The organism is Mycobacterium sp. NPDC048908 (assembly GCF_043197955.1).
In the GTDB taxonomy this organism is placed as follows: domain Bacteria; phylum Actinomycetota; class Actinomycetes; order Mycobacteriales; family Mycobacteriaceae; genus Mycobacterium.
On sequence record NZ_JBICUE010000002.1, the window covers coordinates 679,251 to 792,887 of the forward strand.

111 protein-coding genes, 1 tRNA gene and 1 pseudogene (2 of these 113 running past the window's edge) are annotated in these 113,637 nt (G+C 65.7%); 62 read left to right on the forward strand and 51 right to left on the reverse strand.

Features of this window, described 5'->3' with window-relative positions; genetic code table 11:
• A protein-coding gene (locus ACGFK1_RS07900; RefSeq protein ID WP_393427673.1) for a molybdopterin cofactor-binding domain-containing protein crosses the window boundary here: on the reverse strand, positions 1-316 show its beginning. It extends 1,799 nt beyond the left edge of the window; only the first 316 of its 2,115 coding nucleotides appear in the window; its start codon is at positions 314-316; the stop codon falls past the left edge of the window.
• A complete protein-coding gene (locus tag ACGFK1_RS07905) occupies positions 313-777 on the reverse strand; it encodes a (2Fe-2S)-binding protein (RefSeq protein ID WP_393427674.1) in 465 nt (154 codons plus the stop codon). The genes ACGFK1_RS07900 and ACGFK1_RS07905 overlap by 4 nt, the downstream gene beginning before the upstream one ends.
• 201 nt (positions 778-978) lie before the next feature.
• Here ACGFK1_RS07905 and ACGFK1_RS07910 point away from each other — a divergent pair, with 201 nt between their 5' ends.
• From ACGFK1_RS07910 to secA, 6 genes are all read left to right on the forward strand, one after another.
• A complete protein-coding gene (locus ACGFK1_RS07910) occupies positions 979-1,347 on the forward strand; it encodes an STAS domain-containing protein (RefSeq protein WP_393427675.1) in 369 nt (122 codons plus the stop codon).
• A gap of 18 nt (positions 1,348-1,365) precedes the next feature.
• The gene (locus ACGFK1_RS07915) at positions 1,366-1,824 is read left to right on the forward strand and encodes an ATP-binding protein (protein ID WP_393427676.1); all 459 of its coding nucleotides are present in this window, start codon (positions 1,366-1,368) and stop codon (positions 1,822-1,824) included.
• A gap of 134 nt (positions 1,825-1,958) precedes the next feature.
• Positions 1,959-2,351: an STAS domain-containing protein gene (locus ACGFK1_RS07920; RefSeq protein WP_393427677.1), complete on the forward strand. Its 393-nt coding sequence runs from the start codon at positions 1,959-1,961 to the stop codon at positions 2,349-2,351.
• Positions 2,352-2,389: 38 nt separating this feature from the next.
• The gene (locus tag ACGFK1_RS07925) at positions 2,390-3,019 is read left to right on the forward strand and encodes a ComF family protein (RefSeq protein ID WP_393427678.1); all 630 of its coding nucleotides are present in this window, start codon (positions 2,390-2,392) and stop codon (positions 3,017-3,019) included.
• A 338-nt stretch (positions 3,020-3,357) separates the two neighbouring features.
• The gene (gene hpf, locus ACGFK1_RS07930) at positions 3,358-3,996 is read left to right on the forward strand and encodes a ribosome hibernation-promoting factor, HPF/YfiA family (RefSeq protein ID WP_393427888.1); all 639 of its coding nucleotides are present in this window, start codon (positions 3,358-3,360) and stop codon (positions 3,994-3,996) included.
• A 108-nt stretch (positions 3,997-4,104) separates the two neighbouring features.
• The gene (secA, locus tag ACGFK1_RS07935; protein WP_393427679.1) at positions 4,105-6,954 is read left to right on the forward strand and encodes a preprotein translocase subunit SecA; all 2,850 of its coding nucleotides are present in this window, start codon (positions 4,105-4,107) and stop codon (positions 6,952-6,954) included.
• Here the strand turns inward: secA and ACGFK1_RS07940 are convergent.
• Entirely contained in the window at positions 6,951-7,481 is a 531-nt protein-coding gene (locus ACGFK1_RS07940) for an Rv3235 family protein (protein WP_393427680.1), read from the reverse strand. The genes secA and ACGFK1_RS07940 overlap by 4 nt on opposite strands.
• A gap of 129 nt (positions 7,482-7,610) precedes the next feature.
• Here ACGFK1_RS07940 and ACGFK1_RS07945 point away from each other — a divergent pair, with 129 nt between their 5' ends.
• From ACGFK1_RS07945 to ACGFK1_RS07960, 4 genes are all read left to right on the forward strand, one after another.
• Positions 7,611-9,020, forward strand: coding sequence for a wax ester/triacylglycerol synthase family O-acyltransferase (locus ACGFK1_RS07945; protein WP_393427681.1), 1,410 nt, complete (start codon positions 7,611-7,613; stop codon positions 9,018-9,020).
• A 16-nt stretch (positions 9,021-9,036) separates the two neighbouring features.
• Positions 9,037-9,534, forward strand: a complete 498-nt coding sequence (locus tag ACGFK1_RS07950) for a DUF6912 family protein (protein ID WP_393427682.1) — start codon at positions 9,037-9,039, stop codon at positions 9,532-9,534.
• Between the two features lie 71 nt (positions 9,535-9,605).
• Complete coding sequence (locus tag ACGFK1_RS07955) at positions 9,606-10,787, forward strand: ferredoxin reductase (RefSeq protein WP_393427683.1); 1,182 nt, start codon at positions 9,606-9,608, stop codon at positions 10,785-10,787.
• Positions 10,788-10,855: 68 nt separating this feature from the next.
• Complete coding sequence (locus ACGFK1_RS07960; RefSeq protein WP_393427684.1) at positions 10,856-12,079, forward strand: fatty acid desaturase family protein; 1,224 nt, start codon at positions 10,856-10,858, stop codon at positions 12,077-12,079.
• Positions 12,080-12,128: 49 nt separating this feature from the next.
• Here the strand turns inward: ACGFK1_RS07960 and ACGFK1_RS07965 are convergent, their stop codons facing one another.
• Positions 12,129-12,773 (reverse strand): class I SAM-dependent methyltransferase, encoded by a 645-nt coding sequence (locus ACGFK1_RS07965; protein ID WP_393427685.1) that lies wholly within the window; start codon positions 12,771-12,773, stop codon positions 12,129-12,131.
• 21 nt (positions 12,774-12,794) lie between these two features.
• The gene (locus ACGFK1_RS07970; protein ID WP_393427686.1) at positions 12,795-13,643 is read right to left on the reverse strand and encodes an aldo/keto reductase; all 849 of its coding nucleotides are present in this window, start codon (positions 13,641-13,643) and stop codon (positions 12,795-12,797) included.
• Between the two features lie 160 nt (positions 13,644-13,803).
• On the opposite strand from ACGFK1_RS07970, the gene ACGFK1_RS07975 reads away from it, so the two are divergent.
• The gene (locus tag ACGFK1_RS07975) at positions 13,804-14,043 is read left to right on the forward strand and encodes a hypothetical protein (RefSeq protein WP_393427687.1); all 240 of its coding nucleotides are present in this window, start codon (positions 13,804-13,806) and stop codon (positions 14,041-14,043) included.
• A gap of 38 nt (positions 14,044-14,081) precedes the next feature.
• Here the strand turns inward: ACGFK1_RS07975 and rsgA are convergent, their stop codons facing one another.
• Entirely contained in the window at positions 14,082-15,077 is a 996-nt protein-coding gene (rsgA, locus tag ACGFK1_RS07980) for a ribosome small subunit-dependent GTPase A (RefSeq protein WP_393427688.1), read from the reverse strand.
• A complete protein-coding gene (gene aroA / locus ACGFK1_RS07985) occupies positions 15,074-16,363 on the reverse strand; it encodes a 3-phosphoshikimate 1-carboxyvinyltransferase (RefSeq protein WP_393427689.1) in 1,290 nt (429 codons plus the stop codon). Before aroA ends, rsgA begins: the two co-directional genes overlap by 4 nt.
• 36 nt (positions 16,364-16,399) lie before the next feature.
• Between aroA and ACGFK1_RS07990 the strand changes: the two genes are divergently transcribed.
• The 8 genes from ACGFK1_RS07990 (at position 16,400) to ACGFK1_RS08025 (ending at position 22,814) form a co-directional block, all read left to right on the forward strand.
• Positions 16,400-17,167 carry an SOS response-associated peptidase gene (locus tag ACGFK1_RS07990; protein WP_393427690.1) on the forward strand — a complete coding sequence of 256 codons (768 nt, stop codon included), beginning with the start codon at positions 16,400-16,402 and terminating at the stop codon, positions 17,165-17,167.
• A gap of 46 nt (positions 17,168-17,213) precedes the next feature.
• Positions 17,214-17,798: a TetR/AcrR family transcriptional regulator gene (locus tag ACGFK1_RS07995; protein ID WP_393427691.1), complete on the forward strand. Its 585-nt coding sequence runs from the start codon at positions 17,214-17,216 to the stop codon at positions 17,796-17,798.
• A 4-nt stretch (positions 17,799-17,802) separates the two neighbouring features.
• Positions 17,803-18,627 carry an enoyl-CoA hydratase/isomerase family protein gene (locus ACGFK1_RS08000; RefSeq protein WP_393427692.1) on the forward strand — a complete coding sequence of 275 codons (825 nt, stop codon included), beginning with the start codon at positions 17,803-17,805 and terminating at the stop codon, positions 18,625-18,627.
• Between the two features lie 89 nt (positions 18,628-18,716).
• Positions 18,717-18,899: a hypothetical protein gene (locus ACGFK1_RS08005; RefSeq protein WP_393427693.1), complete on the forward strand. Its 183-nt coding sequence runs from the start codon at positions 18,717-18,719 to the stop codon at positions 18,897-18,899.
• Complete coding sequence (locus ACGFK1_RS08010; protein ID WP_393427694.1) at positions 18,896-19,762, forward strand: oxygenase MpaB family protein; 867 nt, start codon at positions 18,896-18,898, stop codon at positions 19,760-19,762. Before ACGFK1_RS08005 ends, ACGFK1_RS08010 begins: the two co-directional genes overlap by 4 nt.
• Positions 19,763-19,767: 5 nt before the next feature.
• Positions 19,768-20,010 (forward strand): hypothetical protein, encoded by a 243-nt coding sequence (locus tag ACGFK1_RS08015; RefSeq protein WP_393427695.1) that lies wholly within the window; start codon positions 19,768-19,770, stop codon positions 20,008-20,010.
• A 99-nt stretch (positions 20,011-20,109) separates the two neighbouring features.
• Positions 20,110-21,657: an aldehyde dehydrogenase family protein gene (locus ACGFK1_RS08020; RefSeq protein ID WP_393427696.1), complete on the forward strand. Its 1,548-nt coding sequence runs from the start codon at positions 20,110-20,112 to the stop codon at positions 21,655-21,657.
• The gene (locus ACGFK1_RS08025; RefSeq protein WP_393427697.1) at positions 21,654-22,814 is read left to right on the forward strand and encodes an NDMA-dependent alcohol dehydrogenase; all 1,161 of its coding nucleotides are present in this window, start codon (positions 21,654-21,656) and stop codon (positions 22,812-22,814) included. Before ACGFK1_RS08020 ends, ACGFK1_RS08025 begins: the two co-directional genes overlap by 4 nt.
• Here the strand turns inward: ACGFK1_RS08025 and ACGFK1_RS08030 are convergent.
• A complete protein-coding gene (locus ACGFK1_RS08030) occupies positions 22,811-23,659 on the reverse strand; it encodes an SDR family oxidoreductase (protein WP_393427698.1) in 849 nt (282 codons plus the stop codon). The two genes, ACGFK1_RS08025 and ACGFK1_RS08030, sit on opposite strands and share 4 nt — an antisense overlap.
• 108 nt (positions 23,660-23,767) lie before the next feature.
• The gene (gene ybaK, locus ACGFK1_RS08035) at positions 23,768-24,256 is read right to left on the reverse strand and encodes a Cys-tRNA(Pro) deacylase (protein WP_393427699.1); all 489 of its coding nucleotides are present in this window, start codon (positions 24,254-24,256) and stop codon (positions 23,768-23,770) included.
• 128 nt (positions 24,257-24,384) lie between these two features.
• Between ybaK and ACGFK1_RS08040 the strand changes: the two genes are divergently transcribed.
• Both ACGFK1_RS08040 and rsrA read left to right on the forward strand, forming a co-directional pair.
• Positions 24,385-25,182 (forward strand): sigma-70 family RNA polymerase sigma factor, encoded by a 798-nt coding sequence (locus tag ACGFK1_RS08040; protein ID WP_393427889.1) that lies wholly within the window; start codon positions 24,385-24,387, stop codon positions 25,180-25,182.
• Positions 25,179-25,484: a mycothiol system anti-sigma-R factor gene (gene rsrA / locus ACGFK1_RS08045; protein ID WP_393427700.1), complete on the forward strand. Its 306-nt coding sequence runs from the start codon at positions 25,179-25,181 to the stop codon at positions 25,482-25,484. The genes ACGFK1_RS08040 and rsrA overlap by 4 nt, the downstream gene beginning before the upstream one ends.
• 42 nt (positions 25,485-25,526) lie before the next feature.
• Here rsrA and ACGFK1_RS08050 read toward each other — a convergent pair whose 3' ends face one another.
• The gene (locus ACGFK1_RS08050; protein ID WP_393427701.1) at positions 25,527-25,634 is read right to left on the reverse strand and encodes a 50S ribosomal protein bL37; all 108 of its coding nucleotides are present in this window, start codon (positions 25,632-25,634) and stop codon (positions 25,527-25,529) included.
• A 115-nt stretch (positions 25,635-25,749) separates the two neighbouring features.
• On the opposite strand from ACGFK1_RS08050, the gene ACGFK1_RS08055 reads away from it, so the two are divergent.
• The gene (locus ACGFK1_RS08055; RefSeq protein WP_006245864.1) at positions 25,750-25,965 is read left to right on the forward strand and encodes a biotin/lipoyl-binding carrier protein; all 216 of its coding nucleotides are present in this window, start codon (positions 25,750-25,752) and stop codon (positions 25,963-25,965) included.
• A 38-nt stretch (positions 25,966-26,003) separates the two neighbouring features.
• The gene (locus ACGFK1_RS08060) at positions 26,004-27,530 is read left to right on the forward strand and encodes a sensor histidine kinase (RefSeq protein WP_393427702.1); all 1,527 of its coding nucleotides are present in this window, start codon (positions 26,004-26,006) and stop codon (positions 27,528-27,530) included.
• 141 nt (positions 27,531-27,671) lie between these two features.
• Here the strand turns inward: ACGFK1_RS08060 and ACGFK1_RS08065 are convergent, their stop codons facing one another.
• Together ACGFK1_RS08065 and ACGFK1_RS08070 are read right to left on the reverse strand one after the other, a co-directional pair.
• Positions 27,672-27,926: a WhiB family transcriptional regulator gene (locus ACGFK1_RS08065; RefSeq protein ID WP_101948707.1), complete on the reverse strand. Its 255-nt coding sequence runs from the start codon at positions 27,924-27,926 to the stop codon at positions 27,672-27,674.
• Between the two features lie 247 nt (positions 27,927-28,173).
• The gene (locus ACGFK1_RS08070; RefSeq protein ID WP_393427703.1) at positions 28,174-29,130 is read right to left on the reverse strand and encodes a diacylglycerol/lipid kinase family protein; all 957 of its coding nucleotides are present in this window, start codon (positions 29,128-29,130) and stop codon (positions 28,174-28,176) included.
• A 39-nt stretch (positions 29,131-29,169) separates the two neighbouring features.
• Here ACGFK1_RS08070 and ACGFK1_RS08075 point away from each other — a divergent pair, with 39 nt between their 5' ends.
• Positions 29,170-29,598, forward strand: a complete 429-nt coding sequence (locus ACGFK1_RS08075) for a hypothetical protein (RefSeq protein WP_393427704.1) — start codon at positions 29,170-29,172, stop codon at positions 29,596-29,598.
• On the opposite strand, the gene ACGFK1_RS08080 is transcribed toward ACGFK1_RS08075, so the two are convergent.
• From ACGFK1_RS08080 to ACGFK1_RS08090, 3 genes are read right to left on the reverse strand one after another with little or no spacing between them, the layout of a single operon-like run.
• Positions 29,553-30,032, reverse strand: a complete 480-nt coding sequence (locus ACGFK1_RS08080; RefSeq protein ID WP_393427705.1) for a GNAT family N-acetyltransferase — start codon at positions 30,030-30,032, stop codon at positions 29,553-29,555. The genes ACGFK1_RS08075 and ACGFK1_RS08080 overlap by 46 nt on opposite strands.
• Positions 30,029-31,126 (reverse strand): isochorismate synthase MenF, encoded by a 1,098-nt coding sequence (locus ACGFK1_RS08085; RefSeq protein ID WP_393427706.1) that lies wholly within the window; start codon positions 31,124-31,126, stop codon positions 30,029-30,031. The genes ACGFK1_RS08080 and ACGFK1_RS08085 overlap by 4 nt, the downstream gene beginning before the upstream one ends.
• A complete protein-coding gene (locus ACGFK1_RS08090; protein WP_393427707.1) occupies positions 31,123-31,734 on the reverse strand; it encodes an acid phosphatase in 612 nt (203 codons plus the stop codon). Before ACGFK1_RS08090 ends, ACGFK1_RS08085 begins: the two co-directional genes overlap by 4 nt.
• A gap of 50 nt (positions 31,735-31,784) precedes the next feature.
• On the opposite strand from ACGFK1_RS08090, the gene ACGFK1_RS08095 reads away from it, so the two are divergent.
• The gene (locus tag ACGFK1_RS08095; protein WP_393427708.1) at positions 31,785-32,588 is read left to right on the forward strand and encodes a ParA family protein; all 804 of its coding nucleotides are present in this window, start codon (positions 31,785-31,787) and stop codon (positions 32,586-32,588) included.
• Positions 32,589-32,643: 55 nt separating this feature from the next.
• Here the strand turns inward: ACGFK1_RS08095 and ACGFK1_RS08100 are convergent, their stop codons facing one another.
• Entirely contained in the window at positions 32,644-33,855 is a 1,212-nt protein-coding gene (locus tag ACGFK1_RS08100) for a hypothetical protein (protein WP_393427709.1), read from the reverse strand.
• A gap of 20 nt (positions 33,856-33,875) precedes the next feature.
• Entirely contained in the window at positions 33,876-35,360 is a 1,485-nt protein-coding gene (locus ACGFK1_RS08105) for a DEAD/DEAH box helicase (protein WP_393427710.1), read from the reverse strand.
• A gap of 232 nt (positions 35,361-35,592) precedes the next feature.
• Here ACGFK1_RS08105 and ACGFK1_RS08110 point away from each other — a divergent pair, with 232 nt between their 5' ends.
• The gene (locus tag ACGFK1_RS08110; protein ID WP_393427711.1) at positions 35,593-36,285 is read left to right on the forward strand and encodes a ferritin-like fold-containing protein; all 693 of its coding nucleotides are present in this window, start codon (positions 35,593-35,595) and stop codon (positions 36,283-36,285) included.
• Positions 36,286-36,292: 7 nt separating this feature from the next.
• On the opposite strand, the gene ACGFK1_RS08115 is transcribed toward ACGFK1_RS08110, so the two are convergent.
• Positions 36,293-37,051: an MmpS family transport accessory protein gene (locus ACGFK1_RS08115; RefSeq protein ID WP_393427712.1), complete on the reverse strand. Its 759-nt coding sequence runs from the start codon at positions 37,049-37,051 to the stop codon at positions 36,293-36,295.
• Positions 37,052-37,260: 209 nt separating this feature from the next.
• Here ACGFK1_RS08115 and ACGFK1_RS08120 point away from each other — a divergent pair, with 209 nt between their 5' ends.
• Positions 37,261-37,518: a DUF3107 domain-containing protein gene (locus ACGFK1_RS08120; protein ID WP_393427713.1), complete on the forward strand. Its 258-nt coding sequence runs from the start codon at positions 37,261-37,263 to the stop codon at positions 37,516-37,518.
• Here ACGFK1_RS08120 and ACGFK1_RS08125 read toward each other — a convergent pair.
• A complete protein-coding gene (locus ACGFK1_RS08125; RefSeq protein ID WP_393427714.1) occupies positions 37,505-38,158 on the reverse strand; it encodes a TetR/AcrR family transcriptional regulator in 654 nt (217 codons plus the stop codon). The two genes, ACGFK1_RS08120 and ACGFK1_RS08125, sit on opposite strands and share 14 nt — an antisense overlap.
• Positions 38,159-38,290: 132 nt before the next feature.
• Here ACGFK1_RS08125 and ACGFK1_RS08130 point away from each other — a divergent pair, with 132 nt between their 5' ends.
• The 3 genes from ACGFK1_RS08130 to ACGFK1_RS08140 all read left to right on the forward strand — a co-directional run bounded on the left by ACGFK1_RS08130 (position 38,291) and on the right by ACGFK1_RS08140 (position 41,583).
• A complete protein-coding gene (locus tag ACGFK1_RS08130; RefSeq protein ID WP_393427715.1) occupies positions 38,291-39,340 on the forward strand; it encodes a DUF3152 domain-containing protein in 1,050 nt (349 codons plus the stop codon).
• A 173-nt stretch (positions 39,341-39,513) separates the two neighbouring features.
• The gene (moeZ, locus tag ACGFK1_RS08135) at positions 39,514-40,692 is read left to right on the forward strand and encodes an adenylyltransferase/sulfurtransferase MoeZ (protein ID WP_393427716.1); all 1,179 of its coding nucleotides are present in this window, start codon (positions 39,514-39,516) and stop codon (positions 40,690-40,692) included.
• A 36-nt stretch (positions 40,693-40,728) separates the two neighbouring features.
• Positions 40,729-41,583 carry a TIGR02569 family protein gene (locus tag ACGFK1_RS08140; RefSeq protein ID WP_393427717.1) on the forward strand — a complete coding sequence of 285 codons (855 nt, stop codon included), beginning with the start codon at positions 40,729-40,731 and terminating at the stop codon, positions 41,581-41,583.
• Between the two features lie 2 nt (positions 41,584-41,585).
• Here ACGFK1_RS08140 and ACGFK1_RS08145 read toward each other — a convergent pair whose 3' ends face one another.
• Positions 41,586-41,882: an MGMT family protein gene (locus tag ACGFK1_RS08145; RefSeq protein WP_393427718.1), complete on the reverse strand. Its 297-nt coding sequence runs from the start codon at positions 41,880-41,882 to the stop codon at positions 41,586-41,588.
• Position 41,883: 1 nt separating this feature from the next.
• Positions 41,884-42,666: an alpha/beta fold hydrolase gene (locus ACGFK1_RS08150; protein WP_393427719.1), complete on the reverse strand. Its 783-nt coding sequence runs from the start codon at positions 42,664-42,666 to the stop codon at positions 41,884-41,886.
• A 63-nt stretch (positions 42,667-42,729) separates the two neighbouring features.
• On the opposite strand from ACGFK1_RS08150, the gene ACGFK1_RS08155 reads away from it, so the two are divergent.
• Both ACGFK1_RS08155 and ACGFK1_RS08160 read left to right on the forward strand, forming a co-directional pair.
• A complete protein-coding gene (locus ACGFK1_RS08155) occupies positions 42,730-45,843 on the forward strand; it encodes an ATP-dependent helicase (protein WP_393427720.1) in 3,114 nt (1,037 codons plus the stop codon).
• Positions 45,840-49,064, forward strand: coding sequence for an ATP-dependent helicase (locus ACGFK1_RS08160; RefSeq protein WP_393427721.1), 3,225 nt, complete (start codon positions 45,840-45,842; stop codon positions 49,062-49,064). The genes ACGFK1_RS08155 and ACGFK1_RS08160 overlap by 4 nt, the downstream gene beginning before the upstream one ends.
• Here ACGFK1_RS08160 and ACGFK1_RS08165 read toward each other — a convergent pair.
• Entirely contained in the window at positions 49,061-49,456 is a 396-nt protein-coding gene (locus ACGFK1_RS08165; RefSeq protein WP_393427722.1) for a hypothetical protein, read from the reverse strand. The two genes, ACGFK1_RS08160 and ACGFK1_RS08165, sit on opposite strands and share 4 nt — an antisense overlap.
• Before the next feature lie 45 nt (positions 49,457-49,501).
• Here ACGFK1_RS08165 and ACGFK1_RS08170 point away from each other — a divergent pair, with 45 nt between their 5' ends.
• The gene (locus ACGFK1_RS08170; protein WP_393427723.1) at positions 49,502-50,605 is read left to right on the forward strand and encodes a potassium channel family protein; all 1,104 of its coding nucleotides are present in this window, start codon (positions 49,502-49,504) and stop codon (positions 50,603-50,605) included.
• Positions 50,602-51,531 carry an NAD(+) diphosphatase gene (nudC, locus tag ACGFK1_RS08175; RefSeq protein WP_393427724.1) on the forward strand — a complete coding sequence of 310 codons (930 nt, stop codon included), beginning with the start codon at positions 50,602-50,604 and terminating at the stop codon, positions 51,529-51,531. The genes ACGFK1_RS08170 and nudC overlap by 4 nt, the downstream gene beginning before the upstream one ends.
• Here the strand turns inward: nudC and ACGFK1_RS08180 are convergent.
• Positions 51,522-52,508, reverse strand: a complete 987-nt coding sequence (locus ACGFK1_RS08180) for a GDP-mannose 4,6-dehydratase (protein ID WP_393427725.1) — start codon at positions 52,506-52,508, stop codon at positions 51,522-51,524. The genes nudC and ACGFK1_RS08180 overlap by 10 nt on opposite strands.
• A 253-nt stretch (positions 52,509-52,761) precedes the next feature.
• Entirely contained in the window at positions 52,762-53,013 is a 252-nt protein-coding gene (gene mrx1 / locus ACGFK1_RS08185) for a mycoredoxin Mrx1 (RefSeq protein ID WP_393427726.1), read from the reverse strand.
• Between the two features lie 82 nt (positions 53,014-53,095).
• Here mrx1 and ACGFK1_RS08190 point away from each other — a divergent pair, with 82 nt between their 5' ends.
• On the forward strand, positions 53,096-55,213 hold the full coding sequence (locus tag ACGFK1_RS08190; RefSeq protein ID WP_393427890.1) for an ATP-dependent DNA helicase UvrD2: 2,118 nt from the start codon (positions 53,096-53,098) through the stop codon (positions 55,211-55,213).
• 472 nt (positions 55,214-55,685) lie between these two features.
• Complete coding sequence (locus ACGFK1_RS08195; RefSeq protein ID WP_393427727.1) at positions 55,686-55,967, forward strand: WhiB family transcriptional regulator; 282 nt, start codon at positions 55,686-55,688, stop codon at positions 55,965-55,967.
• A 30-nt stretch (positions 55,968-55,997) separates the two neighbouring features.
• Here the strand turns inward: ACGFK1_RS08195 and ACGFK1_RS08200 are convergent, their stop codons facing one another.
• The 4 genes from ACGFK1_RS08200 to ACGFK1_RS08215 form a co-directional block, all read right to left on the reverse strand.
• Positions 55,998-57,371: an ABC1 kinase family protein gene (locus ACGFK1_RS08200; protein WP_393427728.1), complete on the reverse strand. Its 1,374-nt coding sequence runs from the start codon at positions 57,369-57,371 to the stop codon at positions 55,998-56,000.
• Positions 57,372-57,380: 9 nt separating this feature from the next.
• Positions 57,381-58,208 (reverse strand): cyclodehydratase, encoded by an 828-nt coding sequence (locus ACGFK1_RS08205; protein ID WP_393427729.1) that lies wholly within the window; start codon positions 58,206-58,208, stop codon positions 57,381-57,383.
• Positions 58,209-58,259: 51 nt separating this feature from the next.
• Positions 58,260-59,273 (reverse strand): methyltransferase, encoded by a 1,014-nt coding sequence (locus ACGFK1_RS08210; protein ID WP_393427730.1) that lies wholly within the window; start codon positions 59,271-59,273, stop codon positions 58,260-58,262.
• A gap of 87 nt (positions 59,274-59,360) precedes the next feature.
• A complete protein-coding gene (locus tag ACGFK1_RS08215; RefSeq protein WP_393427731.1) occupies positions 59,361-60,746 on the reverse strand; it encodes a zinc-dependent metalloprotease in 1,386 nt (461 codons plus the stop codon).
• Positions 60,747-60,805: 59 nt separating this feature from the next.
• Between ACGFK1_RS08215 and ACGFK1_RS08220 the strand changes: the two genes are divergently transcribed.
• A complete protein-coding gene (locus ACGFK1_RS08220; protein ID WP_393427732.1) occupies positions 60,806-61,828 on the forward strand; it encodes a PDZ domain-containing protein in 1,023 nt (340 codons plus the stop codon).
• Positions 61,829-61,909: 81 nt separating this feature from the next.
• The gene (locus ACGFK1_RS08225) at positions 61,910-64,921 is read left to right on the forward strand and encodes a UPF0182 family protein (RefSeq protein WP_393427733.1); all 3,012 of its coding nucleotides are present in this window, start codon (positions 61,910-61,912) and stop codon (positions 64,919-64,921) included.
• Here ACGFK1_RS08225 and ACGFK1_RS08230 read toward each other — a convergent pair.
• The 5 genes from ACGFK1_RS08230 to ACGFK1_RS08250 form a co-directional block, all read right to left on the reverse strand.
• Complete coding sequence (locus tag ACGFK1_RS08230) at positions 64,906-67,881, reverse strand: FAD-binding and (Fe-S)-binding domain-containing protein (RefSeq protein ID WP_393427734.1); 2,976 nt, start codon at positions 67,879-67,881, stop codon at positions 64,906-64,908. The genes ACGFK1_RS08225 and ACGFK1_RS08230 overlap by 16 nt on opposite strands.
• Entirely contained in the window at positions 67,878-69,002 is a 1,125-nt protein-coding gene (locus tag ACGFK1_RS08235; protein ID WP_393427735.1) for an enolase C-terminal domain-like protein, read from the reverse strand. The genes ACGFK1_RS08230 and ACGFK1_RS08235 overlap by 4 nt, the downstream gene beginning before the upstream one ends.
• A gap of 8 nt (positions 69,003-69,010) precedes the next feature.
• The gene (locus tag ACGFK1_RS08240; RefSeq protein WP_393427891.1) at positions 69,011-70,804 is read right to left on the reverse strand and encodes a thiamine pyrophosphate-requiring protein; all 1,794 of its coding nucleotides are present in this window, start codon (positions 70,802-70,804) and stop codon (positions 69,011-69,013) included.
• A gap of 67 nt (positions 70,805-70,871) precedes the next feature.
• Positions 70,872-72,683: a glycoside hydrolase family 15 protein gene (locus ACGFK1_RS08245; protein WP_393427736.1), complete on the reverse strand. Its 1,812-nt coding sequence runs from the start codon at positions 72,681-72,683 to the stop codon at positions 70,872-70,874.
• On the reverse strand, positions 72,680-73,738 hold the full coding sequence (locus ACGFK1_RS08250) for a glucose 1-dehydrogenase (RefSeq protein WP_393427737.1): 1,059 nt from the start codon (positions 73,736-73,738) through the stop codon (positions 72,680-72,682). Before ACGFK1_RS08250 ends, ACGFK1_RS08245 begins: the two co-directional genes overlap by 4 nt.
• An 82-nt stretch (positions 73,739-73,820) precedes the next feature.
• Here ACGFK1_RS08250 and ACGFK1_RS08255 point away from each other — a divergent pair, with 82 nt between their 5' ends.
• From ACGFK1_RS08255 to ACGFK1_RS08270, 4 genes are all read left to right on the forward strand, one after another.
• On the forward strand, positions 73,821-74,300 hold the full coding sequence (locus tag ACGFK1_RS08255) for a MarR family transcriptional regulator (protein ID WP_393427738.1): 480 nt from the start codon (positions 73,821-73,823) through the stop codon (positions 74,298-74,300).
• Positions 74,301-74,348: 48 nt separating this feature from the next.
• Positions 74,349-75,050, forward strand: coding sequence for a hypothetical protein (locus ACGFK1_RS08260; RefSeq protein ID WP_393427739.1), 702 nt, complete (start codon positions 74,349-74,351; stop codon positions 75,048-75,050).
• Complete coding sequence (locus tag ACGFK1_RS08265; protein WP_393427740.1) at positions 75,007-75,321, forward strand: helix-turn-helix transcriptional regulator; 315 nt, start codon at positions 75,007-75,009, stop codon at positions 75,319-75,321. Before ACGFK1_RS08260 ends, ACGFK1_RS08265 begins: the two co-directional genes overlap by 44 nt.
• 51 nt (positions 75,322-75,372) lie before the next feature.
• A tRNA-Met gene (locus ACGFK1_RS08270) sits at positions 75,373-75,446 on the forward strand.
• A 71-nt stretch (positions 75,447-75,517) separates the two neighbouring features.
• Here ACGFK1_RS08270 and ACGFK1_RS08275 read toward each other — a convergent pair.
• The 6 genes from ACGFK1_RS08275 to ACGFK1_RS08300 form a co-directional block, all read right to left on the reverse strand.
• The gene (locus ACGFK1_RS08275) at positions 75,518-76,852 is read right to left on the reverse strand and encodes a tyrosine-type recombinase/integrase (RefSeq protein ID WP_393427741.1); all 1,335 of its coding nucleotides are present in this window, start codon (positions 76,850-76,852) and stop codon (positions 75,518-75,520) included.
• Positions 76,852-77,040 carry a helix-turn-helix domain-containing protein gene (locus tag ACGFK1_RS08280; RefSeq protein ID WP_225332527.1) on the reverse strand — a complete coding sequence of 63 codons (189 nt, stop codon included), beginning with the start codon at positions 77,038-77,040 and terminating at the stop codon, positions 76,852-76,854. Before ACGFK1_RS08280 ends, ACGFK1_RS08275 begins: the two co-directional genes overlap by 1 nt.
• Positions 77,012-77,848, reverse strand: coding sequence for a helix-turn-helix domain-containing protein (locus tag ACGFK1_RS08285; RefSeq protein ID WP_393427742.1), 837 nt, complete (start codon positions 77,846-77,848; stop codon positions 77,012-77,014). The genes ACGFK1_RS08280 and ACGFK1_RS08285 overlap by 29 nt, the downstream gene beginning before the upstream one ends.
• A 755-nt stretch (positions 77,849-78,603) precedes the next feature.
• Positions 78,604-78,822, reverse strand: coding sequence for a LuxR family transcriptional regulator (locus ACGFK1_RS08290; protein ID WP_393427743.1), 219 nt, complete (start codon positions 78,820-78,822; stop codon positions 78,604-78,606).
• A gap of 98 nt (positions 78,823-78,920) precedes the next feature.
• Entirely contained in the window at positions 78,921-79,211 is a 291-nt protein-coding gene (locus ACGFK1_RS08295) for a hypothetical protein (RefSeq protein ID WP_393427744.1), read from the reverse strand.
• A 14-nt stretch (positions 79,212-79,225) separates the two neighbouring features.
• A complete protein-coding gene (locus tag ACGFK1_RS08300) occupies positions 79,226-79,498 on the reverse strand; it encodes a DUF2694 domain-containing protein (RefSeq protein ID WP_393427745.1) in 273 nt (90 codons plus the stop codon).
• Positions 79,499-80,256: 758 nt separating this feature from the next.
• Here ACGFK1_RS08300 and ACGFK1_RS08305 point away from each other — a divergent pair.
• From ACGFK1_RS08305 to ACGFK1_RS08315, 3 genes are read left to right on the forward strand one after another with little or no spacing between them, the layout of a single operon-like run.
• On the forward strand, positions 80,257-80,532 hold the full coding sequence (locus tag ACGFK1_RS08305; protein WP_393427746.1) for a hypothetical protein: 276 nt from the start codon (positions 80,257-80,259) through the stop codon (positions 80,530-80,532).
• 14 nt (positions 80,533-80,546) lie between these two features.
• Positions 80,547-82,958: a hypothetical protein gene (locus ACGFK1_RS08310; protein ID WP_393427747.1), complete on the forward strand. Its 2,412-nt coding sequence runs from the start codon at positions 80,547-80,549 to the stop codon at positions 82,956-82,958.
• Positions 82,955-83,605 carry a hypothetical protein gene (locus ACGFK1_RS08315; RefSeq protein ID WP_393427748.1) on the forward strand — a complete coding sequence of 217 codons (651 nt, stop codon included), beginning with the start codon at positions 82,955-82,957 and terminating at the stop codon, positions 83,603-83,605. The genes ACGFK1_RS08310 and ACGFK1_RS08315 overlap by 4 nt, the downstream gene beginning before the upstream one ends.
• Positions 83,606-83,728: 123 nt before the next feature.
• On the opposite strand, the gene ACGFK1_RS08320 is transcribed toward ACGFK1_RS08315, so the two are convergent.
• Complete coding sequence (locus tag ACGFK1_RS08320; RefSeq protein ID WP_393427749.1) at positions 83,729-84,238, reverse strand: ASCH domain-containing protein; 510 nt, start codon at positions 84,236-84,238, stop codon at positions 83,729-83,731.
• Between the two features lie 175 nt (positions 84,239-84,413).
• On the reverse strand, positions 84,414-90,281 hold the full coding sequence (gene mobF, locus ACGFK1_RS08325) for a MobF family relaxase (RefSeq protein WP_393427750.1): 5,868 nt from the start codon (positions 90,279-90,281) through the stop codon (positions 84,414-84,416).
• A gap of 353 nt (positions 90,282-90,634) precedes the next feature.
• On the opposite strand from mobF, the gene ACGFK1_RS08330 reads away from it, so the two are divergent.
• Together ACGFK1_RS08330 and ACGFK1_RS08335 are read left to right on the forward strand one after the other, a co-directional pair.
• A complete protein-coding gene (locus ACGFK1_RS08330) occupies positions 90,635-91,063 on the forward strand; it encodes a hypothetical protein (RefSeq protein ID WP_393427751.1) in 429 nt (142 codons plus the stop codon).
• A 2,318-nt stretch (positions 91,064-93,381) separates the two neighbouring features.
• Positions 93,382-93,528 (forward strand): annotated as a pseudogene (locus tag ACGFK1_RS08335) (recombinase); the annotation flags it as partial.
• A 44-nt stretch (positions 93,529-93,572) separates the two neighbouring features.
• Here ACGFK1_RS08335 and ACGFK1_RS08340 read toward each other — a convergent pair.
• Positions 93,573-93,764, reverse strand: a complete 192-nt coding sequence (locus tag ACGFK1_RS08340; protein ID WP_393427752.1) for a hypothetical protein — start codon at positions 93,762-93,764, stop codon at positions 93,573-93,575.
• 197 nt (positions 93,765-93,961) lie between these two features.
• Here ACGFK1_RS08340 and ACGFK1_RS08345 point away from each other — a divergent pair, with 197 nt between their 5' ends.
• The 8 genes from ACGFK1_RS08345 (at position 93,962) to ACGFK1_RS08380 (ending at position 100,543) form a co-directional block, all read left to right on the forward strand.
• Positions 93,962-94,441, forward strand: a complete 480-nt coding sequence (locus ACGFK1_RS08345; RefSeq protein WP_393427753.1) for a hypothetical protein — start codon at positions 93,962-93,964, stop codon at positions 94,439-94,441.
• Positions 94,438-95,385, forward strand: coding sequence for an FAD:protein FMN transferase (locus ACGFK1_RS08350; RefSeq protein ID WP_393427754.1), 948 nt, complete (start codon positions 94,438-94,440; stop codon positions 95,383-95,385). The genes ACGFK1_RS08345 and ACGFK1_RS08350 overlap by 4 nt, the downstream gene beginning before the upstream one ends.
• On the forward strand, positions 95,382-95,942 hold the full coding sequence (locus tag ACGFK1_RS08355) for a ferric reductase-like transmembrane domain-containing protein (protein ID WP_393427755.1): 561 nt from the start codon (positions 95,382-95,384) through the stop codon (positions 95,940-95,942). Before ACGFK1_RS08350 ends, ACGFK1_RS08355 begins: the two co-directional genes overlap by 4 nt.
• Positions 95,939-97,156 carry an NADH-ubiquinone oxidoreductase-F iron-sulfur binding region domain-containing protein gene (locus ACGFK1_RS08360; protein ID WP_393427756.1) on the forward strand — a complete coding sequence of 406 codons (1,218 nt, stop codon included), beginning with the start codon at positions 95,939-95,941 and terminating at the stop codon, positions 97,154-97,156. Before ACGFK1_RS08355 ends, ACGFK1_RS08360 begins: the two co-directional genes overlap by 4 nt.
• Positions 97,153-97,431, forward strand: a complete 279-nt coding sequence (locus tag ACGFK1_RS08365; RefSeq protein ID WP_393427757.1) for a ferredoxin — start codon at positions 97,153-97,155, stop codon at positions 97,429-97,431. Before ACGFK1_RS08360 ends, ACGFK1_RS08365 begins: the two co-directional genes overlap by 4 nt.
• Before the next feature lie 103 nt (positions 97,432-97,534).
• Positions 97,535-98,215, forward strand: coding sequence for a response regulator transcription factor (locus tag ACGFK1_RS08370; protein WP_393427758.1), 681 nt, complete (start codon positions 97,535-97,537; stop codon positions 98,213-98,215).
• 2 nt (positions 98,216-98,217) lie between these two features.
• Positions 98,218-99,435: a sensor histidine kinase gene (locus tag ACGFK1_RS08375; protein ID WP_393427759.1), complete on the forward strand. Its 1,218-nt coding sequence runs from the start codon at positions 98,218-98,220 to the stop codon at positions 99,433-99,435.
• A 115-nt stretch (positions 99,436-99,550) separates the two neighbouring features.
• Positions 99,551-100,543, forward strand: a complete 993-nt coding sequence (locus tag ACGFK1_RS08380; RefSeq protein WP_393427760.1) for an Acg family FMN-binding oxidoreductase — start codon at positions 99,551-99,553, stop codon at positions 100,541-100,543.
• Here ACGFK1_RS08380 and ACGFK1_RS08385 read toward each other — a convergent pair.
• On the reverse strand, positions 100,529-101,065 hold the full coding sequence (locus ACGFK1_RS08385) for a GNAT family N-acetyltransferase (protein WP_393427761.1): 537 nt from the start codon (positions 101,063-101,065) through the stop codon (positions 100,529-100,531). The two genes, ACGFK1_RS08380 and ACGFK1_RS08385, sit on opposite strands and share 15 nt — an antisense overlap.
• Before the next feature lie 4 nt (positions 101,066-101,069).
• A complete protein-coding gene (locus ACGFK1_RS08390) occupies positions 101,070-101,888 on the reverse strand; it encodes a universal stress protein (protein ID WP_393427762.1) in 819 nt (272 codons plus the stop codon).
• A 262-nt stretch (positions 101,889-102,150) separates the two neighbouring features.
• Here ACGFK1_RS08390 and ACGFK1_RS08395 point away from each other — a divergent pair, with 262 nt between their 5' ends.
• Entirely contained in the window at positions 102,151-102,747 is a 597-nt protein-coding gene (locus tag ACGFK1_RS08395) for a hypothetical protein (protein WP_393427763.1), read from the forward strand.
• Positions 102,748-102,803: 56 nt separating this feature from the next.
• The gene (locus ACGFK1_RS08400; protein ID WP_393427764.1) at positions 102,804-103,688 is read left to right on the forward strand and encodes a universal stress protein; all 885 of its coding nucleotides are present in this window, start codon (positions 102,804-102,806) and stop codon (positions 103,686-103,688) included.
• A 3-nt stretch (positions 103,689-103,691) separates the two neighbouring features.
• Here ACGFK1_RS08400 and dosR read toward each other — a convergent pair whose 3' ends face one another.
• The 3 genes from dosR to ACGFK1_RS08415 are packed head-to-tail and all read right to left on the reverse strand — an operon-like array spanning position 103,692 to position 106,315.
• Positions 103,692-104,342, reverse strand: a complete 651-nt coding sequence (gene dosR / locus ACGFK1_RS08405) for a hypoxia response regulator transcription factor DosR/DevR (protein ID WP_393427892.1) — start codon at positions 104,340-104,342, stop codon at positions 103,692-103,694.
• 44 nt (positions 104,343-104,386) lie between these two features.
• Positions 104,387-105,253: a universal stress protein gene (locus ACGFK1_RS08410; protein WP_393427765.1), complete on the reverse strand. Its 867-nt coding sequence runs from the start codon at positions 105,251-105,253 to the stop codon at positions 104,387-104,389.
• 60 nt (positions 105,254-105,313) lie between these two features.
• Positions 105,314-106,315, reverse strand: coding sequence for an Acg family FMN-binding oxidoreductase (locus tag ACGFK1_RS08415; RefSeq protein WP_393427766.1), 1,002 nt, complete (start codon positions 106,313-106,315; stop codon positions 105,314-105,316).
• 126 nt (positions 106,316-106,441) lie between these two features.
• Between ACGFK1_RS08415 and ACGFK1_RS08420 the strand changes: the two genes are divergently transcribed.
• From ACGFK1_RS08420 to ACGFK1_RS08430, 3 genes are read left to right on the forward strand one after another with little or no spacing between them, the layout of a single operon-like run.
• Positions 106,442-107,941 (forward strand): AAA family ATPase, encoded by a 1,500-nt coding sequence (locus ACGFK1_RS08420; protein WP_393427767.1) that lies wholly within the window; start codon positions 106,442-106,444, stop codon positions 107,939-107,941.
• Positions 107,923-108,876: a universal stress protein gene (locus tag ACGFK1_RS08425; protein ID WP_393427768.1), complete on the forward strand. Its 954-nt coding sequence runs from the start codon at positions 107,923-107,925 to the stop codon at positions 108,874-108,876. The genes ACGFK1_RS08420 and ACGFK1_RS08425 overlap by 19 nt, the downstream gene beginning before the upstream one ends.
• A 51-nt stretch (positions 108,877-108,927) precedes the next feature.
• Complete coding sequence (locus ACGFK1_RS08430; protein WP_393427769.1) at positions 108,928-110,301, forward strand: wax ester/triacylglycerol synthase family O-acyltransferase; 1,374 nt, start codon at positions 108,928-108,930, stop codon at positions 110,299-110,301.
• 281 nt (positions 110,302-110,582) lie between these two features.
• Here ACGFK1_RS08430 and ACGFK1_RS08435 read toward each other — a convergent pair whose 3' ends face one another.
• On the reverse strand, positions 110,583-111,107 hold the full coding sequence (locus ACGFK1_RS08435) for a hypothetical protein (protein ID WP_393427770.1): 525 nt from the start codon (positions 111,105-111,107) through the stop codon (positions 110,583-110,585).
• 78 nt (positions 111,108-111,185) lie between these two features.
• Entirely contained in the window at positions 111,186-112,070 is an 885-nt protein-coding gene (locus ACGFK1_RS08440) for a universal stress protein (RefSeq protein WP_393427771.1), read from the reverse strand.
• 329 nt (positions 112,071-112,399) lie between these two features.
• Here ACGFK1_RS08440 and ACGFK1_RS08445 point away from each other — a divergent pair, with 329 nt between their 5' ends.
• Positions 112,400-112,648, forward strand: coding sequence for an SHOCT domain-containing protein (locus tag ACGFK1_RS08445; protein ID WP_393427772.1), 249 nt, complete (start codon positions 112,400-112,402; stop codon positions 112,646-112,648).
• A 125-nt stretch (positions 112,649-112,773) separates the two neighbouring features.
• Positions 112,774-113,178, forward strand: a complete 405-nt coding sequence (locus tag ACGFK1_RS08450) for a DUF302 domain-containing protein (protein WP_393427773.1) — start codon at positions 112,774-112,776, stop codon at positions 113,176-113,178.
• A 3-nt stretch (positions 113,179-113,181) separates the two neighbouring features.
• Here the strand turns inward: ACGFK1_RS08450 and ACGFK1_RS08455 are convergent, their stop codons facing one another.
• Positions 113,182-113,439 carry an acyl carrier protein gene (locus ACGFK1_RS08455; RefSeq protein WP_393427774.1) on the reverse strand — a complete coding sequence of 86 codons (258 nt, stop codon included), beginning with the start codon at positions 113,437-113,439 and terminating at the stop codon, positions 113,182-113,184.
• 8 nt (positions 113,440-113,447) lie between these two features.
• Positions 113,448-113,637, reverse strand: the end of a protein-coding gene (locus ACGFK1_RS08460; protein WP_393427775.1) for a dihydrolipoamide acetyltransferase family protein. It continues 1,019 nt past the right edge of the window; 190 of the gene's 1,209 nt are visible here — the last part of the coding sequence; its start codon lies off the right edge, out of view; it ends in the stop codon at positions 113,448-113,450.

The window sequence follows — 113,637 nt, forward strand, 5'->3', positions numbered from 1 at the left end:
GTTTGTCCGCGGCGACGCCGAGGTAGACGTCACGCACCTCCGCGCAGACCTGCCGCAGGGCGGCACCAGATTGCTGAATGGACAGGCTGCCCGCGGTCAACCCTTCGTCGGGACTCGCCTCGGTGGTTGCGGGCCGCATGTCGATGCGGGCCACGTCGACGTCGAGTTCCTCCGCGGCCACCTGCGACAGCGCGGTCAGCACGCCCTGGCCCAATTCCACTTTGCCCGACCGGATTTCGATGACTCCCTCCGCCCCGATGCGCACCCAGTCGCCCAGTCGCGGGTTGGCGGCCAACGTCGGCGGTAGCCCGGTCACGAGGCCCGCATCTCGGCGGCGGCGGCCAGCACCGCACGCACTACCCGGTTGTGCGCGCCGCACCGGCACAGGTTGTCGTCCAGCGCCGCGCGCACCTCGGATTCGGCCGGGTCGGGATTCGCCGCCAACAGCGCTGCGGCGCTGACCACGATGCCGGACATGCAGTACCCGCACTGCGCGGCCTGGTGGTCGACGATGGCGCGGGCAACGGGGTGCGGTTGGCCGTCGTCGGCCAGACCCTCGACCGTCGTCACCGCCTTGTCCCTCACCGCCCACAACAGAGTGTCGCACGAGTAAGCGCGGTGTCCGTCCACGAGCACCGCGCAGGCGCCGCACACGCCGAGCCCGCAGCCGAACCGGGTGCCTTTCAGGCCGAGATGGTTACGCAGCACATACAGCAGTGCCGTGTCGGCGTCGGCGTCGACGTGTTCGATGCGGCCATTGACATGAACTTCTGCCATGCCTCCAGCATCACCTCCGGGCCCTGAACTGCCGCTGTGAATCCGCTGGCATCGGCGCCGACGACGGGGATTGGCCGGTGATCCTGCGCCGGTGCTTGCGCGGGTCGAGCCGATGTCAACTAATCTGTTCCCCGGTTCAGACTGCAGCCGGTGTACACGCGCGACCCGTCCAAGGACGGGCGCTTCGACGCTGGGTGAGGTATGGGCAAAGAGCAGTTCCATGAAGAGTGGGTCGGCCGGGTGGCGGTCGTCACTATGTCAGGCGAGTTGGACATGATGACCGCGCCACAGCTCGACGAGGCGGTGCACGCTGCGCTGGCCAAGAAGCCCGCTGGCCTGATCGTCGACCTCCTGGAGCTGACCTTCCTTGCATCGGCGGGAATGCAGCTGCTCATCGAGATCCGCGACCGAATCACCCCGGACGCGCGGTTCGCGGTGGTAGCGGACGGTCCAGCCACCAGCAGGCCGATGAAGATCACCGGGGTCACCGATGTCGTCGACGTGTTCACCACACGAGACGTAGCTCTCAACAGCTTTGCCGAATGCAATCGGCCGGAATCGGGTACCTGAACCAATACTGTGAGTGAGATGAGTAACCTGCCGCGTCCCGACGAACCAGCGTTCGTCGGGAGCGGAAGCGCGGATGCGGCCACCGTGTCACAGCTGAGACGGGACTTCGCAGCTTGGCTCGGGCAACGCTTCGCCCTCGACGAGGTCAGGTTCAGCGGCGCGGTCCTCGCCGTCTACGAGGCACTGGCCAATGCCGCTGAGTTCGCCTACGTGGGCCTGCCCGCCGCGGGCACGCTGTCTTTGGAGGCGCACCATGACGGTGCAGCCAACCGGCTCAATGTCCAGATTCGCGACCACGGCAGCTGGCGCGAGGTCATGCACGCCGCCCGGGACAACACCCGCGGACGCGGCATCCCGCTCATGAAAGCGCTCGCCGACGAGACGATCATCGACCGGAGCCCGTCCGGCACAGTCGTGCTGCTGCGCTTCGACGATGTACGCGCTGTAGACGGGGAAACGTTCGCCGCGTCTGCCTGATTCGCGGTTTGACCGCGTCTGTCTGATTCGCGGTTTGACGGCGTCTGTCTGATTCGCGGTTTGACCGCGGTGCCATTTGGGAATAGGCGCTTCGCTGGACGAGTTTGCGGCACCCCTCGGGAAAGCGAGCGTGCATGACCGTCACCCCGATCCGCGACCGGGGCCGCGAAGCGAAGCCGTATGCGACCCGGTCGTGCCGACTGCGCGTCACATGCCGAAACACCGGGTCCGACGTCTCGGTGTCAGTGCGCGGTGAAGTGGACACGCACAACGGCAAAGAATTCGCGGTCGCGGTGTGCGACGCCGCATCACGGGCCGACCATGTGACCGTCGACCTCAGCGAACTCGGCTTCATGGCGATCGATGGGGTGGCCGCGCTGCACGCGATCAACGCGCAGCTGTCGCGCGCGTCGACGCCATGGAGACTGGTGCCCGGCGCGGCCGCGTCGCGGGTGCTCGAGTTATGCGACCCCGAAGGGCTGATTCCGGTCGGCCCGCCTGCTCTCGGGGTCGCCCAGTCCGCCTGAGGTGCCGCGTTGTCACACCCGGCCGTGACACTGTGGACGTGCTCGACCTCGTCCTGCCGCTCGAATGCGGGGGCTGCGCCGCCCCGGCGTCGCGGTGGTGTCCCGCCTGCGCGCAGCAGCTCGCCGTCAGCGCCGACCAGCCCCACCTGATCACGCCACGCGTCGACCCAGGGGTGCCCGTCTTCTCGCTCGGCCGCTACGCGGGGCCGCGCCGGGCCGCCATCGTCGCGCTGAAGGAACACGGCCGCGCAGACCTGATCGCTCCGCTGGCCGCGGCACTCGGAGTCGGCATCGCCAACCTCATGACCTGGGGGCTGGTCGACACGTCGCTGACCGTCGTGCCGGCACCCACCCGTCAATCCGCCGCCCGCAGGCGCGGCGGCGACCCCATCACGCGGATCGCGCAGACGGCGACGGCAGACCACCCCGGCATCCGCGTCGTGTCGGCGCTGAGAATGCGGGGGCTGGTCCGTGACTCCGTCGGACTGTCCGGCGCCGACCGGGTACGCAACATCGCGGGCCGTGTCAAGCTCACCAAAGCCCCCACAGGCGCGGTCCTGCTCGTCGACGATGTGGTCACCACCGGAGCAACGGCCAGTGAATCGGTGCGGGTCCTGCACATCGCCGGCGGCCACGTCGCCGGAGTGCTTGCTATCGCGAATGCCTGACATCGGCGACAATTCCGGCCCGTCTCGGACCCGAATCAGCCTCATGTGAAGAACTGAAAACGGGTGGGCGAATTTACTGGCACTCCCGGGTGAACACGATTACCGTCGGCACCAACCACCCGTGAATGCCTCACGGCGGCGCTTTTGAACGCAGCGCTTGTATCGCCATCAGCGGTAGGAGGTGAGTAGTCGACACCTTGCACCGGCGGGTGGCGCGGACATGCAAACCCCGCTGGCGCGTTTCTCGAACACAAGCCGGGCACGCTCAAGCGTGCGACTCCGTAGAGAGCGAGTTGCAAAGCATGTCAAGCCATTCCGTGGACTCCGACCGCACAACAATGGTGATCGAGGACCAGCGGCCAGAACCGACCCCGAACGCCGAGGTCGTCGTCAAGGGACGCAACGTCGAGGTCCCCGACCACTTCCGCATCTACGTCTCAGAAAAACTGTCCCGACTCGAACGCTTCGACCGCACCATCTACCTGTTCGACGTCGAACTAGACCATGAGCGCAACCGGCGTCAACGGAAGAACTGTCAGCACGTCGAGATCACCGCGCGCGGACGCGGCCCCGTTGTTCGCGGCGAGGCATGCGCCGACAGCTTCTACGCCGCGCTGGAGTCGGCAGTCTGCAAACTGGAAAGCCGGCTGCGCCGCAGCAAGGATCGCCGCAAGGTGCACTACGGGGACAAGACTCCGGTATCACTGGCACAGGCCACCGCCGTCGATCCGCTGCCAACCACGCCGTCGACCGACGACAACCCCCAGACCGACGGGATCGCGCTCGACGACCACGAACCCGGGCGGATCGTGCGCACCAAAGAGCATCCGGCCACGCCGATGACCGTCGACGACGCCCTCTACGAGATGGAACTCGTCGGCCATGACTTCTTCCTGTTCCACGACAAGGAGAGCGACAAGCCCTGCGTCGTCTACCGCAGGCACGCCTACGACTACGGACTGATCAGGCTCGCCTAGACGCTTTCCAGCGGCTTCGACCAGCAATTTCGACGGGTCACTTACGATGGACGTCGTCTGATAAAGCCTGAGTCCATCGAACCCATTGAGAAAAGCTGAGGAAATCGCGTGCTGGACAAGTTGCTCCGTCTCGGTGAAGGCCGCATGGTCAAGCGCCTCAAAGGGGTCGCCGACTACGTCAACACCCTGTCTGACGATGTGGAGAAGCTCTCCGACGCCGAGTTGCGCGCGAAAACCGACGAATTCAAGAAGCGGGTAGCCGACGGCGAAAGCCTCGACGACCTTCTTCCCGAAGCGTTCGCCGTGGCCCGTGAGGCCGCATGGCGGGTGCTCGATCAGCGGCACTTCGACGTGCAGGTGATGGGCGGCGCGGCGCTGCACTTCGGCAACGTCGCCGAGATGAAGACCGGCGAGGGCAAGACGCTGACCGCCGTGCTGCCGTCATATCTCAACGCGCTGTCCGGCGACGGCGTGCACGTCGTCACGGTCAACGACTACCTGGCCAAGCGTGACGCGGAGTGGATGGGCCGCGTGCACCGCTTCCTGGGGCTCAACGTCGGCGTCATCCTTTCCGGGCTCACTCCCGATGAACGCAGGGCGGCTTATGCCGCCGACATCACCTACGGCACCAACAACGAATTCGGCTTCGACTACCTGCGCGACAACATGGCGCATTCGCTGGCCGACCTGGTGCAACGGGGGCACAACTTCGCGATCGTCGACGAGGTCGACTCCATCCTGATCGACGAGGCTCGCACGCCGCTGATCATTTCGGGGCCCGCCGACGGTTCGTCGAACTGGTATACCGAGTTCGCCCGGCTGGCCCCGCTGATGGAGAAGGACGTCCACTACGAGGTCGATCTGCGCAAGCGCACCATCGGCATACATGAGCTCGGGGTGGAGTTCGTCGAGGACCAGCTCGGCATCGACAATCTCTACGAGGCCGCCAATTCACCGCTGGTCAGCTACCTGAACAACGCCATCAAGGCCAAGGAGCTGTTCCAGCGCGACAAGGACTACATCGTCCGCGACGGCGAAGTGCTGATCGTCGACGAGTTCACCGGCCGCGTGCTGATCGGCCGGCGCTACAACGAGGGCATGCACCAGGCCATCGAGGCCAAGGAGCACGTCGAGATCAAGGCCGAGAACCAGACGCTGGCCACCATCACGCTGCAGAACTACTTCCGGCTTTACGAGAAGCTGTCCGGCATGACCGGTACCGCCCAGACGGAGGCGGCCGAGCTGCACGAGATCTACAAGCTCGGTGTCGTGACGATCCCCACCAACAAGCCGATGGTCCGCCAGGATCAGTCGGACCTCATCTACAAGACCGAAGAGGCCAAGTACATCGCGGTCGTCGACGACGTCGTCGAGCGGTACGAGAAGGGTCAGCCGGTGCTGATCGGCACCACCAGCGTCGAGCGGTCGGAGTACTTGTCGCGCCAGTTCCAGAAGCGCCGCATCCCGCACAACGTGCTCAACGCGAAGTACCACGAGCAGGAAGCCAACATCGTTGCCGAGGCAGGCCGGTTGGGCGCGGTCACGGTGGCCACCAACATGGCGGGCCGCGGCACCGACATCGTGCTCGGCGGCAACGTCGACTTCCTCGCGGACAAGGCGCTGCGTGCGCGAGGGCTCGACCCGGTCGAGACGCCCGACGAGTACGAGGCCGCGTGGCACGAGGTGCTGCCGAAGGTCAAGGCGGAGGCGGCCGAGGAATCCGAGGACGTCATCGCCGTCGGCGGACTGTACGTTCTGGGCACCGAGCGCCACGAGTCGCGCCGCATCGACAACCAGCTGCGCGGCCGGTCCGGTCGCCAGGGTGACCCCGGCGAGTCGCGGTTCTATCTGTCGTTGGGTGACGAGCTCATGCGGCGGTTCAACGGTGAGACGCTGGAAGCGTTGCTCAACCGGCTGCAGCTGCCCGACGACGTGCCGATCGAAGCCAAGATGGTCACCCGCGCGATCAAGAGCGCGCAGACGCAGGTCGAGCAGCAGAACTTCGAGGTCCGCAAGAACGTTCTGAAGTACGACGAGGTGATGAACCAGCAGCGCAAGGTCATCTACGAGGAGCGTCGTCTGATCCTGGAGGGGGAGAACCTCGCCGAACAGGCACACCGGATGCTGGTCGACGTGATCACCGCCTATGTCGACGGCGCCACCGCGGAGGGCTACGCGGAAGACTGGGATCTGGAGAAGCTGTGGGACGCGCTGAAGACGCTGTACCCCGTCGGCATCGATCACCACGACCTGCTCGACTCTGACGCCGTCGGCGAGCCCGGTGAGCTGACGCGTGACGAACTGCTCGACGCGTTGATCAAGGACGCCGAGCGGGCGTACGCCGAGCGGGAGAAGCAACTCGAGGAGATCGCAGGCGACGGCGCGATGCGGCAGCTGGAGCGCAACGTGCTGCTCAACGTCCTCGACCGCAAGTGGCGCGAACACCTCTACGAGATGGATTACCTCAAGGAGGGCATCGGCCTGCGCGCGATGGCGCAACGCGACCCGCTCGTCGAGTACCAGCGCGAGGGCTTCGACATGTTCGTCGGCATGCTCGAGGGACTCAAGGAAGAGTCGGTCGGCTTCCTGTTCAACGTCACCGTCGAAGCCGCGCCGGCCCCGACGGTCGCGCCGGTCGCCGCGCCATCGGGGCTTGCACAGTTCGCCGCCGAAGCCGCGGCCAAGGCGCAGGACAGCACCCACGGTGGGCTGGCCACCCAGGAGCGCACGGACAACGGACTGCCTGCCCAGCCGGCGTCGGCCTTGCGCGCCAAGGGAATTGAGGACTCGGCTCCTCCGCTGACCTACAGCGGCCCGTCCGAGGACGGGTCGACGCAGGTGAAGCGGGACGGCGGCGGCGGACCCAAGCATGCCGCACCGAGCGGCACCAGTCGGCGTGAACGCCGGGAGGCCGCGCGTCAGCAGGCCAAGGCCGCCAAGGGAATGCGTAGGCGCTAGCCGATCTGCAGCGCGACGATCCGCCAGCGGTCGTCGCGGCGTTCGATGCGCCCGGCGATGGCCCGCACACGCTGTGCGCGGGTATAGGTGGCGAACAATTCACCCGTCCGGTCGTCGACCATTCGCACCCTGACCCGGCCGAGCGCCGCGGTGGCGTTCTGCGGCATCCGCGTCAGCGCGGTGACCATGTCGATCAGCGCGGGCGCCACCAGCGGGCGCAGTTGCGCAATGGGTCTGCGCCGGTCGACGACCTCGAGGATGCGGCGCAGCGCCGCATCGGTGAACGCCACCACCGCCGTCGGCGGCAACGGATCGCGGGGCAGCCCCCGGACCGGCCGTCTTCGGCGCGCGCTGCGGCGGTGCAGCGCCGCAGAAGTGGGCGGCGGGCACGCCGCGAGTCCGACCGGGGGTGGTTCGCAGTCGATGATCGGCGCCGTCAACGACGCCGGCTCGGACGGAATTCGGGGCATGAGCGCTCTCCAGCTTTCGTACAACAGCGACGGCATCTGCTGGAGAGTCGCAGACATAGTCATGATCGCACGGTTCCGCGACGTCTGGACCCGCCGAATGCACCCGTGATGCGGGGACCCGGATCCGGCCGATAGCCTGCACGGGGGTCAGTACCAGTGATGAATGTGTAGAGGGGGGCGCACCGCATGGTGACCAGGTTGTCAGCGGCGGACGCGTCGTTTTATCACCTGGAGGACACCGCGACCCCGATGTATGTGGGCACGTTGTCGATTCTGCGCAAGCCGCGCAACGGGCTGAGCTATGAAACCCTGCTGGCCACCGTCGAGCAGCGGCTGCCGCAGATCCCGCGCTACCGCCAGAAGGTGCGCGAGGTGACGCTCGGCCTGGCCCGGCCGGTGTGGATCGACGACAGGGACTTCGACATCACCTACCACATCCGTCGGTCGGCGTTGCCGTCGCCGGGCAGCGACGCGCAGCTACACGAGCTCATTGCGCGGCTCGGCTCGCGGCCGCTGGACAAGTCGCGTCCGCTGTGGGAGATGTACCTGATCGAGGGCCTGGCCCGCAATCGCATCGCGATCTACACCAAGTCGCATCAGGCGCTGGTGAATGGGGTGACAGCGCTGGCGATCGGGCACGTGATCGCCGATCGCACGCAGAAGCCGCCGGAGTTCGGTGAGGACATCTGGATTCCCGCGCGTGAGCCGAGCGACCGTCAGCTGGTGTTGGGAGCGGTGGGCGAGTGGATCATGCGGCCCGCCGAACAGATGGCGGCCGTCCGATCGGCGGTGACCGAGGTGGCCACCAACGCCGGTCAGCTCGTCGAGGTCGGCCGCCGCGTCGTCAATGTGGCCCGCACCGTCGCCCGTGGAACGGCGCCGAACAGTCCGTTGAACACCACGGTTTCACGTAACCGGCGCTTCACCGTTGCTGCCCACCGTCTCGACGACTACCGCACGGTGCGGGCGCGCTACGAGTGCGACATCAACGACATCGTGCTCGCTGTGGTGGCGGGAGCCCTGCGGAACTGGCTGATGTCGCGCGGAGAACCGGTGACATCGTCGACGACGGTGCGCGCGATGGCGCCGATGTCGGTGTACCCCGATGCGGAACTCGATTCCACCGCGCCAGGGCAGGCGATCAGCGAGGTGACGCCGTTCCTCGTCGATCTGCCGGTGGGGGAGGGCAACGCCGTGGTGCGGCTGTCCCAGGTCTCGCACGCCACCGAATCGCATCCGACCCACGCCAGCTTCGTCGATGCAAGGACCATCGTCACCCTGTCTGGATTTGCGCCACCGACCTTGCACGCCATGGGTATTCGGGTAGCGACCACGTTCTCCGCGCGCCAGTTCAATCTGCTGATCACGAATGTGCCTGGCGCGCAGAAGCAGATGTTCGTCGCGGGTACCAAGCTGCTGGAGACATATTCGGTGCCGCCGTTGTTGAACAACCAGGTGCTGGCGATCGGGGTGACGTCCTACAACGGCATGCTGTACTTCGGTATCAACGCCGACCGCGACGCGATGAGCGATGTCGGCGTGTTCCCTTCGCTGCTGCGCGAATCGCTGGACGAACTGCTGGAAGCCGCGCAATAGCGGCTAACCTCCTTGAGTGCGCGTCTATGTTCCCGCGACCCTGGCCATGCTGCAGCAACTGGTCGCCGATCGAGTGCTGCACGTCCGCAGCGGGACCGCGTTCGCGGTGACGCCGACGCTGCGCGAGGCCTATGCCGAGGGCGACGACGACGAACTGGCCGACGTCGCGCTGCGCGATGCCGCGCTGGCGTCGCTACGGCTGTTGTCCGGCGAGGGCACATCGGACCTTCCGCCGCGGCGAGTCGTGGTGGTCGCCGACGTCGAGGACGCGACCGCGCGCCCGGATCTCGACGACGCGGTGGTGCGGCTTGCGGGGCCGCTGGCGTATGACGACGTGATCGCCGCCTTCGTCGACAACGCCGACGCCGAACCTGCGGTGCTGCCTGCGATCGAGGCGATCGATGCCTCCGACCTCGGCGATGAGGATGCCGAATTCACTGTCGGGGACGCCCAGGATCACGATCTGGCCTGGTACGCCCCGCAAGAGCTGCCGTTCCTTCTCGAGCTGCTCTGATGGTGCTCCCTTGGCTCAAGAGGAGAACCTACGGTACCGTAGGTTCTGTCTCCCGGACTGGTGCTTCCCGAATGGGGAGCGCGATCCTGAAACTGGGGCAGGAGCTTTCGTTGGGCAAGAAATACAGCACAAGCAGGCCCGCAGCCGTTCTCACGGACACTGAGCGGCCCACCGTCGCCGGTGCGGGTAAGCATCGCGGCTGGGACGCCGCGCGCGCCATCGCCGAGCGGCTCACCACACCTCTGCTGCCCGATGATTACCTCAAGCTGGCGAACCCGCTGTGGTCGGCGCGGGAATTGCGCGGGCGGGTGTTGGAGGTACGCCGCGAGACCGTCGACTCCGCCACGTTGGTGATCAAGCCCGGCTGGGGCTTTTCGTTCGACTATCAGCCGGGTCAGTACATCGGCATCGGCGTATTGGTCGACGGCCGCTGGCGGTGGCGGTCCTACTCATTGACGTCGAGCCCGGTGACCGGCGCGCGCATCATCACCATCACGGTCAAGGCGATGCCCGAGGGGTTCTTGTCGACCCACCTGGTCGATGGGCTCGAACCGGGGACCGTCGTCCGGTTGGCGGCGCCGCAAGGCAACTTCGTGATGCCCGACCCGGCGCCCGCTTCGGTGCTGTTCATCACCGCAGGCTCCGGTATCACGCCGGTGATGTCGATGCTGCGCACACTGGCCCGCCGCGAACAGGTCACCGATGTGATCCATTTGCATTCGGCCCCAACGGAATCCGATGTGATGTTCGCCAGCGAGCTGGCCGATCTGCAGCGCAGTCACGACGGCTACCGGATCCGGCTGCGGTCCACACGCACCCAAGGGCGCCTCGACCTGTCTCGGCTCGACGACGAGGTGCCCGACTGGCGTCAGCGGCAGACATGGGCTTGCGGTCCGGAGGGCATGCTGGATCAGGCGGAGGGCGTCTGGTCGGCTGCGGGCATCGCCGAGCGCCTCCATCTGGAACGCTTCGCAGTGTCGAAGGCTGCCGTCCACGGGCAGGGCGGCACGGTGGAGTTCGCACGCACCGGGAAGACGATCACGGTCGATGCCGCGACCCCGCTGATGGACGCGGGAGAACGCGTCGGGATCCAAATGCCGTTCGGCTGCCGGATGGGCATCTGCCAATCGTGTGTGGTGGGCCTGATCGAGGGCCACGTCCGCGATCTGCGCACCGGAATCGAGCACGAACCGGGTACCCGTATCCAGACATGCGTTTCCGCTGCATCTGGCGATTGCGTACTGGACGTCTAACCTTTACTGACTGGTAACTTACGGGTTCGTAGGTTACGGTAGCGTAGGTAGAGGAAGGGAGGAAAAACATGGCAATAACGGACGTACCGGCATTCGCGCATCTGACCGAAGCCGATATCGACGGGCTCGCATTCGAGCTGGACGCTATACGCCAGGACATCGAGGACTCCCGGGGCGAGCGCGACGCGCGCTACATTCGCCGCACCATCGCCGCCCAGCGGGCACTGGAGGTGGCGGGTCGGCTGATCCTCGCGGCAAGCTCACGCCGCTCGGCGTGGTGGGCGGGCACCGTGACCCTGGGCGTGGCCAAGATCATCGAGAACATGGAAATCGGCCACAACGTCATGCATGGCCAATGGGATTGGATGAACGATCCCGAGATTCACTCCACCACGTGGGAATGGGACATGAGCGGCTCCGCCAAACACTGGCGGTTCACCCACAATTTCATGCACCACAAGTACACGAACATCCTCGGCATGGACGACGACGTGGGCTACGGCCTGCTGCGCGTCACCCGTGACGACAAGTGGAAGCCCTTCAACCTGGGCAACCTGTTCTTCAACACGATGCTCGCGATCGGCTTCGAGTGGGGCGTCGGGCTGCAGCACCTGGAACTCGGCAGGATGTTCAAGGGTCGCGATGACCGCGACGCCACCATGGTGCGGCTGCGCGAGTTCTCGGGCAAGGCGGGCCGGCAGGTGTTCAAGGACTATGTCGCGTATCCGGCGCTGACCTCGCTGTCACCCCGCGCGACCTACAAGTCGACGATGAAGGCCAACGCGATAGCGAACGTCATCCGCAACGTCTGGGCCAACGCCGTGATCTTCTGCGGGCATTTCCCCGACGGCGCAGAGAAATTCACCAAGACCGACATGGCGGGCGAGAGCAAGGGCGAGTGGTATCTGCGCCAGTTGCTCGGCAGTGCGAATTTCGAGAACGGTCCGGTGCTGCGGTTCATGAGCGGCAACCTGTGCCATCAGATCGAGCACCATCTGTATCCGGACCTGCCGAGCAATCGGCTTCACGAAATCTCGATACGGGTGCGGCAGGTGTTCGACAAGTACGACCTGCCGTATACGACGGGCTCGTTCCTGGTTCAGTACGGCAAGACCTGGCGGACCATCGCCAAGCTGTCGTTGCCGGAGAAGTACCTGCGCGACACCGCCGATGATGCGCCGGAGACCCGTAGCGAGCGGATGTTCGTCGACCTCGAGCCTGCCCAGCGCAGCGGACTCAAGTCGGCCATCGCCGCCGTGCGCGCCCGCCGCCGCGCCAAGCGGGGTAACTAGCCGAACGTGAAGCTGTGTGCGGCATTTCAGCGAAATGTCGCACACACGCTCACGTTCGACGCGCGATCAGGTAGGCGTGTGGCGTCGATTCAAAGCCGTCGTCGTCGGGTTCACGCACCAAGCCCGCGTACGGCTGCAGGCCCGCGTCTTCCAACATCAGCGCTACGGTGTCGGGCTGGCGCCGGTAGAACGTCAACGACACCTGCGCACCGAACATCTCGGTGAAACTGCGTGGCCGGTCGCCCACTTGGAAAGCAGCTAATGCCACGCCGCCCGGCCGCAACACCCGGAAGAACTCCGAAAAGACTTGGGGCAGTGTGTCGTCGGGTACGTGGATGACGGAATACCACGCACAGATCCCGTCGAAGAAGCCGTCGTCGAAGGCCAGGTTCGTCATGGACCCGACCTCGAATCTGAGACCGGGGTTGAGTTGTCTCGCCTCGGCAATCATATTGGGGGACAGGTCGATACCGACGACGTCGAGTCCGTGATCGGCGAACATGCGCGACGTTGCCCCAGTGCCGCAGCCGACGTCGGCGATCAGCCCGTTGGGCTTGACCAAACCGGCGAATCCGCTGAGCATCGCGCGATCGAGCGGCTTGTTGTGCAAGTGGTCGTGGAACCGGTCGGCGTATTCGGTTGCGGTGAGGTCATAGCCCTCGCGCGTGCGGTTCAAAAAGCCTAGTTCGGTCACTTCCGCACTCTACTCGCGCGGCTAGGTGTCGACGTTGTCGAACTCATCGGGGTTGGCCCCGGTCCTGCCGGCCTCACCCTTGTCCAGCGCGGCGAGCGCGGCCATGTCGGTGTCGTCGAGTTCGAAGTCGAACAGCGAGAAGTTCTCGGCGATCCGTTGCGGCGTCACCGATTTCGGGAACACCACGTCACCGCGTTGAATGTGCCAGCGCAACACCACCTGTGCCGGTGACTTGCCCACCGCGGCCGCGAGGGCCGTGACGTCGGGATCGTTCACCACCGTGCCGCGCGCGATGGGCGCCCAGGCTTCGGTCACGATGCCATGCTCGCGTCCATAGTCGCGCACTTCTTCGTTGCCGAAATACGGGTGCACCTCGATCTGATTGACCGCCGGAATGGTGTCCGTCTCGCGAGCCAGTCGCTGTAGGTGTGATACCTGAAAATTCGACACTCCGATGCTGCGGGCCCGGCCGTCGTTCTTGAACTCCTCGAGCGTGCGCCACGTCGAGACGAAATCGCCGTCATAGCGTGTCGGCAGCGGCCAGTGGATCAAGAACAGGTCGACGTACTCGAAGCCGAGCGCGGCGAGTGTGCCATCGAAGACGCGCCGCGCATCGTCGGGTTTGTGGAAGCCGTTGTTGAGCTTGCTGGTGACGAACACTTCTGCTCGGTCGATGCCCGCATCGCGGATGGCCTGCCCGACGCCCTGCTCGTTTCCGTACATCTGCGCGGTGTCGATGTGCCGGTAACCGACATCCAAAGCCGTCGCGACCGCAGACGCGGTCTCATTGGGATGGATCTTGTAGGTGCCGAACCCCAATTGCGGGATGCGCGCGCCGTCGTTGAGCGTGATCGCGGGTACCTGGCTCACGATCCCGAGCCTAGTTCCCCCGATCGGGGGACCGCCAATTCCGCCGGTGCGCGGGCCGATCACCGGACATACAACGACCGCCGGGGCGAGCATTCTTGGTTCATCGCCGGAAAACACCGGGGCACGAGACCAAAAGCCAACTCACACAGGGGAATTCGAAATGACCATCAACTTCGCACGCACCTTCGCCCTTTCCATCGTCTCGGCAGGTGTCATCGGCGGCGCCGCCGTCGGAATGGCGGGCACTGCCGCCGCCGCCGCCACCACCCAGCCGACCGTCCCTGGCCACTTCTACAGCCCAGGCGTCCACGCTCACCCCGCACCGCAGGCGATGCCCGGCTGGCACGGCCACCACGGTGTGTGGCGCATCCAGCACTTCGAGCCCGGCTACCGCCCCTGATCACCATCGACCCGCTGAGGCCCTCCCATGGGAGGGCCTCAGTTGTTGCGCGGGTCAGCCTCGCGCAGTGCCGCCAGCAGTCGTCGCGCCGCGGCAACCCGGCCCGCGGCCGGTCCCGTCAGCGTGTCCAACGCGCACTCCGGGTCGGCGGGCGGTCCCATGTGCCCGCACCCGCGTGGGCAGTTCTTGATCGCCTCGGACAGATCCGAGAACGCCAGCAGGACGTCGTCAGGTTCGATGTGCGCCAACCCGAACGATCGGATGCCCGGGGTATCGATGATCCAGCCGCCGAAGCTCAGCGGCAGCGCGATCGACTGCGTCGACGTGTGTCGGCCCTTGCCGACATCGGTGACCTCACCGGTCGCCCTGTCTGCATCGGGCACAAGACGATTCACCAAGGTCGACTTGCCGACACCGGAATGCCCGAGCAACACCGTCACCCTGTCGGTGAGCAGCGGCGCGACGACATCCAGCGGGTCGTCGCGGCCCGCGGTGGTGATCGTCAGGTCGAGATCGGCGAACTGCGCGGCGAACGGTTCGGGCGGCGCCAGGTCGGTCTTGGTCAGGCACAGGATCGGGTCGAGGCCGCCTGCGTAGGCCGCGATCAGCGCACGCTCGACAAGGCCGGTGCGCGGCGGCGGGTCGGCCAACGCCACCACGATCAGCAACTGGTCGGCGTTGGCGACCACCACCCGCTCGGTCGGATCGGTGTCATCAGCAGTGCGCCGCAACACCGTTCGCCTGTCACCGCGGCGGACGATGCGGGCCAGGGTGTCCGGTTTCCCGGACAGATCGCCGACGATGCCGACCTCGTCACCGACCACGATCGGGGTGCGACCCAGCTCCCTGGCCCGCATCGCGGTGACCCGCCGGTCAGGATCTGCGCCCAGCGCGCAACCCCACCGGCCGCGGTCGACGGTGACCACCATGGCTTCCTGCGCGTCAGCATGATCCGGGCGTGTCTTGGTTCGCGGCCGCGAGCCCCGGCCGGGTCGTACCCGGACATCGGACTCGTCGTACTCGCGAGGGCTCAATCGGCCTGCCCTTCGAGCATCTCGGCCCATAGTTGCGGGAACCCGGGCAGCGTCTTGCCCGTCGTGCCAATGTCTTCCACTTCGACGCCGGGCACCCGCAGGCCCACAATCGCACCCGCCGTCGCCATCCGATGGTCGGCATACGACCGCCACAAGCCGCCGTGCAGCGGTCGGGCGGTGATGCGCAGCCCGTCGGGTGTCTCCTCGCACTGGCCACCGAGCCGGTTGATCTCCGTGCGCAGCGCTGCCAGTCGATCCGTTTCGTGGCCGCGCAGGTGCGCGATCCCACTCAACTGCGAGACCGAACCGTCCGAGGCCAACGCCGCGAGAGCAGCCACCGCGGGTGTCAACTCGCCGACGTCGCGTAGATCGACGTCGATGCCGCCGTAGATGCGGGTGCCTTGCACCTCCAAGTAGGAATTTCCACCTCGGACAACGGAACCCAACTTTTGCAGGACCGCGAAGACGTCGGCTGCGGGTTGGATGCTGTCCTCCGGCCAGCCGGTCACCCGCACACTGCCTCCGCTGACCACCGCCGCGGCCAGGAACGGCACCGCGTTGGACAGATCGGGCTCGATGGTCCAGTCGCGCGCCGCAATTGGGCCTGGCGCCACATGCCAGCGATTGGCCGCACTGTCGTCGACGGCCACCCCAGCTTCGCGCAGCATCGACACGGTCATCGCAATGTGCGGTGCGGAAGGAACGGAGTCGCCGGTGTGGACGATGGTGAGCCCGTCGGTGAACGCGGCCCCTGACAGCAGCAGACCGGAGACGAACTGTGACGACGCGGAGGCGTCGATCTGCACCGTGCCGCCTGCCACGGACCCCGCCCCGCGCACCGCGAACGGAAGGCCATCACCGTCGACGTCGACACCGAGCCCGCGCAGGGCGTCGAGCAGCGGCGCGATCGGGCGGGTTCGGGCCTGCTCGTCACCGTCGAACAGCACGGTCCCGGTGCCCAGCGCCGCCACCGGCGGGACGAATCGCAATACGGTGCCCGCGAGCCCGCAGTCGACCCGGGCGCCCGATTGCGGGGCGATGGCACCGCCGATCGTCAACTCCGAGTCATCACCGTCGACGGCAACGCCGAGTGCCCGCATGGCGCCGATCATCAGGTCCGTGTCACGGCTGCGCAGCGCGTTGCTCACTGTCGACGTCCCGTTCGGGGTGGCCAGCGCGGCCAGCACCAGCGCCCGGTTCGTCAGCGACTTCGACCCTGGGATCGTCACGGTGGCATGCACAGGGGTCGACGTCGACGGTGCCTGCCAGTTGTTCACGAGGTACATCCTGCACTGTCGGTTCCCCGTGCCACCATGGGATATATGTGTGGGCGATTCGCAGTGACCACCGATCCGGCCTTGTTGGCCCAGAAGATCCAGGCCATCGACGAAAGCGCGGCAGCGGCCAAGGAGGTGGCCGCCAACTACAACGTCGCGCCGACCACCACCATCAGCACGGTGGTCAAACGACACAGCGAACCCGACGACGAGTCGACGCGGCGGGTGCGGTCGATGCGCTGGGGCCTGGTGCCGCCGTGGGCCAAGGCGAGAGAGGACGGTGGCCCCGACACCAAGGGGCCGCTGCTGATCAACGCCCGGGCCGAGAAGGTCACCACCTCGCCCGCGTTCCGCAACTCGGCGAAGAACAAGCGGTGTCTGGTGCCGATGGACGGCTGGTACGAGTGGAAGAAGATGGGTGAGGCGAAGGGGCCGAAAACTCCCTTCTACATGTACGGCGGCGACGGCGAGATGCTGTTCATGGCGGGCCTGTGGTCGACGTGGCGGCCCCGCGACAAGGCGGACGCACCGAAAGACGCGCCGCCGCTGCTGAGTTGCACCATCATCACCACCGACGCCGCAGGCCCGCTGGCCGAGATTCACGACCGCATGCCGCTGACCATCAGCCGCGACGACTGGGATCGCTGGCTGGACCCCGATGCGCCGATCGACGAGGGTCTACTGCGCGGCCACGGCGACCTCGACCGCATCGAGATCCGTGAGGTGTCCCGGTTGGTCAACAGCATCCGCAACAACGGTCCCGAGTTGATCGAACCTGCCGAACCGCAGCCGGAGCAGGCCACGTTGCTCTAGCTCTGCCGCCTACCGAGGATTCCTCTGTAGAGCTAGAGTATTTCTCGTGCCACGCTCGGGTGGATCGGACGCTCGGGACCGGCTGCTGCACGTGGCGCGGCGCCGGTTCGCCGTCGATGGCGCGCTGGTGCCCACGCTCGACGACGTTCGGCGTGAGGCGAAGGTGAGTGTGGGCGCGCTGTACCACCACTTCCCCGACAAGCCCGCCCTCGCGGCCGCGGTCTACGCGCAGTTGATGGGCGAATACCAGGCGGGATTCGTGGAGATGCTGCGTGGTGAAGGCACCGCGGAGGGCGGCATCAGAGGTGGCGTGGCCTATCACCTGCAGTGGGTGAGCGGGCATCGCGGCGAGGCCAGGCTGCTGCTCGGCGACCGACTCGACAGTGCCGCACTGCGCGATGCCAACCGGGGTTTCTTCGCCGCCGTCGGTGACTGGTGGCGCCCGCACCAAACATACGGAGTGCTGCGGCCGATACGACTCGAGATCACGGCCGCGCTCTGGCTGGGCCCTGCGCAGGAATTCAGCCGCTACTGGATAGCCGGCGGCGACCAGACCATGCCGCGCGACGTCGTCGAAACCTTCGCGACGGCCGCATGGACAGCATTGCGCGCCAACGATATTGAGGAGTAATCAGATGAATTCGATGTACCGCACGATCGTCGCCGCCGGCGATGATCCGCTCGCACCCCAACGCGTGCACGTCGACCATCGCGGTGACAGGGCGGTGCTCACGCTCGACGAGTCACACCGGCTCAACGTGCTTTCCGCGCCGCTGGTGCGGCAGTTGCGGCGGGCGCTGGAGGCCTTGGACGCCGACCCCGACGTCCACAGCGTCGTCCTGACCGGCGCCGATCCCGGCTTCAGCGCAGGCGGCGACCTGAAGATGATGAAGACCGCGATCGAATCGCTCGGCGATCCGGAGGGAGTGGCCGACGTGTGGCGATGGATCCGCCGCGAATTCGGCGGGATCGCCCGGCTCATCGCGCGGTCGGACACCATCTTCATCGCCGCGCTCAACGGCGCCGCGGCGGGTGTCGGCTTGGCGTGGGCGCTGACGTGCGACCTCGTCATTGCCAGTGAACGCGCGGTGATCGTGCCCGCCTTCGGCAGGTTGGGCCTGCTCCCCGAGGTCGGCACCAGTTGGGCGCTCACGAGGCGGCTCGGATATCAGGGCGCACTCGCGTACTACCTGCGCGGCGACCACATCGACGCCGACACCGCGCTGCGACTCGGGCTGGTGCAGGAAGTCGTCGAGCACGACCACCTACTGGCCGTCGCCGACGAATGGTGTTCTCGCATAGCCGATTTGCCGCCGCACGCGGTCGCGATGAGCAAACCATTGATGCGGGCCACCGCGGACGCCGACTGGAACGACGCGATCACGCTCGAGGAATTCGCCGAACCGGCGTGCTTCACCACCGCCGCGTTTGCCGACAGCGTGCGTTCGCTGCTGAAGTAGGCACAGTCGTTCACATTCGGCTGGTGTGGCCCCTGGAACAATCACAAATCGGGCCATCGCGGTCCGAATGGCCATTAACATAACCGCTCATGCTCAGCGCATTGAGACAGGTCTTGAGCTTCGAGATGACGATCGCGGAGTGGATCGGCACCGCGGCCATGCTCGCGGCACCGTACCTGACCGTCGGTGTGCTGTGGGCGCTGCTCGGCGGCGATTGGCGGGCCGTCCTGTGGTGGCCGGCGCTGCTGGTCTCGGCGGTGTGCCTGGGATGACGTCCACCGATTGCCGCATCGACATCCGTCGACGCACTTCGCGCTGGGACCCTGATGCGCACGTCAGCGTTGCCGAGGCCATGGACTTCTGGGCGTTCGCCGCCGGTGCCGCCAACGTGATCATGCAGTTGTCGTGGCCGCAGGTGGGTTACGGCGTCAGTGAAAGCAAGGTGGACTCGGGCAATCTGCTCAAGCACCCGTGGAAGCGGGCCCGCACGACGTTTCAGTATCTGGCGGTCGCGATCCTCGGCCGACCGGACGACCGCGCGGCGATCCGGGAAGCCGTCAACGGTGCCCACCGCCACGTCAAGTCCACCGCCGACAGCCCGGTCCGCTACAACGCGTTCGATCGTGAATTGCAGATGTGGGTCGCCGCATGCCTTTTCGTCGGCCTCGAGGACACCTACCAACTGTTGCGCGGCGCTATGACCCCCGAACAGGCCGAGCAGTTCTACCGATCCGCGTGGACGCTGGGCACCACGCTGCAAGTCACCGAGAACCAGTGGCCGCCGACGCGTGCGGAGTTCGACACGTACTGGGAACAGGCCTGTCAGCGCGTGAAGATCGACGACCACGTGCGTGCTTACCTGCGGGATCTGCTGGACCTGCGGATGATCAATCCGGTTCTGGCGCTGCCGTTTCGACCGTTGCTGAAGTTCCTCACCGTCGGGTTCCTAGCGCCGGTGTTCCGCGATGCGCTGGGGGTGCGGTGGGGCGGTTTCAGGCAACGCCAGTTCGAGTGGCTTTTCCTGTTGGTCGCCTTCGTCAACCGATTCCTGCCGGTGTTCATCCGCCATGGCGGCAGTTATCTGCTGCTTGCTGATGTCCGCAGGCGGGTGCGAAGCCATCGGGCGTTGGTGTGAAGGCCATGCTGCGTCGTGTGTTGAGCCGCCGGGCCAGTGTCGAGGCGATGATCGAGTTCGCGATGTGGATGGCGATTCCCTACGTCGTGATCGGCTTGACGTTCGCCTTCTTCCACGCCGAGCAGGTTGCGCTGATCGAGACGCACTTGCAGACCCGGATACCGGCGGGCGCCGACATCGGCGCCTACGGGTTGACGGCGTTGTTCTGGCCTGCCGGGCTGTTCGGCGTCGACGTCTGCGTGGCGTGACCGCAATCGAGTATGCAAATACCCGCGTCGCGGCAGCTGGGCGGTGGGATTCTGACTGACGGCGCACCTACAGCAACGCCGCGAAATGGGGGACCCCACATGACCGCAATCCATCCCGACACCCGCCAGGGCACCATTGAGGTGCACAATCCCGCCGACGGCACCATCGTCGGGTCAGTGCCGATCGATTCGGCCGACACCGTTGCCGCCAAGGCCCGCGAACTGAGGCTGTTCCAGCCCGAGTGGGAGGCGCTCGGCCCGCGGGGTCGCAAGACGTGGCTGTTGAAATTCCAGGATTGGGTGCTCGACAACGCCGAGTGCCTCACCGATGTCGTGCAAGCGGAAACCGGGAAGGTGCGTGCGGACGCGTCGATCGAGGTGCCGTTGACCGCGGGGCTGCTGAAGTACTGGGCGAGCAATGCCGAGGCATTTCTGGCCGACCGCCATCCGAGGCCGCACAACGTCCTGATGATGACCAAGCGACTGACGACGGTATACCGGCCGTATCCGGTGGTCGGGTTGATCATCCCGTCAAACTTTCCGTTCGCCAACGCGGCCATCGACGGCATCGCCGCACTGGCGGCGGGCGCCGCGGTGCTGCTCAAACCGTCGGAGGTGACCCCGTTGAGCGCGGTCGAATTCGTCCGCGGCTGGAGCGAGATCGACGCACCGCCGGTGCTGTCCCTGACGACCGGATACGCCGACACGGGCGCCGCGGTCATCGCCAACTCCGACTATGTGCACTTCACCGGTTCGACAGCGACCGGGCGCAAGGTGGCCGTGGCGTGCGCGGAGCGGTTGATCCCCTACAGCCTGGAACTGGGCGGCAAGGACCCCGCGGTGGTGTTGGCCGACGCCGACCTCGACCGGGCCGCGAACGGCATCGCTTGGGGCGGGATGAACAACTCCGGACAGGTCTGCGTATCCGTCGAACGGGTTTACGTCGAGGCCCCCATCTACGACGAATTCGTCGCGAAACTCACCGACCGGGTGAGTCAACTGCGGCAAGGCCATGACGACGACAAGTACCGATTCGACGTCGGCGCGATGGCCACCGCGGCGCAACGCGACATCGTCGCGCGCCACGTCGACGAGGCGGTCGCACGTGGTGCACGGGTGACGACCGGCGGCAAGCCCACCGGCGTCGGTACCTTCTTCGAGCCCACTGTGCTTGCCGATGCCGACAACTCGATGGCTTGTATGCGGGAGGAGACGTTCGGCCCGACGCTGCCGGTGGTGAAGGTCGCCGACGAGGAGGAGGCGATCAGGCTGGCCAACGATTCCACCTACGGGCTTTCTGCGACGGTGTGGACCGGCGACCTCGCGCGGGGCGAGCGGGTCGCGCGCCGGATCGAAGCAGGTGCCGTCAACATCAACGACGCGCTGGCGAATGGATTCCAATTCGGGCTGCCGATGCCCGGCTGGAAGGACTCAGGGGTCGGCGCCCGCAATGGCGGTGCCGACGGCATCTTGAAATATTGCCGAGCGCAGGCGATTACGACGCCGCGGATGCCGACCCAGGCGCGGGAAGCGCTCTGGTATCCGTATTCGCGCCGCAAGTTCCGGTTCGCAATGGGGATGATCCGTGCCACCGCGGCGCACGGCCTGCGACGGCTCGGTATCACGCCGTGGGGAGGTGTTCGATGAAGTGCCGGGGCGCGGTTCTACGCGGCGTCGGGCAGGACTGGGACGTCACCGAGATCACGCTGGACCCGCCACGCGCGGGCGAGGTGCTGGTGAAGATGGCGTTCGCCGGGATCTGCCATTCCGACGATCACTTCTCCACCGGCGACATGGTTGCCACCCCCGAACTCGCGGCGATGATGGAGGCCATCGGTGCGCCGCGGTTCGACTACTTCCCTCTGCTCGGCGGCCACGAGGGTGCGGGCGTGGTTGCGGAGGTCGGCCAGGGCGTCCGGTCGCTAGCGCCCGGCGATCCCGTGTCGTTCTCGTTCATCCCCGCGTGCGGGAGATGTCGGTGGTGTGTATCGGGGATGACCTATCTCTGCGACAACGGCGCCGCGATGGTGACCAAGGAGTCGATCGACGGTGCCCGACGCCGTCACGTCGGCGGCGAGGACATGACCGCCTTCTGCCAGCTCGGCACATTTGCCGAATATGCGGTGCTCGCAGAGGAATCCGTGATCAAACTCGACGCGTCGATTCCGCTGCACGCCGCGTCGCTGTTGTCCTGCGGTGTGACGACCGGTTGGGGGTCGGGCACCGTCGGCGCCGGCACCCAACCGGGTGACACCGTCGTCATCGTCGGCACCGGCGGGGTGGGGATCAACGCCGTGCAGGGTGCCCGTGCTGCAGGAGCCAATGCCGTGATCGCGGTGGATCCCGTTGAATTCAAACGTGATTCGGCCAAGTTTTTCGGGGCCACCGACACCATCGCGTCGATGGAGGAGGCTTTTCCGTTGGTCAAGGAGGTGACGCGCGGCGTGATGGCGGATCGGGTGGTGCTGACGCCGAGCGTGATCCACGCTGAGATGTTGGCGCCGGCGCTGATGCTGACACGCAAGGGTGGCACCTGCCTGATGACCGCCGTCCCGAAGTTCGAGCTGAGCATGGTGCCGCTGGTGCTCGTCGACATGCTGCAGAACTGCAAGACCCTCAAGGGCCTGATCTACGGCGGCATGAACCCGCGCGCGAGTATGCCGATGCTGTTGGACATGTACCGCAATGGTCATCTCAAGCTCGACGAGCTGATCACCAAGCGCTACAAGCTGGACCAGATCAACGACGCCATCACCGACATGCGCGAAGGCCGAAACATCCGCGGCGTCATCGAATACGCCTAGGAGCCCGTGTAATTCGGCGGGTTGGGGGTGTCGACCCACAGATCGACGCCCAGCTGCGAACCGGGAACGCAGTCGTAGATCGACAGGTCGGTGACACCGGAGTCCAGCAGCACGTCCTCACACAACAGTGCATTGCCGGTGTACTCGCGGGCGGGCTTGTTGAGAATGACGTAGGCGGCATCGGCGTACACGTCGGGTTTGCGTGCGCGGCCCATCGCCTCGTCGCCGCCGAGCAGGTTCTGCACCGCGGCGGTGGCCACCAGCGTGCGCGGCCACAGCGTATTCGATGCGATGCCGTCCTCACGCAGTTCCTCGGCTATCGCCAACGCGCACAACGACATTCCGTACTTCGCCATCATGTATGCGGTGGGCTTGAGCCATTCGGGCTCCAACCGGATCGGCGGCGACAGCGTCAGGATGTGCGGGTTGTCGCGGTCGATCATGTGCGGGATGCAGGCCTGCGAAACGGTGTAGGTGCCGCGCACCTGAATGCCGTTCATCAGATCGAATCGCTTAAGCGGCACCTCTTTGATCGAGCCGAGGTTGATCGCCGACGCGTTGTTCACGCAGATGTCGATGCCGCCGAACTGCTCGACGGTCTGCGCCACCGCCGAAGCAACCGACTCCTCGTCGCGGATGTCGCCGACGATCGGCAACGCCTGCCCGCCTGCTTCCTCCAGTTCCTTGGCTGCGGTGTAGACGGTGCCGGGAAGTTTCGGATGCGGTTCGGCGGTCTTTGCGATCAGCGCGATGTTGGCGCCGTCGGCGGCGGCGCGTTTGGCGATCGCCAAGCCGATGCCACGGCTGGCGCCGGAGATGAACATGGTCTTCTGCGATAGCGACATGGGCTCACCCTAGAGGCAGGACGCGCCCGCACGCCCACACACGGCGAGATCAAGGTTACGACACGCAGAACCGCGGTTTTGTGTACTGGAACCTCATTTCGGCCCAGTTCAGACGCAGATATCGGCGGTGACCGCGTTGGTCAACCCGACCAGATCCTGCGGATGCACCGCGACGTCCCAACCGCGCTTCCCGGCGCTGCACAGCACCCGGTCCCAGTGCAGCGCCGACGCGTCGATCACGGTCGGCAACGACTTGCGCTGGCCGAACGGCGATATCCCACCGATGACGTAGCCCGTCGACCGTTCCGCGGCGGCTCGCTCGGCCATCGTGGCCTTCGGCGCGCCCAGCGCGGCCGCCGCCGCTTTCAGCGACAGCTTCGACGGCACCGGGATCACCGCGACCGCCAGCCCGTTGGGCAGCGCGATGACCAGCGTCTTGAACACCTGCTGCGGGCTGACACCCTCCAGCTGCGCGAGCTCGGCTGCCGCTTCGTCGCCGAACGACTGACTGCGGGGGTCGTGGTGGTACTGGAGGACTTCGTATGGGATCTGCGCGGCCAGCAGGGCCGCGATCGCCGGAGTTGCCGCACGCGCCACGGGGTCAGCGTATGCGGGAACAAGTGTGCCCGTGCCCGCTGTTGTTGTGGGCGGTTCGGCCCGCAAATGGGTCGTGTCGGTTACAGCCTCTAGGATCAAGGAAGGGGTCTTTGGTGCCTGCCATATGCCTGGACCGTGCGGTCGACGTGCCGGGTCTGTTTGGCGGCGCCGCAACGGAAGGGACGGTGTTCCCCACTATGACCGACATCGACGGACAGGCGCCGAATACGGAGCCGGAATCGTCGGGGTCTGATTCGGCGCCCGCGCCGGTGTCTGATTCGGCGCCCGCGCCGGTGTCTGATTCGGCGCCCGCGCCGGCTCCCGACAAGCCCGAGGAGACCGACGCCGAGTTGACGGCCCGGTTCGAGCGCGACGCGATTCCGCTGCTCGACCAGCTCTACGGCGGTGCGCTACGCATGACGCGCAACCCTGCGGACGCCGAGGACCTGCTGCAGGAAACCATGGTGAAGGCCTACGCCGGGTTCCGCTCATTCCGCGAGGGCACCAACTTGAAGGCGTGGCTGTACCGGATCCTGACCAACACCTACATCAACAGCTACCGCAAAAAGCAGCGGCAGCCCTCCGAGTACCCGACGGAGGAGATCACCGACTGGCAGTTGGCTGCCAACGCGGAGCACTCCTCGACCGGTCTGCGCTCGGCGGAGGTGGAGGCGCTGGAGGCGTTGCCGGACAGCGAGATCAAGGAAGCTCTGCAGGCGCTGCCTGAAGAGTTCAGGATGGCTGTGTACTACGCCGACGTCGAAGGCTTCCCGTATAAGGAGATCGCGGAAATCATGGATACGCCGATCGGGACAGTGATGTCCCGGCTGCACCGGGGCAGGCGCCAATTGCGCGACCTGTTGGCTGACGTGGCGAGGGACCGCGGCTTCATCCGCGGGCAGGCGCCCGAGGAGGTGTCATCGTGAGCGACCGTGACGGTGAAGAGCGCTGGTCCCCGCCGGTGGGCCCGGTAGATCCCGAACACCCGGACTGCGCGGCGGTCATCGCCGAGGTGTGGACGCTGCTGGACGGTGAGTGCACCCCGGAGACCCGGGACAAGCTTCGCCACCACCTCGAGGAGTGCCCCAGCTGCTTGCGCTATTACGGCGTCGAGGAGCGAGTCAAGTCGTTGATCGCGAAGAAGTGCGGCGGTGAGAAGGCGCCCGACAGGCTGCGTGAGCGGCTGCGCATCGAGATCAGCCGCACGACCATCATTCGGCGCGGTTAAGCGCGCCGGCCATCATTCGGCGGCGGTTAAGCGCGCCGGCCCTCATTCGGCGCGGCTAGCGCCCACAGACTTTGAACCGGCGTTGGGCCGCTTGCCGTGATTGGCCTTGGAGTGCTTGCGGTCGCGCTTCTTGCGGCCACGCTTGGCCATAGTGGTTCCTCCGTCTGGTTGTGCTTTGCGTCCATTGTCTCATGACCTCGCAGCGCACCCGAATCGTGCCGTTGTGGTTCGATAGAGCGGCATGGAGCAGCCGAAAGGGGTGAAGATGGCCGAGGATGTTCGCGCCGAGATCGTAGCCAGTGTGCTCGAGGTCGTAGTTCATGAGGGCGACCAGATCGGTGAGGGCGACACCCTGGTGCTGCTGGAGTCGATGAAAATGGAAATCCCCGTGCTGGCGGAGGTCGCCGGCACCGTCAGCAAGGTGAGCGTGTCCGTCGGCGATGTCATCCAGGCCGGCGACCTCATCGCGGTGATCAGCTGACGCGCCCTGGCGTAACACCGGCGCCGGAGTAAGTCGCGATGTCCACCCTCGGTGATCTGCTCGCCGAGCACACGATGCTTCCCGGCGGTGCCGTCGACCACCTGCACGCGGTGGTGGGTGAGTGGCAGCTGCTCGCCGACCTGTCGTTCGCCGACTACCTGATGTGGGTGAGGCGAGACGACGGCGTATTGGTATGTGTCGCACAGGTGCGGCCGAACACCGCGCCGACCGTGCTGCTGGCCGACGCCGTGGGAACTGTCAGCCCTGGCGGCAAGCTGCCATTGGTGACCGCGGCGTTTCATTCGGGCACGATAGGCCGGGGAAACGATGCGGCACAACAGGATTCGTCCAACTCCAATTCGGCTGCGAAGGTCGCCGCGGGGCTGAAGGTCGAAGCGGTCCCGGTGCGATACAACAACAACGTGGTGGCGGTGCTGACGCACCAGACTTCGCTGGGCGCCCGAAATGCCAGTCCGCTGGAGAGTGCCTACCTGGACTGCGCGGGCGACCTGCTGCTGATGCTCGCCGAGGGCACCTTTCCGAATGTCGGCGACTTGGCGATGTCTCGGTCCAGTCCCCGCGTCGGCGACGGGTTCATCCGCCTCGATGAAGCCGGTGTCGTCACCTTCGCCAGCCCGAATGCGATCTCGGCCTATCACCGCATGGGCCTGGCCGCCGAACTGGAGGGGCACAACCTGGTCGCTGTGACGAGACCGCTGATCGGCGATCCGTTCGAGGCGCAGGAACTGGCCAACCATGTTCGTGACTCGTTGGCGGGCGGATCGAGCATGCGGATGGAAGTCGATGCCGGGGGAGCGGCGGTGCTGCTACGCACCCTTCCGCTGGTGGTGCACGGCAACGCGGTCGGCGCGGCGGTGCTGATCCGAGACGTCACGGAGGTCAAGCGCCGCGATCGCGCGCTGCTGTCGAAGGACGCCACGATCCGCGAGATCCACCACCGCGTGAAGAACAACCTGCAGACCGTCGCGGCTCTCTTGCGGCTTCAGGCCAGGCGGACCAACAACGCCGAGGGCCGCGAGGCGTTGATCGAGTCGGTGCGTCGGGTGTCGTCGATCGCGCTGGTGCACGACGCGCTTTCGATGTCGGTGGACGAGGAGGTCAATCTCGACGAAGTGGTCGACCGCATCCTGCCGATCATGAATGACGTTGCGACCCCTGATATTCGGGACACGCCGATCCGCATCAACCGGGTCGGCGACCTCGGCGTGCTGGACGCTGACCGCGCCACCGCGTTGATCATGGTGATCACCGAACTCGTGCAAAACGCCATCGAGCACGCCTTCGACGGCACGAAAACACAGGGTTGCGTGACAATCCGCGCCGAGCGCTCGGCGCGGTGGCTGGACGTTGTCGTGCACGACGACGGCCGCGGCTTGCCGGACGGGTTCAGCCTGGAGAAGTCCGATCGGCTGGGGTTGCAGATCGTTCGGACGCTGGTGTCGGCCGAACTCGACGGTTCGCTCGGCATGCACGACGTGCCGACTGGAGGAACGGATGTGGTGCTGCGCGTGCCGATTGGCCGCAAGGCCCGGTTGGCTCAGTAACCGCACAGTGGGTCACAGTTTGTGACCGACTCCGCAAATAGACAATATGTGATCTATTTCGCATCAAATTGCATTTGCACACAGCTACGGCCCCGGCAAAATTTGCCGGGGCCGTAGCGAATTCGGGAACGCTGGTGGCGGTCAGACCCCGCTGCGGGCCTTGGTGCGAGCGTTGCGGCGCTTCAGCGCACGACGCTCGTCCTCGCTCATACCGCCCCACACGCCTGCGTCCTGGCCTGAATCCAAAGCCCAGGTGAGGCACTCCGTGGTCACCGGGCAGCGGTTACAGACAAGCTTCGCGTCAGCAATCTGCGCGATCGCAGGCCCGCTGTTCCCCACGGGGAAGAACAGCTCCGGGTCCTCGTCGCGACAGACCGCCTTATGGCGCCAATCCATAGTTCCAATCTCCTTACTGTGTGCGCAGCAGGGCGCACGAGCTTTTCTTCGGCTGTTAACGCGTGCACTCGAAATGTTTCTGCACTGTTGCTTCCGATGCTTTCACAGGCTGAACAGATGTCAATACTCGCGAGTTAACAAGTGGGTAATGTCACTTACGCGGGCCGTTAGCAGACCCCTCAACCGTTTGTACTACACTAAACCAATCTGCGCCCTGAATCAGCAGTGTGAATAGCGTTACTGCAGTTCAGAGGTAAGTTTTGTGCGGTGGGGCGACCACGCCCAACGCGTTCGGAACCGCGGTGAACGTCATCGCCTCGTGCTGACCCACATAGTCGCCGTCGATCTGACATGCCACCGGCGTGTCGCTTGTCACCCGCACCCATGGCAGGTCGTCATCGCGAATCAAATGCCTCGCCTCTATCCGCGGTTTCTTTGACACCATCTGGCGCACCAGTCCCAAATTGGCCCAGATATTCATGCTCGTGGTCGCGAACACCCCTAGTCCGCCCTCGAAGGTCGTCGTCGGGTTCGTCCACACCGGCCGCGTGTTCGCGTACGTCCAGGGGCTCGAATTCGACACGAACGCGAAATGGACGCCGGTGACAGGTTCCCTGCCCGGCAGGTGCAGCGTCAGCGTCGGGTCCTTGCGAGCGCTGGCGAGCACCTCGCGGATCGACACGCGGATGTAGCGGGAGGCCGTCACCTTGCGGCCCTTCGCGCGCTGCGCCTCGACGGCGGCCACCACGTCGCCGTCAACGCCCATGCCGGCGGTGAACACACACCAGCGTTCTTCGCAGTCCATCAGCCCGATGCGTCGCCAGGACTTGCGCCTGCCGTGTTCCGACAACAGGTCGACGAGCTGGTTCGTCGCCTCTATCGGGTCAGGGCTGATGCCGAGTGCCCTGGCGAAAACGTTGGCCGATCCGCCGGGCACCACCCCGACCGCCGGTGCGGGGCCGCCGGGACCCGCCTCCCCGAGAATGCCGTTGACCACCTCGTTCACCGTGCCGTCTCCGCCGTGCACGATCAGCACGTCAACGCCCTCACGTGTGGCATCTCTGCCGATTTCGATGGCGTGGCCGCGGTGGTCCGTGTGCACGACGGTGAGCTTCGTCCGACTCTCCAGCGCGTGCGCGAGTAAGTCGCGGCCCGCCGGAGTGGTCGACGTCGCATTGGGGTTGACGATCAGCACGGCGCGCACGGAGTCCGAGCCTAACCGGCTGCCTCTAGGCTCGACGTCGTGATCGTGCCCTCGCCGTCAACCGTTCGCCAGGCCGCCGTCATCGTCGGGCTGGAGGGCGCCGCGCTGGTCGGCGTATCGGTGGTGTTGGTCGTACGCCATCTCAGCGGCGTCGAGGACCAGCCGTGGCTGAGCGGATACGGCACCGCCGGCTGGTTCGCGATCATGGGCGCGGGCGTGCTCGCCGCGGCGGGGGCGTTGTGGACCGGACGCCGCTGGGGCCGCGGCATAGCGGTGTTCGCCCAGCTGCTGTTGCTGCCCGTCGCGTGGTACATGGGCGTCGGCTCACAACGCTGGTGGTACGCCATTCCCGTCGGGCTCGTTGCGCTGGTGACGCTCGGGCTGTTGTTCAGCCCGTCGACGCTGCAATGGCTGGGCGCGTCTCAGGATTCCGCGAGTGCGGACAACTCAGGGCCGGACACCCGATAGGTGATCCAGTCGGTCTGCGGTCGCCCGCCGACGGCGTCGTAGAGCGCGATCGCGTTGACGTTCCAATCCAGCACCGCCCACGACAGCCGGCTGTATCCGCGGTCGACGCATTCCCTGGCCAAGGTCGACAGCATCTTGCGGGCCAGTCCGCGGCGCCGGAACTGCGGGCGCACGAAGAGGTCCTCGAGGTAGATGCCTGCGACGCCGTCCCATGTGGAGAAGTTGCGAAACCACAGCGCGGCCGCGGCCGCCCGACCGTCGACCTCCGCGATGTGTCCGTACACCGTCGGGTGCGCACCGAAAAGCGCTTCGGCCAATTGTTTCTCGGTGACAGTACAGTCGGCGCTGGCCCGTTCGAACTCGGCCAGTTCGCGGATCATCGCGGTCAGTTCGACCTCGTCGCCCGGCTGCACGGGCCGGATGACTTCACTCATGTCTGGACCCCCAGCGCCGACAGAATTGTGTTGAATTTCGTTGTGGTCTCGTCGACTTCGTCATCGGGATCGGATTCGACGACGATGCCGCCGCCGGAGTGCGCGTCGGCGGTGCGGCGGTCGGCCGACAACTGCGCACAGCGGATCGACACCACCCACCGGCCGTCGCCACGCTGATCACACCAACCGACCGCACCCGCGTAGAAGCCGCGATCGCCTTCCAGTTCGTTGATCAGTTCGGCCGCAGCGCTCGCAGGAACGCCGCCCACCGCGGGAGTGGGATGCAGCGCAATCGCCAAATCCAATGCGGTCGTGGTCTTTTCGCGTAGCGTGCCGGTGATGGGTGTGTACAGGTGCCACACCGCCGCCGTCTTGCTCAGCTGCGGCTCCGGCGCGATCTGCAGATCGACGCAGAGCGGATCCAATGCCTCACGCATCGCGTCCACCACCAGTCGGTGCTCGTGGCGGTCCTTGGCCGACGCGGCGAGGGCCGCGCCACTGGCCTCGTCGGCCGCGGGGTCCGCCAACCGCGGCGCCGAGCCTGCGAACGGACGGCAGCTGACCTGATCGCCGCGCCGAGCGACCAGCAACTCAGGGCTGGCGCCCAGCAGCGCGGCACCCGAATAACCGCCGCCCGCGGCCGTCAGGTCGACGAGGTACGCGTTGACCGCGGCGTCATTGGCCACCAGCCGCGACACGATGCTTCGCGCGTCCAGCGGTCCTTCGGCGACCAGTCGCAGCACCCTTGCCAACACCACCTTGTGCAGGCCGCTGCCGGGATCCTGTAAGCGGCGCAACGCCGCGCCGATACGGGCCCGGTGTTCCTCGGGATCAGGGATGGTCTGCGCTATTCGGACCGCAGGCAGCTCGCGCACCGGCCAGTCCGGCAGCGTTTCGGTGAACTGGACCGACTGCGGACGGATCAGCGCCGCTGGCTTGGAAACGTCAAATGGCAAGGCGCCCAGAATGATTGGCGTGCTATGCGAGGCCAGCGCGGCGCGCGCGTCGGCGAGTTTGGGGAATGCGGTATGCACGCCCTCGGCGACGACGACACCGGTACGTCCGGCGAGCACAAACGCCGGTTCGCGGGTCACGTCGGGAGGCACGGGTGGCGGTGACCCGTGAGTCCGAGCGCGCTGATCTGACGCACGCCGTGTTCGAAGCCGCATACCGCGATCGATGCGGCCACCATCGCGAACCTGATGCCTTCGGAAATGTCCAATTCGACCCAGCGCGTCACCATCGCGCGCGAGAAGTGCCCGTGCCCGACGAACAACACGTCGCGCGACTCCATCTGCTGCAACGCGTACTCGATCGCTTGGTCGGCCCGGTCGCTGACCTGTTGCAGGCTCTCTCCACCGGGGCAGTCGTGCGTCCATACCAGCCAGTTGGGCACCGTCTCCCTGATCTGCTGCGTGGTCAGGCCCTCGTAGTCGCCGTAATCCCATTCGGCCAGAAGCGGAGATACCTCGTCGACGTTCAAGCCGGCCAGTTCGGCGGTGACCAGCGCCCGCTTGCGTGGACTGGACACCACCAACGGGTTGTCCAAGGTGAGCACCGAAAGCGCGTCAGCCGCCAACTTGGCCTGCTGACGTCCTGTCTCGGTGAGGTCGAGTTCGGTCCGGCTGGTGTGCTGACCGGACTTCGACCACTCGGTTTCGCCGTGGCGAAGCAGAAACAGCCGGTGCTGCAGAAGGCTCACGCAGAAAGATTGTGCCGCACGTCGGCTGCCGCGTGGGTACCCGTGCAACGATGAACACCGTGACGCGGGTACTTGCGGTCGCCAATCAAAAGGGTGGGGTCGCCAAAACAACGACGGTTGCGTCGTTGGGCGCGGCGATGGCGGAGACGGGCAAACGGGTTCTGCTCGTCGACCTCGATCCCCAGGGTTGTCTGACGTTTTCGCTGGGCCAGGACCCCGACAAGCTGGCCGTGTCGATCCACGAGGTGCTGCTGGGGGAGGTTGAACCCGACGCCGCGCTGGTCGACACGTCTGAGGGGATGACGCTGTTGCCTGCCAATATCGACCTGGCAGGCGCCGAGGCGATGCTGCTGATGCGGGCGGGGCGCGAGTATGCCCTGAAGCGGGCGCTGGCCAAGATCGGAGACCGCTACGACGTGGTGATCATCGACTGCCCGCCGTCGCTGGGAGTGCTGACATTGAATGGGTTGACCGCGGCCGACGACGTGATCGTGCCGCTGCAGTGCGAGACGCTCGCGCACCGCGGAGTCGGTCAATTCCTCCGCACGATCACCGACGTGCAGCAGATCACCAACTCCGACCTCAAGTTGCTGGGCGCGTTGCCGACGCTGTACGACTCGCGCACTACGCATAGTCGCGATGTGCTGCTCGACGTCGCGGACCGCTACGAACTGCCCGTGCTCGCGCCGCCGATCCCGCGCACGGTGCGCTTCGCCGAGGCCACCGCGTCGGGATGTTCGGTGTTGGCAGGCCGCAAGAACAAGGGGGCACACGCCTACCGCGAGTTGGCCAATGCGCTGCTGAAGCACTGGAAGAACGGCAAGGCGATGGCCACGTTCACCCCCGAGTTGTAGCGGTTTGTGCGCGTATCGGAGCGGTCAGCGCTCGTGGACGCGCACGAATCGCCGACTATCCCAGCGCGACGAGCTGGGCGCCGCGCTGCTCGAGGATCGTCGAACCCGCGACCGCGGGGACCACCGCCGCAGAACTCGGCGGCCTTTGCACCGCGATGTGTTCGAGGCCTGCGCCGGTCGCCGGGTCGAAAACGTCGTAGCCACCGGTGACCGGAACCAGCAACTTGCCTGCCATCATCGTCCCCGGCCCCAGCGGCATGTTGCTGCCCGCCGCACTGACGCTGTAGCGATAGCGAAGTCCGCTGGCGGAGAACACCATCACGGTGTCTCCCGTCCACCATGTGATCACATCTCCTGCCCGCGACATCGTCGCGTTTGACGACGGCGGCTTGGGCACCAGCGTGCTGGCGACGGTGGCGCCGGTCTCGTCGACGATGTTGACCGTCGGCTTCGGGGTGGGCACGTACACCGCGGTCGTGGTGTCCGATACCGCGACGACACGAGCCCCGGAGTTGTCGGCCACACCTGGCTGCGGAACGTATTTCAGCTCGGGGGTGTCCTCTTCGTCGGAGGGCCGCAGCAGGGTCAGTCGCAGGTCGGCCTGCTTCGGGCACGCCTCGAGCACGGACACCGCCGTGGAACTCGACTGCGCGTCCACCAGGCGGCAGATCGGCGTTGTGGGCACGCTGGGCTTGATCCGCGCGTCGAGTGCGCCGTAGGACAGCATCCGGACCATGTCCGAGCGCCACAACTCGAGTCGGCTGTCCCCGGCCGACAGCACAACGGTGCCGTCGGACGACAACCGCACCTTGGGGTCGGCGTACGCGGTGCGACTCGGCCCGCGCTTTCCGGTCTTGGCGTCGATCGTGCTGACCTGCCCGCAGCCACGGACGTCCGGATAGACCGCCACGGCGTAGTTGTAAACGTAACTGACACCGCACAATTCGAGGTCACGCGCATAGCTCCACCGGCTATCTCCGGTGGCCGGGTCGCGGCCGTCGACCTCGCGGCCGTCGCCGGTGACGACATTGCCTCCGACCACCAACGGCGTGGTGGTCTCGGGACTCGGCGCCGTCCAGAGCTGACGCAACGACGTCGGCACCGCCTTGGCGGTCGGCAGAGTGGGCGCAGGCGTTGCGGCCGGCCTGCTGATGGTGGCCCTCGCGTCGCTGGTCCACCAGATCAAGGCCGCCACGACGGTGACCACTGCCGCGATCGCCGCGGCCGCCACCATGTCGCCCCTGGTGCGGCGTTCGGGTTTGACCATCCGTCGAAGGTGAGCCTCGGCTAGCCCGCGTTGGCTGCTGCGGCCTTGCGCGGGCGGCGGCGTCGACGACGCTTGGCCGGTGACGCGGCGTCACCGGGGGTGTCGTCCGATGCGGTGTCGGGTTGCTCGGTCGCCGACTCGGGATGGCCGGTGGTCGGCTTGCCGCCGCGGGTCCGCCTGCGGGTGCGCGTCCGGGTGCGGGCGGGCCGCTCGGTCTTCTCGGCCGGGGCCTGCTTGGCCGGCGCCTGGCGTGGCTCTCCGATCGTGCCGGTGGCTTCGGTCGGGATGTCGAGCTCTTCGTAGAGGTGCGGTGAGCTGGAGTAGGTCTCGGCAGGGTCGGGGCAACCGAGGGTCAACGCCTTGTCGATCATTTCCCAGCGCGCCAACTCGTCCCAGTCCACCAGGGTGATCGCGACGCCGGTCTTGCCAGCGCGCCCGGTGCGGCCGATGCGGTGCACGTAGGCCTGCTCGTCCTCGGGAATCTGGTAGTTGATGACGTGAGTCACGTCGTCGATGTCGATGCCGCGGGCGGCGACGTCGGTGGCAACAAGGACGTCGATGGCGCCAGTGCGGAATGCCTTGAGCGACTTCTCGCGGGCGCCCTGGCCGAGATCACCGTGCACGGCGCCGACCTTGAATCCGCGCTCGGCGAGTTCGTCGGACACCTTCTGGGCGGTGCGCTTGGTCCTGGTGAAGATCATCGTGGCGCCGCGGCCGTTGGCCTGCAGCACGCGGGTGACCAACTCGACCTTGTCCAGCGCGTGGGCACGGTAGACGAACTGCTCGGTGGTGTCGTGAGTGGCCGCCGAATGCGGTGCCTCGGCGCGGATGTGCGTCGGCTGGTTCATGAACGTGCGGGCCAGCGTGATGATCGGGTCCGGCATCGTCGCGGAGAACAGCATCGCCTGCCGTTCATCGGGAATCTGCTTGAGGATGCGCTCGATGTCGGGCAGGAAGCCGAGGTCGAGCATTTCGTCGGCCTCGTCGAGGACCAGCATCGACAGCCCGCCGAGTTGCAGGTGGCCCTGCTGCGCGAGGTCGAGCAGGCGGCCCGGTGTGCCGACGACGACGTCGACTCCCTTTTGCAGGGCCTCGATCTGCGGCTCGTAGGGCCTGCCGCCGTAGATCGAGGTGACGGTCAGCTTGCGACCGTGCGCTCCGGCCTCGCCGCTGGTCGCGTCCACGGATAGATACTTCGCCGCCATCGCGAGGTCGCCATACACCTGCAGGCACAGTTCGCGGGTGGGTACCACCACCAGCGCCCTGGGGATGCCGGTCAGCGGCCGCTCGGAGTCGGTGGTGATGCGCTGCAACAGAGGCACACCGAAGGCAAGGGTCTTGCCCATGCCGGTGCGCGCCTGACCGATCAGGTCTTCGCCCGCGAGCGCGAGCGGCAGTGTCAGTTCCTGGATGGCAAAGGGATGTTCCTTGCCGTCTTCGGCCAGTGCGCGCACTATTTCGTCGCGAACGCCGAGTTCGGCAAACTTTGGATTGAGGTGAGTCATGCGGGGGGTAGGTAGCCTTTCTGGGTCGAACCTCGTAAGACCTCGCGGATTCCACACGCGCGCACGAGTTCGACGAAGCTACGGCCGAGGGCCCTGCGTTGAGGTCGCGGGCCGACTGCGTGCACGCACATTTCTTTTGGTAGCGGCTCTTGAAATGCCACTGCCGATACCCATGGTACCTGGTGGGCTTTGCCGGGCGATTGACGCGCCCGTCGGAGTCTAGAGTTGGGCCATGACTTCGACGCCGCCCGCCACTTCTCCCGAACAGACCACCTCGGGCGTGTCGGCCGGCCATCGCGGCGTCAACGAACTCTTCGCATTGCTGGCATACGGCGAGGTTGCCGCGTTCTACCGGCTCACCGACGAGGCGCGGATGGCGCCCAATCTGCGCGGCCGAATCAACATGGCCAGCATGGCCGCCGCCGAGATGAACCACTACGAAGTGCTTCGTGACGCGCTGGAGCGCAGGGGAGTCGACGTGGTGCCCGCGATGACCAAATACGCGTCGGCCCTGGAGAACTACCACCGGCTGACCACGCCGAGCACCTGGCTGGAAGCGCTGGTGAAGACCTACATCGGCGACGCGCTGGCCGCTGACTTCTACCTCGAGATCGCCGACGCGCTGCCCGACGAGGTGGCCGACGTGGTGCGTGCGGTGCTGTCGGAAACCGGGCACTCGCAGTTCGTCGTCGCCGAGGTGCAGGCCGCCGTGACCGCGAGTGAAAAACAGCGTCACCGGCTGGCGCTGTGGTCACGCCGGCTGCTCGGCGAGGCCATCACACAGGCCCAGTACGTGATGGCCGATCACGACGAGCTTGTCGACCTGGTGATGGCCAGCGGTGAGGGCCTGACGCAGATGACCGAGTTCTTCGATCGGCTACAACACACGCACAGCACGCGCATGCGCGAGCTCGGCCTGGCCTGAGCCGCGACTACTTCGTGCAGTTCGCGATCATCGTGTTGTTGTTCTGCATCGCGACCGTGGCGCCCGACGCATCGGTGATGCTGCAGTTGAGCTGACCGGTCACACTCGTCGCGGTGACCGAACCCAGCGTCACACCCGGATCCAGCACTACCGTCTTGGCCCACGGCAGCGCCACGTTCACGTCGGTCTGCAGCGCGCCCTGCGAATCGGTGTAGATGATCGTCACCAGGTCCAGCAGGCTGCGCTGACCCGTGACCCGGTACGTGATGGTGTTCGGCGCCGCAGTGGGCCGGGGAGCCGCCTCGGCGGGCGTACTGCTGGGCGGGGCGCTGGCCGTTGGGGTCACGGTGGTGACGGTTTCCGGTGGCAGCGTCGCCGCAGGTGGCGGTGCGGACGGGGTGGTGACCGGTGGCGCGGAGGTGGTGGCCGCCGGTTGGCTGGTGGTCGCGGGCGGGGCTGAAGTGTTGATGGTGGTCGACACCGAACCGCTGTCTCCGCCGCCGAGGATGACCACGGTGCAGATCACCGCGACGAGCAGAATCGCGCCTGCCACGGCGGCGATCCAGATCCACCGACGATCGAGGGGCTCGTAGTACTCCTCGATATCTCCGTACTCGTCGGCGGCGTCGTACTCGTCGTGACCTTCGTAGTCGTCGTAGTGGTCGCGGTCGAGATCGACCGTTTCGCTGCCGCGGTCGGACTGGCTCGGTATCCGTTCGGTAGGAGTCAGGGAGTACGGCGAATATGCGGTATAAGGCCTGTTCATGCAGCTGTCCCCGGTCGTTTCGTCCAATGCGTGCCTGATGCTATCGAGACAGGTGTGACGAATGAGGTTGACCCGCTGGTGCTTTGGTCACGGTCAGGACTCGGTTCGGTCGCGGTCGTTTCGCTACTCGCGAAGGGGCACGCCCGGCGTCGGCCCAGGGGCGTCCACTAGCCTTCTTGGCGAGGAACACACGAACGGAAAGGGTCAGCGTGGAGGTCAAGATCGGTGTCACCGACAGCCCGCGTGAGCTGAGCTTCAACAGTGCGCAGACACCCAGCGAGGTGGAGAAGTTGATCACCGATGCTTTGGAAAAGGATGCGGGCGTGCTGGCCCTGACCGATGAGAAGGGCCGCCGCTTCCTGGTGCAGGCGAAGAAGATCGCTTACGTGGAGATCGGCGCGGCCGATGTGCGCCGGGTCGGTTTCGGCGTTGGCGTGGTCGGGTCGGAGGCCGTCAAGAGCGGGTGAGCGGCACGTGGGACAGGCCGCCCCAGATGAACTGCACCGTGCCCTCGACCGCGTCGTCCTTGGAGATCGGCCGGTCATTGTTCAGCCAGTAGCGCGCCGAATCGACGCTGATGGCCACCAGGCCGACGGCGATCATCCGGGCCCGGTGCGGTTCCAGCCCTGAGTCGTGGCTGATCAGGTCGAACACGGCATCGGTGCACGCTTCGGTAGCGACCTTGACCTGGGCTGATACCTGCGGCTCGGTCACATAGTCGTTCTCGAAGATCAGCCGGTAACCCTGGCCGTCGTGCTCGATGAAGTCGAAGAATGCGTCCACCGCGGCCCGCACCCGCTGCCGGTTGTCGGTGGTGGTGCGCAATGCCTGGCGCACGCCGGAGACCAGATTGTCGGCGTGCCGATGAAGAACGGCCAGGTAGAGCTCCAGTTTCGACGTAAAGTGTTGATACAGAACGGGTTTGCTCACGCCCGCCCGGTCGGCGATCTCGTCCATGCCGGCGGCGTGATATCCGCGGTCGACGAAAACCTCGCTGGCAGCGGCTAGTAGCTGCCCCCGGCGTTCGTCGCGCGGAAGTCGGTTTCCGCGCCGACCCGCGCCGCCGTTGGCCAGCTTTCTGGCGGCGGAGTTGGCGAGATCGCTCATCAGGTCCTTCATCCGAATGGGTTTCGCAGAAACATTACTACCGTTGCTTGGGCGTTTGCGGATCGACGGCATCGGGCCACGGTGGTGGCGCGGCGGAAGTGCGAGGCCGATAGTCTGTGCCATCCTGTTGCGGTGACCTACGACTCCCGCGCGCGAGGAGGATCGGCGGGTCAACGGCGTCCCGGGAGCGGCCGCGTACCCGTGCTGCGTGACGAGTGGCGAGAACCCTTGCGCGCCCAACGCGACCCCATCGCTGAGGATTCTGGTCGGGTCAGGTCGAATCGCGACGAGCATCGCCGGGTTCGCAAGCAGACGTGGTTGGGCCGGTTCATCTCCACCTACGGGTGGCGCGCCTACGCGCTGCCGGTGCTGATCGCCTTGACCGTCGTCGTGATTTATCAAACGGTCACGGGCACCAGTGCACCCGCGCCAAAGCAGGCCGAGGGTCCGGTACAGGGTCCGCCGACCATCGGTGTGGCGAGCACGCAGATCATCGGCGCGCCGCCCAAGGGCCTCACCCAGTTCGATGTGAACCTGCCGACGGGCATCCTGCCCGAGGGCGGGCCGTTCACCGAGGCGGGTGCCAAGACGTGGCACGTCGTGCCTGGCAGCACGCCGAAGGTCGGCGAGGGCACCGCCAAGGCGTTCACCTACACCGTCGAGGTGGAGGACGGCGTCGACACAACAGGGTTCGGCGGCGACGACGGTTTCGCCAGGATGGTCAGCGAAACACTGTCCAATCCGAAGAGCTGGACCCACAATCCGCAATTCGCATTCACCCGCATCGACAGCGGCGTGCCGGATTTCCGCGTATCGCTGAGCTCCCCGATGACGGTGCGCGAGGGTTGCGGCTACGACATCCAACTCGAGGCGTCCTGCTACAACCCCGCCTACGACAACCAGCCTCGGGTGTTGATCAACGAAGCCCGTTGGGTGCGCGGCGCGGTGCCGTTCCAGGGCGACGTCGGCTCCTACCGGCAGTACCTGATCAATCACGAGGTCGGCCACGCGATCGGCTATCAACGCCACGAGCCGTGCGGCGACAATGGCGCGCTGGCCCCGGTGATGATGCAGCAGACGTTCTCGACGAACAACAACGACGCCGCCCGGTTCGACCCGCAGTCGGTCAAGCCCGACGGCAAGACGTGTCGGTTCAATCCCTGGCCGTATCCGATCGCCTGACCCGTCGCCGGACTCCCCCCGGCCAGTGGCCGTGTCTGTACACCGACACGCCGTCGTTGTCTGTACAGATGCGGTCGCTCGGCGTGATCACCCGGGAAGCAGACCAGGCTCGTTGCTGTTGAACCCAGCACCTGCTGTGATGGTCAGTAGACGTCAATCAAGGAGAAGTTTCGGTGTCGACACCGTTGCCGCCGCTGGTAGAACCGGCGGCAGAGCTCACCCGTGAGGAAGTTCAGCGCTACAGCCGCCACCTCATCATTCCGGACGTGGGGCTGGCCGGGCAGAAACGCATGAAGAACGCCAAGGTGCTGGTCATCGGCGCAGGCGGACTGGGGTCGCCGACGCTGCTGTATTTGGCGGCGGCGGGCGTCGGCACCCTCGGCATCGTCGAGTTCGACGTGGTCGACGAATCCAACCTGCAGCGCCAGATCATCCACGGCCAGTCCGACATCGGCCGGTCCAAGGCCGAGAGCGCGCGCGACTCGATCCGCGAGATCAACCCGCTCGTCGAGGTTCGGCTACACGAGTTCCGGCTGGAACCCGACAACGCCGTCGAGCTGTTCGAGCAGTACGACCTGATCCTGGACGGCACCGACAACTTCGCGACCCGCTACCTGGTAAATGACGCCGCAGTGCTGGCGGGTAAGCCCTATGTCTGGGGGTCGATCTACCGCTTCGAGGGCCAGGTGTCGGTGTTCTGGGAGGACGCGCCCAACGGCCTGGGCCTGAACTACCGCGACCTGTACCCGGAGCCGCCACCACCGGGCATGGTGCCGTCGTGCGCCGAGGGCGGCGTGCTCGGCATCCTGTGCGCGTCGATCGCATCGGTGATGGGCACCGAGGCCATCAAGCTGATCACCGGCATCGGCGAGCCACTGCTGGGCAGGCTGATGGTGTACGACGCATTGGACATGAGCTATCGCACCATCAGGATCCGCAAGGATCCCGCGACGCCGAAGATCACCGAGCTGATCGACTACGAGGAGTTCTGCGGCGTGGTGTCGGAGGCGGCGGCCGAGGCCGCGGCCGATTCGACCATCACGCCGCGCGAGCTGCGTGAGCTGCTGGATTCCGGTAAACCGCTGGCGCTGATCGACGTTCGCGAGCCGGTCGAGTGGGACATCAACCACATCGAGGGTGCGGAGTTGATCCCGAAGGGTGCGTTCGAGTCCGGCGAGGCGTTGGCCAAGCTGCCGGTGGACCGCACGCCGGTGTTCTACTGCAAGACCGGCGTTCGCTCGGCCGAGGTGCTGGCCATCGTGAAGAACGCGGGTTTCTCCGACGCGGTGCACGTGCAGGGCGGAATCGTCGCATGGGGTAAGCAACTCGAACCCGACATGGTGATGTACTAACGGCGTCTTTGCCGCGGTTCGCCTTAGGCTGAGGTGGTGAGTGTCGAACGGCCGCCGGACCATGTGCTGGCGGCGTTCGGATTGACCGGTGTGGGACCGGTCGCGCTCGGCTCCAGCTGGGAAGGCGGCTGGCGTTGCGGTGAAGTGGTGCTGTCGATGGTGGCCGACCACGCCCGCGCCGCCTGGTCGGCCAAGGTTCGCGAGACGTTGTTCGTCGACGGGGTGCGGTTGGCGCGGCCGGTGCGCTCGACCGACGGCCGCTATGTGGTGGCGGGCTGGCGAGCCGACACGTATGTCGCAGGGACGCCCGAGCCGCGCCACGACGAGGTGGTGTCGGCCGCGGTGCGGCTCCACGAAGCGACGGCCAAGCTGGAGCGGCCTCGCTTCCTGACCCAGCCACCCGTCGCGCCGTGGGCAGACGTAGACGTGTTCATCGCCGCCGACCGCGCTGCGTGGGAGGAACGACCGCTGCACTCCCTGCCCGCGGGTGCTCGAGTGTCACCGGGCACCCCGGACGGCCAGCGCTCGGTCGAACTCATCAACCAACTGGCCGCGCTGCGCAGGCCGACGAAGAGCCCCAACCAGCTGGTGCACGGCGACCTGTACGGCACAGTGCTTTTCGCAGGCACCGCGGCGCCGGGCATCACCGACATCACCCCGTACTGGCGGCCGTCGTCATGGGCGGCGGGAGTCGTGGTCGTCGATGCGCTGTCATGGGGCGAGGCCGACGACGGGCTGATCGAGCGCTGGAGCCCGCTGCCGGAATGGCCGCAGATGTTGTTGCGGGCGTTGATGTTCCGGCTCGCCGTGCATGCATTGCATCCGCGGTCGACGGGCGCCGCGTTCCCTGGCCTGGCCCGCACCGCCGCCTTGGTGCGCCTGGTGCTGTAGCGCTAGAACTCGTGGCGCACTTCGGCGAGGTTGACGCGGCCGTCGTCGGCCAACACCCCTTCGGCCCGCAACAGCTCGAGTTGGCGTGTGGTCAGGTGCGGCGCCGGCCTGCCCGACGCCCGGATCACCCGATGCCAAGGCAGGTCCGACGAGTCGATGCGCATGATCCAGCCCACGATGCGCGGGCTGGAAAGCCCCGCCGCGTCGGCGATGTCACCGTAGGTCGACACCCGGCCCGGCGGAATGGCTGCGACCAGCGCGCGCACGGCCTCGACCTGCTCATCGGTGACCGCGGCCACCTCAGCCGCGCTCCAACTGCGTGCGGATCACCGCCGCGGTGTCGGCGGGGCGCGCCTGCGGCACCATGTGATCGCAGTCGAACTCCAGCAGCGTGGACTCGGGCCGCCCGGACAGCGAGGTCAGCAGTTCCTCGGTGACATACGGCGGTTGCGTCTTGGTGGCGAGCACCAATGTGATCGGTATTCCGTTGCGGGGCAGGCGAATCGGCCGAGACAGCTCGCTCCAGTACGACAACATCGCCGGGATGCTGATCCGCCAACCGGTGCGGCCGCCGGGCAGGCCGACCAGGTGCTCGTCGAGTTCGCGGTCCAGTTCCTCGGCGTCTACCTCGCCCCAGGAGCCGTTGGCCTTCTCCGAGCGGGCTTCAGCCCGGTCGGTGTAGTCCGGCGAGGCGAACATGTCGTCGGCGATGTCGCGCATCCACTCGCCGTCCAGACCGACGGCGGGATCGAGCAGCACCAGCGACGCGACCAGATCCGGCCGCGCGGCAGCCAGATTCAGCGCGACGGCCCCGCCGAACGAATGCCCGACCACCACCACCGGGCCGCTGGCTTCGGCGTCGAGCAGGTCGGCCAGCGCGGCGACATTCGCGTCGATGCTCCACGGCGCCGCCCATGACGACCGGCCGTGCCCGATCAGATCGGGCGCCACGATCGCGAAGTCCGAAAGGTGCCGCGTCGCCAGCGTCTGCCATCGCCGGCCATGGCCGGTCAGGCCGTGCACGGCGAGTATCTGCGGCGGGCGAGGGGGTCCGTAGCGGTGCACGTGCAGCAGATCGGTCACGGAGTCGATGCTGCCAGTAGCCGGTGACGGCTGAATGTCGGACCCCCGTGGTGTCATTCCCTCATGTCCGCACCACAGACCGAACTGACGCCGGCCTCCTTGACCGAACCGGGCTTGCGCGGTGTGGTGCGCGTGCTGGGCGGCGCCGGTACGGGTAAGAGCAGCTTGCTGATTCGCGCCGCCACCGCGCACATCGCCGCGGGCACCGACCCGGAATCGGTCCTGCTGCTGACGGGTTCGGCCCGGCTCGGCGCCAAGGCGCGCGCGGCCATCACGTCCGCGTTGTTGTCGGCGGGCGGCCGCGCGGTGGTCCGCGAACCCCTGGTCCGCACCGTGCACTCGTATGCGTTCGCGGTGCTGCGGTTGGCCGCGCAGCGCAACGGCGATGCGCCGCCGCGCCTGATCACCAGCGCCGAGCAGGACGGCATCATCCGCGAACTGCTGGCAGGCGACCTGGAGGACGGTGACGCATCTCCGGTGTCCTGGCCCAGCCAACTGCGCCCCGCGCTGAGCACCGTCGGGTTCGCCACCGAATTGCGTGACCTGTTGGGTCGCTGCACCGAGCGTGGTGTGGATCCGGTTGCACTGCAACGCATCGGACGCACCTACGGCCGGCCGGAATGGATGGCTGCCGGACAATTCGCGCAAGCCTACGAACAGATCATGCTGTTGCGCTCCGCAGTCGGCATGGCAGCGCCGCAGGCCACCGTGCCCGCGCTCGGCGCCGCCGAACTCGTCGGCGCCGCACTCGACGTGTTTGCAACCGACGCGGATCTGCTTGCCGCGGAGCGCAACCGGATCAAGCTGCTGCTCGTCGACGATGCGCAGCACCTCGATCCCCAGGCGGCCCACCTTGTACGGGTGCTGTCCGCGGGCGCCGAACTGACCATCATCGCGGGCGATGCCACCCAATCCGTGTTCGGCTACCGCGGCGCCGATCCGTCCCTGCTGCGCGGCGAAGGGCCGGCCCTGGCCCTCAGCCGCTCGTTTCGGTGCGCGCCTGCCATCGCCGACGCCGTCACCGCCGTTGCCCAACGACTGCCGGGCGCCGACGCGACGCGCGCGCTGACGGGTGCCGGCGACGGCCAGGGAGCGCTCGCCGTCCGCATCGCCGCGACGCCGCACGCCGAGGCGGCGGTGATCGCCGACGCGCTGCGCCGCGCGCACCTGGTCGACGGCGTGTCCTGGTCGCGGATGGTGGTGATCGTGCGGTCGGTTCCCAGGACCGGCGCGCCGCTGGCGCGTGCCCTGCTCGCGGCGGGCGTCCCTGTGGAGGCCCCGTCGCCGAGCACGCCGCTGGCAGAGCAGCCCGCGGTGCGCGCGCTGCTGACGGTGCTCGAGGCAACGGCGCGCGGACTGGACGGCGACCACGCGTTGTCGCTGCTGACCGGGCCCATCGGTCGAGTGGATCCGGTGTCGCTGCGTCAGCTGCGGCGCGCGCTGCGCCGGGCCGACGGCAGCCAGCCGCCGCGGGAGTCCACCGACCTGCTGGTCGACGCCCTCACCGCCGACTCCGACGTCGTCTCGGCCGAACTCGGCCGCCCGCTGCGCCGCGTGCGTGCCGTACTCGCCGCCGCGCGCACCAGCGCCGCCGACGGTGAGGATCCGCGCTACCTCCTGTGGCAGGCGTGGCATCGATCCGGCCTGCAGCGGCGCTGGCTCGCAGCCAGCGAACGCGGCGGCATCGGCGGCGCGCAGGCCGACCGCGACCTCGACGCGGTGACCGCGCTGTTCGACGTCGCCGAACAGTACGTGAGCCGGACGCCGGGCGCGTCGCTGCGTGGTCTCATCGACCACGTCGAAGCGATGGGACTGCCTGCGGCCTCTGGTGATCAGCGACCGGACCCAGACGCGGTCGCGGTCCTCAGCGCGCACGCCGCCCTCGACGGCGAGTGGGACTTCGTCGTCATCGCGGGCCTGCAGGAAGGGCTGTGGCCCAACACGACTCCGCGCGGCGGCGTGCTGGCCACCCAACGCCTCGTCGATGTTATGGACGGCGTCGTCACGGAGGCCGACCGCGGATTGTCGAGTCGGGCGCCGCTGCTCGCCGAGGAGCGCAGGCTGCTGGTCTCCGCGATGGGCCGCGCGCGTCACCGGCTGCTGGTCACCGCGGTCGACAGCGACAGCGGAGACGAGGCGATGCTGCCGTCGCCGTTCTGCTACGAGTTGGCGGCGCTGGCCACCGACCTCGACACCGATCCACCCGCAGTCATTCAGGCGCCGCCTGTGCTGACCCCGCCCGACCTGGTCGGGCGGCTGCGCGCCGTGGTGTGCGCGGCGCCGGGCACCGTAACCGACATGGTACGTGCCTGCGCGGCAACACAATTGGCACGGCTCGCGCAGGCGGGCGTGGCCGGTGCTGATCCGGAGCAGTGGTATGGCATGACTCCGCTGTCCAGTGCCGAGCCGCTGTGGGCAGGCGACGATCACATCGTCACGTTGTCGCCCTCGACGCTGCAGACCTTGACCGACTGCCCGCTGCGCTGGCTGCTCGAACGCCACGGCGGCACAGAAGGACGAGATGTCCGGTCCGCCATCGGGTCGCTGCTGCATGCCTTGGTCGCTGAGCCAGGCAAAACCGAGAGCCAGATGCTCAACGAGCTCGAAAAGCTCTGGAGCAAGCTGCCGTTCGACGCGCAGTGGTATTCGGACAATGAACTGGCGCGGCACCGCGCGATGCTCTCGACATTCGCGCAGTGGCGGGCGCAGACGCGCGGCGAGCTCACCGAGGTCGGCACGGAGATCGACGTCGACGGCACGGTCGGAGGCAAGATACGGTTGCGGGGTCGCCTCGATCGGCTGGAGCGCGACGCGGCGGGCCGACTGGTGGTCGTCGACATCAAGACCGGCAAGACCCCGGTCAGCAAGGACGACGCGAAACGCCATGCCCAATTGGCGATGTACCAGCTGGCGGTCGCAGAACGGCTGCTGCCACAGGGTGATACGCCCGGCGGCGGCATGTTGGTCTATCTCGGTAAGACCTCGGCAGGTAGCGCCACCGAGCGAGTGCAGGATCCGCAGAACGACGACAGCCGCGCGGAATGGCTCACGCTGGTGCAGCAAGCAGCGGACGCCACGCAGGGGCCGGAATTCGTCGCGCGGATCAACGACGGCTGCGCGCACTGCCCGGTTCGGGCCATGTGCCCGGCCCAACACGCGGCGGGGGGACGGTCATGAGCTACAGCCCCGACGAATTAGCCTCCGCCTTGGGCCTTTTCGCACCCACCGAGGAACAGGCCGCGGTCATCGCCGCGCCGCCGGGTCCGCTGGTGGTCATCGCGGGTGCCGGCGCCGGCAAGACAGAAACCATGGCGGCGCGGGTGGTGTGGCTGGTGGCGAACGGCTACGCCCGCCCCGGCGAAGTGCTCGGCTTGACGTTCACCCGCAAGGCCGCAGGTCAGCTGTTGCGCCGCGTGCGCACCCGGCTGGCGCGGCTCGCGGGCGCGGGTCTCGTCCCCGCTGCAGACGTCGCCGACGACCCAGCCACCGTCAGCACCTACCACGCCTTCGCCGGTAACTTGCTGCGCGAGCACGGCCTGTTGCTGCCGGTCGAGCCCGACACCAGACTGCTCAGCGAAACGGAGCTGTGGCAGTTGGCTTTTCGGGTGGTCTGTGAACATCCGCGGCACCTCGACACCGAGAAGAGTCCGGCCGCCATCACCGCGATGGTGCTGCGGCTCGCGGGTCAGCTGGCAGAGCACCTCGTCGACACCGAGCAACTGCGCGACACCCATGTCGAGCTGGAACGGTTGGTGCACACGCTGCCCGCAGGACCGTACCAGCGCGACCGCGGGCCCAGCCAATGGCTGCTGCGCCTGCTGGCCACCCAGACCGAACGCACTCAACTGGTGCCGTTGATCGACGCGCTGCACGCGCGCATGCGCGCCGAGAAGGTGATGGACTTCGGCATGCAGATGGCCTCGGCGGCCCAGCTGGCATCGATGTTCCCGCAAGTCGGTGCGCAACTGCGCGATCGCTACCGGGTGGTGCTGCTCGACGAGTACCAAGACACCGGGCACGCCCAGCGGGTGGCGCTGTCATCGCTGTTCGGCCGCGGTGTCGACGACGGCTTGGCGCTGACGGCCGTCGGCGACCCGATCCAGTCGATCTATGGCTGGCGTGGCGCCTCGGCGACCAACCTGCCGCGGTTCACCACCGACTTCCCCCGCGCGGACGGAACCCCAGCGCCCACCCTCGAATTGCGTACCAGCTGGCGCAATCCGCCGCGAGCGCTGCATCTGGCCAACGCGGTGTCCGCCGAGGCGCGGCGCAGGTCTGTCGCGGTGCGGTCGCTGCGGCCCCGGCCAAACGCGCAGCCCGGCGTCATCCGCTGTGCCCTGCTGAACGATGTGGCGGCCGAACGCGATTGGGTGGCAGATCATGTGGCGAGCATCTATCACGGCGCCCGGGAAACCGGCGGCGCGGCACCGACCGCGGCGGTGCTGGTGCGGCGCAACGCCGATGCCGCACCGATGGCCGATGCGCTGACCGCACGCGGCGTTCCTGTCGAGGTCGTCGGTCTTGCCGGGCTGCTGGCGGTGCCCGAGGTCGCCGATCTCGTCGCGATGCTGCGCCTGGTGGTCGACCCGACTGCGGGGTCGGCGGCCATGCGGGTGCTCACCGGCCCCCGGTGGCGGCTCGGCGGTCGCGACGTCGCCGCACTGTGGCGACGCGCCGTCGACTTGGATGACCGACCGATGCGCGACGTCACCACCGAGCAGATCGTGGCGCAGGCCGCCGGGGATGCGGACTCGGCGTGTCTGGCCGACGCGATCTGCGACCCCGGCCCGGCGGACGCCTACTCCGAGGCGGGACACCGCCGGATCATCGCGCTCGGTCGCGAGTTGACCGCGCTGCGAGCGCATTTGACGCATCCGCTGCCCGACCTCGTCGCCGAGGTGCGCCGGGTTCTCGGCCTCGACGCCGAGGTGCGTGCCGCCAGACCGGTGACCGCAGGTTGGTGCGGCGCCGAACATCTCGACGCGTTCGCCGATGTGGTGGCCGACGTGGCCGCCCGACCGGGCGCGACGGTGTCCGGCCTGCTTGCCTATCTCGAAGCCGCCGAGCAGGTCGAGAACGGCCTCGCCCCTGCGGAAATCAGCGTCGCCAGCGATAGGGTGCAGATCCTGACCGTGCACGCCGCCAAGGGGCTGGAATGGCAGGTGGTCGCGGTCCCGCATCTCAGCGGCCGGGTGTTTCCTTCGACGGCGTCGACACGCACCTGGCTGACCGACGCCGGGGATCTGCCACCGCTGCTGCGCGGCGACAGGGCCACCGTTTCCGACTACGGTGTCCCGGTGCTCGACACGTCCGATGTCACCGATCGAAAACAGTTGTCCGACAAGATATCCGACCACAGGCGCAGCCTGGAGCAGCGCCGCATCGACGAGGAGCGCAGGCTGCTCTACGTCGCGCTGACCCGCGCCGAGGACACCCTGCTGCTGTCAGGCCACCACTGGGGTGCCACCGAGGCGAAACCCCGCGGCCCGTCGGATTTCCTCTGCGAACTCAAGGACATCATCGACACGTCGGAAGCCTCAGGCGACCCCTGCGGCGTCGTCGAACAATGGGCACCTACGCCGCCCGAGGGATCATCGAATCCGTTGCGGGACAAAACGATCGAAGCGCTGTGGCCCATTGACCCGGTCGGCGCGCAGCGGACGCACGTCGACAACGGCGCGGCGCTGGTGACGCGGGCGATGTCCGGCGGCCTCGCCGCCGATGCCGATGACGTCGACGGATGGGTCGCCGACGTCGACGCACTGCTGGCGGAGCGCTTGCGTGCCGAAGACCCGATTGCGCCGCCGCTGCCCACCCAACTCTCGGTCAGCACGCTGGTCGAGCTTGGCCGCAACCCCGAGGCGGTCGCGCAACGCCTGCGCCGCCGCCTGCCGACGCGGCCTGACCCACATGCGTTGCTGGGCACCGCATTCCACGATTGGGTACAGCGGTTCTTCCACGCCGAGCGGCTGTTCGACCTCGACGACCTGCCCGGCGCGGCCGACCGCGAAGCAGGAGACGCCGAAGAACTCGCCGAACTGCAGGTTGCGTTCGCGCTGTCGCCGTGGGCGGCCTGCACACCGATCGATGTGGAGGTGCCGTTCGACATGGTCATCGCCGGTCGTGTGGTGCGGGGCAGGATCGACGCGGTCTTCGCCGACGACGACGGCGGAACCACGGTGGTGGACTGGAAGACTGGCGACCCGCCCGACACAGCGGAAGCCATGCAACACGCGGCGATTCAGCTCGCCGTGTACCGGCTGGCGTGGGCGCAACTTCAGGGCTGCCCACCCGACATGGTGCGGGCGGCGTTCCACTACGTCCGGTCCGGGCGGACCGTCACCCCCGACACGCTGCCCGGTGCCGACGATCTCGTCGCGCTTCTGGACGCCGCCTAGCAGCTGCGGTAGATCTTCAGCGCCGACATGACCATCGGGATCTGCAGCGGTAGGCGTGCGAACGCGCCCAGCCGCATGAACAGCGGCTTGTCCTTCCACAACAGGCACATGTTGACGTTCGCCGGAAACACCGCGAGGAACAACGCGACGGCCGACAACGCGCCGAGCTTTCGGGTGCGCGCCGACAACAACAGCGCGCCGGTGGTGACCTCGGCCGCGCCGGAGGCATAGGTGTAGAACCGCTGGCTGCCCGGCAGATCGGCAGGGACGATGCTGTCGAACGGCTTGGGCGAAACGAAGTGCAGCGCGCCGATGCCCAGCAGCATCGCGGCCATCCGGAACGCCGGGGTCGGGTTGGCGATCTGCTGCAGTTCGGGCGGGGGAGAGGTCATGGTTACATTGTGGCGTGCGCCCACTCGGATCGATGGCGGGTTCCCGTGGCTAAAGGCAGGTTGCGACGCCGCCTCGAGGCGATCGACGAGAACCTGACTTCACGACCGGACGCCGCGCTCGTCGACATCCTTCGCATTCCCGAGCCGTTTGTCAGCCCTGGTCAGCGCATCTTCCGCAGGATCGTCTACGCGGCGCTGGCGTTGTTCGCCGCGGTGTTGATCGTGTACCTGGACCGCCACGGCTACCGCGACGTCAGAGATGAAATCGGCCACCCCGATGCTCGTGGAGGGCTGTCATTCCTCGACTGCCTGTACTACGCGACGGTGTCGTTGTCGACGACCGGATACGGCGACATCACTCCGGTCACACCGTCGGCGCGGCTGGTCAACGTGCTGGTGATCACGCCGCTGCGGGTGGCGTTCCTGATCGTCCTCATCGGTACCACGGTGGAAACGCTGACCACCCAGTCGCGCCAGGCGTTGAAGATTCAGCGATGGAGGAGCAGAGTGCGCAACCACACCGTCGTCGTCGGGTACGGCACCAAGGGCAGGACAGCCGTCAGCGCGATGGTCGGCGACGAGGTGGCGCCCGCAGACATCGTCGTCGTCGATGAAAACGCCGCGGCGCTCGAACGGGCCAAAAGCGCGGGCCTTGTCACCGTGCACGGCGACGCGACCAAGTCCGAGGTGCTGCGACTGGCCAGCGCCCAACACGCGACTTCGATCATCGTCGCGACCGACGACGACGCCAGCGCGGTACTGGTCACGCTGACAGCCCGCGAACTGGCGCCCAAGGCCAAGATCATCGCCGCGGCGCGGGAAGCCGAGAACCAGCACCTGCTGCGCCAGTCCGGGGCCGATTCGACAGTGGTGTCATCGGAGACCGCGGGCAGGCTGCTTGGTATCGCCACGCAGACCCCGAGCGTTGTCGAGATGATGGAAGACCTATTGACCCCGGACGCCGGGTTCGCACTGGCCGAACGGGAAGTCAGCCCGAAGGAGGTCGGCGGTTCGCCACGGCACCTGTCCGACATCGTGCTCGGCGTCGTCCGTGGCGGCGAACTGTTACGCGTCGATGCCCCCGAAGTCGACGCCCTCGAGCTCGGCGACCGGCTGCTCTACATCCGCAGCGCGGAAGCCGAACGATGACAACGGGTTTCGAACTCCGTAACGTTCCGCTGCTGTCCCGTGTCGGGGCCGACCGTGCCGACGCGTTGCGCACCGACATCGACGCCGCGATCGCGGGTTGGCCCGATGCCCGGCTGTTGCGCGTCGACCGCCGCAACCAGGTGCTCATCTCCGGCGGCCAGGTCGTGTTGGGCAGCGCGGCCAAGCTCGGCGACAAGCCACCGGAGAACGCGGTGTTCCTCGGGCGCCTCGCGGACGGTCGCCACGTGTGGGGGATTCGCTCCGCGCTGGAAGGGCCCGAGGATCCGCACGCCGAAACCGAGGTACTCGATCTGCGCCGCGCCGGGCAGATCTTCGACGACGTCAGCGCACAACTCGTCGCCACGGCCACCGCGCTGCTGAACTGGCATGATCGTGCCCGGTTCAGCGCGGTCGACGGCGCGCCCACCAAGCCGATCAAGGGCGGCTGGGCCCGCGTCAACGCCACCAACGGACACGAGGAGTTCCCTCGTATCGACCCCGCGGTGATCTGCCTGGTGCACGACGGCCACGACCGCGCCGTGCTGGCCCGCCAGACCGTTTGGCCCGAGCGGTTGTTCTCCTTGCTGGCCGGTTTCGTCGAGGCGGGCGAGTCGTTCGAGGGCTGCGTCGCCCGCGAAATCGCCGAGGAGATCGGGATCACCGTGACCGACATCCGCTACCTCGGCAGTCAGCCGTGGCCGTTCCCCCGCTCGCTGATGGTCGGCTTCCACGCTATCGGCGACCCGGAGCAGGAATTCTCGTTCAACGACGGCGAGATCGCCGAGGCGTCGTGGTTCACCCGGGCCGAGATCCGTGAAGCGCTCGCCCACGGCGATTGGAACAGCGACTCACCGTCGCGGCTGCTGCTGCCCGGATCGATCTCGATCGCTCGGGAGATCATCGAATCCTGGGCCGCTCAAGACTGACCCGATTCGGCGCGGATGTCGCTGGTGACCATCAGTTCGACGAGTTCCTCGAACGACAGTTCAGGTTTCCAGCCCAACTCGGCGTGTGCCTTGGAAGCGTCGCCGATGAGCACGTCCACCTCGGCGGGCCGCAACCGCGCGGCATCGACGCGGACATGGGGCGCCCAGTCGTCGACGCCGATGACCGCAAAGGCCAGATCGAGGAACTCCGAAACCGTATGCGCCTCGCCGGTCGCCAGCACGTAATCATCGGGTTCGTCCTGCTGCAGCATCAGGTACATGGGCTGGACGTAGTCGCCGGCGAATCCCCAGTCCCGTAGCGCCTCCAAGTTGCCGAGCGACACGCTGTCCTGAAGCCCCAGAGAGATCCGCGCCACCGCTCGGGAAATCCGCCGAGTGACGAATTCTGTTCCGCGGCGCGGAGATTCATGATTGAAAAGGATCGCCGAGCTGGCGTGCATGCCGTAGGACTCGCGGTAGTTGATGGTCATGTAGTGGCCGTAGGCCTTCGCCGCGCCATAGGGTGAGCGGGGATGAAACGGTGATGTCTCGCGGAGTGGGATCTCGTAGGCCTTGCCATACATCTCCGCGCTGGAGGCTTGGTAGTACCGCACATCGTGCCCGGTGGCCTGTTGGTAGCACCGCACTGCCTCCAGCATGTTGAGCACGCCGCCGGTGACGTCGCGGGTCAGGTGCGGGATCTTCCATGAATAGCCGACGTAGGTGATGGCGGCCAGGTTGTAGACCTCGTCGGGGCGCGCATCGGCAAGCGCTTGATGCAGGCTCGAGGGGTCCAGCACATCGCCGTAAAGGGGCAGCAGTCGCGGGATCTCGGCGCGCAGCGGTTCATCCTTGGGGTTGTTCTGGCCGCGGATCAGCCCGTAGACGCGGTATCCCTCGGACACCAACAGCTCAGCGAGGTATCTGCCACCCTGACCGCTGACGCCGGTGATGAGGGCTGTTCGCTGGGTGGCCATCAGGCGGCCGCCATTTCGTCTACCGCCGGCAAAGCGCGGCTCGTCGACAGCACCACCACTCCGTCACGACGTCTACCCGTGGCCACGCCGAGCCCCCCGATGGTTTGCTCCGCGAGAAAGCGCGATTAGCTATTGCCTGTCTTTTGGCAAATCAAACATCACCAATTCGTCACCAAGTCGTCAATAACCAGCGTTGTTCGGAGTGGCAAGGAAGCGTTGTCCGAAGCACGCCGAACCACGAGGTTAGCTGGCGTTATTTCGCCAGCTTCGCCTTCACCTCGGCGCCGCTGGGGTTGGTCAGGGTCGAACCGTCGGCGAACCTGACCGTCGGCACCGTCTGATTGCCTCCGTTGACCGACGCCACGAACTCCGCCGCCGCTGTGTCGGTTTCGATATCGACCTCGGTGAACGGGATGCCCTCCGCCTTGAGAACCTTCTTCAGGCGGAAGCAGTAACCACACCACGAGGTGCTGTACATGGTCAGTTGAGAAGTCGCGGAGCTCATAGAACTGTCAACGTATCGGATCCCGCCAACATGCCCGCGCCGCGTCCGGCATATGTCACAGCCCCCTGCCAAGATGGACGGCATGTCGGTCGAGGCGTCTGTATCGCACGACGTGCTCGTCGCTGACCTCGACGACGAACAGCGAGAAGCCGTGCTGGCCGCCCGTGGCCCGGTCTGCGTGCTGGCGGGCGCAGGCACCGGCAAGACGCGCACCATCACCCGTCGCATCGCCCACCTCGTCGCGGCCGGACACGTCGCGCCTCACCAGGTGCTCGCGGTCACCTTCACCGCGCGCGCGGCGGGTGAGATGCGCGGCCGGTTGCGGGCGCTCAGCGACAACTGGGCAGGCGTGTCCGCCGAATCGGTGCAGGCGATGACGTTTCACGCCGCAGCGCGCCGCCAGCTGTCGTACTTCTGGCCGCGCGTCGTCGGCGACACCACATGGCAACTGCTCGACACCAAGTTCGCAGTTGTGGCGCAGGCCGCCAATCGCGTCGGAGTGTCGACCAGCACCGACGATGTGCGCGACCTGGCAAGCGAAATCGAATGGGCCAAGGCATCTTTGATCAGCCCCGAGGGTTACGCGGGCGCCGTCGCAACGGCAGGCCGCGATATCCCGTTCGACGCCGCGAAGATCGCCGGCGTCTACGCCGCATACGAGAAGCTCAAGGCGCGTCACGACGGTATGACCTTGCTCGACTTCGATGATCTGCTGCTGCACACCGCAGCCGCGATCGAGAACGACGACGCCGTCGCGCAGGAATTCCGCGACCGCTACCGCTGCTTCGTTGTCGACGAGTACCAGGACGTCACGCCGCTGCAGCAGCGGGTGCTCGACGCGTGGCTGGGCAACCGCGACGACCTCACGGTGGTTGGTGACGCCAACCAGACCATCTATTCGTTCACCGGCGCCACCCCGCGCTACCTGCTGGACTTCTCGCGACGCTTCCCCGACGCCGCGGTGGTGCGACTCGAGCGCGACTACCGGTCAACCCCTCAGGTGGTGTCGCTGGCCAACAGGGTGATCGCCGCGGCCCGCGGCCGGATGGCAGGCAGCAAGCTGCACCTGGTGGGCCAGCGCGACCCGGGACCCAATCCGACCTTCACCGAGCACCCCGACGAGGTGGCCGAGGCCACGGCCGTCGCCAAGAAGATCAAAAACCTCATCGAAGCAGGCACCCCGGCCGCTGAGATCGCGGTGCTCTACCGCATCAACGCCCAATCCGAGGTCTACGAGGAGGCACTCACAGCGGCGGGCGTGCCCTTCCAGGTACGCGGCGGCGAAGGGTTCTTCAGTCGCCAGGAGATCCGTCAGGCGATGCTGGCGCTGCAGCGGGCCGCCGAACGTGAGACCGAAGGCGAGCTGCCTGCCATCGTTCGCGCGGTGCTCGAGCCGCTCGGCTTGACCGCGGAGCCGCCCGCAGGTACCCGGGCCCGCGAACGGTGGGAGGCCCTTGCCGCGCTGGCCGAGCTCGTCGACGAAGAGGTGGCGTTGCGGCCGGCCCTGGATCTTCGCTCGTTGCTCGCCGAGCTACGGCAGCGAGCCGATGCGCGACACCCTCCGACAGTGCAGGGTGTCACGCTGGCGTCGCTGCACGCCGCCAAGGGGCTGGAGTGGGACGCGGTGTTCCTTGTCGGCCTTGCGGACAACACCTTGCCGATCTCCCATGCATTGGCGCACGGCCCGGACAGCGAGCCCGTCGAAGAGGAGCGCCGGCTGCTTTATGTGGGGATCACAAGGGCCAGAGTGCATTTGGCGCTCAGTTGGGCGCTGGCGCGAGCGCCTGGTGGCCGGCAGAGTCGGCGGCCGTCTCGCTTCCTCAACGGCATCGCCCCTCAGTCGCCCGGTGACGCCTCGCCGAGCAAGCCTCGCCGTGCCCGCGGCGCCACACCGCGCTGCCGGGTCTGCAACGGCGCCTTGAGCACACCGCCCGCGATCATGCTGCGTCGCTGCGAGACCTGCCCGTCGGACATCGACGAGGAACTGCTCGCCCAGCTGAAGGACTGGCGCCTACGCATCTCGAAGGAGATGAGCGTGCCCGCCTATGTGGTATTCACCGACAACACGCTGATCGCGATCGCCGAGACGCTGCCCACCGACGACGCTGCGCTGGTCGCAATTCCCGGCATCGGCGCGCGCAAGCTGGAGCAGTACGGCCCAGATGTGCTCACCATGGTCAAGGGCCGCCAAAAATCGTAAAGATCGTGCCAAAACCGCTGGTCAGAAAATCGGTTGTCTTCTCAAGCTGATACGCTTAGCCTCAAGATCACACCACGAGTCGAAAGGAGGGTGCCCGAGCCATGTTGAGCAACAAAGCGTTCACCGGCGTAGCGGTTACCGGCATGTCGCGCACCCTTCACGTCGCGCCGGCTGCTGGGTTGGCCGCTGCCGCGGCGCATCCCGCTTTTTGGGCGTACCCAGGCGCGGGAGCAGCGGCTGCCATTACCCCGCAGCGTAAGCGCCGCAACGCAACCGCGACTGGACAGTCCGTGGATCGAGGCAACACCTAGGTAGCGCCCCGAACGAAGCCGAAAGGCCACGGACCCGCAGTCAAGGATCCGTGGCCTGATTTTTTGGGAAGCCGTTTCGGACTACCGAAAGACCTGGTCAAGGATCCATCAGAAAACAGATGGCCGACGATAACCAACGACCAGGAAGCAGAGGACTGGCCATGTCCCTACAGACATGCCGTGAGAGATCGATGCTGTCGGTGCCGTGTCATGTCGGTGACCCCGATATGTGGTTCGCCGAGAACCCCGTTGACCTGGAGCGCGCCAAGGCGCTGTGCCTGGATTGCCCGATCCGCCGCGAGTGCCTCGATGCGGCGCTGGAACGCCAGGAGCCGTGGGGTGTTTGGGGCGGGGAGATCCTCGAACGTGGTTCGATCATCGCCCGTAAGCGTCCGCGTGGACGGCCACGCAAGAACACCGTGGAAAGCCCGGCAGCCGCCTGATCGCTGCCGGGTTTTCCGGGGCAAGTGATATCAGGCCGCTTCCTCGGCGAAGCCCGGAACCAGTTCGGTAGCAAGCTGTCTCGCAGGGATGTGGGCGTCGAGCTGGCATGCGATCGCGACATTGGAGGCAATCACCCGTAACGGAATCGCCAACTTCGCAGGCAGGTCCATCTGGCGGGCCGCCTTGATCTGGCCTGCGGCGCGGTCGGGCTTCAAGTTCATGGCCGTTATCTTCTGCAGCCACTTTCGCGTGTAGTGGAACACCTCGACCTCGAGCGGTTCCACGTACTGGCGCATCATCTCGTCCATCTCGCGTTTGGAAACCTGCTCGCCCTTCTGGATGAAGCCGATCTTCTGCATGGTCGTCAGCAGATTGTCGTAGTCGTCGTCGAGGGCGTACCGGGTCGCCAGACCGATCTCCACTGGGATGCCGCCCGGCAGCGGGGCCACTGCGCCGAAGTCGATGACGCCCATCTTGCCGTCAGGCAGCAGCATGAAGTTCCCCGGATGTGCGTCGCCGTGCATCATCTCGAGCCGTCGCGGCGCGTCGTAGGTCAATTCAAAAAGCCTGGCGCCCATCAAGTCCCGCTGCTCGGTGGTGCCTTCGCGAATGATCACTGACAGCGGGATGCCTTCGATCCATTCCTGGATGACGACCTTCGGTGCGCTGGCCACGATGCGCGGGACGACGAAATGCGGGTGTCCCTCATAGGCTTTCGCAAATGCGCGCTGGTTGTCGGCTTCCAGCCGGTAATCCAGCTCCATCTCGGTGCGTTCGATCAGCTCGTCCACCACGCCTTGGACGTCGGCGCCCGGCGAGAGCTGCTTGAGCACGCTGACCATGCGCTGCATGGTCTTCAGGTCGGCCCGCAACGCTTCGTCGGCGCCCGGATACTGAATCTTGACGGCGATCTCTCGGCCGTCGGACCACACCGCCTTGTGAACCTGGCCGATGCTGGCCGAAGCGACGGGTGTGTCGTCGAACGAGGAGAACCGTTCGCGCCACTTGGTGCCCAGCTGCCCGTCGAGCACGCGGTGCACCTTGGATGCGGCCAACGGCGGCGCCTCCCGCTGCAGTTTGGTGAGCGCCTCACGGTAGGGCTTGCCGTACTGCTCGGGGATCGCGGCCTCCATCACCGACAGCGCCTGCCCGACCTTCATCGCCCCGCCCTTGAGCTCCCCGAGCACGGTGAAGAGCTGCTGGGCGGCCTTGTCCATGAGCTCGGCGTTGACCTCGTCTTTCGACTTGCCGGTCAGCCGCTTGCCGAAGCCCAACGCGGCCCGGCCTGCCATGCCAACGGGCAAGCTCGCCAGCTTGGCGTTGCGCGCGGCCCGACCGCGTTTGATGTCAGTCACCAAACCATCATCCCTGACGTTTCTGAAAGCCTTGCACCGACTTGGCAACAAACGTTTTCAACACCGGCACTGAGCGCAATCGGGATGCCGCGACCACCTGCGCGCCACGATCGCCCCGGCGGCGACGTCGAATTCCAGCGTGGTGTCCAGCGTCGTGGGCGGCTGCACCGACGCGCCGACGGCACGCCCGTCGCGTATCGCGCGGATCACCCGGTCGACCTGGTTGAGCGCCAACGCGGCGGTCGCCAGCACGGTCGCCCGATCGGCGCTGCCGACCGCGTTGCGCAACTGCGACGCGACCGCAGGCCATGCCGCGTCGCGCTCGGTGCGATGCAGGTCCGCACACCCCAGACAACTCGTCACGCCCGGAACGACCAGCGGCCCGACCAGTCCAGCGCCGTCGCGCAGTCGCACGGGCAGGTGCGCCAACCGCGCGGTGTGCAGTTCGCGAACCACGCGCGGATCGGCGATCAGAAAATCGGCGAGCACCACGAGGTCGGTGGTATCCGGCGGGGCGGCCTGCGTGAGGCTCGACCGCGTCACGCTGGCTCCCGAGCACCGCAGCCCACGAGCCAGCAGGTCGGACAGCGGCCCGCGGCCGTGGATCCGAATCGTCGGGCAGTGCCTTCGTTGGCGCGCGGCCGACACCAGGCCCGCGTTGATAAGCGATGCGACCAGGTCGCCGGCATCGACCTCGAATTGCGCGTGCAGTTCGGCCAGCGTCGCCCCCGACTGCAGCGCCCGTAGCACTTCGGCGAGGCCTGCCGCGCTCAAGCCCGCCGGCGGGCGCACCAGCACCGCCCGCCGCGGGTCCCACCCCACCTGCACGGCGCCGTCGGGGCGCAGCAGCACCGGCATCGCCGGATCCAGCGTGTAGCGCCTCATGCGCCGACTCTGCCATGGATTCCGCGGCGGCCTGCCGCGTTATCCACAGGCCTACGCTGCGACCGCCTCGATCACGCTCTGCGGGGAATCAGCCGTCAGCACCGCGGTGCGACGCAATCCTGCCCGCTGCAGCAGTGCGTCGAACTCGGCCAGTGACCGCTCCCGCCCGTTGACCACGGCGAGCATGTTCAGGTCCATCAGGACACCCAGCCTGTCTTCGCCGTCGTCACCGACGACGAGTTCGAAGATCGCGACCCGGCCGCCGGGTTCCATCGCCTTGCGGCAACTGCGCAGGATCTTCACGCACTCCTCGTCGTCCCAGTCATGCAGGATGAACTTCAGTAGGTACAGGTCGCCCGCGGGCACGGCTTCGAAGAAGTCGCCGCCGATCACCTCGGTTCGTTCGGCGAACCCGTTCTGCGCGATGTGGGCTTTCGCCTCCTGGGCGATATTCGGCCGATCGAACAGAACGCCATGCAAGGCCGGGTTCGCCTGCTGCAGCAGTGTCAGCAGTGTTCCGTTCGCGCCACCGACGTCGACCGCTCGACGAACGTCAGTGGTGTCGAGCAGTTGTGCAAGAGCAGTCGCCCACACTGACGTGCCGCTGCTCATGCCCGCGCTGAACTCCTGTGCCAGCGAAGGGTTTTGCTCCAGGTAATCGAAAAAGCCCATGCCGAGAGCATTGTGCGCCTGGCTGTGGCCGGTGCGCACGGATGCGCCGAATCGAATCCATGGCAGCCAGTGAGCGTCGTTGGTGACCGCCAACGCCATCGCGCGCAGCGAACGAGGCGCGTCCGTGCGCAGCGTGTCCAACAGTGACGTGCCGTGAAACCGGCCGGCGTCATCAATGGTGGCCAGGCCGAACGCTGCGCACGCTCGCATCAAGCGGAGCGTGGTGGCAGGCGCGCTCCCCTCGCGAGCGGCGATCTCCTGCGCCGACAGCGGGCCGGCGGCGAGGTGATCGGCCAGGTTCAATTCGATTGCGGTGCGGACTATCTGGCTCACGGCGAAGCCGAACATCATTTCGGTGACTTGCCGGTGGGCATCGGCGACAGATTGCGTCATGGGGTCCTCTCGACGGTGGGCCCGAGTGGCCCGTCGGTCGGACAAACGGCCGAGGTGGCCGAAACCGTTCAATACCGAAGGGAATTCTTAATTTTCGGTGTCGCCCTTGCCGTCGTCGCCCTGGTCAGCGTCCTTCTGCAGATCGGCGATCGCCTTGTCGATGGCCGCGTCCATATCGCTGGTGTCGCCGCCGATCATCCGGTCGATGAAGCCCGCGGGCGCGTCGAGGTCCTCGGGGGTGGGCAGCAAGTCGGGGTGCTGCCATACCGCGTCGCGCGCGTCGGAGCCGACAGCCTGAGTGAGCCGCTCCCACAGCAAGGCGGCCTCGCGCAGTTTGCGGGGCCGCAGCTCCAAACCGACGAGCGTCGCGAAGGTCTGCTCGGCGGGCCCGCCGGTGGCGCGCCGCCTGCGCAGCGTCTCACTCAACGCGGACGTACCCGGGATCCGGTCACCAAGCGCGTCGGCGACGACGGTCTGCACCCAACCTTCGATCAGCGCCAGCATCGTCTCGAGCCGTTCCAGCGCCGCGGTCTGCTCGGGCGTCGCCTTGGGCTCGAAGATGCCCTGATTGAGCAGCTGCTCCATCTGCGAAGGATCGGTCAGCGCGGCGGGGTTGAAGCCCTGGGCGAAGTCTTCGATCCCACTCATGTCGATCTTCATGCCCTTGGCGAACGCTTCAACGGCGTTGAGCAACTGGCTCGACAGCCACGGCACGTGGCTGAACAACCGGTGATGCGCGGCCTCCCGCGCGGCCAGGAACGTGATGACCTCGCTGCGCGGCTGCTCGAGGCCCTCTGAAAGGGACTCGATCGCCTCGGGCAGCAACGCCGCCGTGCCCTTGGGGCCGAGCGGCAGCCCGATGTCGGTGGACGTCAACACCTCCCGGCTCAACTTGCCCAACGCCTGACCCAACTGCGAGCCAAACGCCATGCCGCCCATCTGCGACATCATCGCCAGCAGCGGTCCCGCCATGGTCTTGGCCTCTTCGGGCAGTGCCGACGCCCACACCGTCGAAATCTGTTCGGCTACCGGGTCGCACAACCGCTTCCAAGTCTCCAGTGTGTTGTCGATCCAGTCGCTCGGCGTCCATGCGACCGCCTTGGTGGTGCCCGCAGGCAGCGCGGTGGCGCCGTCCAGCCATGTCTCGGCCAGATGCACCGCATCGGAGATGGCGGCGCTGGTCTTCTCGGGCACCGGCGCGACGAAGCCGATGGCGCTCGACGCCACTTGCCGGGCCAGGTCGTAGTTCACCGGGCCGGACTGCTTGCCGCCCGTCATCACGTTGCCTGCGCCGCTGAACATCTCTCCGAGCTTGCTGAAGATCTGCCCCAGCTGAGACATGTCGAATTCGGACCCGCCGAGCCCGAACGGATCCCCACCCGAATTGGGGTCTTTCTTGGGCTTATCGCGGTCGGGGTCGTCCCCGGAGGAAAAGCCGAAAGGCAGGTCAGCCATGCCCTCAACGGTACTCACCGGCATGCGGTCGTGTGGCTCGGCAGGTCACGCCGAGAGCGAACCGTACATTGGTCGCCGTGAACAGGCGGATTTCTACGCTGCTGGTCGCGCTGGTGCCCATCCTGGCGTTCGGCGTGCTGCTCTCGCTGGTGACGGTGCCGTACGTGTCGCTCGGGCCGGGCCCGACGTTCGACACGCTCGGCGATGTGGACGGCAAACAGGTCGTCGACATCGAGGGCGCCGACGTGCACAAGACGTCAGGGCACCTCAACATGACGACCGTGTCGCAGCGCGACGACCTCACCTTCGGGCAGGCGTTGACGTTGTGGATGTCCGGGCGCGAGCAACTGGTGCCGCGCGACCTGGTGTACCCGCCAGACAAGTCCAAGGACGAGATCGACAAGGCCAACAACACGGATTTCAAGCGGTCCGAGGACAGCGCGGAGTACGCGGCGCTGAGTTTCCTGAAGTACGCATCGGCGGTGACGGTGGACAACGTCAGCGCCCCGGGCCCGTCGGCAGGCAAGCTGCAGCGCGGCGACGCCATTGATGGGTTCAACGGAAAGCCGGTGACCAACCTCGACCAGTTCACCGGTCTGCTCAAAGCCACCAAGCCCGGCGAGACCATCACACTCGACTACCGCCGCAAGAACGCCCCCGCGGGCGTGGCCACCGTCACTCTCGGCGCCAACCCGGACCGCGACTACGGATACCTCGGCGTCGGGGTGCTCGACGCGCCGTGGGCGCCGTTCTCGATCGATTTCAACCTGGCCAACATCGGCGGCCCGTCGGCGGGCCTGATGTTCTCCCTCGCGGTGATCGACAAGCTGACCACGGGCGATCTCAACGACGGCAAGTTCGTCGCAGGCACCGGGACCATCGACAGCGAGGGCAAGGTCGGCTCTATCGGCGGCATCACCCACAAGATGTTGGCCGCGCGCGAAGCGGGTGCCACGGTATTCCTGGTGCCCGCCGACAACTGTGACGAGGCCAAGTCTGCGCACGAGGACGGGCTGGAGCTGGTCAAGGTCGACACCCTGACCCAAGCGGTCGACGCGCTGCATGCGCTTTCTGCCGGTGGCGAACCTCCCCGTTGCTGAGAAATCGCCGTGCAGCGAATGCGTAGAGTTGGGGCCACATCGTCGGTCGACGTACAAGAATCCCAAGACTGGAGTTGACGAGTGGGTATGCGGCCCGCGGCGCGAATGCCGAAGCTGACACGGCGTAGCCGGATCCTGATCGGGGTCGCCCTGGCGGTCGTACTGCTGTTGTTGTTCGGCCCTCGGATCATCGATGCCTACGTCGACTGGTTGTGGTTCGGGGAGTTGGGCTACCGCTCGGTGTTCACCACCCAGCTGATCACCCGCGTCATCGTCGGCCTGGTGGCGGGCCTGGTGATGGCGGCCATCGTGTTCGGTGCGCTCGCGCTGGCTTACCGCACGCGGCCGGTGTTCGTACCGACCAGCGGCCCGAACGATCCGGTCGCCAGGTACCGCACCGCGGTGATGACGCGGCTGCGGCTGATCGGCATCGGAGTTCCGGTGGTCATCGGCGTCTTCACCGGCTTTTTCGTCCAGACGTACTGGGACCGGGTGCAGCTGTTCCTTCACGGCGGCAGCTTCGGTGTCGCCGATCCGCAGTTCGGCAAGGACCTCGGCTTCTACGCGTTCGACCTGCCGTTCTACCGGCTGGTGTTGAGCTATCTGTTCGGCGCGGTGTTCATCGCGTTCATCGCCAACCTGGTGACGCACTACTTGTTTGGCGGCGTCCGACTTTCCGGGCGCACCGGGGCGCTGAGCCGCTCGGCACGTATCCAGCTGATCTCGCTGGTCGGCCTGCTGATGTTGCTGAAGGCCCTGGCGTACTGGCTTGACCGCTACGAGCTGTTGAGCCACGCCGACAGCCGCAAGCCGTTCACCGGCGCCGGCTACACCGACATCAACGCGGTGCTGCCCGCCAAACTCATCATGATGACCATCGCGGTGATCTGCGCCATCGCGGTGTTCTCCGCCATCGTGCTGCGCGACTTGCGCATCCCGGCGATCGGGGTGGTGCTGCTGCTGCTGAGCTCGCTGATCGTCGGATGGGGCTGGCCGACGATCGTCGAGCAGATCAGCGTCAAACCGAATGCGGCGCAGAAGGAAAGCGACTACATCAGCCGAAGTATCACCGCGACCAGACAGGCGTACGGGCTGACGGCGGACACCGTCACCTACCGCGACTACAGCGGCAACGCGCAGACCAACGCGCAGCAGGTCGCCGCGGACCGCGCGACGACGTCGAACATCCGACTGCTCGACCCGACCATCGTCAGCCCGGCGTTCACCCAGTTCCAGCAGGGCAAGAACTTCTACTACTTCCCGGATCAGCTGTCCATCGACCGCTACAACGGACCCGACGGCAATCTGCGCGACTACGTGGTGGCGGCGCGAGAACTCAACCCCGACCGGCTGATCGACAACCAGCGCGACTGGATCAACCGGCACTTCGTCTACACCCACGGCAACGGCTTCATCGCCTCGCCCGCCAATACGGTCCGCGGTGTCGCCAACGACCCGAACCAGAACGGTGGCTACCCGGAGTTCCTCGCCAGCGTGGTGGGCGCCAACGGCAGCGTGATCTCGCCGGGGCCTGCGCCGCTGGACCAACCGCGCATCTACTTCGGCCCGGTCGTCGCCAGCACCTCGGACGACTACGCGATCGTCGGCAAGAACGGCAACGACCGCGAATACGACTACGAGACCAACACCGAAACCAAGAACTACACCTACAGCGGCAAGGGTGGCGTTCCGATCGGCAACTGGCTGGCGCGCGCGGTGTTCGCCGCGAAGTTCTCCGAGCGAAAGCTGGTGTTCCCCAACCCGATCGGGCCCGAGAGCAAGATCCTGTTCAACCGGGACCCCGCCCAGCGGGTCAAGGCCGTCGCGCCGTGGCTGACCACCGACACCAGTATGTATCCGGCGATCGTCAACAAGCGGATGGTGTGGATCGTCGACGGCTACACCACCCTGGACAACTACCCGTACTCACAACTGACGTCGTTGTCGTCGGCCACCGCCGACTCCAACGAGGTCGCGGTCAACCGGCTTGCCCCCGACAAGATGGTGTCCTACATCCGCAACTCGGTGAAGGCCACGGTCGACGCCTACGACGGCACGGTCACGCTGTACGCACAGGACGAGAAGGACCCCGTGCTGCAGGCGTGGATGAAGGTGTTCCCGGGAACGGTGAAGCCCAAGAGCGACATCTCGCCGGAACTGCAGTCCCATCTGCGCTATCCGGAGGACCTGTTCAAGGTGCAGCGCAGCCTGTTGGCGAAATATCACGTCAACGATCCGGTCACGTTCTTCTCGACGTCGGACTTCTGGGATGTGCCTCTGGACCCGAACCCGACCGCGAGCAGCTTCCAGCCGCCGTACTACATCGTCGCCAAAGACCTTGCCTCTGACGATAATTCGGCTTCTTTCCAGCTGACCAGCGCGATGAACCGGTTCAGGCGCGACTTCCTCGCGGCCTACATCAGCGCCAGCTCGGATCCGGCCACGTATGGCAAGATCACGGTGTTGACGATTCCGGGTCAGGTCAACGGCCCCAAGCTGGCCAACAACGCGATCACCACGGACACCGCGGTCAGCCAGGACCTCGGTGTGATCGGGCGCGACAACCAGAACCGGATCCGGTGGGGCAATCTGCTGACGTTGCCGGTCGCGCAGGGCGGCCTGCTCTACGTCGAGCCGGTGTACGCGTCACCGGGAGCCAGCGACGCGGCGTCGTCGTATCCGCGGCTGATCCGCGTCGCGATGATGTACAACGACCGGGTCGGCTACGGACCGACGGTGCGTGACGCGCTCACCGAATTGTTCGGTCCCGGTGCCGACGCCACCGCCACGGGCCCGGCGCCTGCAGGGCCGGTGAATGCGCAGCCGCAGGCCGCACCACAGCCGTCCGACGGCCAGCGTGCGGCGGCGCCGCCGCCGAGCCAAGGCCAGGTACCCGAGGTGCCGACCCCGATAGCGGTGCCGCCGAACGCCGCCGCGACACAGTTGTCGGCGGCCAAAGCCGCAGCGCTGCAAGAGGTCAACTCGGCGCTCGACAACATCCGTTCGGCGCAGCAGAGCGGCAACTTCGCCGACTACGGTCAGGCGCTGCAGCGCCTCGACGACGCGGTGAAGAAGTATCAGTCGGCCAAGTGACCCTCCTGCGCCGAGCGTGCGTGTCTGCCCGCAGACACGCCGCTGAACGCGGGCATTGTTCGCACGCTCGCCGCGGGTAACCCCGCCGCCAACACCTGGGCGGTGTGCAGCGGTCGACGGTCGGGGCACAGATCCCTGATCTGTGTCCGGCAGCTGAACCCGTCGGCGACCACCAATGTCGCCGGGTCGCTTTGCCGCAAGGCCGGCAGTAACTTGTCTTCGGCGCACGCCACGGATACGTCGTAGTGTCCGCGCTCGAAGCCGAAATTGCCTGCCAGCCCGCAGCATCCGGCATCGAGGACGTCGGCGTCGACACCCGCGTCGGTCAGTAGTCGTTTCTCGTGCGTGTAGTGAAGAACCGCGTGCTGGTGGCAGTGTTGTTGGACCAGCGCGGTCATCGCCAGCTGCGGTGGATGCCAATCGGCGTGGCCATCGAGCAGCTCTCCGATGGTTTGTGTCTGTACCGCCAGCCGATGCGCGTCCTCGTTGCCGGCAAGCAGTTCGGGCAGGTCGGAGCGAAAGACCGCTGCGCAGCTTGGTTCCAGCACTACGATGGGCGTCCCCGCGCGCAGGGTCGGGCGCAACACCTTAAGGGTGCGCCGCAGCACGCGTTTGGCCGTCTGCAATTGACCCGTCGATATCCAGGTCAGTCCGCAGCACACGCTCTGCTCCGGTACCGCGACATGGAATCCGGCCGCCTGCAGCACTGCGACCGCGTCACGAGCGATGTCGGGGTCGAAGTAGTTACTGAACGTGTCGGGCCACAGCAGCACCGCGGGTCGCGAAGGGTCGTCGCGCTGCTCGCGAAACCAGCGGGTGAACGGTTGACGCGCGAACTGCGGCACACCGCGCTGCGAGTCGATGCCGCCGACCGCTTTGATGGTTGCCGAAAGTGGTCGGCTTCCGGTCAGCATGTGGGCCGCGGCCGGCATCGTTGCGGCCAGACGGGCCCACAGCGGAAGCCAGCCCATCGAGTAGTGGGCCATCGGCCGGAGGCGGTGCCGGTAGTAGTGCGACAAGAACTCCGCCTTGTACGTGGCCATGTCGACGTTGACCGGGCAGTCGCTGCGACAACCCTTGCACGCCAGACACAGATCCAGCGCGTCGCGCACTTCCTCGGAGCGCCAGCCATCGGTTATCACGTCGCCCTGCAGCATTTCGAAGAGCAGCCGCGAGCGGCCCCTGGTGCTGTGTTCCTCTTCGCCGGTCGCCCGGTAGCTGGGGCACATCACCCCGGACTCGTGGCCGCGACACTTACCGACGCCGACGCAGCGCGCGGCGGCATGCGAAAAGCTGTGGTGATCGTGCGGATAGCTGAACTCGGTGCGTGGCTGTAGCGGTAGATAATCGACGCCGAACCGCAGGTTCTCGTCGAGTCGATACGGGTTGACGATCTTTCCGGGGTTCATCCGGTTCCTCGGATCGAACAACGCCTTGCTTTTCTCGAAGGCCGCAACCACTCTGTCTCCGAACATGATCGGTAGCAACTCGCCTCGTGATTGGCCGTCGCCGTGCTCGCCGGACAGCGACCCGCCGTAGTCGGTCACCAGATGTGCCGCCTCAATCGCGAACTGGCGGTAGGTGGCGATGCCGTCCGCGGTGCGAAGGTCGAATGGGATCCGGGTGTGCACGCAGCCCTGGCCGAAATGTCCGTACAGCGATGCGCTCTGGTAGCCGAAGCGATCCAGAAGCGTTCGGAAGTCGCGCAGATAGTCGCCGAGCCGGTCCGGCGGCACCGCCGCGTCCTCCCATCCTTCGTGGGTCTCCGGTCCCGTCGGGGGACAGGCCGTCGCCCCGAGACCGGCCTCCCGCGCCGCCCACACCTGCCGCTTCTCGTCGGGATCGTCGAGGACTGTGGCATTTCGCGCCACGGTGTGCAGCGCGTCGATCATCACCTTCGCTTTGTGGTCTGCTTGTTCCTGGCTCTCGCCGTCGAGTTGCACCATCAGCCAAGCATTTCCAGGGGGCAGGTGACGCAACGCCTTCTCGGCCAGCCGTCGCGAGTGCTCGAGTTCGACGAGGCGATGGTCGAGCCCCTCGAGCGCCGCGGGCTCGTGCTCGAGAATCGCCGGCACGGCGTCGGCAGCGGCGGCGATGTCGTCGAACGCCAGGATCGCCAGCGCGCTGGCGGCGGGCCTGCGGACCAGTTGCAGTTGGGCTCGTAGCACCGTGACAAGCGTGCTCTCACTGCCCACCAGCGCACGGGCTAGGTGAAAGCCGTTCTCCGGCAACAACGCATCCAGGCCGTAGCCGGACACCCGGCGCGGAATATGGGGATAGGCGGCTCGAATGTCGGCACCGTACTCGTCGACGATGCTCAGCAGGCCGCGGTAGAGATCGGCCTGTCGCCCTGTGCCTTGTCCAATCGCGCGGGCGTCCTCGGTGCTTGTCGCACCAACCCACATGCGCAACCCGTCGTAGGTGAGGATTTCCAGCCTGCGCACCGAATCCGCCATCTTCCCGTAGGCCTGTGCCGTGGATCCGCACGAGTTGTTGCCGATCATGCCTCCGATGGTGCAGCTGACATGGGTGGAGGGCTTCGGGCCGATCATCCAACCGCTGGGCGCCAGTTGGTCGTTGAGGACGTCCAGTGCGATGCCAGGTTCCACAATGGCGGTGCCCGCGTCGGTATCCACCTGCTGCACCCGATGACAGCGTTTGCTCCAGTCCAGTACCACCGCCGCGTTGCAGCATTGACCGGCGAGGCTGGTCCCCCCGCCACGGGACAGCACCGGCACGTCGTGGTCGCGGCACACCCGGATGGCCGTCGCGGCGTCGTTGGGATTGTCCGGCACCACAACGCCGATCGGTACCTGCCGATAGTTGGATGCGTCGGTGGAGTACGCGGCTCGTGAGCCGGCATCGAAGCGAACTTCGCCCGCCACGCGTTCCCGTAGCGCGGCGGCCAGCGACTTGAACAGAAGCGCTGTCGTTTTCATCGTGGTCCCGTCGTTCTTCATGGCAACCGGAAAGGCTCGAGATCTGCACTGCGCAAGGTCAACCCGTGGCCAGTCCGGTCGGAGGGCAGTCGCAGCAGACCGTCCAGAGGAAGCGTCGCGCCATCGAAATAACGGGTTTCGATGCGGGCATGGTCGTGAAACCATTCCAGGTGCCGCAGGTTGGGCACAGATGCGCCGACGGCGGCGTGCAACCACGGCGCGCAGTGTGCCGAGATCTGCAACCCGTGCGCGGCGGCGACGGCGGCCGCCCGCAGCCATTCGGTGATGCCGCCGCATCGCGACGCGTCGGCTTGTAGGCAGTCCACCGCCCCGGCGCAGCACATCCGGCCGAAATAGGCCAAGTCGTAGCCGTATTCACCGGCGGCCACGTCGGCGGTGACGGCCTCGCGGACGATGCGCAGGCCGGCAAGGTCGTCGGACGACACGGGCTCTTCGAACCAGCGCACGTCCATGTCGTCGACGGCGCTCATCACCCGAATGGCCTGTTTGGCGTCGTAGCCTCCGTTGGCGTCGACGTAGAGTTCAACGGAGTCTCCGATGATCGCGCGGGCTTGCCGAATGCGCGAGATATCGCGTCTGGTGTAGGTGCCCCATGATTCGCCGATCTTGATCTTCACCCGGGGGATGCCGATCTCCTTTGTCCACGCGGAGAGTTGGGCGCGCAAACACAGGTGGTCGTAGGTGGTGAAGCCGCCGCTGCCGTAGACGGGGACTGCATCACGCACCGCGCCGATCAATCGGTGCAGCGGCACGTCGAGAAGCCGCGCCTTGAGGTCCCACACCGCGATGTCCACCGCCGACACCGCCTGGCCTGCGACCCCGCCTCGGCCCACGTTACGCACCGCCTTGACCATGGTGTCGAACACGCCGGTGACGTCGAAAACGCTGCAGCCGAAGATCTTCGGCGCGAGGACGCCGGTGACAATGCCCGCGCATCGCGGGTCACCGTAGGTCCAGCCCATGCCGGTGGTCTCGCCACAGTGAACCTCAGCGACAACGAGCGTCGTGCTGTCCCATGACAAGGTGCCGTCGGCTTCTGGTGAGTCGGTGGGGATGGTGTACGCGGTGGCCGACACCTGCGTGATCGGAGCGTCGGTCACCGCTGTCGCGGACGTCGTCATGGCCGAGTTCACGAGCTGTGATGGGGGACGAATTCCTGGGCTTTGGCTTTGACGCCTTCTTTGATGAAACCCCAGCTGTCCTCATCGCCCTTGAGCACAGCGCCGGCCAACGCGGTGAACTGGTCCCAGGTGGCATGCGGCGGAATCGGCGGCATGTCCGGATCGGTGTGAACGTCGAGCACGGTCGGCCGGTCGGCCGACAACGCTGTCTTCCATGCGTCGGCCAGATCGTCGGGGTCGGTGATGACGGCCGAATTGAGGCCGAGGCTCGCGGCGAATGCGGCGAAATCGACATCGGGAAGAGACTGTGACTGAGTGAATTTCGGTGCACCGCCCATTGCGCGCATCTCCCAGGTGACCTGATTGAGGTCGTTGTTGTGCAGGATCGCAACGACCAACCGCGGGTCACTCCACTGGTCGTGGTAACGCTTGATCGTGATCAGTTCGGCCATGCCGTTCATCTGCATGGCGCCGTCGCCGACGAAGGCGATCACCGGCCGGTCGGGATGGCCGAATTTGGCGCCGATCGCATACGGCACGCCGGGGCCCATGGTGGCCAACGTGCCCGACAGCGAACCGCGCATATCACCGCGGAGCCGAAGCTGCCGGGCATACCAGTTGGCCGCCGATCCGGAGTCGGCCGTGACGATGGCGTTGTCAGGGAGTTGCGGTGACAGTTCGGCGAACAGCCGTAGCGGGTTGACCGATTTCGCGCTCACCATGGCCCGTTTGTGCATGGTCTCCCACCACCGTGTGACGTTGCGTTCGATGTCGCGCCGCCACGAGCGGTCGGACTTGTGAATCAGATGGGGAAGCAGCGCCCGCAACGCGGTTTTCGCATCCGCGACGACGTTCACTTCGTACGGGTAACGCATCCCGATCAGGGTGGGATCGATGTCGATCTGCACTGCCCGGGCCTGTCCGAACTCGGGCAGGAACTGGGTGTAAGGGAAACTCGACCCGACGGTGAGCAGTGTGTCGCAGTCGCGCATCATCTCGTAGCTGGGTCTCGTGCCGAGCAATCCGATGGACCCTGTCACCCACGGCAACTCGTCGGACAACACGTCCTTGCCGAGCAACGCCTTCGCCGCCCCTGCACCGAGCAGGTCGGCCACCTCGGCGAGTTCTCGGTGGGCGTCGCGGGCGCCGGTGCCCACCAGCATCGCCACCTTCTTGCCCGCATTCAGCACGTCGGCGGCCCGGCGGATGGCGGCGTCGTCGGGTGCGATGGCGGGCCATTGGATGCCGATGCTGGACGGGACCATCTTGAAGTCGTGCGTAGGCGGGGAATAGGCCAGTTCCTGGACGTCGGCGGGGATGATCAACGCGGTCGGCGCCCGTCTGGCCATCGCCGTTCGAATCGCACGGTCCAGGACGTTGGGCAATTGCTCTGGCACCGTGACGGTTTGGACGTACTCGCTGGCCACATCCTTGTACAGGTTGGCCAGGTCGATTTCCTGCTGGTAGGAGCCGCCGATGGCGCTGCGGTTGGTCTGACCGACGATCGCCAACACAGGCACGTGGTCGAGCTTGGCGTCGTAGAGCCCGTTGAGAAGGTGCACCGCACCAGGGCCGGAGGTCGCGATGCAGACACCCAGAGCGCCGGTGAACTTGGCATAGCCGACCGCCTCGAACGCGCTCATCTCCTCGTGACGCGACTGGATGAATTGCGGATTGTCGTCGGCACGGCCCCACGCGGCGAGGACGGCGTTGATGCCGTCGCCGGGATAGCCGAACACGTGGCGGACACCCCAGTCGCGAAGGCGCTCGAGCAGGTAGTCGGCGACGGTCTTCTCTGACATTTCGCTCATCTCTCCTTGGTACTCTCAATAGTTGCTGTAAGGCAAGTATTGCTAATCAACAAATAACTCAGTCTGAATGCAGGTTCTGTTCATGTCGGCGCGCCGATGTGGCGGTGTGATGGCCGCTCAGTTGCCGCGCCGTGTTGATCAGGCCCACCATGCTGAACGCCTGCGGGGTGTTTCCGACTTGTCGGCCGCGGGCCGTGTCGTATTCCTCGCTCAGCAGCCCAACGTCGTTGCGCAGAGCCAACAGTCGATCGAACAACTCGGTTGCCTCGTCGTTGTTGCCGATGCCGCACAACGCATCGGCCAACCAGAAGCTGCAGGCGAGGAAGACGCCTTCGCCGCCGGGCAGTCCGTCGTTGCTCTGTTGCGGCCGATAGCGCAACACGAACCCGTCCTGGCACAGCTCTCGTTGCACCGCGCGCACCGTGCCCACGATCCTGGGGTCGCGCCACGGCAGGAATCCGACCCGGGGAAGGAGCAGCAGCGCCGCGTCGAGTTCATCTGACCCATACGACTGCGTGAAGGTATTGCGATCGGGGTCGTAGCCGTTGGTGCAGACTTCGCGGTGAATCTCGTCGCGCAGTGCTCGCCACCGGTGTAAGGGGCCCGGCAGGTGGTGATGCTCTACGGTGCGCACGGCACGGTCGACGCCGGCCCACGCCATCACCTTGGAGTGCACGAAGTGCCGTGCCGGACCGCGGATTTCCCATAGGCTGCTGTCCGGTTTCTCCCAGTGTCCCTCCAGGAAGTCCAGCAGTGCGCGTTGCACGTCCCACGCGGTGTCGTCGGTCGGCAGCCCCGCCTCGCGTGCCAGATGCAGACCGTCGAGTACCTCACCCCACACGTCGAGCTGGAATTGTCCGGCGGCGGCGTTGCCCACCCGCACCGGTTGCGAGTTCTCGTATCCGCACAGCCACGGCAGCGTGAATTCGGGAAGTCGGCGCCTGCCGTCCAGGCCGTACATGATCTGCAGATCGGCGGGGACGCCTGCCACCGCGCGCACCAGCCACTCACGCCAACCGCGTGCCTCGTCGACGAATCCGGTACCCAGCAGCGCCTGAAGCGTGAACGTCGCGTCGCGCAGCCAGCAGTAGCGGTAGTCCCAATTGCGCGGGCCACCAAGCTGTTCAGGCAGCGACGTGGTGGCCGCGGCAACGATACCGCCGGTGGGCTGGTAGGTCAGCGCCTTGAGCAGCAACAGGGATCGGCGGACCTCCTCCTGCCATCTCCCGGTGTAGCGGCACTGTTTCATCCACCGTGCCCACCACTGTTCGGTCTGGTTGAGCGCGGCGTTCGCATCGACAGGATCCGGTCTCGGCAGATGGGACAACTGGTATGTCAAGACAAACGGAATTCGCTGTCCTGCTGAGACATCGAACTCCGCGACGGTGGTCAGGTCCTCGCCGCGTAACGTGGCCGGAGTGCGCAGCCACACCGCGTCCGGGCCGGCGATGGCGGTCAGGTCCTCGCCGCGTCGGCGCACCCACGGCACCGCGTGTCCGTAGTCGAACCGCAGCCGCAGCAGCATCCGCATGGGCACCCGGCCGTGCACTCCCTCGACGATGCGCACAACGTCCGCGGCGACCCCTCGTGGCGGCATGAAGTCGAGCAACCGCGCGGTTCCCTCTGGGGTGTCCCACTCACTTTCCAGCACCAGTGAGTCGTCGCGATAGCGGCGCCGTGTCGCCGGACCACCGGCGGCCGGCGCCAATTGCCAACTGCCGGCCTCAGTTCCGCCGACCAGGGAGGCGAAGCAGGCGGGTGAGTCGAAGCGTGGCAGACACAGCCAGTCGACAGCACCGTCGCGGCTCACCAGCGCCGCGGTCTGTTGATCACCCAGCAGCGCGTAGTCCTCGATGTGGGCCAACGTCACCTCGCTTCTTCGAGGTCGACGACCACCTTGACGCCGTCGTCCTGCGGACGGAAGGCTTCGGCAGAGTGTGTGAGCGGCACTCGCCGGGTGATCAGACCGGCCAGCCACGACGCATCCGCCTTCGCCAGTGCCTCCGCCGCCTGGTGATAGTGGCGCAGATTGGCGTTGACCGAACCGACCACCGCGTCGTTCTGCAGCACGAGTTCGCGGTTGACGGCGCCGGCGTCGACCTTCATGGTCCGCCCTGCCGGCGACACTCCGGTCAGGCAGACGATGCCGTAGCCGCCGGTGTTGGCGATCGCGCCGAACACCACCGGCCCGGCGCCGGTCGCCTCGATCACGATGTCCGGTTGCAGCTTTGCGGCCACCTCGTCGATGTCGGCGTGGTGGTACGTCGCCCCGAGCCCTCTGACGAGGCTTGGCTTGGGGCCATCGGTGACGCGGTCCAGCACGTGGGTCTCGAGTCCCTGCTGCACGGACAGCAGGGCGGCCAGCAGACCGATGGGCCCTGCGCCGGTGATCAACGCATTCTTGGGTTCGAACCAGGCCCGTTCGCCGACACGCCGCACCTGCTCCCACGCCTTGGCCACCACAGTGGTGGGCTCGAGCAGCATTCCGACGTCCGCCAAGTGCGGATCGAGGCGAACCGCGTAATCCGTCTCGACGCACCACCGTTGGCTGCCATAGCCGTCCCGCTCTTTGATGCCTCGCTCGGTGTAGCGGCCGTTACGGCACATGTCGAACTCGCCATGTGCGCATGCGCCGCACGGCTCCGGATCAGGCCGACGCACCACGCCGACCACCAGGTCGCCGGGCGCGAACCCACTTCCGTTCGGCGCTTGCTCGACCCTGCCCAGCGACTCGTGTCCGAGGACCAGCCTGTCGCGGCCGGGCGGCGCCCAGCCGTATTGGCCGCTCGCGATCTCCTTGTCCGTGCCACAGATTCCAATGGCGACGCCATTGACCATGAGCTCGTTGGGGCCCGGTTCCGGTTCGGGGATGTCTTTGATCTCCAGTGAGTCTGGTTTGGACACCTCGACGCTTAGTGCTCGCATAACGGAAGACTTGCCGCAACACGCCTATTGCAAACCAGCAGCAACAGTTGCTTTCAGTTAATTATCAGGAGATAGTGTGGGCATGAGTGCGGGCGAACGCAGAGGCGGCGCGGTATCGACGCGTCAGGTGGAAGCCGTGATGGCCGCATCCCGGGCGTTGGTCGGGATGGCGGCCGCCTCGGTGGCGGAGGTCGACGACATCGTGACCGTGCCTCAGTTGCGGGTGCTGATGATGATCGCCACTCGCGGGCCGATGAATCTGGGTTCGGTCGCGACTGCGCTGGGCGTCAGCGCCCCCAACGCCAGTCGGATCTGTGACCGAGTGCTCAAGGCGGGCCTGCTACACCGCAGCGAAGACCCGGCTGACCGTCGAAACATCACTCTGACACTTACCGACGAAGGACATGCGCTGATCGACCGGGTGGCCCAACACCGTCGCGCGGCGATCAAGCGGGTGTTGCGCAAGATGAGCGCTCGCGATCGCGAGACCCTTGCCCATGTGTTGGACGTTTTTGCCGAGGCCGCGGGGGAGCCGCTCAACCTCGACGTCGCGGTTGTCTGACTCTTCGCGCCGAAAGTTTAAACTGCTTGCTCTCGTGTAATATTTGCCATGAGGCAACAGATGACTCAGTTGATTCGTAGGCATGAATACGCGACGGCGGATCCGGCGCGAATGGGGGCGATTCTCGGCAAGGCGCACGGCAGTGCGGTCCGCATCGCGGCGACGGCGCCCGGAGTGACCATCCGGCATGTGCGACACGACGCGGGGTCGTTCAGCATCAGCGAGACCTCGGTGGCGGGTTCTTTCCGTTACGCGTGCGAACCGGCGGACGCGGTGTTCGTCACGGAACTGACCGCCGGTCATTTGGAGCTGACCTGTGGGCAGCGCGACGAACGGTTGGCCGCCGGTCGTCCCATCCTGGGCGCCCGTCGCGGCGGCCCACAGGTCTTCCAGGCCCGCGATGCCCGAATACGTCAACTCGCGATCGGCAGCGGAGTGCTCGACAGTGTGGCGACGATGGGCGGTGCCGCGTCGATCGAGTTTCGAGTCCTCGAACCTCCGACCGACGGGCTGGCCGACCTGTGGCGACGCACCGCCGGATACGTCACGCGCGTCGTGACGTCGCCATCCGATCTGGCGGGGCCGCTCGTCGTCGCATCGACGGCGCGCTTCGTTGCCGCGGCGCTACTGACGTGTTTTCCCCACATCGTTCGGACAACGCAGGACGGTCACGACGACACGAGGCCGTCGGCCGAACTAATGACTAATGCGTCGGGCTGTCGCGTTCGTCGACGAGAACTTCCACCGTGATATCGGGGTCTGTGACATCGCTCACGCCGTCCATGTCACGCCAAGGACCGTTCAGTTGATGTTTCGCCGCCATCTCGGGACGACGCCGATGGGATATCTCCGTCGAGTGCGACTTGACCGGGCACACCACGAGTTGATCGACGCCGATCCGACTGCGGCCACCGTGAGCGAGATAGCCGCGCGGTGGGGGTTCGGCCACGCGGGCCGGTTCTCGGCGCGGTACCAAAAGACGTATGGCTGTGCGCCAAGCGTGACGCTGCGTGGCGGCTGAGCACGCGATTTGGTGGGACACCTGCGTCTTCGGTAACCTTGCGTTCACCGACGCGGGGTGGAGCAGCTCGGTAGCTCGCTGGGCTCATAACCCAGAGGTCGCAGGTTCGAATCCTGTCCCCGCTACTAGGCAAAACGGCCCCCGGAGATACCTCCGGGGGCCGTTTTCATGCCGCTTGTGAACGGATTTGTGAACATTAGCCTTGCTCATCATCTGGTTCAGGGTCCCAGCCGTCACCGATGAGGAATGACGCGGCCTGCTGGGCCGCCTCACGGTCGTCGTTCGTGATCACGTGGGCATAGGTCTGGAGGAAGAATCCGACGTCCGCGTGTCCGATTCGTTCGCTGAGAATCTTCGGGCTGACACCGGCTTTCAGTGCGCCGGTGGCATACGAGTGGCGCAGATCGTGGAACGTGATCCGGGAGAGCCCCGCGGCGGCGGCGAGGCGGTCGAATCGCTGTCTGATCGTGTCCGGATGTGGTGGGCGGCCGTCCTCGAATGTGAACACGTAGTCTCCGGGGTGATAGTCAGCGCCGAAGAATTCGCGCTCGCCGTCTTGATGCTCGTGCCATCTGCGCAGAGCCGCGACGGTGGCCCGATCGATCGATATCGTCTGGTCGGCATTCTTGGTCTTGCCACCTGCTTTGTCCAGCGCGTGGCCCGCCACGACGACCCGGTTGTCATGCACAGTGATCTCGCCGGCATCGAGGTCGACGGCCGACCACTTGAGACCACAAATCTGGCCCCGTCGAATCCCGGTCGTCAGCTCGAGGAGAAAGAGCGGTGCGAACCGGTCGCGCTGCACCGACATCAGGAAGATTTGGATCTGGTCGGGACTCCACACCATGCGCCGCTTTCGTGGGCGTTTGGGTGGTTTGATGTTGCTTGCCGGGTTGTAGGGGATGTACTTCCAGGCGACGGCATCAACGAACGCCCGGTGGACCATCGCATGGATGTTGCGCACCGTTTTGGGTGCGAGGCCACTGGTCATCTGCTTGGGGAGAACGCCGGATCTGTACCGCCGAACCGCCGCTCGTGCGGCGTGGATCGTCGTCTTACACGCGTCGGAAACCTCACGAGCCGTAGGGTTTTCGCCCCTGGCCACCCGATCCGACCAGTAAGCGTACATCTCGCTGTTGCGGTCGCGCTTGACGCGTCCTTCCGCGAGCAGCGTCCCGTAAAGCTTCAACAGTTGGGGTTCGTCGACGCTCTGGAGACGTTGGCCGCCGATCCGGGGAATGACGTATGCCTGGGCGTAGTCCTTCCAGTTCTGCCACGTTGTGGCGTCGATCGACGGTTCGATAGCCGTGAACCATTCGTTAAGGAATTGGGCGACTGTGCGAGTCGCGGGCCTTACGACTCGGCCGCGGTCAGCTTCGCGCATCGCGTCGCGGCAGGCGGTCCATGCTTCCTTCTTAGTGGCAAAGCCGCCCTTGCTGATCCAAGGGTAGACGCCGGTCGACGGATCCCGTTCAGGGCTGCGGAAGCGGTAGGTCCATGTCTTACCACGCTGGTAGACAGTGCCTTTCACTATGCGACCAACTCTCGAAGCTGAGCGGTCACGATGTAGACACGACCGCCGAACCTGCGCACTGGAAGTTCGCCCGCAGCGGCGAGTCGATACGCCGCCGCGCGGCTGATGCCCAGGATTTCCGCGGCCCGGGGGACGGCAAGGAGTAGCGGCAATTCGTCAAAGACGTTGTTCTCCAATTGTTTCACCTCCTCGTGAATCGAATTCGGAAATATGCCCGCCGACCGAGCCTGGCCGCATTTGAGGACTGCATTGGGGACAGAACGTCGCCGCCTCGGTTCCGTTCGGCAGAGTGATGGTGATGGTCCGCGACTGATCGTCTTCGCACTCGCCGCACCAAGCGATGCCACGTCGGAGCGACGAGCTCGGTGGCGTTGGGAGCTCAGCAAGGCGGCGTGCAAGGACTGCGGCCGGGTACCGGACTCCCTCTGGACTTCGCGACAGGTGAGCCTTGAGACTCTGCGCGGTCCATCCCGACGCCAGGGCGCGCTCAATTGCCGGCGAGAGCTTCGCTGCTTCCCGTTCGCTGAGCCGCCAAGGCTCTGGCATGGATCGTAGAAAGCACGACGGTTCGGATGAGGATTCTTCTGGAGGATTCAAGGCGTCTGTACGTCGGACCCCCGGGGGGTCCAGATCTTGGACCCTCCCGGTCTCGGTGGGAGACCCCGCCCGTCCCGCCTGCGGACCGGGGGGTCCTGGATTTGGACCGGCCTTGAGGTGAGCCGCATCTGGATGATTGAGGAAGTAGCGACTGCATCGCTGGGCCCCAGATTCGTGATACTGAGCGACTCGCGTGATAAGCCCTTCGCGCTCAAGCCTGTTTAGGGCGTTGAGGACTGTGCTTCGCGCGGCGCACGACTCTGCCATGAGCGTTCGGACTGACGGGTAGCAAGAAAACTGCTCATCTGCTTTGTTCGCAAGGAGAATGAGGATGAGCCTCATCGTCGGCGAACCGACGTTGATATCAGTCGCCCAGTCGAGGGCCTTCCAGCTCATCGGCTAGGAGGGGATGGAATCGCGTCGCGGATGGGGATTGGCTGCCGCCTCAAGTCGGAAACGAACAAGTGGCGCTGTCCTTACCGACGTCACGTCATGGCGACGAATCGCCATGTTTTGTAAGTGATCTCGCATGAGGCAGAACGTATGCCGACACTTGGAACGCAGTCCACCACCTGAGTCACATTGGGCCGGGAGGATACGGTAATTCGTCGTTTGTCTTCGGCTGTCGTCAATGCACAGCGAATTCCAGGGCAGGCGCGACGTCCCTTTAGGGGCGCCGCAGCGTTTCCGAGATGGCGATTGGCAGCATCGCTTCGGCACAGTGGGAAACGTCAGTGGTGAGGGCGAGACGGAGTATTGGTTGTCGGTGCTCGGGATTCGGGAGTCATCGGCGCAGTCGGACGAACAGACTGCGGCCGGCCTGCACCTACGGTGAGGCCGAAGTGGGTGCGCTTCTAGTCGATATGCGCGCCGACTTGGCTGCGACAGATGCCGACTATGCATCCGGAAACACAGTCAGCGGAGAGGAATTGCGGCGCCGTCACGGATTGTAGTGATCGTCGCCAGCTGTGGGGCGCCGATTCGGCCGGCTGGCGTCGTCTACCTCGCGACATCTACTGCCTGGGCTCTGGGCCAAGAAGGGCACGGTCGTCGAACTAGACGAGGCGGCGGTCGCCGCAGCTCAGGGTGCGGCTGCACCAAGGCCGTGAAGCTAACAGGCTAGGTCGCTAACGGGGTGCAGCGTCACGACCCTAGGTGCGTTGATTGCGGTCCTTGTACTTCACAAATCCGTCGACCGCCTGCGGGGTCACACCCAATTGCGCTGCAATCCACGGGAATCCCCGACCAAGCTCAATCAATCGCCGTGCGGCGGCACGGCGACGCTCTCGCGCGTCGGCAAGGGCGGCCGTCAGCCTCTCCATCTCGGCATGCGCTGTCAGCAGCTCCTCGACTGCGCTGCTCTCATCCACCCTGGGCTCGCTTCAATCATCGGACTTGTAGCCGTATTCCGGTGATCAGGATTCTTCCAGAATGTGTTGATGGCCTCCAACTGCCCTGCCGGATCGTCCTATGCAGACAACAGTTGTCGATCGGGCCGCGCAGCGAGGTCCACTGCCACGCGCAGCGTGTCATTGATCAGACATTCCAGCGCGTCGCAGGTGAAGCGAACTGTCGAGCCCGGCGCCAGCTGAATGGACATTAGCCGGCCGAGGCGATCGACCGACACCAACACCTCGCCGCCGGCGCTCGAGACCCGGACTTCCGAACTCGGCGATTGCCGTTGAAGTTCGTCCACCGCGGACCGAATGCGTCCGATGCGATCCGCGACTTGCGCGGCGATGCCTGCTACATGGTCCATAGCTTTAGCCACTCTCAGAAATCGATAGTCCGCGCGTAGGCCGCGACTTGTGCCGCTGACCGAAGGGCACCGGCACCCTGGTCCCCGTCATCGCTTTGCAGCCACTGGTCGATAGCCAACTGAAAGCGCAGATGCGCCAACGTGTTCAGCCGCACGATCCGCGTCGCCAACTCCTCGGCGGACAGATCCATCACTGCCGGACTCAGCCGCACGCCAAGTGCGACCCCATCACCTCCAACTGACACCACCAATTCACCGCGAGCACTCACCGCTTCGAAACCATCCATGCAAGGACCTCCCAGCCCGCCCATCAAGACTGTCTTGATAGTAAGCGGCGCACGCCTTGATATCAAGACAGTCTTGATGCCGATCTTTCAATATGGAGCTGCGAACCAGGAGGTGCATTGAGGTTTGCCACCGTGTTGCCTATAGGCAACATGACGTGCACGTATGGGATTGCTCTAAATGTGCTAACGGAGTGGTGGATGTCGGCGGACGAGGTTACGGTGAGTCACATGAGTGTGGGCACGCCGCCAGCCGCACGTACGTCGCGGAGTTGGGTTTCCTGGCTAGCGCTTCTGTTGGGAGCGGTGGCAGTGGTTCTGGGCGCGCTCGCTCTGTTCGGTTCACCAGCGCCGCCCGCGCCCTCAGCACGATCAGCGGAAACGGCACCGCTCGCACGGCCTACCGAACAGACCGCCAGAGGAGCTGATGCGTGCAGTGTCGCGGTGACGGCCACAGAGGCAATTGCCCGCGACCGACGTCCGTTCTTAGAGGCACCCCCGCAGTGGGACGATCCAATCACCGTCGCGGCTCTCACACGCGCGCAAGCCTCGGCGCTCGTCGAACTTGAGGCAATGCGGTCTGCGGTCGGCTCTTCTACGCCAGTCCAACTCGCTGAGGCCATCGCGGCGTATCGCAGCGGAGTCCTGGACACACTTGACGCTGATACGCGGCGGCTACCCGCTGCCATTTCCAACGCAGCATCTGACCGCGCGTCAGCGGCGGCAAGAAAAATCACTACCTTTTGCAAAGGAGAATGAGCATGCGGCGTATTGACCTTGACGCAGCGATGGCGCAATCGGCCAACATTGATGCACCGGTAGTGGGCGCTCCTACTGCGTCCAACACCACAACAACCCACGCCCTCTCGCAGGTTGTAGCCGACCTCGAAGTGGCCGCGCGTCAAGGAGCGTCCCTGGTATCAGCCGTAAATCAAAGGCTGACGTCCGGTTATTCCGCCCACCGGCAAGCAACTGCGACGCTGGTGCAGATCGACGCCGACAACGCCCAATCGCTGACCGCCGTCGGCCATCTTTGACGGCAGGTAGTTCTATGGCAGCGGTGGCTCATGCTGGCAGCGGCATAGCGAGTCTGATCGTTACACGCGACATCGAAATGCCTGATCCAGACCCTTTCACGCAGCTCGCAGCGGCGCACGCGGCGACAGCAGCACGACTGGAAGCTTCAGCAGAGCAGCTCCGCGTCGATAATCGAACACGTGAAACCGCCGCTCGCTCAACAGGATTTGAGATCGGACACCTCAAAATGAAGCAAGCAGAGATCGCGGCCGCCGGCGGGGCAGACTATTACGGGCGTCTGTCCGCAGCTGCGGGCTCTGTCGCCGCCGCGATCTCCGAGGTCGCCGCAGGACACACGGCCCTGATACTTCTCGCGGAGGCCGAACTGCATCGACCTAATGCTGACCAAGCGGAGATCATCCGCCGCTACCATGCTGCGGCACGGCGCAGTACCGAACTTGGTGTAGAAGCAATGGGTGCGGCGATCAAATCAGCAGTCAATGGCCTAGGCGCGCCCAATATTTCGGCACTGACTGCGATGGTCAGCGCCGGAGGCGCGCCTGCGTCGCCTCCGCTGATCGACGCCCTTGACAACAGCTCGGCAGACTACGGCCACCGTGGGGACAATGCCGAGCCAGGGCGACCCGGTGACGATGCGGGTGTCGCCCCAAATACTCGGCGTGAATACCAGGAGGGCAGCTCGCCGAGACATGGTGAGTCCGGCGAGTCCGGTGAAGCTTCAAGCTCCGGCAAAGACAACACGGACTTTGGTCATCGCGGCGAGTACGCAGTCTCCCCGCCACCTAAAGCTCCCTCCCGCCACGCGTCGGCGCTCGGTGATGGTGTGCCGTCGATACCTAGCATGGGCAATGGTGGCGGAATGGGCCCCGGTGGGATGCCGAGTATGCCTGGCGGTCTGGGTAGCGGCGGCGTGTCCGGTCTGTCGTCTAATCCGCTCACAGGTGGTTTAGGTGGGATGCCCGGTGCGGCAGGAGGATCGCAGGCTGTTGGTGGCGCGCCGGCGGCTGCTGGTGCGGGTTCTCCTGCGGCGGCGTTCTCTCGGGGCTTATACACGGGTGCCGGGATCGGCGGAGGGATGCCAGCGATGTCGCCGTCCGCTGCGAGTCAATCATCGGCGCTGTCGCCAGGCGGGTCTGCGGTGCCAGCTTCGCCGGTGTGGGCTGCGGCCGGCGGCGGTGTCTCGCCGGCGGCGGCTCAGCCGGGCGTGACGGCTCCCGCGGCCCCTGCCGGGGCTGGAATGGGTAGCGGCGCACCGATAATGCTGCCGCCTGGCTCGATGGGGCCACCGGCGGGCGCTGTGCCTCCACCGGCGGCGCCGACGATGTCGGCGGGAACGATTGTTGGTGGCAGCAATGCGCAATCCTCAGCGGCACCGCCGTCGAGTGCGGGAGGGGGTGCGACGCTGATCCCGGCAAGTGTGGTGGCTGCGGGGCAGACGGCGGCGGCGCGGGAGCGCCTGGAGTCGGCCGATGCGGCGGCCGCCAAGGAGTTGGCGTGGAAGCTTCAGTACGCCGCAGAGTGGGTGAACTACATTGGCATGGACTGGGCGGTCGGCGTTTTTCGGTCGCCGAGCGGGACCGAAATGGTGATCACGTCCAATGACGGTGCGAGCTTTATCCCGGCCGGTGTTTATGTTCCGCGCTCGGCTCGGGTCCTGGCCACAGATCCATTGGTGGACGGCCATTTTCGCCAACTGTGGTTCGGATGGCACGATCCGGCGCGGGTTCTCATCGAATATGCGCGTATCCGCTCCGAGACTGGCTGGCGGCTGGTGGCCGCGGCGACCACTGGCGCGGTAACCGTGCTGCGCGACGCGGGCGTGGAGCATCCGCCGTCATGCTCCCGCGACGTGAACCCGCTTCTTCGGCCGGGGGAGCGGCCCATCGCTCCGCCGACCCTGGATGGTCTGCACGTGCATCGGCTAAGCCTGTTGTGGCCTGACATGTATCCCAGGCTGCTGCGTGTGATGGAAGCCCATTCGCTGTATCAGGACCGCGTTGTCAATGCGGTGAGCGCCCTCATGCTCAACGCTGCGACCACCCAGGCGGTGGTCGTAGCCGAGGGCATTCCCGATGCGTTCCGGCGAATCTGGTCGATGCGCGGTTCGCCTATTGAACCGAGCGCACAGGAATGGGCCGAATACGACGCGCAGGCCCTGAAATTCAACATTTCCGGCGCGATGACGCGTCCCGGTTTCATGAGCGGCGGCAGAGACCCCAGCGAGACTGTCGACGATCTGCGCAAGTACCGGGCGCACTGGCTGGTTGCGCGAACAGCCGAAGTCATCGGCGGCTGGTCGACGCGACCACTGCCGCTACCCGACATGGTGTACGCCGCCACCGCAGTCGACATGGGGCATCACCGAGAATTGATAGAAGACGCGGTGCTGGGCGTCGAAGAGGATCTGGACCAAGAGCGCACATGACTAGTTCATATATCTGGGACCTTAAGCAGCAACGCGCGCGTCACCAATACGGGTTTGCACGGTACATGCGGCTCAAGCCGATTCTTATGGATGCACGCACGGGAACACTGGATCCGAGTTGGCGTCAACGCCTCTCGACGGCCATGTTTGGTGGCGCGCCAGAGACGGACTTTGAAGTCAGCAATCAGCTTGCCGCACATGATATTTCAACGATGGATATTCAGCCGTGGGAGCCGTACACCGGTAGGGGCTGGCGCACTGCGCTGGATGCTTGGTACGCAGCCCTTCTGGAGTTGAACGACTCTCGCGATCGGACGGAGCGTCCGATGCGCGGGAGCGAAGCCGATCCAGCTGAAATAGCTTTGAGGTTCTCCGAGGCGATCGCCCGCAATCCCGTGCTCACGGATTTCGCTAACCGGGCAGCTGAGGGCCGGCGCCGGTGGCGTGACTGGGAAGGAGCCTGGTACTACGCCGGTTTGGCCGCCGGGGGGCTGGAGGTCGATTGGCGTAGCTGGTACCGCGGCCGAATAGCGCTCTGGACGAACGGATTGTCAAGTCTTGAAGGCCCTTCGGCTATCGAAGAGCTGACCTCTCTAGAGCACGGCAACAAGGACCACATGCAATCACTACCCGCCTACTGGACATAACTGATATGCGGCCATGACCTCGCTCGCCAACACGCATGGCGATTAACCGAGTTCGGTGACGGGAGCGCGCTTGTGGGGGCTGCGGCCTCGGGTGTCACGTAACGGCCGAGTGACGCTCCAAAGTCAGACCAACTCGCGCTCAGCAGGCGCAACATACTCAACGTTGTCCAAATCCAGGTCGGGCAAGCGAACCCATGTCACCGCCCCGTTGGGGTGCCGGTAGGGCAACGGATGCCGGAACGATCGCGGACTGGTGAAAACGTAGGCGTAGGTCTTTCGGTATGGGAGCCCATTGCGCTGCAGTTCATCACGCTCCTCGGACGGCACCTCCGGTGAACTCACCAAGTCGTCAAGGTCAAGAGGTCCCAACACGCGAACCAGGTTCGCGATCCCATACGCCTTGCCAGTACCTTGCTTCACGATGACGACCGGCCCCCTAATCTGGGTTGGTCTGCCGCGGATCTCCCATATCTTCTGCCCATTCAACAGCTGCGTGGCATAGGGGTCGCGCACAATCAGGCCCCGCGGCCCGAACTCTCGCGCCCGGCCGGCCGGCTCTGCTCCGTGGTCCGACGGACGGACCCTATCCGCGTTCCCCGGAAACGGGCTCGGTGAACCATCCAAGCTCCGCATATTGTGATGGTAGGCCGGTCAGCGTTTCTCGGCAGCCCTCGCTGCGACGCCAAGCAATCTGGGGCCATTCAGCTAGTGCGCGAACGATCTCGGCGGGAACGACCGAGCCGGCGCCGAGGAACCACGGATGTGCATACCTGCGCGTTCATTGACCTGGAAACCTCATGCCGGGGATCTAGTCGTCGAAACCGAGTTCGCTGGCGGACAGGGTGTGGTCGGGTTCGTCGATGCCCGCGGTCGGTGTTCGCCAGCTCAGGGTGAGGTTGCGGCGGTGGGCGGCGCGGGCGGAACGGGCGGCGGTGTCGTATTCGGTGAGCAGCTCGCGCCACGGCTCGCTGAGCCGCGTGCGGCCGAGGCGGTCGGCCAGGGTGACCGCGGGTGTCGGCTCGTCGAGACGGAAGTCCTCGGCGGCCTGATTGTTGGCGGTTAGGGTGCTGGCCCAGGGAAGTGCGTTTAGCAGCCGCAGTGCCGGTGTGCTGGGGCCGTGGTGAGTGGTGGGGTCGATGATGATCGCGCGGGCGCCGGCATTCGCGGTGTGGTGGGCGATGCCGGCGAGGTGCGCTGGGTTGGTGTCGGCGGGGTCGTCGATGACGATGATCGTGCCGGGTGGGAGCGTCCACTGCTGATCGCTAATGCGTTGGTGCGCCTCGCCGATCGTGGTGAAGGTGTCGGCGAGATCTGCGATGCGCGCTGGGGTGGTCGCCTCGTCGGTAGTGCTGAGCCACAGCACTTTTCGGTCGTTGGCGTTGGCGGTGGCGCGAAGTGTTCGCAGCGCAGCGGTGGTGTCGGGATCGGTGACGTCGGCACGGGTATAGCCAAGCAGGTGGGGTTGAGCCGCCAGGGATTTGAGCCGGTCGGCGGTGTGGGGTTCGTGGGCCGCCAGAGTGGTTTCGGGGATGGCCAGCGGCGTGCGGTCGAAGTCGACGTGGCCGGCGGCGCGCAGAAGCTCCACCTCGGCTCGTGCCGAATCCAGCAGTGCTTCCAGGGTGACGGAGGTCGCGGTCTGGGCGGCAGCGAATGCGGTCGCCACGTCGCGGTCGGCGCGATCGATTTCGCGGCGCAAGGCTTGTCGGCGGTCGTGCAGTGCGGCGCGGGCCGCTAGGTCCGCGCGTTCGGCGTCGCCGCGCGCGGTGACGATGTCGTGTTCGGTGACGATCTTGTGGCCGTTGGCGGCCGCGGTGCGCTCGGCTTGCGCCTCGGCGAAGGCCTGCTGAAACTGCTGTGAGGGTGGCTGGTCGGGCAGGCGGCGGGTGTGAAAGGCCAGATCGGCTTGGGCGGAGGCGATGTCGAGGTCGTCGGCGTCGGGGTTTGCGTGAAGCGTGTCCAGTTGCGTGCGGGCGTGCTCGATCATGCGCAGGATGTCGTTGTAGTCGGCGTCGGCGTCGGCCCACTGCTCCATGACTGCGGTGACGGCGTGAGCGTACGGGCGGTCGGCATCGACCTGGCGGCGCATGCGTAGTAACTCGTCGGCGGCCGCACGCATGGCGGGACCATTTCCGTTGCGAATATCCGCGTCGAGTGTGTTGATTTCTTTACAGACGGTTCGATATTCGTCGCGCAGCGTGGTGAGCTTTTCCATGGTGATGCCCAATTCGGGTATAGGCCGGTTTGCTGACAAATCTTCGAATTGCAGGCCGTCGAATTCGTCGGGTGGATATTCGAACGCGTCCGGATCCGGCGGGGCGTCATCGAAGTAGTCGTCGAGTGCGGCGCGCTCGTCGGTGGTTGGGTAGGTGTCTTCGGGGTCGGGGGGAAGCAGATGTTCCTCGGCGGGGTCCGTCGGTGCGTCAGTGTCGTCGGGGGTTGGGATGTCGTCGAAGTCCACGCCGAGATGGGCCTGTAGGCGGTGGGTGAACGCATCGACGGTGTAGGTGATCAGCCGGGCGTAATCGCCGGGCGGGATCGGGTCGGCGTCGGCGCTGGCGTCGGCGAGGTGTTCGGCGGCGACGTTGAGCAGGTCGCGCGGTGTCCACTTTTGGGGATCGGCGGCGCTGATGGCGGCGACCAATCCGGGCCAGGCGGGATCTGAGGTGATGGTTTCGGCCAGGACAGATCCGAACACTGCGTCGACGTCGGCGATCCAGGCTGGGCGCAGCCGCGAGTGTGTGGTGGCCAGCGTGGCGGTCGGTGAGAGCGCGCCGGCGATGCGCCACCACAGTGCCGCTGCGGGTAGTTCGTCGGGAAGGGGGCCTTGGCGGGCGGCGGAGAGGATCATCTGGCGCAGGTCCGGTGTGGTGCGGGTGGCTTGGGCCAGGTGGGCGGCCAGCTGTGGCCAGTAGGCATCGGAGCGCAGGCGCGGGTCGATGGCGTCGATGACGTCGTTCCAGCGGGTGGTGTCGGCGCTGCGTCGTCCGATGCCGGCGGCGGCATGGCGTTGCAGTAGGGCTTGCACGGAGCGGGTCCGGACCGGGAATTGGCGTGCTCCGGTCAGTCGGGTGTCGGCTTCCTCGACACCGACGGCCGCGCGGAACACGGCGATTTCTGCGGTGAGCGCCCGGTTCACGGTGATCAGGGGTCGCGCCCAGGTTGGGGCGGTCGCGTTGGTCCAGCCCTGCGCGCGTTCGCGGATGGCGTCGGCGAGGGTGTCGACGAGTTGTTCGCGCCGGGCGAGGTAGTCGCCCCATTGGGGATCGCCGGCAAGGGCGGTCGGGATGGCGGGCAACCAGCGCAGCACCCCGACTCCGGAGGAGTGGGTTCCGGCTGGGTCGATGCGGTGATCGAGGACGGCGGCGGGGTCGGCGGCGTCGTCGACACTGCCGATGGCCAGGGCGTCGACCAGCAGCTGCTGGGGGTCTGCGCCGCTGAGGGCCAGCACGGCGAGATTGCGGCGCAGCACCGGCCAGGCTTCGCGCGTGCTCAACGTTGGGATCACCTCATCGGCGATGGCGTCGAGTCGGTCCCGGGCCCCGACGCCCAGCCGGTTCTCCGCCGCCGTGCCCAACGCGTCGTAGTACATGTCTGCGGCGGCCGCGAGTCGCGTGGCGGGGTCGGCGGCTTGGCGGGCGGCGGTCGTCGCCGAGACTTGGGCGCCGTCGCGGGCCAGCGTGCGGGTCAGGACGTCGACGGCGGTATCGGGGTGGGTGGCCTTCGGCGACAGCAGCCGGTGGGGGTCGCCCTCGGCGGTCGACAGGTAGAGGTGGTTTTCGTCGGTGGCCCGGGTCATTGCGACGTAGAGGGCCTGGCGGGTCAGCATGTCCGAGCCGACGATGTGGCAGGTGCCTTTGGTGTCGCGCCGGCCCGCGGTCAAGCCCTGGGCCGAATCGATGGTGGCCGCGTAGCCCAGCGTCACGTGCTCGGCGAGGTAGTCGGCGGGCAGGGTGACGATGCGCCCGGTGCGCAGATGGCGGGCTTTGAGGCTGCCATCGGTCATGACCTCGCTGATGGTGTAGCGGTAGCCGTTGCGAACGAAGTCGTTGCGCCCGATCGGGATCCACCGCGCGTTCTTTCGGGTGCGGATGGTGTCCCCGACGCTGGCAGTCAGCTGGTCGGCCAGCACCACGGTGGGGGCGCCCACGGCGGCGGGGTCGGCCGCGAGGCGGTCGGTGCGGGCGCGCGCGTTGAGCGCGTTGATCACGTCATTGGTGGGGGCCAGCAGGATGGAGTCTGCGCCGGCGGCCAGGTCGGTGCGCCACGCGTGGTAGGCCATGTCGGCGGCGGTGTCGTCGGTGCCGACATGGACGCGGTGATTGTCGATGTAGAAGCCGATCCCGGCCGGGTCGGCGTCGTGCAACGCCAGCCCGGCGGCAGCTTCGGCGGGAGACCGGAAGCGCACCACTTCGGACAAAGTGAGCGCGTCGGTGGCTTCGGCGATGTCGCGTAGCACGCCGCCGGCTGAGATCGACGACAGCTGACCGTCGTCACCGACGAGGCGCACACTGGCCCCTTTGCGTAGCGCGTCAGTGATCATCGCGTCCAGGCCGGCGGTGGCGGCCTTGCCGGCTTCGTCGACGACGATCAGCGTGTCGGGTCCGACCTTCTCGAACCACTTCGGTCGGCCGAGCGCCGCCTTGGTGGGGTCGGCCGACCACACGTACTTGTCGAGGGTGTCGGTGATCGCGCCGAGGTCCTCGCCGAGCAGCATCGCCGCGTCGGCGGTGGGGGCCAGGCCGATGACGTGACCGCCCGAGCTGCGCCAGGCGTGCGCAAGCGCGGCCATCGCGGTGGTCTTTCCGGTCCCAGCCGGGGCGAGCGCAAGCGCCACACGGCGTCCGCAGGTCGCCATCTCCGAGACCAGGGCGGCCTGGCCGGGGTTGAGCGTGCGGCCTCGGGCCGTCGAATCCGCCAGTGCCAGTTCGACATCGCCAGCGCTGGCCCGTCGACCGTCTTCGCGACCGACTGCGGCCAGGATGCGCCGCTCGGCGGCCAGCGTCGCCGCGCTGGTGTAGACCCCGACGCCGTGGCGGCTGTAGACACTGGCGCCATCGCGGCGACGCAACGCGCTTGGCTCACCCAGGTCGGTATCGCCGACGCGCGCGTGCGGCACCGAAAACGCATCGCCGAGTGCGGTATCGGTGAGGCGCTCGACGAGTGCGCCATCGTGCGCCAGACCGTGCGCGCGGACCATGCGTAGGGCTTCGGCGCGTACGTGGTGACGCTGCCATGTCGAGCGCGTCTCGCTGACCGTGGCGACTATCTCGCCAGCACGCGCCACGACCCAATCTGCATCGATCACCTGTGAACTTCGGGTGCGGCCGGTGCTGGCCAAGGTGTCGGCCAACATCTGATGCAAACCCTGGCGGCCTAGTACCTCCACCGCCTGCGTGCGCCATGTGTGGCGCTGCTCAGCCAGTGAGCGCGGCTCGTGTTTCGCCTCACGCGATTCCAGCGTCGCCTGCTGCGCCAGGGCGATGATTTCGACGTTGGTCGGCTCGCGCCCGTGGGCGGTCTGGAACTGCTTGGCGAGCTCGGCGGTGCGCGCCTCGATCGCCGCGCGTCGGCTCGACCACCGCGACATCAGTTCGGCCGACATTCCGTCGATCTCGCGCACCGGTCGCTTACCGCGTCCGCGGATCTGCTCGACGAACCGCACACCGAGGCTGGCGATCATGTGGGCTTCCAGGCGGGTGTTGTACAACTCCGAGGCAGCCACGGTGACGCGGTGCAGCGGTTGACCGTCGAGCGCCAGCCAGCGGCGCACGCCATTGGCGTCGATGTGAGACACCTTGTTGGACACCGCGACATGGGTGTGCAGGTCGGGGTCCCCGGCGCGAGAGTCACGGTGGGTGAAGGCCGCGGCGATGAGTCCTTCGGTGTCGACCTGGGCCACGCCGTTGGCGCCGGTGCGGGTGAATGCTGCGGAGTCCTGCAGCCACTCCAGCACGTCGGCCACCGCGGCGTCGTGGGCGGCCTCGATCTGTTGGGCCACCGACAGGGGGGCGATCGCCCATAGCGCCGATACCGATTTCACCGGTGAGAACGTCAGGTCATATCCGGCGACGGCGGTGGTACGGGCCCGGGTGTTTCGCGCGATGAATCCCGAGAGCTCCCGATCGTCGGCGGGAGGGCGGCCGAACTGTTCGCTGAACAGATTTACGGCCACACGGGTGCGGATCTGAGCGCGAACGTCGGCGGCAATATTGGCGTTCCAGTGCGCGCCGACTTCGGCGTTGTGGTCGCGGTAGGCCACCGCCAGGCGGCGGGCGAACTCCGGCTCGCCGTCGCGGACGAGGAACTTGCGTCCGAGCTGGCTGGAGTTCAACGCCTGGCGGGGCGGTAACCCGCGTCCGGCCGCATAGCCCATGATGCGGTCGGCGTTGGGATGCAGCCCCTCGCCGTAGAGGGCGCGCATCTGTTCCTCGCTGACTCCGGAGCCAGTCTCGACGGTCCAAATCTGTTCGCGCGCTTGGGCGCTGACCTCGCACCGGCCGGTATCGGACAGCGCGGCCAGGCCGCGGCCGATCCACTGCCCGGGCGCCTCGCCCTTGGCGGAGTAGTAGTCGGCGAGTGTGGAGCGGCCTCGTTCGGTGCTATCGGCGGCGGCGACCTGCCGCACCAGGTACAGGTATCCGTCCCCGGCGGTCAGCTTGTGCAGCGTCATCACCATGACGCGCACCCGAGCGCGCGCATGGGCCGCACGCTACGAACCCGACCGCCGCCAAAGCCACGACCAAACCGGGGACTCTTAAATAAATCTCAGGAAGCAGCACCTCAATGCAAGAGGTGTGTGGTGTCTGGACGGGGCTCAGGGAGGCGAGATGTGAGGGGCGTCTTATGGGAGTTGGGGTGCGGGCGCTGTGGAAGGCGGAAGGGGTGGAGGCCGTCGGCGAATGGTGGTGGCAGGCAGAGGAAAAACTGGTGAGGGACGAATGTGGCTGTGGTTGTGGGCCGGCGCCCGTGTCGCGTCCTAAGGTGCGGGCATGGCTGGGAATACCTCGAAGATGGAAAGCACGGCGACGAGTGCGTGAAGCGTTGGCGCGGATCAATGAGACCCGCGCTCAACGGGAACGGGCCATCGTGGATGACGCTGCGACGTTCGTGGTCGCGGTGGGCAAGTCCACCGAAGTCGATGAGTGGGAGTCTGAGCGCCTGGCGGTGGTCAGCGAATATGTGCGAGCGGAGGCGAACAGGAGACGCGCCGACTGCAGAGCGGAAGCGGCTGTGGCCATCGCGCGGATGCAGCAGCGGGGCGAAACGTTGGCGACGATCGCAGAGTTGGCAGGGCTGAGCATCGACAAGATCCGCGCCATGCTGCGGTACGCGCCGAAGCCAGACAGGCACGCGACAAGCGCCGGTTCGGGTGCACCAGTACGCGATGCCGAACGCGGGCAAGTTTCAACCCGGCTCCACGCTGGCGGCAACGCGGCCCTGTGCGACGCAGCGGTGTAGCGAAGACAGCGTGGGACGTCAGAGCGGGAGATTCTCATAGGTCGTGTTGACGCCGGCAGGCACATCGTCCTATTTGGCCGGACCGATGTCGGCGCATCTGGAGCCCGCGGCAAGGCTCGCACCTCGACGAGTGCGACACGACAGCCACACTCCGATTCGGGCGCAGTGGACCGGTTCGGCGATGCGATCGAGCGTGCGTCGGTGCGGTGCTGGGTGATGGTTCATGAGGCGCCGGATTCCGTTCCCGGGCGGTGACTTCCGGCAGGGGTGAATCGCGCTGCAAGCCTTTCGCTATGTGTGTCGTCGGCGGTGTTGGCGCCGTGGTTGTCAGTCCCGCGATCTAGGGTCTGCGGTGATCAAAGGCGTGGGACAGACGGGTTGCTTAGCGCACGTCGGTATGCGGCGAGAGCGCCCTGTTTCGCGGTCACGTCGTCTGCGGCCCAAGGTCTTCGCTGCGATATCTGGACGGTCGCGATTGGAGCCGATGGCCGCGGTCGCGTCGATGTCACGAGCTTGGGGATGGGCTGTGTCTACGGCCGCACCGCTACGCGCTTGCGAATCGCGAGCAGACTCGTCGCGGCGGGGGTACTGCTCTGCACAACAGCGCAACCCAGTGCGCGTCAAAGTCGCCGCCCACGGTGTTGTGAGCATGTCGTCTCGCGTTCATACGGCGACAAACGTGAAACCGATGGCGAGGATGCGTCGCGGTGTGGCGGGCCCCGATGCGCCGAGTCGATGCTAAGGCAGTGCGGCGCGAACAATCAGTGCCGCTGCGGGCGGGCCAGACGCAGCGTCTGGGACGCGGCCGCAGTGGGCGGCGATGATTGGCAACAAGCCGACTCGCGTGGGTCTGGCCGTGGTGATTGCGCACACGGTTCGGTGATCCCCAGAGACCCTCAGTCGCGCGGCACCGGGCAACCGTCCGGATGGAGATGGACCGTGTCTGTGCGTCTATGTGCTCAGGCACTGCTACAGCGGAATGTCCCGTTGGTCGCGCGTGTCGTTTGACGGATCTGGTGTGGTTTGGTTGCATGCTTGTCGTGGCCGTCCGGCGGCCAATCCGGTCATGCTGCACCGCCCCCACAGTCAGCATCAAGCGGATCAAGGAGACTGTCGAGCTCCACCGTCGCGATGAGTTCTAGTTCTATCCAGTTCGTTCGTGAAGCGCTATGGGCGGTATGCGCTTTAGGAGGATCTGGCGTGGCTGGAACATTTTTGCATTCGGTGCGTACCCGCGGCATGTACACGGGCGAGTCCCTGCGGTGGCTGATGGGTCATGCCAGCATCAGCCGCAGCACTCCGATCCCGGATGCTGCGGACTCTGGTCAGACACGGTTGGAGGCAGCTGTCTTTCGCGCACTTACGTCCTGCGGCGAGTACACACCGAATCCCGCAGGTGTTGTCAGGACACGCATCGTCGCGGACGGAACCACTGTCGTGCACGTGGACCCGAGGAGCGCCGGCTTCCCCAACGAGTACGAGCTGACACAACTGATAGCGGATAAGCTCCTGCCCTGTGCAGATCCTGACGGCGGATTGCAAGGTCAGGCAGGAGTCCGTGTTGCGGGCGTCGATCGCGCCGATCTTGCCCTCACATTCGTCGACACGTCAGCTAGAGTGACCCTGCGCGCGGCGCCAAAATCTCGGTGGAACAACGCAATCGAGACGTACCGGGAAAGCCTCGAACTAGCGGCATGCAAGCCGCTGTGGGACACCCCCCAGCCGACCGAAGAAGAGCGCTACTTCCTGGAGGCCCCGCGGTGGGGAATGCGGCCAGGAGTCGACTGGCTAGCCTCCGGGCTGTTGCGCCGCATAGCGCTTTACCGGACCTTCTGTTTGGCGTTCCACGTCTCGGCGTGGACGTTGGGTAATACGTGGAAGATCGAAATCGACACCGACCCGGTTCACGGCGCCGTTCACGGCCGCTTTCTTGCGGCAATCACGGACCCGGTGTACGGCTTGCCCCTTCGGGTTACAGATGCAACCTGCATGTGTGACACTCCGACTTGGCCCCCTGGCTCGGCGCAGAGGAATTGTTGGTACCACCTTGGCGCCATGAACGGAATGCCTGGGGATCTGCAGTTGAGATTCCGTCAGAAAAATCCACCCGCGAGACTACTCGACCGATTGCTTGCCGCCGGGGCTGATCCGGCGCGGGTCGGTCGTGCTGTACCTCCATCATCGAGCTCGTCAACGGGCGGCGGAAACTGACCCTTTCGACGGGTGGTTTCCAGCGGTCACTGCAACAAAACTAGAGCGCTGACTGATTGGCTCTCGAGTCGTTCTGGATTGAGCTCGCCGGCATTGGCCACCAAAGCGTGAAGGCGACAGCCGCCGGCGGTTCAGTTTTGAGCCCGCAGTGGTTCGCGCCGTTCCTGGCCGACCGTGGCACGCGCAAGCCATCGCCACACACCATAAAGGCCTACCGCCAGGACTTCGACGCGGTCGCAGCGCTCATCGTCGGCGGGTAGATGTGCGCATTAGATTGCGGGCGCGAAGACAACCACACTCAGGTCCAGCCGCGGTACTCGACGCAGATGCACGCGTTGTCGCCGTAGGACATGTCGTGACACGGGCCATGGCCCTTCGCCGCTTCTTCTCGAGCCTTGCCATGATCAGCTGGGTCGAGATGCACATGCAGGTCGTGATGTTGCTTCGCGTGACCGCAGACCCTGCAGTACTCCGTTATCAACTCGGTCATCTGTCAACCTTTCTCCGGATAGCGCGGACGCTATAGGCGGTGCGAGGTCTTCGTCAGATCTGATGGCCCTCAAGTTGAGGGGCCATTGGTCCCGAGTGCTCATCGGCATGGTTTCGGACCACGACACAGCCCAACGGATGGCTGAAGCAGTGCCAGTTCTTGGAACGTTCAAAGAAACGGATGCCAGCATCGCCGCTATGGACTCACCGCGTTCGGGATTCCGCCGGGCCGCCGCGACGTCATGGGCGTTGACTGCCGTCGGCATCGCGGGGGTCGCTGGCGCGTCTGCGCTTGCTTACGCCGATACGGTCAAGCCACTGCCGAGTGCAGCGCCCACCGACGAAAGCGAGCAGACACCGACAGGCGCCGAGCCCAGTTCAGATGCTCCTGCGGTGCCCGTCGTCACGACATCAGACGCATCACCGCCGCCTCCTACGACCACCGCTCCTGCCCCGGAGGCCACGCTGGAGACAACGGTCGATCAGGCCCCGGTGCGCACGTATACGCCCGAGCCGAACTACGTCCCTGACACGACTGTCGCGCAAGCACCGGTCACCCACCAGACTTCGGTGCCGACGGCTACAGCTCCGCGTACCACACAGCGCCGGTCCCTCACACCAACGACGGTGATGGCACCGAACTTCTCTCCCCGCATCTCACGATCTCGCGGGTCATGATCGCCATTAAGCAGCCTGGCGCAACGTCCACGGACGCTACGAGCATCGAATGGCAGCGGTGGAGCATGAATATGCAGATCGTCGTCACCGATCCTGAATGCGTGTGCGTCGCCCGTCGTGAGGTCGATTCCGAACTCGACGCCATTGAAGCCGCCGCCTCGCGTTTTCGCCCGGATTCCGAAATCAACACTCTCGTAATGTCTTCCGGCCGTCCCACCAAGGTCAGTGCAGTGCTTTCTGACCTGCTCGAGGCAGCGCTCACCGCTGCCCGGCTCACTGATGGTGATGTCGATCCCACGGTCGGCGCCGCCTTGATCGCACTCGGATACGACCGCGACTATGCCGGCGAGGATCACGCCCTCCCGTTCGATGTGTCCATGACGATTCCGGCGTCGTGGTCGATGATCACGTTGCACAATCGCGTCGCCACCGTGCCGCGCGGGATCGTGGTCGACCTGGGAGCGATCGCCAAGGCAGTCGCGGCTGACCGCTGCGCTCGGCGCACTCAGTTGGCCACCGGCAGTGGAGTGCTCATCAATCTGGGCGGCGACATCGCGACGGCTGGGACGGCGCCCGATGGTGGCTGGCAGTTATTGGTCCAGGACGACGATGGCGACCCCGCAAGCTCGATAGGGCTGCCAGGCGACGCCGCGTTGGCCACGTCAAGCACGGTGCGGCGACGATGGCGTCGCGGTGACGATCTCGTCCATCACATTCTCAACCCACGAACAGGCCGATCGGCGGATCCGGTGTGGCGCACAGTCAGTGTCGCGGCGCAAACCTGTTTCGCCGCCAACACTGTCAGCACTGCCGCGATCGTTCGCGGGTGGCAAGCGCTGGAATGGATTGCAGCCCTGGGCATGCCCGCGCGACTCGTGGACAGCGACATGGTCGTGCACACCGTCGGTGGCTGGCCCATCGCAGAGCCTGCAGGGTGCCCATGACCAACGAGGCATTGTGGGCCGTCGGCCGGGGCTTTGGAATCACGGCGCTTGCCTTTCTTACGGTCTCGGTGGCACTGGGTGTCGCCACGCGGTCGGGTCGCTCGTTGCTCGGCTTGCCGCGGTTCGCCGTTGCCGATGTCCATCGCTTCGCTGCGCTGGCCGGAACCGTGCTTGTCGTAGCGCACATGACGCTGCTGTTCTTAGACCCCTATGCCCAACTACGATTCGTCGACTTCGTCGTGCCGTTCCTCGGTGCCTTCCGACCGTTGTGGCAGGGGTTGGGAACCTTCGCATTTGACATGGTCGTGGTCGTGGTCCTGACCAGTCTGTTGCGACATCGCCTCGGGGTGCGGGCGTTTCGCGCCATCCACTGGATCACCTACGCGCTGTGGCCGATCGCGATGGCACACGCCGTGGGCAACGGAACGGACGTCTACCACCTGTGGTTTCTGGCATTCGCGGGCTGTTGCGTGCTGATCGTGGCCACCGCTCTGGTATGGCGGTTGCGGACCAACTTCACCGAGTACGCCGACGCGCGTGTATCCGGGCGCGCATGACGACGACCCAGGATCGCGCTCCGCGGCCACCGCAGATGCCGCGGCTGTTAGCGGCCGCCGGACCGGCACTAGCCGCACACCATCATCAGTTCGGCGCAATGCCCGAAATCAGTGGCCCCGAGCTGATTTCCGCACTCGATGCCGCCCAGCTCTCCGGACGCGGCGGCGCTGGCTTTCCCGCGGGTCGCAAGATCGCCTCCGTCACCGGCGGTAAGCCCGCGGTCGTGGCGAACGGCGCCGAAGGCGAACCGCTGAGTAGCAAAGACGCCATCCTTCTGACCGAAGCGCCGCACCTAGTTCTCGATGGACTCGATCTGGCAGCCAGAGCGGTTGGGGCTGACGACATCTTCCTGTATCTGCCCGCACACGTCGTGGCCGCGGTGACTCGCGCACTCGATGAGCGACGGGCAGCCCGCCTCGACCGGCGCCAACCGACAGTGGTCGAGGCGCCCAACACGTTCGTCGCGGGGGAAGAATCCGCATTGATAAGGCGAATCGAAGGCGGCCCAGCCTTACCGCGCGACCGCACAATCGTTACCGCGATTTCCGGGGTGCGCGGACGGCCGACGTTGGTCAACAACGTTGAAACACTGGCCCATATCGCGTTGATCGCACGATTCGGACCGGGCTGGTTTCGTTCCGTCGGCGACCGGGACGACCCAGGCAGCATGCTGGTCACGCTCTCAGGCGCGGTAACCAAAAGCGGTGTCGTCGAGGTGCCGACCGGCACTCTGTTGGCCGGCCTCATCGAACGCAGCGGAGCCACCGACCCGAAGGTCGTGCGCGCGGTCCTAGCCGGCGGCTACCACGGCACGTGGATCTCCGCCAGCGCGTTCGACACCACCCCGGCGTCGGGAGTGGGCATCGTCCACGCCTTGGGGAGGGGCGAGTGTGGACTCTCCCGCACGGCGGCGATCGCCGACTACCTCGCCAACGAAAGCGCGCGCCAATGCGGCCCGTGCCGCATTGGTCTCCCGCGTTTGGCGCATCTGCTCGACAAACTCGCGCATGGCCGGGTGGACAACACCTGCATCAGGGAGATCCACCGAGTTGTCAATCTCGTCGAAGGCCGGGGAGCGTGCCGACACCCCGATGGCACCGCGCGCATGATCCGCAGCGCTCTCGAGGTTTTCTCCGATGACATCGAGCACCACCGGCACCGGCGTTGCGCTGCTGTCGATGATCATCTCGCCACAGAAGCGACGGCGACATGAATGCCACCGGCAGCCCGCGGTCGCGACTGCATATCGACTGGACGCGTTGCGATGGACGCGGCCTGTGCACCGAGCTTCTCCCCGAGGTCCTGCGCCGCGACCCCTGGGGCTACCCGCTCGTGCGCGACGGGTCACGCGAGCCAGCTATCCCGGCCAGGGTGCTCGCCAACGCTCGCGCGGCCATCAGGCGATGCCCCCGACTCGCCTTGTCTCTGATCACATCACCGAAACCCGATGAGCTACAAACAAAAACATCAGACCGCCACCGGAGATGACCCCTCCCGAGGCACAAACAAGAAATCGGCCAGCGGCGCGCGAATATGGCGTCAAGAAATCTGTTTGCGGGCGCTACACAGCTTCGCGTGGCACTCTCGCTACGTGTCCACACCGCACCCCGAGCCAGCGCTGTTGCTGGTGGAGGACGACCGCGCGCTGAGCGCGATGCTCGCCGAGCTTTTCGCCGAGCAGGGCTACCACGTCGACACCGCCTTCGACAGCCAGCAAGGCCTGCACCGAGGACTCAGCGGTTCATATGACGCGATGATTGTCGATCGCGGCCTGCCGGTCATGGATGGATCCGCGCTCATCGCCCTGCTCCGCTCGCGAGGGGTTGTCACACCGGCGCTCCTTCTCACCGCACGCGGCTCGGTGGCCGACCGGGTCGAAGGTCTCGACGCGGGCGCACAGGACTACCTCGTCAAACCCTTCGAGATCCCCGAACTGCTGGCACGGGTCAGGGCACTGCTGCGACGCACAGACAACGCCGCGGCGACAGTGTGTGCCGGGAGTTTGCGGTTGGACAAGGTAAAGCGGCGCGTGGCCGGCGCCACGCCGACAGGCGAGGACGTGGAGCTCTCCGAGCGCGAGGCTTCGCTCCTGGCGGTGTTGATGTCGGCGCCAAGGCAGGTGTTCAGCCGCGCACAGCTACTCGATTTGGTGTTCAACGGTGCGGAGACACCCGGTGCGGTGGACTCCTACGTGCACTACCTGCGACGAAAACTCGGCAAGAAGGTCGTCCGCACCATCCACCGGACGGGCTACCAGTTCGGTCTCGAGTGACGATGTTGCCGACTCCCCCTTCGGATCTCACCGTTGTGCGACGCGCCGGACGCATCGCGGCCATCCAGGCGTCATTGGCATTGGCGGCGGTGCTGCTCGTCGTCGGGGCGGTGGTGTTTGTCGTCGACGTGCGTGTGCAGGACCGGCAGATCAGCGGCCAGCTGCAGGGTGTGGCGGCAACTGCCGACGACGCCAATGACCCACCCCCGGGCATGGAACTGGCGCTGCGCGACAACACGGGCAAAGTGTCGACCAGCGACGGCGGGCAGCCCGGCGTCGCTTTGCTCTCTGGCCCAACGGGTTTAATCGATATCACAAGCAACGGTAGGCACCTGCGTGCTCTTGTGATGGATCGATCCGAAGGTAGAGTCGTCGCGCTTCTCGATCTGGCGCCTTACCATGCTGGGCGAAATCGGCTGCTGCTGGCTATCGGGTTCGCGGAGTTGGCGGGCATCGTGGCTTCAGTCGCCGTCGTAGTACTTTTCACCCGCCGCTCGGTGCGCCCACTGGCCCAGGCGCTTTCGCTTCAGCGCCGGTTTGTGGCTGACGCCTCCCACGAGCTGCGAGCACCACTGACCGTATTGCACACCCGAGCACAGATGTTGGCCCATCGGGCCGGTACCGCTGATCTGGAGGAAGTGCAGAAGGACGCCGAAGCGCTGGTGCGTGACACCCGGGTGCTGAACGATATTGTCGACGATCTGCTCGCCTCGGCGACGATGACAAAGGGAAAGTTGGACGGTGATCGCGTCGACTTGTCCGTGATAGTCCGAATGGTGCGGGACAGCATGGCGCCCTACGCAAAATCGTTGGGCGTCACGATGAGATATGACGAAGCGGCTGACAACTCAGCAGGATTCGAGGTCATCGCATCCGAAGCTGCGCTGCGGCGGGCGTTGACCTCATTGGTGGATAACGCTCTCAGCCACGAACACCGAGGCGGCACCGTCGAGTTGCGCGTGCGCCGGGTGGGCTCACACGTGAGCGCGGCGGTCAGCGACGACGGGACTGGCATTGACCCCGAGACTATGGCGACCTTGTTTACGCGGTTTTCGCACGGGACCGAACACGCCGCGCATCACGGCCGGAAGCCGTACGGCATCGGCCTGGCTCTGGTGCGCGAGATCGCACAAGCCCACGGCGGAGACATCGCGGTGGAATCAAAGCAGGGCGAGGGAACGACCTTCACGCTGACTCTGCCGGCGGCGCCGGGCGACTAGTCGCTCTGAGGGGCGCTCCGTCGTGACCACCACCTCCTCGGCGGTTCCTCAAGTCCCCGAGCCCAGGGTCTTTGTGCTCTGCTCACACCAGGGCGCCGTCAGCCATTGTGGAGCCATGAGCAGCCATTTCCCAGACGTTGAGACCATTCGGTCCGCGCTGTCTCTGGCACTCCGAGCTCCGTCGGTGCACAACACGCAGCCGTGGCGATGGCGGGTCGGCGAGCACAGCCTGCATCTGTACTCGAACCCAGACCTGCACCTGCCTCATACGGATCCGGATACCCGGGACATGATGATCAGCTGTGGCGCTGCGCTGAATCATTGCGTAGTCGCCTTCGCCGCGCTGGGGTGGCAATCGAAGGTCCATCGGTTCCCAAATCCTTCCGAGCCTGACCATCTGGCCGCGATCGAGCTTCATCGGTATCCGGCAAATGACATGGATATTGCTTTAGCGGCTTCGATCCCGCGCCGTCGCACCGACCGGCGGTTCTACAGTTCATGGCCCGTACCGGAGGGCGACATCGCCTTGATGGGTGCGCGCGCGGCACGTGCGGGCGTCATGCTTCGCCGTGTCGACGGGCTCGCCAACCTCAAGCGGCTCGCGGCCGACGCAGCATTTCGGCACTCGACCGATTCTGACTACCTGGCCGAATTGTCCACATGGAGTGGACGATACGGGTCCCTGGCCGGGGTGCCTGCGCGCAACACTCCTGCGCCTGATCCGTCGGCTCCAATTCCCGCCAGGGCATTCGCGGGCCCCGTGCTAGCGCAAGCGCCTGGCTTTAGCGCGACCGAGGACAATGCCGTCGTCATAGCGCTGGGCACGGTCGAGGATGACGACATGGCGCGGCTGCGCGCGGGCGAGGTAACCAGCTTGGTGCTTCTGACAGCGACGGCACTGGGCCTGTCGAGTTGCCTGATCACTGAGCCGTTGGAGATTGCTGAAACGCGGGCTGCCGTGCAATCCGACGTCTTCGGCAGCGACGGCTACCCACAAGTGTTGTTGCGCATCGGTTGGGCGCCAGTGAACACGGATCCACTGCCGTCAACCCCGCGACGCGCGCTGTCGGAAGTGGTTGCGCAACTGGATGGTTCACCGTTCGGCTAGATCCGTCTCGGCATCCAAGTCGACTTCGATGTTCAAAACCGAACCGTCAAGCTGTCGCGTGCATGGCCACCCAGCATCCGCAAGCACTTGAAGCATGAGGTGGTTTTCCCAAAGCACGTCGGCGACGAATCGATGAAAGCCGTTGGCCTTGGCGATTTGCCCCAGACGGCGCAGCAGCGCGGTCCCCACGCCGCGCAGATGCTCTGCGTGCTCGACTACCACCGCGACTTCGGCGTCGCCGGGTTCTCGACACGCCACGTAATTTGCTACGCCCAACAACTTTCCGGCACTGAAAGCGCCAAGCGAGTATTGGCCATTCCTGGGTTCGGCGATTGATCGCGCCCAGCCATCCAAGCCCGCCGGATGCATCGCGAAGAAGCGAAGGTAACGTTCCTCGTCTGTCATTGATTCGTAAAGGTGCACTACTTCATCGGTATCGGCTGGTTGCAGCTGACGAAGTGAAATCACTGACCCGTCAACGAGTTCCGCGGCACAAGCTTGGTCGAGACGGTGTCCGCTCATCAGCTTAATGCATCACAAGCACGGAGCAGTTACCGTGCGCGAGCAATGGATGACTGTGGGGTCCGATGATGTGTGCGACATTGCCCGCGTCTTCGCCGCCGACGACTGCGAGTTGCACCGATATATTCTCCTGGGTGGCGGCCAGGAACCCGGTCATGCTGTCTCGTGTGGCGACAGGGTAGACGCGCACGTCTGGGTAATGCTTCTTCCACTTTTCGATTCGCCGGTCCAGTTCATCGTGCGGCATCTCGCCAAAGTCTTCTCGCCAGGCTCCGACCGCAAGGACGGGTGCATTCCGCAGTCGCGCCTCTTCCATTGCCTGTTCGATCACCGATTCGTTGTCTGCATGATCCTCGACTACAACGACGATCCAATCGGGTTCCGAAGCTGGCGGTTGGTGCGGTGACCGAATGATTGCCACTGGGCAATATGCCTTTTCGGCCAGACTCGCTGCTGTGGACCCCAATATCTCTTTGGCCACAGTGCCGATTCCAACTGAGCCGACACACACCATGGACGCGTCGCGCGACTCATTTATCAGCGCGGTGTCGGGTGATCCCCATATGACGTCGGTTTCAATCTTGACTGGCTTCCCAGTGGCCTCGACGACGGCACTCGCAGCGCGTAGCGACGACTCCGCGTACTGAACTTCGAGCCGGAAATCGGTTGCGGGCGTGTCAGGATGACCTTCGATGTGGGTGACGTGGACTATTCGTAGCGGAACGTCGCGGCTTATGGCCTCGTCGATGGCCCACTTGGCCGCATTGATCGCAGCGTAAGACCCGTCGACCCCGACTACGACCGGCGCAGAATTCGTCCACATGATCCAGCTCCCTCATCTCGATGCGCGATACGCCGCGCCCTTCATACCCAACGCTATTGGCTCAGGCAGCAGCAGAACCCGGGCCATAAGTCCCTGGTGCCACGCCGAAGGTCCATCACGGTCGGATCTGCGCCTTTGTGTAGTGGTCCCAGTGACATCCGTCCACGGACTGAGGGTCGTTGGGCCCTGGGGGCCGTCGCCGGCAGCGCGCACGATCAACGGGTGGTCCCGCGAAAGCGGAACTCATGACCGAGGAGACGTCATGGAAACCTTCACGATCGGCCTGCGCAGCCCTTGGTGGATTCGGGCCCTTGGTCGCAACAATCCGTTGGTGCGCCGCAGTGATCGCATAGAGGCCATGGCTGTCGCTATTGCCGTCATCGTCACCGTTTTCGCGATACCGATCGCGGGCGCCATCGGAACGTCCGTTCACGATGAACGCGCGGGGAGTTACGCCGCGGAAGCGCAGACACGGCATCAGCTGATCGCCACCGCGACCGAGAAGGGCCGAGTGGTCGTGCATTCGAGAAGCATCGATTTCAGTGCCGAAGCCGTATGGAGTGACGCGGGAAGAATCCATCGTGGCGTTGTCCGATGGTCTGAACCCGTGAACATCGGTGACAAACAGAGCATTTGGGTGAACAACGACGGTGAAAACGTTGCCCAGCCGTCGCCTCGCAGTCGAGCGGATGGTGATGCGATCGGCGTTGGGTTGCTCATTTGGCTGGGAGTAGCTGAAACTTCGGCGGCGATGCTGTACCTAGTCCGCCGTCGGCTCAACCGCTCGCGATATGCCCAGTGGGATCGCGAGATCAACGCCTCCCGTCACAACGACGGCTGGAGGAATCACCAATCATGACACCGACTGGACACACGTTGCCGGCCCAACCGGCCACACAACGTCAGGAGATACCCATGCCCACAACCAATCACGGCATCATCGTCGGCGTTGATGGTTCGCCCGCCTCAAGGGTCGCCGTCGACTGGGCTGCCCGAGAAGCATCGTTACGGAACATTCCTCTGACACTCATCCATGTCATTCCATGGGCCACGTTGGGGATGTGGCCCGGGTTGCCCATGCCCGATGATCTCGAAGCGCAGTTTGAAAAGCAGGGCCGCGAGGTCCTGAGTAATGCAGTCCGAACGGTCGAGGACGCGACCAAGAGATCGGGTTCGATTCAGGTCGACACGGAGCTGGTGACTGCCGCCGTGGTGCCCACCCTTGTCGACTGGTCCAAAGGGGCCGCCATGATTGTTGTCGGCTGCCGCGGTCTTGGCGCAATCGGCCGGCGACTGCTCGGCTCGGTCAGTTCGAGTCTCATCCTTCATGCCCACTGCCCAGTCGCCGTCATCCATGACGAAGATCCGCTGATGCCAACGCCTGCGGTGGCACCCGTCGTGGTGGGTATAGATGGTTCACCGGCCTCCGAGTCGGCGACCGCACTCGCCTTCGATGAGGCGTCACGTCGCGGTGTCGAACTCGTCGCCGTCCACGCGTGGAGCGACTTCGCAGTCTCCGAATTGCCTGGCATCGAATGGTCAGATGTGCAAAAGCAGGCCGAAGAGACGCTGGCCGAGCGCTTGGCCGGATACCAAGAGCGCTACCCCGACGTCACAGTCCGGCGCGTGGTAGTCCTCGATCGACCGGCGCACCAGCTGCTCAAGCAATCCGAGTCTGCGCAACTGACGGTCGTTGGCAGCCACGGTCGTGGCGGATTCGCCGGGATGCTGCTCGGTTCCGTCAGTTCGGCGGTGGCCGAGTCGGCCCGGATGCCGGTGATCGTTACCCGTCCGTCCTGACGCTTACTGCTCAGGCGGACGGTGCGATTGGTCCAACTTGGAAATAAACACCGCCGCCTGCGTGCGTCGCTCCATCCCGAGCTTCGCCAAAAGGCGCGATACGTAGTTCTTCACGGTCTTCTCGGCAAGGAACATCCTGGCGGCTATCTGCTTGTTGGTCAGGCCCTCGCCCAGCAGATCCAGCAGAACGCGCTCCTGGTCGCTGAGCCCCGACAACGGATCGGAGTGCTCGGCTGCCCCGCGGAGCTTGGCCATCAATGCAGCTGCCGCCCTGTTGTCGAGCAGCGAACGGCCGGCGCCGACGTCCTTGATGGCCTGCGCAAGCTCCATGCCTTTAATGTCCTTGACGACGTAACCGCTCGCCCCCGCCAGAATCGCGTCGAGCATCGCCTCGTCGGACGTAAACGAGGTCAGCATCAGACAGCGCAAATCCGGCAATCGCGACAAGAGATCCCGGCATAGTTCGATGCCGTTCCCATCCGGCAACCTGACGTCGAGGACGGCTACATCAGGTTGAAGCGCAGGAATCCGCGCCAGCGCCTGGGCCACCGACCCGGCCTCACCTATGACCTCGAGTTCAGGGTCGGCACTGAGGAGATCGATGAGCCCCCGCCGCACTACCTCGTGGTCGTCGACGAGGAAGACTTTGACCACTCGAAGGCCCTTCGTCGGTGTTGCCGAGACGGTGGATGTACTGCTCACAATACGTTCTGCGGTTCGCAGATCAACACGGAACATTCGGCGTTTTGCAGCGCGGCCAGGCCCGGCGGCCCCACCAGCGCGGCGACTCCCTCGCGCCGCTCATGCCCCACGACGAGGAGCTGAATGGAGTGCGCGTTCTTGGCGAGAAAGTTCAGGGTGCTGCCGTTGACCGCGGCTGTGCGCACGTCGATATCTGGGTAGCGCTTTTTCCATTGCGCGAGGCGACGGTCGAGTTGCGCCCGCGCAAGACGATTGCCGTCGGCCACAGCGTTACCGTCATGAATATCGGTGAAGCGTGATCGCCACGCTGTCAATACCCGCAGGGGCGCGTTTCGGAGTCGTGCCTCCTCCAGCGCGCGCCGCAGCACACCGTCGCTGCCGGTTGTCGCGTCAACCTCAGCGACCACCCACTGGTGTTGTGCGCGAAGCGGATCATGTCCGCGCACGATCGCCACGGGACAGTGGGTAGACGACGCGACCGCAGCCGCGGTCGACCCGATCCTGCCTTGCGAGCAATGTTTGAGTCCTATCGCGCCGACGCACAGCAGCGCCGCCGATCGTGCGGCGGCGAGCAGTGCCCGCGTCGGGCGCTCCTGCAGGATCTCGACCTCGATCTTGACGGGCTTGTCGGTTGCTTCAACCGCTGTGAACGCATGTCGGACGGCTACTTCGGCCCTGGCAAGGTCGCGCGCCGCGGCCTGTGTATCGGTCTCCGCACACGTGGGATCGATCGCGTACACCAGCCGCAACGGGATGTCCCTGCTGACTGCTTCGTCGACGGCCCACAGGGCCGCATCGATTGCTGATCGCGAGCCGTCGATACCGACTACGACGGCCGGCGAGGGCGAGCTGTGGTCTTGCATGGTTCTGACGCTATCGACGTCGCCGCAGACCGCAGAGAGGCGAAAGTCCCTGGTGCGTCGTCATTGGTCCCGCGCGCGAATCTCGAACACCTCATCCACCGGGCGTCGCGGCGTCGGGGGAGGTACGTCCTCGATCGACGGGGCCCGACCGACGCGGATCAGAACCTGAGGGGTGATGTCTTGAGTGCTGTGACCGATCAACTCCGCGACGATTTGTCGACTCGCGGGTAGCTCGGTGATATGAGTCAGCGTGCATGTGGCGAGCCCGGCCATGGTGGCGTCGAGGAGTACGGCTGAAAGCAATTCACCGCAGCGAAGCACACTGTGCGGGGTGTCGTCGTATGTCGACAGCACCACGACTTTGGCGTGGTCTTCGTCGACTTCGGGTCTGCGTTCGCGGTGGTGGGTTACCGGAAACACCCTTCCGACGTCGACGCGGTCGCTCTCGGCCGCCGATACAAGCGAGCTCTCCGGAATACCTTGGGATAGCTCGAAAGGTGCTGTCCACCATTCGAGTTCAGCGTGATACGACGAATCGTACAGCCGAAGCGATTCAGTCAATTGGGACGCTTCGGCGAGTGCTGAGCGTAGTTCGTCAGGAATGGTGTCCATGCGAACGCGGTCCGAGTGGACGGTGTCGTGAAGCATCGACTGGAACGAGTCCCAGTCTGGCGGTGCGGCGAGCGGAAGTCGGTCCGTGCGGCGCTGCAGGATTGCAGCTGCACGTTGACGATGCCCGTCGGTCACGAGTGTCATCGGTGTGAAGTCGATCGACGCGACGTGATCATGGTTGTTGGGGTTGGGGAACCGGTCGACATTGGCGGTATAACCCACGCCTGCCATAGCTACTCGGAAGTGGTCGACCACAGCGCCGCAGGCCATCAACGCCTCTCGGCCGGAGGTGTCTGTGGCGCGAACGACCCGGCCCGGATCGGCGAAGAGGTGGATCGTATTGCCGTCGAGCACCCAGTGCCACGGTTGGCTGTTGTGTAACGACGGCGCACGGCACGCCAGTCGCACGGCATCTCTGATGACCCCGGTGTCGACCGTCGTCGTAGACATCGTGACCTCGCTCTCTGTCATCACCCACTCTCGGCGTCGCCAGCCTCGTGAAACCAGGGTCAATGGTCCCGAAGGCGGGGCCTTAGGACCCTTGGGGGTAATCATCGAGGTCAGGAAGCTTGTGGCATGACTGCGATGTCGTCGGCCTCGAGCGCCCCGGCGCAACCGCGCACCTGCTTGGGAGGCCTCAACGCTCAGGTGCGGGAGACCCATACGGGAATCGTGTTCCTCGTCGGCGACAAGGCCTACAAGGCAAAGAAGCCTCTTCGCACCGACTTCCTCGACTTCAGCACGCCGGAGTTGCGCGAGCGGGCATGTGCGAATGAGGTGGCGCTCAATCGGCGCTTGGCACCTGACAGCTATCTGGGAGTCGCACACTTCAGCGGTCTTGAAGGTGATCAGGCTGAACCAGTCATCGTCATGCGCCGTTATCCCGACGAGGCCCGCCTCACCACGCTCGTCAAGAACAACGCGCCAGTCCATCATCACCTTTGCGTAATCGCGGAGATGATCGCGCGCTTCCACGAAAAGGCGGCCCGCGGGCCCGCGATCGACGCCGCGGGCACAAACCGCGCCATTTTGGCACGCTGGCAACAAAATTCAGTTGGACTGCGGCGATATTCGGACTCGATCCTCCCGGCGCGCTCAATCGCCGAAGCGGCAAGGTTGGCGAGTCAGTTCATTTCTGGCCGCGCCCCACTGTTTGCGCAACGCATCACCGATCACCGGATCATTGACGGACACGCGGATCTGTTGGCGGACGATATCTTCTGCATGCCGGATGGCCCGGCGCTGCTCGACTGCCTGGAGTTCGACGATCGCCTGCGCTATGTCGACGGCATTGACGATGCAGCCTTCCTTGCCATGGATTTGGAGTTCCTGGGCCGAAAGGACCTCGGCGACTATTTCCTGGACGAATACGCGCGGCGCGCAGATGATCCCGCGCCAAAGGCACTACGAGATTTCTACATTGCATACCGCGCGTTGGTGCGCGCGAAGGTGGGCTGCATCCGCATCGATCAAGGTCATCCGGAAGCATGTATCGAGGCGCGCCGACACGTCGACATTGCGTTGGAGCACCTACGGGCCGGCGCCGTACGACTCATCCTCGTCGGAGGTGGGCCCGGTACCGGCAAGACGACCCTGTCACGAGCGCTGGCGCAACAAGTTGATGCAGAGGTGATCTCAACCGACGATGTCCGTCGAGAGATGGAGCAGCAAGGCGTTGTCAGGGGAACGGCAGGCGAACTCAATACGGGTTTGTATGCGCCAGAGAATGTTTCGCGGGTCTACGGGGAGGTGCTGCGGCGCGCGCGCCCATTACTCGGCTACGGGAGACCGGTAATCCTTGACGGGACGTGGCGCGATCCGCTTCAGCGTGAACGTGCGCGTCAGCTTGCAACCGAAACAGCGGCGGCGATAACTGAATTCATGTGTGAGGTGCCTGACGCTACGGCCTCTGAGCGGATTCGGCGGCGAACGGGATCAACGTCAGACGCGACGCCGGCGATAGCGGCGGCGCTGACACAGCGTAATGGTGAGTCGTTCGGTCATCGAATCGACACCAGCCGGCCACTAGCGGACTCGGTCGAAGAGGCGCAGAAGCTGTGTTGCCCCGCGACTTAGGAAACGGCAGCCGAACCGCCGAGTCAACGAACCCCGTTGTCGTCGGAGTCGACGGCAGCCGCACCGCTCTGCGAGCGGCGCGATGGGCGGCAGCGGTCGCGATGAGGCTGGAGGCACCCCTGTTGGTCGTGCATGCCAGGCCGTCGTTCGGGCACAACCTCTCCGATGCCGCCGCGGACCTTCGGGCGATAGAGATGGAGGTGGAGCGCGAGTCTGCCACCGCGATACTTCACTCTGCCAAGCGGGCTGCCGAATCTGAATCTGCCGATCTCCGCATCACTGCGACTGACATCGATCGTCCCGCTGACGAGGCATTGACGGAACTAAGCCAAACCGCGCGCCTCATCGTTCTCGGCTGCGATGAGGTCCTGCTCGGCACGGCAATGTTGGTTGGGTCGACGACCACTGCGGTCGCTACACATTCGACGTGTCCGGTGGTCGCTTTTCGTGGCGAGACGACGACCCCGACGATGCAGCCCATCCTGGTCGGCATCGACCACGGCCATGACAGCCAGGTTGCGCTCACAGCTGCTTTCGAGTTGGCGCATCGACTCGGCGTCGGTGTGATCGCTGTTCACACGTGGTTGAGACGACGGCCGGCAGGTGAAGTCACCCTACCGTTCATGATCGATTGGGAAGAACTAGAACACGCTGAGCGGCTGCATCTTTCGGAAACGTTGACCCCATTGATCGGCCTCTACCCCGGCGTAGAGGTGACGGAGGTGGTTGATCTCGACAAGCCCAGCCGGGCCCTCCTGCGCCGCGCCAAGGACGCGCAATTGGTTGTGGTCGGAAGCCGGGGGAGGGGCCTATTAGCCAGTGCCTTCTTGGGATCCACAGGGTTGAATCTGTTACACCACTGCGCGATTCCGGTCATGATTTGCCGCTCGACACACTCAGATACGCACTACGAAAAGGAAAATCGTCATGAATGAATCGACCACCGCTTTCGGCATTGCCGACTCGACACTGGGTGACGCGCGATCATGAGTGAGCAACTTTCCACCCTAGATGCCGGTTTCCTTGAAGCCGAGGACTCTGATCGGCACGTCAGCCTTGCGGTAGGCGGTATTTCGATCATTGAAGGGCCGCTACCCGACTACGACTCACTGGTGGTCGCGATCGCCGAACGGGTGCTCAAGGTTCCCAGGTTCAGGCAGGTGCTCCGTACACACGTTCTCGATTTGGGGCCACCGCAATGGGTAGACGATCCGCATCTCGATGTATCGCACCACATACATCGGGGTGCGCTGCCGCACCCAGGCGACGACGCGGCGTTGTTCAGGTTCGCGGCGGATGTCATGGAGCGGCGGCTGGATCGTGAACGGCCCCTTTGGGAATGCTGGATCATCGAGGGGCTGGCCGACGGCCGGTGGGCGATGTTGATGAAGATCCATCACTGTATCGCTGACGGCATTGCGACAATGCACCTGATGTCCGGGCTCAGCGACGACGGTGAGGGCGAGACGTTCGCGGCCGAGATCCGTGCCGCGAACGAGCCGTCGGGCAGGCCGATCTCATTGCCGTCGGTCAGCCTGAATCCTCTGAATTGGGCTGGCGGAATGTGGCGTCTGGCGACCAACGCAACCAACGCAGCCGCTCTCGTGGTCGAGGGCGCCATGGAGCTCGCGACGGGATTGATTCGTCCGGCGGCGTCGTCGTCGCTGGCAGGGCCCGTGACGACCATGCGGCGCTACAGCGCAGCGCGGGTCAGCCTCGCTGATGTGACGGTGATTCGACACAAATTCGATGTCACCCTCAACGATGTGGCGTTGGCCGCGATCACCGACAGCTATCGGGCGGCTTTACTGCGCAGAGGCGAGCGACCCGGCCGCAATTCCCTTCGCACCTTGGTCCCGGTATCGATGCGCTCCAACGACGCAGCGGATGCCGCCGACAACCGGGTGTCGATCATGCTGCCCTTCCTCCCCGTCGAGAAGGAAGATCCAGCTGAGCAACTCCAGGCGGTACACCGCCGACTGACCAGGACCAAGGCCAGCGGTCAGCGACAGGCCGGCGGCGTTTTCGTCGCTGCGGTGAACCTCATACCCTTCCCGCTGACAGCCTGGGCGGTCCGCGCGTTGACCCGCCTGCCGCAGCGCGGCGTCGTGGCTCTGGCAACCAATGTCCCGGGCCCCAAACGTCGGTTGCGAGTCATGGGCAGGGCGGTGTTGCGCGTTTTGCCGATTCCGCCGATCGCGCTTCAGTTACGAACGGGCATAGCGATTGTCAGCTATGCCGATGAACTCGTGTTCGGTATCACGGCTGACTATGACGCGGCACCCGATGTGGACGAGCTGGCTCGGGGCATTGAGCAGGGGGTTGCGGGGCTACGAGCATTGGCGGAATCGTCCGGGTAGCTCCTGGCACCCTCCGTGTGGAATTGGAGGGCCAACGCGGTGGAGTGCGGATGCGCCCCTTGCCAGTTCGGGCCAAACCCAGGCAGCGACAATTTCATCGAGCGCCTGCCATTTGGGCCAATCGGTGAACTACATTGCAGTTCCTCGCGGACAACCTCAAACGCATCCCAACTCGTTGTCATCGGTGGCTCTGAAGCCAATCAGATCGCGGGAATCATTGGGCCGCAGGGACATCCCATGTATCGACACAGCGGGTCCTCGGTTGTCGTGGTTCGCCGTTGCTAAGCCGTGAACCGACCCTTGTTGATCATCGCGAGCGCGGCTTGGAGATGTTTATCGGCCTGTTCGAGGTCGGCATCGAACTCGCCAGCATAGTTGTTCAATGATCCACTGATTGCCGCAAGGCACATATGCGACGCCTCGTGGGCATCGTTTATTGCCGCGTCGATTTCGGCCGTCAAGTCGGGATTAGGCGTAGGCAAGTGAGCGCGCAGGTCGACGGCGCCGGCGTCGTGCATGTCCTGACAGGATTTCCGTAGCACGGCTTCGTCCTGATTCGCCAGCCCTTTCCGCGTGTCATCGACGGCACTCTGCAGCGCGTCGAAGTGTTCCTGGGCCACTGACCACCATTGCTGCATTGCAGCGTCCGCGGTAGTCGTTGGGGTCGAAGCAGTTTCGGGATGAGAACGGTGGGTGACAATAACACCGAGAACAGCCGCGAGAACGATGACGGCGCTGAAGCTGGCGACGACGATGGCCCACCATGCCCGCCCGGACAACGAACGCTCTTGGGTGGGAACGATCATGGCGTCACATATCACGCATAACTGCTGATTCTTTGGATTCCGGTGCCCATTGGGACATTTCGGCATTGTCGACCGCACCTACTCGCTGCGGACCACGATGACGGGAACCTTCGCCGACTGAGCGACGGCATTGCTGACCGAACCCAGGAGCATACCAGGGAATCCGCCGCGGCCGTGACTCCCGACCACGACCAGTTGTGCATGTTGGGATTCTTCGACCAACCAGCGGGCCGGCCGATCGCAGACGATGCGCCGCCGGACGACAACGTCCGGATACTGTTCTTGCCAGCCGGCCAACCGCTCACCGAGTATCTCGTGGCCCTCGTCTTCGTACTCATGCCAATCCATTCCCAAAATGGGGAAGACACCGACGTCACTCCAAGCGTGCAACGCCACCAATTCGACGTGCCGGCGCGACGCCTCGTCAAACGCCAGCGCGGTAGCAGCCTCTGATGCAGGCGATCCGTCGATGCCCAGCAGAACAGGCGAAGTCTGATCGGGTGCTTGCGCGTCGTCGGTATGGACAATTGCCACCGGGCACCGCGCATGGTGTACCACCCCGCTGCTGACGGAACCCAACACTGCGCGACCGAACGCCCCCAACCCGCGGCTGCCGACCACGACCATCTCCGCCCTCTTCGCAGCGCCGACTAACCCAGGAACCGCATAGTCGTGCAGCACCTCGCTACGAACGTCGGGTAGCTCGGATTCACCGAGAGTGGACAGCAACGTCTTGTGTGCCTGCTCGAGAACCTGGCGTGCGTTGTCCTCTTGCCACTCGTTGAACTCTGCCTGCAGCGAACGGACCGGCCAGCTGGTCACGACGGGCACCACGACATGCGCCAGCGCCACGGGTGAGTTGCGAAGTTGCGCCTCTAGAGCTGCCCAGCGGACGGCGGCGTCGGATTCTCCAGACCCATCGACGGCGACCAGAATTCCGTATTCCACGGTTTGCTTCGGCATTTCGTGCTCCTCTAGGCGAGATCTGTTGGCGCCGGTCACTTCTTAGGATTTCGGGCTGCAATATATGTGGTCAGCACGATCATCAGTGCGATGATCGTCGCGATCAGCACGGCAGCGGTTGGCCAATCCATGGTTTTGCCCTTCCAATCCGGCATCAACGGGTGCCATTGGTGCTTCGAGCCCGAAACTATGTGGTCAGGCCACGTTTTGGGCAGGGCCCTTAGTCCCTCGGTCGGATGTCAGTAGTCCCTCTCACAGAGCCTTTCGCCTCTGTTGGCGATGGCGCTGTCGCGACGACGATGGACTCATAGCGAGCGAACGGAGTGATCATGATGTTCTGGTATGACCACGACATGGGCTGGTGGGGCTATGCCGGAATGGGCATTGGAATGGTGCTGTTCTGGGCGCTGGCGATCGCCGGCATCGTTGCGTTGGTGATGTATGTGACCGGGGGCCGACAAAATCGCCAGCCTGAGTCTGCAGAGCAGATACTGGCGGAACGATTCGCGCGAGGTGAAATCAGCGAAACCGAATACCGGGATCGCGTGGCCACACTTCATAATCCTGCGCGGCAGTGAGGCGACATCCCGTCGCAGCACCGTCAGCTTGGGAGCCGTGAGGGCGACGCAGCTAATGGCAATAAACCCATGACCGAAGCCGAATTGGAGAAGCTGTTCCTCGCGCTCGCCTGAGAGGAGTCGAGATGGCTATCGCACTGTCCACGACACTGCACACGTCATTCGACGACGCTGTCCGGCGCACCCGTGAGGCGCTCGCGGAGCAAGGTTTCGGGGTGCTCACCGAAATCGACGTCAAGGCGACGTTGAAGGCCAAGCTGAATGAGGACATGGAGGATTACCTGATCCTCGGTGCGTGCAACCCGCCACTGGCGCATCGTGCAGTCAATATCGACCGCCAGATTGGGCTGCTGTTGCCGTGCAATGTCGTGGTCCGCTCCGATCCGAAGGCCGACGGCACTGTTCTCGTCGAGGCGATGGATCCCCAGGTGTTGGTCGACGTTACAGGCGAGGCCGAACTGCGCCCCGTCGCCGACGAGGTGGCGGCGAAACTGCGGACCGCCATCGATTCACTCGGGACGTCGATTTAGTGCTCAAAGGTGTTGTGCGGTGTGGCGTTGGACGTAATCCATGAGGTCGGCCAGCGTACGCAGCGATTGATAATCCGATTCGGGGATGTCGACGTGCAGCCGTTTGTGAATGCCGATCAGGACGTTCAGCCAGTCCATCGAATCGAGATCGACTTGATCTCGCAACAGCACGTCGTCTTCGATGTCGCCCGCCTCAACCTCGGGGGCGATAGTCGTCAAGACTGAAAGGATTTCGTCGCGAATGTCGTCTCGGGTCGTCATCTCGGCTGTCATTTCTCTAGAAGGTCGGGCTGCTGGAGCAACTCGTTGATCGCTGACAGGAACAGCGCACCACGGTGACCGTCGCTGGCTCGGTGGTCCGCTGCAAGCGAAGCCTGCATTGTGGTGGCGATACGGATTCCGCCGTCGACGGCACAAACCCGTTGCGCCGGTTTGCCAAACCCCACCAGCGCCACCTGC

Coding starts and splice junctions, on each gene's coding strand:
- ACGFK1_RS08000 (WP_393427692.1), top strand. CDS start 17,803: ATGAATTCGATGTACCGCACGATCGTCGCCGCCGGCGATGATCCGCTC.
- ACGFK1_RS08005 (WP_393427693.1), top strand. CDS start 18,717: ATGCTCAGCGCATTGAGACAGGTCTTGAGCTTCGAGATGACGATCGCG.
- ACGFK1_RS08165 (WP_393427722.1), bottom strand. CDS start 49,456: ATGACCTCTCCCCCGCCCGAACTGCAGCAGATCGCCAACCCGACCCCG.
- ACGFK1_RS08105 (WP_393427710.1), bottom strand. CDS start 35,360: ATGACTCACCTCAATCCAAAGTTTGCCGAACTCGGCGTTCGCGACGAA.
- ACGFK1_RS08230 (WP_393427734.1), bottom strand. CDS start 67,881: ATGAAGAACGACGGGACCACGATGAAAACGACAGCGCTTCTGTTCAAG.
- ACGFK1_RS08450 (WP_393427773.1), top strand. CDS start 112,774: ATGGCTATCGCACTGTCCACGACACTGCACACGTCATTCGACGACGCT.
- ACGFK1_RS08355 (WP_393427755.1), top strand. CDS start 95,382: ATGACCAACGAGGCATTGTGGGCCGTCGGCCGGGGCTTTGGAATCACG.
- ACGFK1_RS08100 (WP_393427709.1), bottom strand. CDS start 33,855: ATGGTCAAACCCGAACGCCGCACCAGGGGCGACATGGTGGCGGCCGCG.
- hpf (WP_393427888.1), top strand. CDS start 3,358: ATGGTGATCGAGGACCAGCGGCCAGAACCGACCCCGAACGCCGAGGTC.
- ACGFK1_RS08430 (WP_393427769.1), top strand. CDS start 108,928: ATGAGTGAGCAACTTTCCACCCTAGATGCCGGTTTCCTTGAAGCCGAG.
- ACGFK1_RS08310 (WP_393427747.1), top strand. CDS start 80,547: ATGGCAGCGGTGGCTCATGCTGGCAGCGGCATAGCGAGTCTGATCGTT.
- ACGFK1_RS08110 (WP_393427711.1), top strand. CDS start 35,593: ATGACTTCGACGCCGCCCGCCACTTCTCCCGAACAGACCACCTCGGGC.
- ACGFK1_RS07940 (WP_393427680.1), bottom strand. CDS start 7,481: ATGTCTGCGACTCTCCAGCAGATGCCGTCGCTGTTGTACGAAAGCTGG.
- ACGFK1_RS08080 (WP_393427705.1), bottom strand. CDS start 30,032: ATGAGTGAAGTCATCCGGCCCGTGCAGCCGGGCGACGAGGTCGAACTG.
- ACGFK1_RS08010 (WP_393427694.1), top strand. CDS start 18,896: ATGACGTCCACCGATTGCCGCATCGACATCCGTCGACGCACTTCGCGC.
- ACGFK1_RS07945 (WP_393427681.1), top strand. CDS start 7,611: ATGGTGACCAGGTTGTCAGCGGCGGACGCGTCGTTTTATCACCTGGAG.
- ACGFK1_RS08240 (WP_393427891.1), bottom strand. CDS start 70,804: ATGTCAGAGAAGACCGTCGCCGACTACCTGCTCGAGCGCCTTCGCGAC.
- ACGFK1_RS08380 (WP_393427760.1), top strand. CDS start 99,551: ATGAGCAGCCATTTCCCAGACGTTGAGACCATTCGGTCCGCGCTGTCT.
- ACGFK1_RS08285 (WP_393427742.1), bottom strand. CDS start 77,848: ATGAGCTGGAAGGCCCTCGACTGGGCGACTGATATCAACGTCGGTTCG.
- ACGFK1_RS08260 (WP_393427739.1), top strand. CDS start 74,349: ATGAGGCAACAGATGACTCAGTTGATTCGTAGGCATGAATACGCGACG.
- ACGFK1_RS08295 (WP_393427744.1), bottom strand. CDS start 79,211: ATGGACCATGTAGCAGGCATCGCCGCGCAAGTCGCGGATCGCATCGGA.
- ACGFK1_RS08445 (WP_393427772.1), top strand. CDS start 112,400: ATGATGTTCTGGTATGACCACGACATGGGCTGGTGGGGCTATGCCGGA.
- ACGFK1_RS08205 (WP_393427729.1), bottom strand. CDS start 58,208: ATGAGGCGCTACACGCTGGATCCGGCGATGCCGGTGCTGCTGCGCCCC.
- ACGFK1_RS08030 (WP_393427698.1), bottom strand. CDS start 23,659: ATGTCGCTATCGCAGAAGACCATGTTCATCTCCGGCGCCAGCCGTGGC.
- ACGFK1_RS08025 (WP_393427697.1), top strand. CDS start 21,654: ATGAAGTGCCGGGGCGCGGTTCTACGCGGCGTCGGGCAGGACTGGGAC.
- ACGFK1_RS07960 (WP_393427684.1), top strand. CDS start 10,856: ATGGCAATAACGGACGTACCGGCATTCGCGCATCTGACCGAAGCCGAT.
- ACGFK1_RS08395 (WP_393427763.1), top strand. CDS start 102,151: ATGGAAACCTTCACGATCGGCCTGCGCAGCCCTTGGTGGATTCGGGCC.
- ACGFK1_RS08115 (WP_393427712.1), bottom strand. CDS start 37,051: ATGAACAGGCCTTATACCGCATATTCGCCGTACTCCCTGACTCCTACC.
- ACGFK1_RS08340 (WP_393427752.1), bottom strand. CDS start 93,764: ATGACCGAGTTGATAACGGAGTACTGCAGGGTCTGCGGTCACGCGAAG.
- ACGFK1_RS08265 (WP_393427740.1), top strand. CDS start 75,007: ATGCGTCGGGCTGTCGCGTTCGTCGACGAGAACTTCCACCGTGATATC.
- ACGFK1_RS08180 (WP_393427725.1), bottom strand. CDS start 52,508: ATGGCCACCCAGCGAACAGCCCTCATCACCGGCGTCAGCGGTCAGGGT.
- ACGFK1_RS08360 (WP_393427756.1), top strand. CDS start 95,939: ATGACGACGACCCAGGATCGCGCTCCGCGGCCACCGCAGATGCCGCGG.
- ACGFK1_RS08055 (WP_006245864.1), top strand. CDS start 25,750: ATGGCCGAGGATGTTCGCGCCGAGATCGTAGCCAGTGTGCTCGAGGTC.
- ACGFK1_RS08350 (WP_393427754.1), top strand. CDS start 94,438: ATGATCGCCATTAAGCAGCCTGGCGCAACGTCCACGGACGCTACGAGC.
- ACGFK1_RS07990 (WP_393427690.1), top strand. CDS start 16,400: ATGTGTGGGCGATTCGCAGTGACCACCGATCCGGCCTTGTTGGCCCAG.
- ACGFK1_RS08210 (WP_393427730.1), bottom strand. CDS start 59,273: ATGACGCAATCTGTCGCCGATGCCCACCGGCAAGTCACCGAAATGATG.
- aroA (WP_393427689.1), bottom strand. CDS start 16,363: ATGTACCTCGTGAACAACTGGCAGGCACCGTCGACGTCGACCCCTGTG.
- ACGFK1_RS08095 (WP_393427708.1), top strand. CDS start 31,785: ATGAACACCGTGACGCGGGTACTTGCGGTCGCCAATCAAAAGGGTGGG.
- ACGFK1_RS08065 (WP_101948707.1), bottom strand. CDS start 27,926: ATGGATTGGCGCCATAAGGCGGTCTGTCGCGACGAGGACCCGGAGCTG.
- ACGFK1_RS08060 (WP_393427702.1), top strand. CDS start 26,004: ATGTCCACCCTCGGTGATCTGCTCGCCGAGCACACGATGCTTCCCGGC.
- ACGFK1_RS08235 (WP_393427735.1), bottom strand. CDS start 69,002: ATGACGACGTCCGCGACAGCGGTGACCGACGCTCCGATCACGCAGGTG.
- ACGFK1_RS08315 (WP_393427748.1), top strand. CDS start 82,955: ATGACTAGTTCATATATCTGGGACCTTAAGCAGCAACGCGCGCGTCAC.
- ACGFK1_RS08305 (WP_393427746.1), top strand. CDS start 80,257: ATGCGGCGTATTGACCTTGACGCAGCGATGGCGCAATCGGCCAACATT.
- ACGFK1_RS08050 (WP_393427701.1), bottom strand. CDS start 25,634: ATGGCCAAGCGTGGCCGCAAGAAGCGCGACCGCAAGCACTCCAAGGCC.
- ACGFK1_RS08440 (WP_393427771.1), bottom strand. CDS start 112,070: ATGCCGAAGCAAACCGTGGAATACGGAATTCTGGTCGCCGTCGATGGG.
- ACGFK1_RS08125 (WP_393427714.1), bottom strand. CDS start 38,158: ATGAGCGATCTCGCCAACTCCGCCGCCAGAAAGCTGGCCAACGGCGGC.
- ACGFK1_RS08420 (WP_393427767.1), top strand. CDS start 106,442: ATGACTGCGATGTCGTCGGCCTCGAGCGCCCCGGCGCAACCGCGCACC.
- ACGFK1_RS07920 (WP_393427677.1), top strand. CDS start 1,959: ATGACCGTCACCCCGATCCGCGACCGGGGCCGCGAAGCGAAGCCGTAT.
- ACGFK1_RS08250 (WP_393427737.1), bottom strand. CDS start 73,738: ATGCGAGCACTAAGCGTCGAGGTGTCCAAACCAGACTCACTGGAGATC.
- mobF (WP_393427750.1), bottom strand. CDS start 90,281: ATGGTGATGACGCTGCACAAGCTGACCGCCGGGGACGGATACCTGTAC.
- ACGFK1_RS08365 (WP_393427757.1), top strand. CDS start 97,153: ATGAATGCCACCGGCAGCCCGCGGTCGCGACTGCATATCGACTGGACG.
- ACGFK1_RS08345 (WP_393427753.1), top strand. CDS start 93,962: ATGGACTCACCGCGTTCGGGATTCCGCCGGGCCGCCGCGACGTCATGG.
- ACGFK1_RS07915 (WP_393427676.1), top strand. CDS start 1,366: ATGAGTAACCTGCCGCGTCCCGACGAACCAGCGTTCGTCGGGAGCGGA.
- ACGFK1_RS07975 (WP_393427687.1), top strand. CDS start 13,804: ATGACCATCAACTTCGCACGCACCTTCGCCCTTTCCATCGTCTCGGCA.
- nudC (WP_393427724.1), top strand. CDS start 50,602: ATGACAACGGGTTTCGAACTCCGTAACGTTCCGCTGCTGTCCCGTGTC.
- ACGFK1_RS08320 (WP_393427749.1), bottom strand. CDS start 84,238: ATGCGGAGCTTGGATGGTTCACCGAGCCCGTTTCCGGGGAACGCGGAT.
- ACGFK1_RS08385 (WP_393427761.1), bottom strand. CDS start 101,065: ATGAGCGGACACCGTCTCGACCAAGCTTGTGCCGCGGAACTCGTTGAC.
- ACGFK1_RS08375 (WP_393427759.1), top strand. CDS start 98,218: ATGTTGCCGACTCCCCCTTCGGATCTCACCGTTGTGCGACGCGCCGGA.
- ACGFK1_RS08190 (WP_393427890.1), top strand. CDS start 53,096: ATGTCGGTCGAGGCGTCTGTATCGCACGACGTGCTCGTCGCTGACCTC.
- ACGFK1_RS08400 (WP_393427764.1), top strand. CDS start 102,804: ATGCCCACAACCAATCACGGCATCATCGTCGGCGTTGATGGTTCGCCC.
- ACGFK1_RS08455 (WP_393427774.1), bottom strand. CDS start 113,439: ATGACGACCCGAGACGACATTCGCGACGAAATCCTTTCAGTCTTGACG.
- mrx1 (WP_393427726.1), bottom strand. CDS start 53,013: ATGAGCTCCGCGACTTCTCAACTGACCATGTACAGCACCTCGTGGTGT.
- ACGFK1_RS08020 (WP_393427696.1), top strand. CDS start 20,110: ATGACCGCAATCCATCCCGACACCCGCCAGGGCACCATTGAGGTGCAC.
- ACGFK1_RS07910 (WP_393427675.1), top strand. CDS start 979: ATGGGCAAAGAGCAGTTCCATGAAGAGTGGGTCGGCCGGGTGGCGGTC.
- ACGFK1_RS07955 (WP_393427683.1), top strand. CDS start 9,606: ATGGGGAGCGCGATCCTGAAACTGGGGCAGGAGCTTTCGTTGGGCAAG.
- ACGFK1_RS08300 (WP_393427745.1), bottom strand. CDS start 79,498: ATGGATGGTTTCGAAGCGGTGAGTGCTCGCGGTGAATTGGTGGTGTCA.
- ACGFK1_RS08015 (WP_393427695.1), top strand. CDS start 19,768: ATGCTGCGTCGTGTGTTGAGCCGCCGGGCCAGTGTCGAGGCGATGATC.
- ACGFK1_RS08415 (WP_393427766.1), bottom strand. CDS start 106,315: ATGTCTACGACGACGGTCGACACCGGGGTCATCAGAGATGCCGTGCGA.
- ACGFK1_RS08255 (WP_393427738.1), top strand. CDS start 73,821: ATGAGTGCGGGCGAACGCAGAGGCGGCGCGGTATCGACGCGTCAGGTG.
- ACGFK1_RS08155 (WP_393427720.1), top strand. CDS start 42,730: ATGTCCGCACCACAGACCGAACTGACGCCGGCCTCCTTGACCGAACCG.
- ACGFK1_RS08160 (WP_393427721.1), top strand. CDS start 45,840: ATGAGCTACAGCCCCGACGAATTAGCCTCCGCCTTGGGCCTTTTCGCA.
- ACGFK1_RS08410 (WP_393427765.1), bottom strand. CDS start 105,253: ATGCAAGACCACAGCTCGCCCTCGCCGGCCGTCGTAGTCGGTATCGAC.
- ACGFK1_RS08195 (WP_393427727.1), top strand. CDS start 55,686: ATGTCCCTACAGACATGCCGTGAGAGATCGATGCTGTCGGTGCCGTGT.
- ACGFK1_RS07905 (WP_393427674.1), bottom strand. CDS start 777: ATGGCAGAAGTTCATGTCAATGGCCGCATCGAACACGTCGACGCCGAC.
- ACGFK1_RS08435 (WP_393427770.1), bottom strand. CDS start 111,107: ATGATCGTTCCCACCCAAGAGCGTTCGTTGTCCGGGCGGGCATGGTGG.
- ACGFK1_RS08390 (WP_393427762.1), bottom strand. CDS start 101,888: ATGTGGACGAATTCTGCGCCGGTCGTAGTCGGGGTCGACGGGTCTTAC.